Origin of the sequence: Roseococcus sp. YIM B11640 (assembly GCF_049727625.1) — a bacterium.
Lineage (GTDB): Bacteria > Pseudomonadota > Alphaproteobacteria > Acetobacterales > Acetobacteraceae > Roseococcus.
Genome location: NZ_JBBJOZ010000002.1, coordinates 779085 through 889362, shown reverse-complemented (window position 1 = coordinate 889362; position 110278 = coordinate 779085). Strand labels below are relative to the sequence as shown.

General features: G+C 69.8%; 107 protein-coding genes, 3 tRNA genes, 1 other RNA gene and 1 pseudogene (2 of these 112 only partly in view). 56 read left to right on the top strand and 56 right to left on the bottom strand.

Features of this window, described 5'->3' with window-relative positions:
- The 11 genes from WJM96_RS11690 to WJM96_RS11640 all read right to left on the bottom strand — a co-directional run.
- A protein-coding gene (locus WJM96_RS11690) for a PRC-barrel domain-containing protein (RefSeq protein WP_424812663.1) crosses the window boundary here: on the bottom strand, nucleotides 1-386 show its 5' portion. It extends 286 nt beyond the left edge of the window; only the first 386 of its 672 coding nucleotides appear in the window; it begins with the start codon at nucleotides 384-386; the stop codon falls past the left edge of the window.
- 185 nt (nucleotides 387-571) lie between these two features.
- Complete coding sequence (locus WJM96_RS11685; protein WP_424812662.1) at nucleotides 572-934, bottom strand: hypothetical protein; 363 nt, start codon at nucleotides 932-934, stop codon at nucleotides 572-574.
- Nucleotides 935-949: 15 nt separating this feature from the next.
- A complete protein-coding gene (locus WJM96_RS11680) occupies nucleotides 950-1429 on the bottom strand; it encodes a Dps family protein (protein ID WP_424812661.1) in 480 nt (159 codons plus the stop codon).
- 4 nt (nucleotides 1430-1433) lie between these two features.
- Nucleotides 1434-1676, bottom strand: coding sequence for a YMGG-like glycine zipper-containing protein (locus tag WJM96_RS11675; protein ID WP_424812660.1), 243 nt, complete (start codon nucleotides 1674-1676; stop codon nucleotides 1434-1436).
- A gap of 71 nt (nucleotides 1677-1747) precedes the next feature.
- Entirely contained in the window at nucleotides 1748-2485 is a 738-nt protein-coding gene (locus WJM96_RS11670; RefSeq protein ID WP_424812659.1) for a TlyA family RNA methyltransferase, read from the bottom strand.
- A gap of 1 nt (nucleotide 2486) precedes the next feature.
- Nucleotides 2487-4412 carry a 1-deoxy-D-xylulose-5-phosphate synthase gene (gene dxs, locus WJM96_RS11665; RefSeq protein WP_424812658.1) on the bottom strand — a complete coding sequence of 642 codons (1926 nt, stop codon included), beginning with the start codon at nucleotides 4410-4412 and terminating at the stop codon, nucleotides 2487-2489.
- Entirely contained in the window at nucleotides 4412-5332 is a 921-nt protein-coding gene (locus WJM96_RS11660; RefSeq protein ID WP_424812657.1) for a polyprenyl synthetase family protein, read from the bottom strand. Before WJM96_RS11660 ends, dxs begins: the two co-directional genes overlap by 1 nt.
- A gap of 14 nt (nucleotides 5333-5346) precedes the next feature.
- Nucleotides 5347-5589, bottom strand: coding sequence for an exodeoxyribonuclease VII small subunit (locus WJM96_RS11655; RefSeq protein ID WP_424812656.1), 243 nt, complete (start codon nucleotides 5587-5589; stop codon nucleotides 5347-5349).
- Nucleotides 5590-5670: 81 nt separating this feature from the next.
- A complete protein-coding gene (locus WJM96_RS11650; protein WP_424812655.1) occupies nucleotides 5671-6600 on the bottom strand; it encodes a histone deacetylase family protein in 930 nt (309 codons plus the stop codon).
- Nucleotides 6597-6845: a sulfurtransferase TusA family protein gene (locus WJM96_RS11645; RefSeq protein ID WP_424812654.1), complete on the bottom strand. Its 249-nt coding sequence runs from the start codon at nucleotides 6843-6845 to the stop codon at nucleotides 6597-6599. The genes WJM96_RS11650 and WJM96_RS11645 overlap by 4 nt, the downstream gene beginning before the upstream one ends.
- Before the next feature lie 53 nt (nucleotides 6846-6898).
- The gene (locus WJM96_RS11640) at nucleotides 6899-9886 is read right to left on the bottom strand and encodes a hypothetical protein (protein ID WP_424812653.1); all 2988 of its coding nucleotides are present in this window, start codon (nucleotides 9884-9886) and stop codon (nucleotides 6899-6901) included.
- A 199-nt stretch (nucleotides 9887-10085) separates the two neighbouring features.
- Between WJM96_RS11640 and WJM96_RS11635 the strand changes: the two genes are divergently transcribed.
- The 5 genes from WJM96_RS11635 (at nucleotide 10086) to WJM96_RS11615 (ending at nucleotide 17598) form a co-directional block, all read left to right on the top strand.
- Entirely contained in the window at nucleotides 10086-10961 is an 876-nt protein-coding gene (locus tag WJM96_RS11635) for an ROK family protein (protein WP_424812652.1), read from the top strand.
- 88 nt (nucleotides 10962-11049) lie between these two features.
- On the top strand, nucleotides 11050-12960 hold the full coding sequence (locus WJM96_RS11630; protein ID WP_424812651.1) for a PhoX family protein: 1911 nt from the start codon (nucleotides 11050-11052) through the stop codon (nucleotides 12958-12960).
- A 40-nt stretch (nucleotides 12961-13000) separates the two neighbouring features.
- Complete coding sequence (locus WJM96_RS11625) at nucleotides 13001-14275, top strand: DNA polymerase IV (RefSeq protein WP_424812650.1); 1275 nt, start codon at nucleotides 13001-13003, stop codon at nucleotides 14273-14275.
- Nucleotides 14276-14451: 176 nt separating this feature from the next.
- Nucleotides 14452-16764, top strand: coding sequence for a heavy metal translocating P-type ATPase (locus tag WJM96_RS11620; RefSeq protein ID WP_424812649.1), 2313 nt, complete (start codon nucleotides 14452-14454; stop codon nucleotides 16762-16764).
- 138 nt (nucleotides 16765-16902) lie between these two features.
- Nucleotides 16903-17598, top strand: a complete 696-nt coding sequence (locus WJM96_RS11615) for a class I SAM-dependent methyltransferase (protein WP_424812648.1) — start codon at nucleotides 16903-16905, stop codon at nucleotides 17596-17598.
- Nucleotides 17599-17660: 62 nt separating this feature from the next.
- Here the strand turns inward: WJM96_RS11615 and WJM96_RS11610 are convergent, their stop codons facing one another.
- Genes WJM96_RS11610 through WJM96_RS11595 form a run of 4 tightly spaced genes read right to left on the bottom strand, consistent with a single transcriptional unit; the run spans nucleotide 17661 to nucleotide 21493 of the window.
- A complete protein-coding gene (locus WJM96_RS11610; protein ID WP_424812647.1) occupies nucleotides 17661-18590 on the bottom strand; it encodes a dihydrodipicolinate synthase family protein in 930 nt (309 codons plus the stop codon).
- Nucleotides 18591-18612: 22 nt separating this feature from the next.
- Nucleotides 18613-19599, bottom strand: a complete 987-nt coding sequence (locus WJM96_RS11605) for a TRAP transporter substrate-binding protein (RefSeq protein WP_424812646.1) — start codon at nucleotides 19597-19599, stop codon at nucleotides 18613-18615.
- A 17-nt stretch (nucleotides 19600-19616) separates the two neighbouring features.
- Nucleotides 19617-20882 (bottom strand): TRAP transporter large permease, encoded by a 1266-nt coding sequence (locus WJM96_RS11600; protein WP_424812645.1) that lies wholly within the window; start codon nucleotides 20880-20882, stop codon nucleotides 19617-19619.
- Nucleotides 20879-21493 (bottom strand): TRAP transporter small permease, encoded by a 615-nt coding sequence (locus WJM96_RS11595; protein ID WP_424812644.1) that lies wholly within the window; start codon nucleotides 21491-21493, stop codon nucleotides 20879-20881. The genes WJM96_RS11600 and WJM96_RS11595 overlap by 4 nt, the downstream gene beginning before the upstream one ends.
- Nucleotides 21494-21588: 95 nt before the next feature.
- Here WJM96_RS11595 and WJM96_RS11590 point away from each other — a divergent pair, with 95 nt between their 5' ends.
- The 8 genes from WJM96_RS11590 to WJM96_RS11555 all read left to right on the top strand — a co-directional run bounded on the left by WJM96_RS11590 (nucleotide 21589) and on the right by WJM96_RS11555 (nucleotide 28413).
- Entirely contained in the window at nucleotides 21589-22248 is a 660-nt protein-coding gene (locus WJM96_RS11590; protein ID WP_424812643.1) for a GntR family transcriptional regulator, read from the top strand.
- 85 nt (nucleotides 22249-22333) lie between these two features.
- A complete protein-coding gene (locus tag WJM96_RS11585) occupies nucleotides 22334-23647 on the top strand; it encodes an ABC transporter substrate-binding protein (protein WP_424812642.1) in 1314 nt (437 codons plus the stop codon).
- 1 nt (nucleotide 23648) lies between these two features.
- Entirely contained in the window at nucleotides 23649-24584 is a 936-nt protein-coding gene (locus WJM96_RS11580; RefSeq protein ID WP_424812641.1) for a branched-chain amino acid ABC transporter permease, read from the top strand.
- Complete coding sequence (locus WJM96_RS11575; protein WP_424812640.1) at nucleotides 24581-25519, top strand: branched-chain amino acid ABC transporter permease; 939 nt, start codon at nucleotides 24581-24583, stop codon at nucleotides 25517-25519. Before WJM96_RS11580 ends, WJM96_RS11575 begins: the two co-directional genes overlap by 4 nt.
- Nucleotides 25516-26277 (top strand): ABC transporter ATP-binding protein, encoded by a 762-nt coding sequence (locus WJM96_RS11570; RefSeq protein WP_424812639.1) that lies wholly within the window; start codon nucleotides 25516-25518, stop codon nucleotides 26275-26277. Before WJM96_RS11575 ends, WJM96_RS11570 begins: the two co-directional genes overlap by 4 nt.
- Nucleotides 26264-26920: an ABC transporter ATP-binding protein gene (locus WJM96_RS11565; protein WP_424812638.1), complete on the top strand. Its 657-nt coding sequence runs from the start codon at nucleotides 26264-26266 to the stop codon at nucleotides 26918-26920. Before WJM96_RS11570 ends, WJM96_RS11565 begins: the two co-directional genes overlap by 14 nt.
- A gap of 57 nt (nucleotides 26921-26977) precedes the next feature.
- Nucleotides 26978-28024, top strand: coding sequence for a selenide, water dikinase SelD (gene selD / locus WJM96_RS11560; protein WP_424812637.1), 1047 nt, complete (start codon nucleotides 26978-26980; stop codon nucleotides 28022-28024).
- 50 nt (nucleotides 28025-28074) lie between these two features.
- Nucleotides 28075-28413, top strand: coding sequence for a hypothetical protein (locus tag WJM96_RS11555; protein ID WP_424812636.1), 339 nt, complete (start codon nucleotides 28075-28077; stop codon nucleotides 28411-28413).
- Here WJM96_RS11555 and WJM96_RS11550 read toward each other — a convergent pair.
- The 13 genes and pseudogenes from WJM96_RS11550 to WJM96_RS11490 all read right to left on the bottom strand — a co-directional run bounded on the left by WJM96_RS11550 (nucleotide 28410) and on the right by WJM96_RS11490 (nucleotide 42408).
- Nucleotides 28410-28790, bottom strand: a complete 381-nt coding sequence (locus WJM96_RS11550) for a hypothetical protein (RefSeq protein WP_424812635.1) — start codon at nucleotides 28788-28790, stop codon at nucleotides 28410-28412. The genes WJM96_RS11555 and WJM96_RS11550 overlap by 4 nt on opposite strands.
- Nucleotides 28791-28804: 14 nt before the next feature.
- Nucleotides 28805-28900: transfer RNA gene (locus WJM96_RS11545), tRNA-Sec, on the bottom strand.
- Nucleotides 28901-28987: 87 nt separating this feature from the next.
- Nucleotides 28988-30808, bottom strand: a pseudogene (gene selB / locus WJM96_RS11540) (selenocysteine-specific translation elongation factor); the annotation flags it as partial.
- Complete coding sequence (locus tag WJM96_RS11535; protein WP_424812634.1) at nucleotides 30805-31575, bottom strand: tetratricopeptide repeat protein; 771 nt, start codon at nucleotides 31573-31575, stop codon at nucleotides 30805-30807. The gene WJM96_RS11535 and the pseudogene selB, both read right to left, overlap by 4 nt.
- Nucleotides 31562-32932 carry an L-seryl-tRNA(Sec) selenium transferase gene (gene selA / locus WJM96_RS11530; protein WP_424812633.1) on the bottom strand — a complete coding sequence of 457 codons (1371 nt, stop codon included), beginning with the start codon at nucleotides 32930-32932 and terminating at the stop codon, nucleotides 31562-31564. Before selA ends, WJM96_RS11535 begins: the two co-directional genes overlap by 14 nt.
- A 5-nt stretch (nucleotides 32933-32937) precedes the next feature.
- Nucleotides 32938-33858, bottom strand: a complete 921-nt coding sequence (fdhE, locus tag WJM96_RS11525) for a formate dehydrogenase accessory protein FdhE (RefSeq protein ID WP_424812632.1) — start codon at nucleotides 33856-33858, stop codon at nucleotides 32938-32940.
- 51 nt (nucleotides 33859-33909) lie between these two features.
- Complete coding sequence (locus WJM96_RS11520) at nucleotides 33910-34602, bottom strand: formate dehydrogenase subunit gamma (protein ID WP_424812631.1); 693 nt, start codon at nucleotides 34600-34602, stop codon at nucleotides 33910-33912.
- Nucleotides 34599-35609: a formate dehydrogenase subunit beta gene (gene fdxH / locus WJM96_RS11515; RefSeq protein WP_424812630.1), complete on the bottom strand. Its 1011-nt coding sequence runs from the start codon at nucleotides 35607-35609 to the stop codon at nucleotides 34599-34601. The genes WJM96_RS11520 and fdxH overlap by 4 nt, the downstream gene beginning before the upstream one ends.
- The gene (gene fdnG, locus WJM96_RS11510) at nucleotides 35606-38695 is read right to left on the bottom strand and encodes a formate dehydrogenase-N subunit alpha (RefSeq protein ID WP_424812629.1); all 3090 of its coding nucleotides are present in this window, start codon (nucleotides 38693-38695) and stop codon (nucleotides 35606-35608) included. The genes fdxH and fdnG overlap by 4 nt, the downstream gene beginning before the upstream one ends.
- 82 nt (nucleotides 38696-38777) lie before the next feature.
- Complete coding sequence (locus WJM96_RS11505; protein WP_424812628.1) at nucleotides 38778-39989, bottom strand: molybdopterin molybdotransferase MoeA; 1212 nt, start codon at nucleotides 39987-39989, stop codon at nucleotides 38778-38780.
- 2 nt (nucleotides 39990-39991) lie between these two features.
- The gene (gene fdhD, locus WJM96_RS11500; protein ID WP_424812627.1) at nucleotides 39992-40807 is read right to left on the bottom strand and encodes a formate dehydrogenase accessory sulfurtransferase FdhD; all 816 of its coding nucleotides are present in this window, start codon (nucleotides 40805-40807) and stop codon (nucleotides 39992-39994) included.
- Nucleotides 40808-40809: 2 nt separating this feature from the next.
- Nucleotides 40810-41982: a M20 aminoacylase family protein gene (locus WJM96_RS11495; protein WP_424812626.1), complete on the bottom strand. Its 1173-nt coding sequence runs from the start codon at nucleotides 41980-41982 to the stop codon at nucleotides 40810-40812.
- 57 nt (nucleotides 41983-42039) lie between these two features.
- Entirely contained in the window at nucleotides 42040-42408 is a 369-nt protein-coding gene (locus WJM96_RS11490; RefSeq protein ID WP_424812625.1) for a hypothetical protein, read from the bottom strand.
- A gap of 201 nt (nucleotides 42409-42609) precedes the next feature.
- Here WJM96_RS11490 and glpK point away from each other — a divergent pair, with 201 nt between their 5' ends.
- Genes glpK through WJM96_RS11475 form a run of 3 tightly spaced genes read left to right on the top strand, consistent with a single transcriptional unit; the run spans nucleotide 42610 to nucleotide 45842 of the window.
- Nucleotides 42610-44097, top strand: coding sequence for a glycerol kinase GlpK (glpK, locus tag WJM96_RS11485; RefSeq protein WP_424812624.1), 1488 nt, complete (start codon nucleotides 42610-42612; stop codon nucleotides 44095-44097).
- 42 nt (nucleotides 44098-44139) lie between these two features.
- A complete protein-coding gene (locus WJM96_RS11480) occupies nucleotides 44140-45525 on the top strand; it encodes an acyclic terpene utilization AtuA family protein (RefSeq protein ID WP_424812623.1) in 1386 nt (461 codons plus the stop codon).
- On the top strand, nucleotides 45522-45842 hold the full coding sequence (locus WJM96_RS11475; protein ID WP_424812622.1) for an AtuA-related protein: 321 nt from the start codon (nucleotides 45522-45524) through the stop codon (nucleotides 45840-45842). Before WJM96_RS11480 ends, WJM96_RS11475 begins: the two co-directional genes overlap by 4 nt.
- Before the next feature lie 43 nt (nucleotides 45843-45885).
- Here WJM96_RS11475 and WJM96_RS11470 read toward each other — a convergent pair whose 3' ends face one another.
- Entirely contained in the window at nucleotides 45886-46611 is a 726-nt protein-coding gene (locus WJM96_RS11470; RefSeq protein ID WP_424812621.1) for an aspartate/glutamate racemase family protein, read from the bottom strand.
- Nucleotides 46612-46673: 62 nt separating this feature from the next.
- Between WJM96_RS11470 and WJM96_RS11465 the strand changes: the two genes are divergently transcribed.
- Both WJM96_RS11465 and WJM96_RS11460 read left to right on the top strand, forming a co-directional pair.
- Nucleotides 46674-48308 carry a methyl-accepting chemotaxis protein gene (locus WJM96_RS11465; RefSeq protein WP_424812620.1) on the top strand — a complete coding sequence of 545 codons (1635 nt, stop codon included), beginning with the start codon at nucleotides 46674-46676 and terminating at the stop codon, nucleotides 48306-48308.
- Nucleotides 48305-49477: a PP2C family protein-serine/threonine phosphatase gene (locus tag WJM96_RS11460; protein WP_424812619.1), complete on the top strand. Its 1173-nt coding sequence runs from the start codon at nucleotides 48305-48307 to the stop codon at nucleotides 49475-49477. Before WJM96_RS11465 ends, WJM96_RS11460 begins: the two co-directional genes overlap by 4 nt.
- Here WJM96_RS11460 and WJM96_RS11455 read toward each other — a convergent pair.
- The 7 genes from WJM96_RS11455 to WJM96_RS11425 all read right to left on the bottom strand — a co-directional run bounded on the left by WJM96_RS11455 (nucleotide 49474) and on the right by WJM96_RS11425 (nucleotide 56135).
- Nucleotides 49474-51888: an Hpt domain-containing protein gene (locus WJM96_RS11455; protein WP_424812618.1), complete on the bottom strand. Its 2415-nt coding sequence runs from the start codon at nucleotides 51886-51888 to the stop codon at nucleotides 49474-49476. The two genes, WJM96_RS11460 and WJM96_RS11455, sit on opposite strands and share 4 nt — an antisense overlap.
- Nucleotides 51889-51891: 3 nt before the next feature.
- Complete coding sequence (locus tag WJM96_RS11450; RefSeq protein ID WP_424812617.1) at nucleotides 51892-52545, bottom strand: response regulator; 654 nt, start codon at nucleotides 52543-52545, stop codon at nucleotides 51892-51894.
- Nucleotides 52545-53567, bottom strand: coding sequence for a chemotaxis protein CheB (locus tag WJM96_RS11445; protein ID WP_424812616.1), 1023 nt, complete (start codon nucleotides 53565-53567; stop codon nucleotides 52545-52547). The genes WJM96_RS11450 and WJM96_RS11445 overlap by 1 nt, the downstream gene beginning before the upstream one ends.
- Nucleotides 53567-54502: a chemotaxis protein CheW gene (locus WJM96_RS11440; protein ID WP_424812615.1), complete on the bottom strand. Its 936-nt coding sequence runs from the start codon at nucleotides 54500-54502 to the stop codon at nucleotides 53567-53569. The genes WJM96_RS11445 and WJM96_RS11440 overlap by 1 nt, the downstream gene beginning before the upstream one ends.
- The gene (locus tag WJM96_RS11435; protein WP_424812614.1) at nucleotides 54495-55292 is read right to left on the bottom strand and encodes a CheR family methyltransferase; all 798 of its coding nucleotides are present in this window, start codon (nucleotides 55290-55292) and stop codon (nucleotides 54495-54497) included. The genes WJM96_RS11440 and WJM96_RS11435 overlap by 8 nt, the downstream gene beginning before the upstream one ends.
- Before the next feature lie 2 nt (nucleotides 55293-55294).
- On the bottom strand, nucleotides 55295-55618 hold the full coding sequence (locus WJM96_RS11430) for an STAS domain-containing protein (RefSeq protein ID WP_424812613.1): 324 nt from the start codon (nucleotides 55616-55618) through the stop codon (nucleotides 55295-55297).
- Between the two features lie 103 nt (nucleotides 55619-55721).
- The gene (locus WJM96_RS11425) at nucleotides 55722-56135 is read right to left on the bottom strand and encodes an ATP-binding protein (RefSeq protein ID WP_424812612.1); all 414 of its coding nucleotides are present in this window, start codon (nucleotides 56133-56135) and stop codon (nucleotides 55722-55724) included.
- A gap of 137 nt (nucleotides 56136-56272) precedes the next feature.
- Here WJM96_RS11425 and WJM96_RS11420 point away from each other — a divergent pair, with 137 nt between their 5' ends.
- From WJM96_RS11420 to WJM96_RS11405, 4 genes are read left to right on the top strand one after another with little or no spacing between them, the layout of a single operon-like run.
- Entirely contained in the window at nucleotides 56273-56926 is a 654-nt protein-coding gene (locus tag WJM96_RS11420; RefSeq protein ID WP_424812611.1) for a hypothetical protein, read from the top strand.
- Entirely contained in the window at nucleotides 56926-58479 is a 1554-nt protein-coding gene (locus tag WJM96_RS11415; protein ID WP_424812610.1) for a Na/Pi symporter, read from the top strand. The genes WJM96_RS11420 and WJM96_RS11415 overlap by 1 nt, the downstream gene beginning before the upstream one ends.
- Before the next feature lie 10 nt (nucleotides 58480-58489).
- Nucleotides 58490-58666, top strand: coding sequence for a hypothetical protein (locus WJM96_RS11410; RefSeq protein ID WP_424812609.1), 177 nt, complete (start codon nucleotides 58490-58492; stop codon nucleotides 58664-58666).
- Between the two features lies 1 nt (nucleotide 58667).
- Nucleotides 58668-59630 carry an NAD(P)H-dependent flavin oxidoreductase gene (locus WJM96_RS11405; protein WP_424812608.1) on the top strand — a complete coding sequence of 321 codons (963 nt, stop codon included), beginning with the start codon at nucleotides 58668-58670 and terminating at the stop codon, nucleotides 59628-59630.
- A gap of 138 nt (nucleotides 59631-59768) precedes the next feature.
- On the opposite strand, the gene WJM96_RS11400 is transcribed toward WJM96_RS11405, so the two are convergent.
- On the bottom strand, nucleotides 59769-61331 hold the full coding sequence (locus WJM96_RS11400; RefSeq protein ID WP_424812607.1) for an ABC transporter substrate-binding protein: 1563 nt from the start codon (nucleotides 61329-61331) through the stop codon (nucleotides 59769-59771).
- 85 nt (nucleotides 61332-61416) lie between these two features.
- Here WJM96_RS11400 and WJM96_RS11395 point away from each other — a divergent pair, with 85 nt between their 5' ends.
- The 7 genes from WJM96_RS11395 (at nucleotide 61417) to scpB (ending at nucleotide 68351) form a co-directional block, all read left to right on the top strand.
- Nucleotides 61417-62742, top strand: coding sequence for a C69 family dipeptidase (locus tag WJM96_RS11395; RefSeq protein WP_424812606.1), 1326 nt, complete (start codon nucleotides 61417-61419; stop codon nucleotides 62740-62742).
- A 71-nt stretch (nucleotides 62743-62813) separates the two neighbouring features.
- On the top strand, nucleotides 62814-64598 hold the full coding sequence (argS, locus tag WJM96_RS11390; protein ID WP_424812605.1) for an arginine--tRNA ligase: 1785 nt from the start codon (nucleotides 62814-62816) through the stop codon (nucleotides 64596-64598).
- Entirely contained in the window at nucleotides 64595-65323 is a 729-nt protein-coding gene (locus WJM96_RS11385; protein WP_424812604.1) for an SPOR domain-containing protein, read from the top strand. Before argS ends, WJM96_RS11385 begins: the two co-directional genes overlap by 4 nt.
- 5 nt (nucleotides 65324-65328) lie before the next feature.
- The gene (nagZ, locus tag WJM96_RS11380; protein WP_424812603.1) at nucleotides 65329-66255 is read left to right on the top strand and encodes a beta-N-acetylhexosaminidase; all 927 of its coding nucleotides are present in this window, start codon (nucleotides 65329-65331) and stop codon (nucleotides 66253-66255) included.
- Nucleotides 66256-66263: 8 nt separating this feature from the next.
- A complete protein-coding gene (locus WJM96_RS11375) occupies nucleotides 66264-66965 on the top strand; it encodes a site-2 protease family protein (RefSeq protein ID WP_424812602.1) in 702 nt (233 codons plus the stop codon).
- Nucleotides 66962-67726 carry a segregation and condensation protein A gene (locus WJM96_RS11370; protein ID WP_424812601.1) on the top strand — a complete coding sequence of 255 codons (765 nt, stop codon included), beginning with the start codon at nucleotides 66962-66964 and terminating at the stop codon, nucleotides 67724-67726. Before WJM96_RS11375 ends, WJM96_RS11370 begins: the two co-directional genes overlap by 4 nt.
- Nucleotides 67716-68351: an SMC-Scp complex subunit ScpB gene (gene scpB, locus WJM96_RS11365; protein WP_424812600.1), complete on the top strand. Its 636-nt coding sequence runs from the start codon at nucleotides 67716-67718 to the stop codon at nucleotides 68349-68351. The genes WJM96_RS11370 and scpB overlap by 11 nt, the downstream gene beginning before the upstream one ends.
- Here the strand turns inward: scpB and WJM96_RS11360 are convergent.
- Entirely contained in the window at nucleotides 68348-69016 is a 669-nt protein-coding gene (locus WJM96_RS11360) for a glutathione S-transferase (protein ID WP_424812599.1), read from the bottom strand. The two genes, scpB and WJM96_RS11360, sit on opposite strands and share 4 nt — an antisense overlap.
- Before the next feature lie 103 nt (nucleotides 69017-69119).
- Here WJM96_RS11360 and WJM96_RS11355 point away from each other — a divergent pair, with 103 nt between their 5' ends.
- The 5 genes from WJM96_RS11355 to serS all read left to right on the top strand — a co-directional run bounded on the left by WJM96_RS11355 (nucleotide 69120) and on the right by serS (nucleotide 73676).
- Nucleotides 69120-69683 (top strand): TetR/AcrR family transcriptional regulator, encoded by a 564-nt coding sequence (locus WJM96_RS11355; RefSeq protein WP_424812598.1) that lies wholly within the window; start codon nucleotides 69120-69122, stop codon nucleotides 69681-69683.
- A 48-nt stretch (nucleotides 69684-69731) separates the two neighbouring features.
- On the top strand, nucleotides 69732-70793 hold the full coding sequence (locus WJM96_RS11350; RefSeq protein ID WP_424812597.1) for an ABC transporter ATP-binding protein: 1062 nt from the start codon (nucleotides 69732-69734) through the stop codon (nucleotides 70791-70793).
- 81 nt (nucleotides 70794-70874) lie between these two features.
- Entirely contained in the window at nucleotides 70875-71501 is a 627-nt protein-coding gene (gene tatB, locus WJM96_RS11345) for a Sec-independent protein translocase protein TatB (RefSeq protein WP_424812596.1), read from the top strand.
- Between the two features lie 50 nt (nucleotides 71502-71551).
- Complete coding sequence (gene tatC, locus WJM96_RS11340) at nucleotides 71552-72307, top strand: twin-arginine translocase subunit TatC (protein WP_424813097.1); 756 nt, start codon at nucleotides 71552-71554, stop codon at nucleotides 72305-72307.
- Between the two features lie 103 nt (nucleotides 72308-72410).
- On the top strand, nucleotides 72411-73676 hold the full coding sequence (gene serS / locus WJM96_RS11335) for a serine--tRNA ligase (protein ID WP_424812595.1): 1266 nt from the start codon (nucleotides 72411-72413) through the stop codon (nucleotides 73674-73676).
- Between the two features lie 22 nt (nucleotides 73677-73698).
- On the opposite strand, the gene WJM96_RS11330 is transcribed toward serS, so the two are convergent.
- The gene (locus WJM96_RS11330; protein WP_424812594.1) at nucleotides 73699-74637 is read right to left on the bottom strand and encodes a SphA family protein; all 939 of its coding nucleotides are present in this window, start codon (nucleotides 74635-74637) and stop codon (nucleotides 73699-73701) included.
- Nucleotides 74638-74793: 156 nt separating this feature from the next.
- On the opposite strand from WJM96_RS11330, the gene WJM96_RS11325 reads away from it, so the two are divergent.
- Nucleotides 74794-75534, top strand: a complete 741-nt coding sequence (locus tag WJM96_RS11325) for a lipid-binding SYLF domain-containing protein (protein ID WP_424812593.1) — start codon at nucleotides 74794-74796, stop codon at nucleotides 75532-75534.
- Nucleotides 75535-75553: 19 nt separating this feature from the next.
- On the opposite strand, the gene WJM96_RS11320 is transcribed toward WJM96_RS11325, so the two are convergent.
- From WJM96_RS11320 to WJM96_RS11290, 7 genes are all read right to left on the bottom strand, one after another.
- Entirely contained in the window at nucleotides 75554-76546 is a 993-nt protein-coding gene (locus WJM96_RS11320) for an HAD family hydrolase (protein ID WP_424812592.1), read from the bottom strand.
- 11 nt (nucleotides 76547-76557) lie between these two features.
- Nucleotides 76558-76902 carry a hypothetical protein gene (locus tag WJM96_RS11315; protein WP_424812591.1) on the bottom strand — a complete coding sequence of 115 codons (345 nt, stop codon included), beginning with the start codon at nucleotides 76900-76902 and terminating at the stop codon, nucleotides 76558-76560.
- A gap of 2 nt (nucleotides 76903-76904) precedes the next feature.
- Nucleotides 76905-78521, bottom strand: coding sequence for an arylsulfatase (locus WJM96_RS11310; RefSeq protein WP_424812590.1), 1617 nt, complete (start codon nucleotides 78519-78521; stop codon nucleotides 76905-76907).
- A gap of 37 nt (nucleotides 78522-78558) precedes the next feature.
- Complete coding sequence (locus WJM96_RS11305) at nucleotides 78559-79425, bottom strand: hypothetical protein (RefSeq protein ID WP_424812589.1); 867 nt, start codon at nucleotides 79423-79425, stop codon at nucleotides 78559-78561.
- On the bottom strand, nucleotides 79395-80486 hold the full coding sequence (locus WJM96_RS11300) for a hypothetical protein (protein WP_424812588.1): 1092 nt from the start codon (nucleotides 80484-80486) through the stop codon (nucleotides 79395-79397). The genes WJM96_RS11305 and WJM96_RS11300 overlap by 31 nt, the downstream gene beginning before the upstream one ends.
- On the bottom strand, nucleotides 80483-81247 hold the full coding sequence (locus WJM96_RS11295) for a DUF2092 domain-containing protein (protein ID WP_424812587.1): 765 nt from the start codon (nucleotides 81245-81247) through the stop codon (nucleotides 80483-80485). Before WJM96_RS11295 ends, WJM96_RS11300 begins: the two co-directional genes overlap by 4 nt.
- A 388-nt stretch (nucleotides 81248-81635) precedes the next feature.
- Nucleotides 81636-81710, bottom strand: a tRNA-Thr gene (locus tag WJM96_RS11290).
- 293 nt (nucleotides 81711-82003) lie between these two features.
- On the opposite strand from WJM96_RS11290, the gene efp reads away from it, so the two are divergent.
- The 10 genes from efp (at nucleotide 82004) to WJM96_RS11240 (ending at nucleotide 90607) form a co-directional block, all read left to right on the top strand.
- A complete protein-coding gene (gene efp / locus WJM96_RS11285) occupies nucleotides 82004-82573 on the top strand; it encodes an elongation factor P (RefSeq protein ID WP_424812586.1) in 570 nt (189 codons plus the stop codon).
- A gap of 16 nt (nucleotides 82574-82589) precedes the next feature.
- Nucleotides 82590-83441, top strand: coding sequence for an inositol monophosphatase family protein (locus tag WJM96_RS11280; RefSeq protein ID WP_424812585.1), 852 nt, complete (start codon nucleotides 82590-82592; stop codon nucleotides 83439-83441).
- Nucleotides 83438-83887 (top strand): hypothetical protein, encoded by a 450-nt coding sequence (locus WJM96_RS11275; protein ID WP_424812584.1) that lies wholly within the window; start codon nucleotides 83438-83440, stop codon nucleotides 83885-83887. Before WJM96_RS11280 ends, WJM96_RS11275 begins: the two co-directional genes overlap by 4 nt.
- Before the next feature lie 48 nt (nucleotides 83888-83935).
- The gene (locus tag WJM96_RS11270; protein ID WP_424812583.1) at nucleotides 83936-85099 is read left to right on the top strand and encodes a flagellar motor protein MotA; all 1164 of its coding nucleotides are present in this window, start codon (nucleotides 83936-83938) and stop codon (nucleotides 85097-85099) included.
- The gene (locus WJM96_RS11265; RefSeq protein WP_424812582.1) at nucleotides 85092-86807 is read left to right on the top strand and encodes a peptidoglycan -binding protein; all 1716 of its coding nucleotides are present in this window, start codon (nucleotides 85092-85094) and stop codon (nucleotides 86805-86807) included. The genes WJM96_RS11270 and WJM96_RS11265 overlap by 8 nt, the downstream gene beginning before the upstream one ends.
- On the top strand, nucleotides 86804-87436 hold the full coding sequence (gene upp / locus WJM96_RS11260; protein ID WP_424812581.1) for a uracil phosphoribosyltransferase: 633 nt from the start codon (nucleotides 86804-86806) through the stop codon (nucleotides 87434-87436). The genes WJM96_RS11265 and upp overlap by 4 nt, the downstream gene beginning before the upstream one ends.
- Nucleotides 87436-87945, top strand: a complete 510-nt coding sequence (locus tag WJM96_RS11255) for a GNAT family N-acetyltransferase (protein WP_424812580.1) — start codon at nucleotides 87436-87438, stop codon at nucleotides 87943-87945. Before upp ends, WJM96_RS11255 begins: the two co-directional genes overlap by 1 nt.
- 79 nt (nucleotides 87946-88024) lie before the next feature.
- Nucleotides 88025-88696: a hypothetical protein gene (locus WJM96_RS11250; protein WP_424812579.1), complete on the top strand. Its 672-nt coding sequence runs from the start codon at nucleotides 88025-88027 to the stop codon at nucleotides 88694-88696.
- 52 nt (nucleotides 88697-88748) lie between these two features.
- Nucleotides 88749-89774, top strand: coding sequence for an LLM class flavin-dependent oxidoreductase (locus tag WJM96_RS11245; RefSeq protein ID WP_424812578.1), 1026 nt, complete (start codon nucleotides 88749-88751; stop codon nucleotides 89772-89774).
- Nucleotides 89765-90607, top strand: a complete 843-nt coding sequence (locus WJM96_RS11240) for a hypothetical protein (protein ID WP_424812577.1) — start codon at nucleotides 89765-89767, stop codon at nucleotides 90605-90607. Before WJM96_RS11245 ends, WJM96_RS11240 begins: the two co-directional genes overlap by 10 nt.
- Here WJM96_RS11240 and WJM96_RS11235 read toward each other — a convergent pair.
- Both WJM96_RS11235 and WJM96_RS11230 read right to left on the bottom strand, forming a co-directional pair.
- On the bottom strand, nucleotides 90591-92504 hold the full coding sequence (locus WJM96_RS11235) for a TRAP transporter permease (protein ID WP_424812576.1): 1914 nt from the start codon (nucleotides 92502-92504) through the stop codon (nucleotides 90591-90593). The genes WJM96_RS11240 and WJM96_RS11235 overlap by 17 nt on opposite strands.
- Entirely contained in the window at nucleotides 92501-93484 is a 984-nt protein-coding gene (locus tag WJM96_RS11230) for a TAXI family TRAP transporter solute-binding subunit (protein ID WP_424812575.1), read from the bottom strand. The genes WJM96_RS11235 and WJM96_RS11230 overlap by 4 nt, the downstream gene beginning before the upstream one ends.
- A gap of 130 nt (nucleotides 93485-93614) precedes the next feature.
- Between WJM96_RS11230 and WJM96_RS11225 the strand changes: the two genes are divergently transcribed.
- Entirely contained in the window at nucleotides 93615-94640 is a 1026-nt protein-coding gene (locus tag WJM96_RS11225; RefSeq protein ID WP_424812574.1) for a YeiH family protein, read from the top strand.
- 14 nt (nucleotides 94641-94654) lie between these two features.
- Here WJM96_RS11225 and WJM96_RS11220 read toward each other — a convergent pair whose 3' ends face one another.
- The 3 genes from WJM96_RS11220 to WJM96_RS11210 all read right to left on the bottom strand — a co-directional run bounded on the left by WJM96_RS11220 (nucleotide 94655) and on the right by WJM96_RS11210 (nucleotide 96657).
- On the bottom strand, nucleotides 94655-95176 hold the full coding sequence (locus WJM96_RS11220) for a hypothetical protein (protein ID WP_424812573.1): 522 nt from the start codon (nucleotides 95174-95176) through the stop codon (nucleotides 94655-94657).
- 114 nt (nucleotides 95177-95290) lie between these two features.
- Nucleotides 95291-96100, bottom strand: a complete 810-nt coding sequence (locus tag WJM96_RS11215; RefSeq protein WP_424812572.1) for a TIGR00282 family metallophosphoesterase — start codon at nucleotides 96098-96100, stop codon at nucleotides 95291-95293.
- Nucleotides 96097-96657, bottom strand: coding sequence for a 5-formyltetrahydrofolate cyclo-ligase (locus WJM96_RS11210; protein ID WP_424812571.1), 561 nt, complete (start codon nucleotides 96655-96657; stop codon nucleotides 96097-96099). The genes WJM96_RS11215 and WJM96_RS11210 overlap by 4 nt, the downstream gene beginning before the upstream one ends.
- Nucleotides 96658-96856: 199 nt before the next feature.
- Between WJM96_RS11210 and WJM96_RS11205 the strand changes: the two genes are divergently transcribed.
- Nucleotides 96857-97663 (top strand): FkbM family methyltransferase, encoded by an 807-nt coding sequence (locus WJM96_RS11205; protein ID WP_424812570.1) that lies wholly within the window; start codon nucleotides 96857-96859, stop codon nucleotides 97661-97663.
- Nucleotides 97664-97671: 8 nt separating this feature from the next.
- Here the strand turns inward: WJM96_RS11205 and ssrS are convergent.
- From ssrS to WJM96_RS11190, 3 genes are all read right to left on the bottom strand, one after another.
- Nucleotides 97672-97826: non-coding RNA, 6S RNA (gene ssrS, locus WJM96_RS11200), on the bottom strand.
- A 128-nt stretch (nucleotides 97827-97954) separates the two neighbouring features.
- Entirely contained in the window at nucleotides 97955-98317 is a 363-nt protein-coding gene (locus tag WJM96_RS11195) for a cell division protein ZapA (protein WP_424812569.1), read from the bottom strand.
- Nucleotides 98318-98327: 10 nt separating this feature from the next.
- The gene (locus WJM96_RS11190) at nucleotides 98328-98615 is read right to left on the bottom strand and encodes a hypothetical protein (RefSeq protein WP_424812568.1); all 288 of its coding nucleotides are present in this window, start codon (nucleotides 98613-98615) and stop codon (nucleotides 98328-98330) included.
- Between WJM96_RS11190 and WJM96_RS11185 the strand changes: the two genes are divergently transcribed.
- From WJM96_RS11185 to WJM96_RS11160, 6 genes are all read left to right on the top strand, one after another.
- Complete coding sequence (locus WJM96_RS11185; protein WP_424812567.1) at nucleotides 98614-99033, top strand: hypothetical protein; 420 nt, start codon at nucleotides 98614-98616, stop codon at nucleotides 99031-99033. The genes WJM96_RS11190 and WJM96_RS11185 overlap by 2 nt on opposite strands.
- A 48-nt stretch (nucleotides 99034-99081) precedes the next feature.
- Entirely contained in the window at nucleotides 99082-100002 is a 921-nt protein-coding gene (locus WJM96_RS11180; RefSeq protein ID WP_424812566.1) for a class I fructose-bisphosphate aldolase, read from the top strand.
- 247 nt (nucleotides 100003-100249) lie between these two features.
- On the top strand, nucleotides 100250-100885 hold the full coding sequence (thiE, locus tag WJM96_RS11175) for a thiamine phosphate synthase (RefSeq protein ID WP_424812565.1): 636 nt from the start codon (nucleotides 100250-100252) through the stop codon (nucleotides 100883-100885).
- Nucleotides 100875-101759, top strand: a complete 885-nt coding sequence (locus tag WJM96_RS11170; protein ID WP_424812564.1) for a PhzF family phenazine biosynthesis protein — start codon at nucleotides 100875-100877, stop codon at nucleotides 101757-101759. The genes thiE and WJM96_RS11170 overlap by 11 nt, the downstream gene beginning before the upstream one ends.
- Nucleotides 101759-102517, top strand: a complete 759-nt coding sequence (locus WJM96_RS11165; protein WP_424812563.1) for an FkbM family methyltransferase — start codon at nucleotides 101759-101761, stop codon at nucleotides 102515-102517. Before WJM96_RS11170 ends, WJM96_RS11165 begins: the two co-directional genes overlap by 1 nt.
- Before the next feature lie 67 nt (nucleotides 102518-102584).
- A tRNA-Pro gene (locus WJM96_RS11160) sits at nucleotides 102585-102661 on the top strand.
- Nucleotides 102662-102743: 82 nt separating this feature from the next.
- Here the strand turns inward: WJM96_RS11160 and WJM96_RS11155 are convergent.
- Nucleotides 102744-103142 carry a GtrA family protein gene (locus tag WJM96_RS11155; protein ID WP_424812562.1) on the bottom strand — a complete coding sequence of 133 codons (399 nt, stop codon included), beginning with the start codon at nucleotides 103140-103142 and terminating at the stop codon, nucleotides 102744-102746.
- A gap of 116 nt (nucleotides 103143-103258) precedes the next feature.
- Here WJM96_RS11155 and WJM96_RS11150 point away from each other — a divergent pair, with 116 nt between their 5' ends.
- From WJM96_RS11150 to WJM96_RS11140, 3 genes are read left to right on the top strand one after another with little or no spacing between them, the layout of a single operon-like run.
- A complete protein-coding gene (locus WJM96_RS11150) occupies nucleotides 103259-104839 on the top strand; it encodes an ABC transporter substrate-binding protein (protein ID WP_424813096.1) in 1581 nt (526 codons plus the stop codon).
- Between the two features lie 30 nt (nucleotides 104840-104869).
- A complete protein-coding gene (locus WJM96_RS11145; protein WP_424812561.1) occupies nucleotides 104870-106177 on the top strand; it encodes an ATP-binding protein in 1308 nt (435 codons plus the stop codon).
- A gap of 48 nt (nucleotides 106178-106225) precedes the next feature.
- The gene (locus WJM96_RS11140) at nucleotides 106226-110245 is read left to right on the top strand and encodes a PAS domain S-box protein (protein WP_424812560.1); all 4020 of its coding nucleotides are present in this window, start codon (nucleotides 106226-106228) and stop codon (nucleotides 110243-110245) included.
- On the opposite strand, the gene WJM96_RS11135 is transcribed toward WJM96_RS11140, so the two are convergent.
- A protein-coding gene (locus WJM96_RS11135; RefSeq protein ID WP_424812559.1) for a glycosyl hydrolase family 8 crosses the window boundary here: on the bottom strand, nucleotides 110246-110278 show its final stretch. 1038 nt of this gene lie beyond the right edge of the window; only the last 33 of its 1071 coding nucleotides appear in the window; its start codon lies beyond the right edge, outside the window — the gene reads right to left on this strand; its stop codon occupies nucleotides 110246-110248.

The following is a 110278-nucleotide window of genomic DNA, read 5'->3' as shown; positions in this document are numbered from 1 at the left end:
ACGACGGCCGAGCCGCTCGGCATGTTGGTCGCCTGGCGCGTCGTGGCCGTGCTGGTCGAACCATGCGGGGCGGTGCCCTGGGCCGCGTTCACGCCGCGCTCGGCCGCGCGATCCGCCGCCGTGCCGGCCGGGTTGTTGCCGGTGCCGTCGCGGCTGGTCACCTGGCCCGTCGCGCGGTCAACGGCGCGGCCCACCGCCGTGCCGGGCGGGTTGCCCGGGGCGCCGTCGGGAATGCTGGGCTGGCCGGTGGCGCGGTCGATCGCGCGGCTGGTCGCCGTGCCCGGCGGGTTGCCGGGGGCGCCGTCAGCCTGGGCGAAGGCCATCATCGGCGCCACGATCAGGCCCGCGGCCAGGGCGGCGGGAAGCAGAGTGCGGTTGCGTTCCATCGTTCGGTTCCTTCTGCAGCTGTCGAAAGGGCGTCCTTCTGGCGGGAGGCCCTGCTGCCTAAACGGCGCAAATCCACATCGGTTGCTTGGGCGGAAGGTTTTCTTTCGACATAAGGTCTTCATTTAGAACGAAAAAAGGCGGCGAGGTTTCCCTCGCCGCCCCTGCTACACGTCGATAGGTCGGCTCAGCGCTTCACCATCGCCGCGAGAACGAAGCCCGCCAGCGCGGCCAGGCCGATGGCCATGAGCGGCCGCTCCTGCACCCGGTCGGAGACCTTCTCGGCCCGGTGCTTCACCTCGTCCGTAGCGGAGCGGGTGAGGTACTCGGCCTGGTCCACAACCTTGGTCACCGCGGGGGTGACGCGCTCGCTCATGAGCTGCTCGACCCGCTCGCGCAGGCGAAGGATCTCGGCCTTGGCATCGCCCGCGATGCTCTCCGCATGCTCGCGCGCATCGGATGCCACTCGCTGGGCGGTGTTCTTGGCATCGGAGGCGACGCTCTTCGCATCCGAGGCGAAACGGCCGGCGGTGTCGGTCACTTGGTTCATGGTGGACTCCTTCCGTTACTGCGCGCCGAGATGGCTGCGAAGCAGCCACGCGGCTTTGTCGTGAGCCTGAACGCGTTCCAGCAGCATGTCCTGCGTGGCGCCGTCGCCGGCCTCCTCGGCTTCGTCGGCGATGCGCTTGGCGTCGCTCGACAGGAACGCATTGTCCTTGGCGAGAAGCTCGGCTGCCTCGGCGGTGGTCACGTTGCCGACGGAGTCATCCAGCGTGGACTTCTCCAATATGGCGTTCAGGCCGCCCGGTGCCATGGTGTCGAGCGCGCGGACACGCTCGGCCAGGACGTCGATGGCCTCGAACAGCTCGCCGTATTGCGCCTCGGTCAGCTTGTGGAGGCCGAAGAAATTCGGCCCCGTCGCGTTCCAATGGCATGCCTGCGTCTTGGCCAGCAGCACATAGGTGTTGGCCAGGAAGCCGTTGAGCGAGGCGGCGACGCCCGCCGCCGCCTTGTTCTCTCGGCCCCGGGTCTTGGTGTCGGCCATGGCCTTAGCGCCAGGCCGGACGGCCGAGGTTCACCGAGTTGGGCGAGGTCAGGCCGCCCACGGCCGCACCGGCCAGGGCACCTGCCGCGGCGCCAGCGCCCGGGTTGCCGGCCAGCGCGCCGACCGCCGCGCCGCCGCCCGCGCCCAGCAGGCCGCCCGAGACCACGCGGTCACCGGTCGAATAGCCGCAGGCCGAGAGGCTGCCGAGAAGAATGGCGCCGAGCGCCGCCTGACGAAGAACTCGCATGATGCGCCTCCTTGAAGAGCATTTCGATGCGGGAGGAACGCGGATCATACGCCCCGCGTTGCATACGCTCTTCAGTCGGCTTCTCGAATCGCGGCGATCAGGAACTCTCGATTGCCCTCGGGCCCCAGGATCGGGCTGGCTTCCACGCCCAGGACGCGCCAGCCAGGCAGCGCCGACCACCATTCGGAGATCTCGGTGCAGACGCGCTCATGCACCGCGGCGTCGCGCACCACGCCGCCCTTCGCGATGGCGGGGCCGACCTCGAATTGCGGCTTGATGAGCGCGATGGCCCAGGCGCCCGGCGCGCAGAGCGAGAGGGACGCCGGCAGAACCGTGCGCAGCCCGATGAAGCTGGCGTCGCAGACCAGCACCTGCAGCGGCGGCAGCTGGTCGGCGGTCAGGTGCCGCGCGTTGACGCGCTCCATCACCGTCACGCGCTCGTCGTTGCGCAGCTTCCAGGCGAGCTGCCCGTGGCCGACATCCACCGCGTAGACGTGCTTGGCGCCGTGATGCAGCAGCACATCCGTGAAGCCGCCGGTGGAAGCGCCCAGGTCCATGCACACCCGGCCTTCCGGCGAGAGGCCGAAATGCGCGATGCCGTGGGCGAGCTTCACGCCACCGCGCGAAACCCAGGGGTGGTCCTGGCCGCGCAGCTCGATCGGCTTGTCGGGCGCCAGAAGCTCGCCCGGCTTGTTGATACGCTGCTCGCCGGAATAGACGAGGCCCGCCATGATCAGGGCCTGGGCGCGGGTCCGCGATTCGGCGAGCCCGCGTTCGACCAGCGCGACATCCGCGCGCTGCTTCGCCACCTCAGGCGCGCGCGGGCTGCGCCAGCGCTTCCTTGCCGAGCGCCGCCAGCGCCGTCTGCACGATCTGCGGCGCGTTCAGCCCCGCCAGGTCGTACTGCTTCTTCGGCGACTCATGGTCGATCCAGATATCGGGCAGCGTCATGGGGCGCAGCTTCAGCCCGTGGTCCAGCAGCCCGTGCATCGCGAGGTGATGCATCACCAGGCCGCCGAAGCCGTTCACGCTGCCTTCCTCGATGGTGATCAGCACCTCATGGTGGCGGGCCAGCTGCTCGACCAGCGCGGTGTCCAGTGGCTTGGCGAAGCGCGCATCGGCGACGGTGGTGGAGAGGCCGAAGGTCGCGAGCTCGTCCGCGGCCTTGAGGCATTCCTGCAGCCGCGCGCCGTAGGAGAGGATCGCGATCTTGCTGCCCTCGCGCAGCACGCGGCCCTTGCCGATGGGCAGCACCGTGCCGCGCGCGGGCAGCGGCTCCAGCCCGAAGCCCTCGCCGCGCGGATAGCGCACGCCGGAGGGGCCGTCGTCGATCGTGGCCATGGTCGCGACCATGTGCGCGAGTTCCACCTCGTCGGCGGCGGCCATCAGCGTGAAGCCGGGCAGGCAGCCGAGATAGGCGATGTCGAAGCTGCCCGCATGCGTGGCGCCGTCGGCGCCGACCAGGCCCGCGCGGTCCATGCCGAAGCGCACCGGCAGGTGCTGCAGCGCCACATCGTGAACCACCTGGTCGTAGCCGCGCTGCAGGAAGGTCGAATAGATCGCGCAGAAGGGCTTCATCCCCTCCGTCGCCATGCCAGCGGCGAAGGTGACGGCGTGCTGCTCGGCGATGCCCACGTCGAAGCAGCGCTTCGGGAACTTCTTCGCGAAGAGGTCGAGGCCGGTGCCCGAGGGCATGGCCGCGTTCACCGCCACGATGCGCTCATCCGCCTCGGCTTCCGCGATCAGCGACTGCGCGAAGACCTTGGTGTAGCTCGGCGGGCCGGGGGGGGCCTTCTGCTGCTCGCCGGTCACGACGTTGAACTTCACGACGCCGTGATACTTGTCGGCGCTCGCCTCGGCAGGCGCGTAGCCCTTGCCCTTCTGCGTCACAGCATGCAGCAGGAAGGGGCCCTGGTGGCCGGAATCGCGCAGGTTCCGCAGCACGGGCAGCAGGTGGTCGAGGTTATGCCCGTCCACCGGGCCCACATAGTAGAAGCCCATCTCCTCGAAGAGCGTGCCGCCCGTGAGCAGGCCGCGGGCGTATTCGTCCGCGCGCTTGGCCGCGCGCTCCAGCGGGCCGGGGAAGTTCTTCGCCATCTTGGCCATGAACTCGCGCACCGAGAGGAAGGGGCGCGAGGAGATGGTGCGGCTCAGATAGGCCGACATGGCGCCGACGGGCGGCGCGATGGACATGTCGTTGTCGTTCAGGATGACGATGAGGTTGGCCTTGCTGGCCCCCGCATTGTTCATCGCCTCATAGGCCATGCCGGCCGACATGGAGCCGTCGCCGATGACCGCGATCACATGGCGGTCGTCGCCCTGCAACCCGCTCGCGACCGCCATGCCGAGGCCGGCGGAGATGGAGGTCGAGGAATGCGCGGCGCCGAAGGGGTCGTACTCGCTCTCGCTGCGCTTGGTGAAGCCCGAGAGCCCGCCGCCCTGGCGCAGCGTGCGGATGCGGTCGCGCCGGCCGGTGAGGATCTTGTGCGGATAGGCCTGGTGGCCGACGTCCCAGATCAGGCGATCCTTCGGCGTGTCGAAGACGGCATGCACGGCCACCGTCAGCTCCACCACGCCCAGCGAGGCGCCGAGATGGCCGCCGGTCACGGAGACGGCGCTGATGGTCTCGGCGCGGACTTCGTCAGCGAGCTGGCGCAGTTGCTCGTTCGACATGTTGCGCATGTCGGAAGGGAAACGCACCCGGTCGAGGAGAGGGGTAGAGGGGCGGTCTTGCATCAGTTCCTCCGCTCGATCACGAAACCGGCGAGCGCACGCAGATAGTCGGCCTTGTCGTCAAAGGCCTCGAGATGTTCGCAGGCCTGGGCCACCAGGCGCTCAGCCTGGAGGCGGGCACGCTCGATGCCGAGCAGGCCGACCAGCGTGGCCTTGCCCGCCCCGGCATCCTTCGCCGTCGCCTTGCCCATCTCCTCGGTCGAGGAGGTGGCGTCCAGCAGGTCGTCCGCGATCTGGAAGGCGGCGCCGAGCTCGCGCCCGTAATGGGTCAGCGACTGGCGCTGGGGCGCGGAGGCCTTGCCCAGGACGGCGCCGGCCTCGGCCGAGAATTCGATCAGCTTGCCCGTCTTGAGCAGCTGCAGGCGGCCGATGGCGGGCTCGTCCAGCGGCGCCTTCGCCTGCTCGGCCATCATGTCGAGCATCTGGCCACCGCACATGCCGCGCGCGCCCGAGGCGCGCGCCAGCATGCGGACCAGCTCGATCCGCACGGCGGGGTCGGGATGGGTCGCTTCCTCGGCCAGCACCAGGAAGGCCTGGGTCTGCAGTGCGTCGCCCGCGAGGATCGCGGTCGCCTCGTCGAAGGCCTTGTGGTTGGTGGGCTTGCCGCGGCGCAGGTCGTCATTGTCCATGGCGGGCAGGTCGTCATGGATGAGGCTGTAGGCATGCACCATCTCGATGGCGCAGGCGACGCGCAGCGCCGAGGTGCGTGAGACGCCAAACTGTTTCGCCCCCTCGAGCACGAGGAAGCCGCGCAGCCGCTTGCCGCCGCCGATGGTCGAGTAGCGCATCGCTTCGAACAGCCGGGCCTCGTCGCCCTCTGCGACGGGCAGGAGCTGGTCGAGCGCCGCATCGATGTCCTGGGCGGCCTGCCCCATGGCGGCCGTGAGGGCGGCGGCCGAGATTCCGCCAGAAACCATGTCCATCCTGTCCCGCGATCCTATTCCACGTCGCGCAGGCTCAAGCCGCCTGCGCCTTCGACCACCGCCTGCACCTTGGCCTCCGCTTCGGCGAGCTTCGCTTCGCAGTGGCGGCGCAGCGCCGTGCCGCGTTCGTAATCCGCGATCGCCTGGGCGAGGGTGCCCCTGCCGCCCTCTAGCGCCTTCACGATTCCCTCGAGCTGGCTGAGCGCTTCCTCGAAGGGGAGGTTCGCGATGTCGCCGGAGGCGTCACTGGTCGGCACCGAAAGCTCCTCCGCACGGAATCCGAAAACCCCGCCGATTATAGCGCCGGCGGCGGCGAAACCCAAATTTCCCTTGCACTCTCAGCCCCCCAGAAGCGCGCGCACATGCGCGGCAGCGGAGCTTGCCAAGGCCTCAAGGTCATATCCGCCCTCCAGCAAGCTGACCAGACGACCTCCCGCATGGCGGTCGGCCAGGGCGCAAAGCTGCTCCGTGATCCAGGCGAAGTCGGGGTCGGTCAACCGAAGCTGCGCCAGGGGGTCGCGGGCATGGGCGTCGAAGCCCGCCGAGACGATGACCAGCCCTGGCGCAAAGGCGTCGATGGCGGGCAACAGCCGTTCTGCCCAGGCGGCGCGGAAGACGTCCCCCCGGGCGCCCGGGGGCAGGGGGGCGTTGAAGACATTGCCCACGCCAACCTCCGACTCCGCGCCCGTACCGGGATAGAGCGGCATCTGCTGCGAGGAGGCGAAGAGGATTGTGGGGTCAGTCCAGACGCAGTCCTGGGTCCCATTGCCGTGATGGACATCGAAATCGGCGATGGCGACGCGCTCGATGCCGTGGACGGCCTGGGCATGGCGGGCGGCGACTACGGCATTGGAAAAGAAGCAGAACCCCATCGGGCGCCGGCGCTCGGCATGGTGGCCCGGCGGGCGCATGGCGGAGAAGACTCGCTGAACCCGCCCGGCGCACACCTCGTCCACCGCGCGCACCGCCGCCCCGGCGGCCAGGAGCGCGGCGCGGGCGCTGCCGGCGGACATCAGCGTGTCGCCGTCCAGCGCCACCGTCTCGCCCACCGGAGGGCGGATGCCGAGGATGGCCTCCACATATTCCGCCGGGTGGACGCGGGTGATCTGCTCGACCGTCGCTTCCTCCGGCGTATCGCGTTGCAGATCCGCGAATTCCTCGGCCTCCAGCGCCGTCAGCACGGCGCGGAGTCGGTCAGGGCATTCGGGGTGGCCGGGGCCCATGTCATGGGCCAGGGCGTCCCGGTGGGTCAGGAGAAGGACGCTCACGGCTCGGCCCGGCGGCGCAGGGCGAAGCGGAAGCGCCGGCGGCCCGCCTCCTCTTCCTCGGCCCAGGCCAGGAGCTCGTGGCCCGTCTCCTGCGCATAGGCGTGGAAGTCTTTCACGGCAGCCGGATCGGTGGCCAGGACCACCAGCGTCTCGCCGGGCGCCATGGCGCGCAGGGCCTTGTTGGCCCGCAGCACGGGAAGCGGGCAGCTGAGGCCCTGGAGATCGAGGGGTGAGGGGTCGCCCATGCCCCTATCGAGCATCCGTCAGGGCTTGCCGGCAAGGGGAGGGTGGGCGAGCCCTATTCGCCGACGGACATCGCCGTCGGCTCCGCGGTAGCGGGCGGCGGCATCTGCGTCGCGGCCATTGCCCTGTTGCCGACGAGTTCGGGCAGGATCGCCAGATCATAGCGGGGTGCCACGATATTCTCGAAGTTCGCGGGCTGCTTCTGCTCGAAGATGCTGAGCTCCTGCGGGGAATTCACCGCGATTCCGTGGAGATCCCTGTTTTCCTCGATCAGCTTGCCGACCATGGCGATGTTGCGTCGCAACCCGTGGAGGTGCTCGTTGATCAACATGCAGAGCGCGACGCGGTCCCTTTGACCCACTGCGCGCTCCAGCGCGCGAAGATACACCGCGTGGTTGCCGTCGTTGATGAGATGGTGCTGTCGGCCAAGGCGGTAGAAGTTGGTGGCGCCTTGGGCGTTCCCGTTCTCGCTGGCCTGCCGGTAGAACTCGCTGGCCCGGAGATAATCGGCTTCGACCAGGTATCCGAATTCGTACAGGTTACCGAGGGTGTTCTGCGCGCAGGAATGGCTGCCGTCGGCCGCAAGGTTCAGGGCGGACAGCACCTCCCCCGCCGTGACCGGGTCCGTTCTGCCGCTATTCAGCAGAATTTCAGCGAGGACATATGCGCCGCAGATATTCTCTTGCTCCCGCGAGGCGCGTGCCATGGCCGTCGCCTCGTCGGTTAGCGAGAAGCTGAAGGTGGGGTAATAGAGAAGGCGGGCTAAATGATACTGCGCGCCCGAATGCCCTGCCTCGGCCGCCTGGCCGTAGAGCCGCCGGGCGGCCGTGTAATCCTTTTCCATGGCCAGCCCGTTCTCGGCCATCCAGCCCTCGCCGACCCGCCCTGAGGCCGAATCCTGGGCCACCGCACGCCGGAACCAGGTGAGCGCCTCGGGATGATTCTGTTCGGTGCCTTGCCCGTTGAGGTACATCCAGCCCAGCGCAACTTGCGATGGCGCGTGGCCCTGCTCGGCCGCCCGATGGTGCCAGGCGAGGGCCGCCGCCACATCCCGCGGGGTGCCGGCGCCCGCGGCGAGCATAATGGCTAGGGACTCCTGCCCGCGGGGCAAGCCCTGCTCGGCCGCCAGGCGATAGAGTTCGACGGCCCGGGCTTGGTCTTTTACGACGCCGCGTCCAACTTCGTAGCACCAGCCCAGATTGCGCAGGGCGTTCGCCTGGCCCTGCGCGGCCGCGCGCTGGAACCACAGGAAGGCTTCGTCGTCGTCCTGTTCGATGCCGTAGCCATTGAGCAACATAACGCCGAGATAGTCTTGCCCGATCGCATAGCCGCGCTCGGCGGCTGCGCGATATAGGGCAACGGCCCGCGACTGGTCGCGCGGTACGCCCCGGCCACGCTCGTACATCCACCCCAGCTCGACCAGCGCTGCCGTGCTTCCTTGCTCCACAGACAGCTGGAACAGGCGCGCGGCCTGCGCGTCGTCCTGGGCGATGCCGAGGCCGTCCCGCAGCATGCCCGCTAGATTTTCCTGTGCCAGAGCCAAGCCCTGCTCGGCGGCTTTCCGGTACCATTCGACGGCTTGCGCGTCGTTGCGCTCCAAGCCTCTGGCGGTTTGATAGCTCCAGCCTAGGCTGTTCTGCGCGTGCGAGTATCCCTGCTCGGCGGCCAGCCGGAACCAGCGGTTGGCCTCCACGGGATCGCGCGCCGTTCCCCGCCCTTCGGCGATCATGCCGCCGAGGTTATACTGTCCGCGGGGAAGGCCGCGGACCGCAGCCTGCATGTACCAGAACACGGCCGTGGTGTCATTGCGCTCCACCCCGCGGCCCATCTCGTACATCCAGCCGATATTGGCCTGCGCGTTGGCATGGCCCTGCGCGGCGGCGCTTGCGTACCAACGCGCGGCCTCGGCATCGCTAGCCTCGACGCCCTGTCCCAGCTCGGTGGACAGACCGAGATTGTTCTGGGCCACCGCCAGACCCTGCTCGGCCGCCTGTCGATACAAACCCGCGGCGCGGGCCTCGTCCTGCGGAACGCCGCGCCCTCTCTGATACATCCAGGCGAGATCGTTCTGCGCTTCGGCCAATCCCTTCGCCGCGGCTTGGGCGTACCAGCGAACCGCCTCCGTATCGTCGGGCTGCACCCCCATCCCGTCGCGCAACGCGTTCGCCAGGCGATACTGGGCAAGCGCGTAGCCTCGCGACGCGGCGCCTCGATAGTGTCCGGCCGCCTCGGCCAGCCGCTCCGCGTTCAAGATCCCAAAGAAGCCGCCGGCCAGGAGATCGCCGAGCAGCACGGCAGATGCATTATGCTCCGCCTCGGCGGCGATGATGAGGTGTTGCCGAACCTCTCCGCGGTGGCTGTCGTTCCGGATGAGCCCGCGCTGGAGAAGGCGGCCATAGGCCTCGGCCGCGAGCGGAAAGTTCCGTATCGCAGGTAGGCGCGTCCATTCGATGGTCTGCGGGATATCGTCGCGCGCGTCGTAGATGGCCGCAAGGTCGAGGGCAGCGAAATGTTCTCCCTGCCTGGCCGCCTGCCGCATCAGCTCGATGGCCTTCTCCTCATCCTGCGGGACGTGCAGGCCCTCCTCGTGAAAGCGGCCCAGGAGATGGAGGGCCCGGGGATGCCGCGCCTCGGACAGCTCGGCCAAACGGAACCGCATGGCATCGCGCGCGTATTGCCGTGCGCGGTCGGGGTCGGGGTCGACCCCGATGCCGGTGCTGTAGCTAAGGGCCAGATGGGCCGCGGCGTAGGGATGCGGCGCACGGCGCTTGCCATCCACGATGGAGCGGAACACGGCCACTGCCTCGGCATCCTCGCCCGCGACGATGAGGTCCAGTCCGCGCGAGAACTGCGCCTCCTGGTGCGCCAGCGTCGATTGGATGCATTCCTGCTGGTAGCCGGTGCAGAAATAGGCGGTCACGTGTGGGTAGAGAAATGCCCCGGCCGTGTAGATTGGCGCCACGATCGCGAAGAGAACGGCCATGGCGCGAGCGAACTTGTGCTTCTTGGACCACTCGTCGAGCCAGACGAGGCGATCGATCATCCTGCCCCAGAAGCCTGGGCTGGGCGGTGGGGTCTCGATACCTGGTGGGGACATCGGCGCCTCGCGAGGATATCGCGCATAGTTCGAAATTCTCGCCGCCGCGACAAGTGCAATTCTTGGGCAATTATTAACAAATGCGCCGTGTCGAAGGTATCGTGCGGGGCTTGTCCGGGCGGGCCGCGAAACGCTACCTCGCCCCATGCGGATCGGCGTGGATTTGGGCGGCACCAAGATCGAGATCGCGGCGCTGGCCGACGATGGCGGCCCGGTGCTGCGCCGCCGCCGCCCGACGCCGCCCGCCTATGGCGCCGTGATCGAAGCCATCACGGGCCTGGTGGGCGAGGCGGAGGCGGAGATGGGCGAGCGCGGCACCGTCGGCGTGGGTATCCCCGGCAGCCTTTCGCCGGAGACGGGCCTGGTGCGCGGCGCCAATTCGACCTGGCTGAACGGCGGGCGACTGGACGCGGACCTCGCGGCCGCGCTGGGGCGGGAGGTCCGCCTTTCCAACGACGCGAATTGCCTCGCCCTCTCCGAGGCCGCGGACGGCGCGGGCGCCGGGGCGGCCAGCGTCTTTGCCGTGATTCTCGGCACGGGGGTCGGGGCCGGTGTCGTGGTGGGTGGCCGGATCGTGGAGGGCGCCAATCGCATCGCCGGCGAATGGGGCCACAACCAGCTTCCCTGGATGAATGAGGCCGAGTTCCCAGGCCCCGCCTGCTGGTGCGGCCAGCGCGGATGCATCGAGACCTTCCTTTGCGGCCCGGCGCTCGCGGCCGACGCCGATGGCCCGGGCGCCCGCGACGCCTCCGGCCTGCCCTTCCGCAGCGACGAGGCCGCGAAAGGCGCCATCGCCCGCCACACGGACCGCCTGGCGCGGGCCCTGGCCGCCGTGGTGAACATCCTGGACCCCGAGGTCGTGGTGCTGGGCGGCGGGCTCTCCAACATGGCGCATCTCTATTCCGAGCTCCCGCGCCTCGTGCCCCGCCACGTCTTTTCCGACGTGATGCGGACGCGCTTCCTGCCCGCGCGGCATGGTGACAGCTCGGGCGTCCTCGGGGCGGCCAGGCTCTGGGACTAAGCTTCCCATCGAGTCACGAAACGATCACCCTCATCTTCTCCGATCGGGCGCAAAGAACCCGCCCCACCCCTCCCGGGATTCGCGACACATGACCATCGAGATCGAGGATATCGGCAGCAACCCGGCGCCGCGCGCGACCATCGGCGAGATCATCGCCGCGCGCTTTTCCCGCCGCGGCGCACTGCTCGGCACCGCCGCCGCCTGGCTGAGCGGCACCGCGGCCGGTGCCGTGCCCATGGAGGGCGGCCCGTCCACCCTCACCTTCAAGGAGCTGAGCCACCAGCTCGCGCAGACGGACGCGGTCGCCGAGGGGCATGAGAAGCATGTGCTCATCCGCTGGGGCGACGCGGTGCTGGCAGACGCGCCGCCCTTCGACCCGCGCCACGTGACGGCCGCCGCCCAGGCCCTGCAGTTCGGATACAACAACGACTTCATCGCGGTGCTGCCGCCGGAGCGCGGCGGGCGCATCGGCAGCCGCGCGCTACTCTGGGCGAATCACGAATACACCAACACCAACCTGATGTTCCCGGGCATGGGCACCAACAGCCAGGCCCGCGCCCGCGTGACCGCCGAACAGGCGGAGGCGGAGCTCATGGCCCATGGCGGCAGCATCGTGGAGCTGGAGCGCGTGGACGGGCGCTGGCGCGCGATACCCGGCGCGCGGCTGAACCGGCGCGTCACGGGCGCGACGCCGATGCGGATCTCGGGGCCGGCCGCCGGGCATCCGCGCCTGCGCACCGGCGCGGACCCGGGAGGCACGCGGGTGCTCGGCATGCTCAACAATTGCGCCGGCGGCACCACGCCCTGGGGCACGGTCCTGACCTGCGAGGAGAACTTCAACAACTACTTCGGCGGCGAGCTGGCCGAGGGGCCGGAAGCCGCCTCCAACCGCCGCTACGGCATGCGGGCCAATCCCGCCTATGGCTGGCACCGCCACATGGCGCGCTTCGACCGCACCCGCGAACCGAACGAGGCCAACCGCTTCGGCTGGGTCGTCGAGATCGACCCCTATGACCCGCAGAGCATGCCCATCAAGCGCACCGCGCTCGGCCGCATCAAGCATGAGGGCGCGACCCACGCGATCGCCCCCGATGGCCGCGTCGTGATCTACATGGGAGACGACGAGCGCAACGACTACGTCTATCGCTTCGTCACCGCCCGCCCGCACGACCCGGCCAATCCCGCCGCCAATCGCGACCTGCTGGACGAGGGCACGCTCTCGGTCGCGCGCTTCGAGGCGGACGGCAACATGCGCTGGTTGCCGCTGGTCCATGGCCAGGGCCCGCTCACCGAGGCCAACGGCTTCGCCAGCCAGGCCGACGTGCTGATCGAGACCCGCCGCGCGGCCGACCTTCTAGAGGCCACGCCGATGGACCGGCCGGAGGATGTGGAGACCAACCCGGTGACGGGCGTGGTCTACGTCATGCTCACCAACAACGCGACACGGCCCGCGAGCCGGGTGAACCCCGCCAATCCGCGCCCCGCCAACGCGCATGGGCATGTCGTCGAGATCACGCCGCCGGGCCCGGCCGGGCAGCGGGACCACGCGGCCGAGACGATGAGCTGGGGCCTCTTCCTCCTGGGCGGCAAGCCAGGCCAGGACGAGGGCGCGCGCTACCATCGCGCGACCAGCTCCGAGGGTTGGCTCTCCTGTCCCGACAATTGCGCCTTCGACAGCAAGGGCCGGATCTGGATCGCCACCGACGGCGCGGGCTCGGCGGCGGGGGTGGCGGATGGAGTCTACGCGGCGGACACGACGGGCCGGGGCAGGGCGCTGACGCGACTCTTCTACCAGGCGCCCACGGGCGCCGAGGTCTGCGGCCCCTTCATGCTGCCGGACGACAGCGCCCTCTTCCTCGCGATACAGCACCCGGGAGAGGATGCGGGCAGCACCTTCGAGCAGCCCTCCACCCGCTGGCCGGATTTCGCCGAGGGCATGCCGCCCCGGCCATCCGTGGTGGTGATCACCAGGACCGGCGGAGGGTCCGTCGGCAGCTGAGCCTCTTCCGTCCGGTGCGGCGGCACCCCATGCTGAAGGCATGGACGCGCTGTGCCGCGACTGCTTCGCCACCGATCCGGGACCCGGCGCCGCCTGCCGCCACTGCGGCAGGCGCCGGCTGCTGCGCCATGCGGAGCTGTTCTCGCTCACGATCGCGCATGTGGATTGCGACGCCTTCTACGCGAGCGTGGAGAAGCGCGACCGGCCGGAGCTCGCGAGCCGTCCGGTCGTGGTCGGCGGAGAGAAGCGCGGCGTGGTCTCGGCCGCCTGCTACATCGCGCGCGGCTACGGCATCCACAGCGCCATGCCCATGTTCAAGGCTCTCGCGGCCTGTCCGGACGCGGTGGTCATCAAGCCCGACATGGCGAAATACGTGACCGAGGGCCGCCGCATCCGCGCGATGATGGAGGCGCTGACGCCGCTGGTCGCCCCGCTTTCCATCGACGAGGCGGTGCTCGACCTCTCGGGAACCGAGGCGCTGCACAAGGCGCCGCCGGCGGCCGTGCTGGCCCGCTTCGCGCGCGACGTGGAGCGGGAGGTGGGGGTCACGGTCTCCGTCGGCCTCGCCGGCAACCGTCTCATGGCCAAGCTCGCGGCCGAGCGGGACAAGCCGCGCGGCTTCGCGGTGATCGGGCGCGGCGAGGCCGCCGGATGGCTGGCGCCGCAACGCGTCGGGCTGCTTCCTGGAATCGGGCCGGCGGCGGCACGCCGGCTGGAGGCCTCGGGCATCACGCGTCTGGGGCAGCTCGCCGCGCTGGATGACCGCACCGCGGTCTCGCGGCTTGGGCCGGATGGTCCGCACCTGGCCGCCCGCGCGCGCGGCGAGGACAACCGCCCCGTCAGCCCCGATCGCGAGACGAAGAGCGTCAGCGCGGAGACGACCTTCGAGAACGATCTTTCCACCCTGGAGCAGCTGGAGGGCGTACTCTGGTGGATCTGCGAGAAGCTGGCCCGCCGGCTCGCCGCCAAGGAGCTTTCGGCTGGCGGCGTGGTGCTCAAGCTCAAGACCGCGGGATTCGAGACGCTGACCCGCAGCGCACGCCTGCCGGGGGCGACCCTGCTGCCCGAGACGCTCTTCGCCGCCGCGCAACCGCTCTTGGCCCGCGCGGCGGACGGCACGCGGTATCGCCTGCTGGGTCTCGGTGCCTCGCCTCTCTGCGCCGCTGCGGACGCTGACCATGGCGACCTCGCAGACCCCAATGCGCCCAGGCGCGCCGCGAAGTGGCGAGCGGTCGAGACCTTGCGGAGCCGGTTCGGGGCGGAGAGCGTGGTGGCTGGGCGCGCCCTGCGCGATCCCCGGCGAAGGACGCCTTGACCTTCCCATAAGGGCAAACACTAGGTTGGGCGAATGACGCTTCTGAGCAACCGGACCCATCTGCTTCCAGGAGCGTTCGGCGCGACCGCGCCCAGACCATTCACCGAGCCGGGTGCCATTGCGTGGCGTGAAGCTGAGGCCGCGCACGCGGCCCCCCGGCATCTGAGGGCACCGAAATGACCAGCCACTGCCAGCATTGCCACGGGCCGAAGCATGACGAGCACGCGGGCAAGGTGAAGGACCTCGTCTGCGGCATGTGGGTCGATCCGGCGAAGACACCGCATCACGCGACCCATGAAGGTCAGGAGTACCATTTCTGCTCGGGCGGCTGCCGCACGAAATTCCTGGCCGATCCGATGAAGTATCTCGGCGAGAGGAGGCCCGAGCCGCCCGCGCCCGCCGGCACCATTTTTACCTGCCCGATGCATCCGGAGATCCAGCAGGTCGGCCCCGGAAGCTGCCCCATCTGCGGCATGGCGCTTGAGCCGATGGTCCCGACCGGCGAGGAGGACGACACGGAGCTGCGCGACATGACGCGCCGCTTCTGGATCTCGCTGGCGCTGACGGCGCCCATCTTCCTGGTCGAGATGGCGAGCCACGTTTTCGGGATGCATGGGCTGGTATCTCCGCGGCCCTGGGCCTGGGCGCAGCTCGCGCTCGCGACGCCCGTGGTGCTGGGCTGCGGCTGGCCCTTTTTCCAGCGCGGATGGGCCTCGCTGGTCAGCCGCAACCTGAACATGTTCACGCTCATCGCCATCGGCGCCGGCGCGGCCTGGCTCTACAGCCTGGTCGCGACCTTGGCGCCAGGCGTGTTCCCCGCGGGATTCCGCGGCCCGCATGGCGAGGTCGCGGTCTATTTCGAGGCGGCGGCGGTCATCACCACCCTTGTCCTTCTCGGCCAGGTGCTGGAGGGGCGGGCGCGATCGCAGACGGGCGGTGCCATCCGCGCGCTACTACGCCTCTCGCCCAAGACCGCTCGGCGAATGGGCGCGCATGGCGAGGAGGATGTGCCCCTTGAGGAGGTCGCGCTCGGCGACCGGCTGCGCGTGCGGCCCGGCGAAAGCGTGCCGGTCGACGGCGTCGTGCTTGAGGGTCGGGGAAGCGTCGACGAATCCATGATCACCGGTGAGTCCCTGCCGGTGGAAAAGGCGCCGGGCTCGAGGCTCATCGGCGGTACCATGAACGGTAATGGCTCGCTGGTGATGCGGGCCGAGAAGGTCGGCTCCGAGACCATGCTGGCCCGCATCGTGGCCATGGTGGCCGAAGCGCAGCGCTCGCGCGCCCCCATCCAGCGGCTGGCCGACAGCGTCAGCGCCTGGTTCGTCCCGGCGGTGATGGCGGTGGCGGTGCTGGCCTTCGCCATCTGGGCCGCCTGGGGGCCGCAGCCTTCCTTCGCCTATGGGCTGATCGCGGCGGTCTCCGTGCTGATTGTGGCCTGCCCCTGCGCGCTCGGCCTGGCCACGCCGATGTCCATCATGGTGGGTGTGGGCAAGGGCGCGGGTATGGGCGTGCTGATCCGCTCGGCCGAGGCGCTGGAGCGGATGGAGAAGGTGGACACGCTGGTCGTGGACAAGACCGGCACGCTGACGCTTGGCCGCCCGAAGGTCGTCACGCTGGAGGCGACGGACGAGACGCTGCGCCTCGCCGCCGCGCTGGAGAAGGGCAGCGAGCACCCGCTGGCTGCCGCCGTGCTCGCGGCGGCGGAGGAGCGCGGGATCACGCTTCCCGAGGCGAGCGACTTCGCCTCCGTCACCGGCATGGGCGTGACAGGTACGGTCGAAGGCCGGCGTGTCGCGCTGGGCAATGCCAGGCTAATGCGCGCGGAAGGCGTGGAACCGCCGGAGGCGCGGGCGGACGAACTGCGCGCCGATGGCGCGACGGCGCTTTTCATCGCCGTCGATGGAAAGGCGGGGGGCATCATCGCCATCGCCGATCCGGTGAAGGACACGGCGCCAGCCGCGCTCGAGGGGCTGCGCGCCGAGGGCATCCGCATCGTCATGCTGACCGGCGACAACCGCGTCACAGCCGAGGCCGTGGCGCGGCGCCTCGGCATCACCGAGGTCGAGGCCGATGTGCTGCCGCAGGACAAGCACCGCATCGTCCGCAAGCTGCGCGAGGAGGGGAAGATCGTCGCCATGGCGGGCGACGGCGTGAACGACGCGCCCGCGCTGGCCGAGGCGGATATCGGCATCGCCATGGGCACGGGCACCGAGGCGGCGATGCAAAGCGCGGGGGTGACGCTGGTGAAGGGCGACCTCTCAGGCATCCTGCGCGCGCGGCGGCTGTCGGAGGCGGTGATGCGCAACATCCGCCAGAACCTCTGGCTCGCCTTCGTCTACAACGCGCTGGGCGTGCCCATCGCCGCCGGCGTGCTCTACCCGAGCCACGGGCTGCTGCTGAGCCCGATGGTGGCGGCGCTGGCGATGTCCTTGAGCTCGGTCTCGGTGATCGGTAACGCACTGCGGCTGAGGCAGGCCACGTTTGAGTGAATCGCAGGCAAACTGCGGAATGGGAGCACGTTTCGTGATCAGCATGATGGGCAGGTCAATGGACAGCGATCAAATCACCTTTACTGGGATAGACGTCATCTCTTAGGTTGCCAAAAGACCTGTTAAGGAACGGTTTCGATGGACAAGATGGAGACTTTGGACGAAATCGGACTCCGGTGTGGGACGGACAAAGCGTCCAACCGTCATGGTTACTTGAATTTTTATGACATGATGCTTCGTGACCTGCGCGAGAAGCCAGTGAAGCTGCTCGAGATCGGCATCTACAAGGGTGCATCGCTCCAGATGTGGAGCGACTATTTTGCCAATGGCACGATTACCGGTGCGGATGTTCGGGCCGGAATCGAGACGCTTGAAACGGACAGGATCAAGCCGGTCCACGCGGACCAGAACAACATTATCCAGCTGACCGAACTCTGCATGACCAGAGGCCCGTTCGATGTCATCGTGGATGACGGTTCGCACCGATGGGACCACCAGATGACGTCCCTCGTGACGTTGTTGCCCTTCGTGAAGCCGGGTGGCTACTACATCTTGGAAGACCTTCACACGAGCGATGCTGCGTCAGCTGAAGGTTACAGGGGCCTCGCGACGATCTCGCCGGTCGAGTACCTGGCGGACCTGTCAAAGCGCCTCTGCCTCACTCGTAGCGTGGGCAAGGCGAACACCGAGGCCGATCGCTTCCTGCGCGCCTTCATGATGGATCTGGAATTCATCTGCTGGCACACCTCGACCGTGGTCATGCGCCGCAAGGAAATTCGCGCCAAGGCGACCGCGCCGACCTCGGCGGAGGAGCCGCCCGTGGCAGCCGAGTAGCCACCGGCCGCCGAGCGTTTCAGGGCTGGCGCGCGAAGCGGCGCCAGCCCTTTCTGTTTGGGCTACGCCGCGGCGCGAAGGCCCACTTCCGGCAGCTTCGGCCGCTTGGCCAGCGCGTCCGCCATGATCTTCTCCACATGCGCCTTGTCCCCGCCCTCGAGCTCGAGGCGCGGCGGGCGCGTCAGCCATGTGCCGCGGCCCATGATGTGCTCGCAGAGCTTGATGCACTGGACCAGGTCCGGACGAGCGTCGAGGTGCAGCAGCGGCATGAACCACTCGTAAAGCGGCATGGCCTCCGCGAGGCGCCCCTGGCGGGCCAGGCGGAATAGCGTCTCGCCCTCGCGCGGGAAGGCGTTGGACATGCCGGAAACCCAGCCCACCGCGCCCATCGCGACGCTCTCGACCACCACGTCGTCGAGCCCGGCGAAGAGCACGAAGCGATCGCCGACCTGGTTGCGCAGGTCGATGAAGCGGCGCGTGTCGCCCGAGGATTCCTTGAAGCACACCACGGTGTCGACATCGGCGAGCGAGGCCAGGATGTCGGGCGTTACGTCGTTCTTGTAGATGGGCGGATTGTTGTAGACCATCACCGGGACGTCGGTGGCGCGGGCGACGGCGCGGAAATGCGCGGCCGTCTCGTGCGGCTTCGACGAATAGACCAGGCATGGCATCACCATGATGCCGTCGAGGCCGATGCGCTTCGCCTCCTTCGCCATGTCGATGGCGAAGGCGCTGGTGAACTCCGCGATGCCGGCGATGACGGGAACGCGGCCCGCCGCCGTCGCCTTCGCCATCTCCATCAGCGCGAGCTTCTCGGCCTTGGAGAGCGAGCAGTTCTCGCCCACCGTGCCGCAGATGATGAGGCCCGAGACGCCGTCGCGGATGAGCGCGTCGATGACGCGGGCGGTCGCCTCGATGTCGAGCGAGAAGTCGGGGCGGAACTGGGTGGTGACGGCGGGGAAGACGCCTTCCCAGTTGATGCGTGCAGGCATGTCCGTGTGTCCTTCTTGATTCTCAGGCAAGCGTGGCGCCGACGCGGCGCATCTCGCGCAGCACGGGCGCGCGCTCGAGCCAGATCTGGTCGAAGGCGCGCACGGCGGCGTCGGTGTCGGCCGCGGCGATGGGGCGGATGGGAATGGGGGCGGCGCGGAAACTCTCGATGATCCTGGGCTCGTCGGCCACGAGCTCCGCGATCTGCTGGTCGAGGTTCGACTTGATCAGGCGCGTGATGATCTCCTTGTCCGCCGCGGGCAATCCCGCCCAGACGCGGCCGGAGACGAGGGCCGCGACGGGCATGAACTGCGCGTTCATGCCGAGGATCACTTTGGAGACGCGGTCGAAGCGCTGGTTCCAGGAGAAGGCGAGGTCGGCCTCCAGCCCATCCACCTGGCCGTTGGTCATCGCGTCGAACACGGCCGGCGTCGGGATCGGCGTCGGCGCCGCGCCGAGGGCGGTGTAGAAGTCGCGGAAGGTGGGCGAGGGAATGGTGCGGATCTTGAGGCCGCGCACCTCGCCCAGGGACGAGATGTCCTTGGTCGAGAACATCACGCGCATGCCCGTGATGCCCCAGCCAAGGCCGATGGTGCCCGTCTCGCGTGGCAGCAGGTCGAAGAGGCCGGTGGCGACGGGCGTCTTCACGAACTCGCCGACCTGCGCGGTGGTGCGCACGACCCAGGGGGCCGTGATGGCGGCGATGGCCGGCACGCGCGAGCCGAGCTCGGCCGCCATGATCCAGCCCATGTCCAGCGCGCCGGACTGCATCTGCTGCAGCATCGCAGCCTCGCTCCCGAGCTGGCCGGCGTGGAAGACGGTGAGCGAGAGGCGGTTGTTCGTCGCGGCCTTCAGCTGCTCGCCGAAGCGCAGCGCCGTCAGGTTCCAGGGATGACCCGGCGGCGTGAGGATGCCGAGGCGCATCTCCCGCGGCTGGGCGAGGGCAAGGCCCGGTGCCGCGAGGGGGAGTGCCGCGCCGAGGGCGAGCGCGTGGCGGCGGGTCAACGTCATCGGCGAAGTCTCCTTGGCTATTTGATGAGGGCCGTGGACAGCCACGGGAAGATCGAGAGCACGATGAGGATCGCGCAGGAGGCGAAGAAGAACGGCAGGGTGACGAGGAACATCTTCCCCGGCTTGGCGCCTGTGACGGCCGCCGCGACGAAGAGGCAGAGCCCGACGGGCGGCGAGAGCAGGCCGAGCACCAGGTTCACCACCACCACCACGCCGAAATGGCGCGGGTCGATGTGGAAGACGTCGGTCGCGATGGGCAGCAGGATCGGCACCGTCATGATCAGCCCGGGCACGCCGTCGATCACCGTGCCGATGACCAGCAGGATGACATTCACCAGCAGCATGAAGCTGATGGGACCGGTGGCGACGCTCTGAACCCAGGCGGCGGCCGCCTGCGGCACGCGGCCATAGACCAGCACCCAGGAGAAGACGGCCGCGGCGGCGACGAGGAAGAGCACGATGGCGGAGTAGATTCCCGCGCGCAGCAGCATGTGCGGCAGCTGCGACCAGCTCATCTCCCGAGTCCAGTAGCGGCCGACGAGCGCCGCCGCGAGCGCGCCCACCGCCGCCGATTCCGTGGGATTGGCGAGGCCGCCCAGGATGGAGCCGATGATGACGATGGGGATGAGCAGCGTAGGCAGCGCGTCGAGGATGACGCGCAGGCGTTCGCGCCCCGTCATGCTCTCGCCCTTGGGGTAGTTGTAGACATGGCCCATCAGCGCGATCACGCCGCAGAAGGCCGCCGTCAGCAGGACGCCCGGGATGATGCCCGCCACCAGCATGTCGGACACGCCGACCTGCGCGAGAACGCTGTACACGACGAACATGATCGAGGGCGGGATGATGGGCCCCAGCATGCCGGCATAGGCCGTGAGGCCGGCGGCGAAGGTCTTGTCGTAGCCCTTGCGCTCCATCTCCGGGACCATGAGCTGCGCCATGATCGCGACCTGTGCCGTCGCCGATCCCAGGATCGAGGAGACGATCATGTTCGCGATCACATTGACGTAGGCGAGACCGCCCTTCAGCCGCCCCATGAAGGCCATGGCGAGCTGGATGATGCGCTGGGTGATGCCGCCGCCGTTCATGATCTCGCCAATCAGGATGAACAGCGGGATGGCGATGAGGCCGTAGCTGTCCACGCCGCCGAAGAGCTGCATGGGGAAGCTGGCGAAGAGCAGGTGGTTGCCGGTCGCGACGATGTAGATCATGGCCGCGATGCAGAGGCACATGCCAATCGGCACGCCCAGCAGCAGGATGGCCACGGAAGCGCCAGTGGTGATCATGCCACCGTCTCCGCGTTCTCGGAGAGGCCGGAGCGGGCGGGCGGCGGCGGCGCCAGGCCCAGATCCTCCAGCAGGTTCGCGACGCAATGGATGGAAAGCGTCGCGGCGAAGATGGGCAGGACCAGGTAGAGTACCCAATTCGGCCAGTTCAGCGTCTGGGTGTGCTCGGTGTAGATGAAGTTGAAGGTCTCGGCCGCGTAGTCGCGCGCATCGAAGCCGGCCCGCGCGATGCCGATGGGATCGAGCCAGGTCCAGCATATCGCGAGGAAGCCGAGCGCGAACACCAGCACGCAGAGGGTCGAGAGCGCGCGGGCCGCCTTGGCACCGCCGGGGCTCAGATGCTCGGTCAGCAAGGTCACCGCGAAGTCGAGGCGCAGCCGCGTCATGGCGGAGGCACCGATGAAGGTGAGCCAGACGGTCGTGTAAACGGCCATCTCGTCGATCCAGTAGATCGGAAAGCCGCCGTAGCGGGTGACGACGTTCACCAGGATCAGCGCGGTCAGCAGCCCCATGAATCCCGCGACGGCCACGCGCTCCGCCTTGAGCAGGCGCTCGGACGCGGCGACCGCCAGCATGGCGGGCCGGCTGGGCGGGGCGAGGGCGATGGACATGCCGGGGCGGGGGCTCCTGGGGAGGATGGCTGCCATGCATTCGTAGATTTTATACAATATGCATGTCAACGGGGAATCTGCTAGGGTCGCTTCCGATGTCCGAAGCACCCCTCAAGCACCGAACCCTGGCCTCCGCCGTCCTCGACCGCGTACGGGAGGAGATCCTGCTCGGCCGCCACCCCGCTGGCACGCAGTTGCGGCAGGATGCGCTGGCCCAGGCCTATGGCGTCAGCCGCATTCCGGTGCGCGAGGCACTGCTGCAGCTGGAGGCCGAGGGCTTCGTGCGGATCGTCCCGCATAAGGGGGCGATCGTCTCGCCCATCTCGCGGGACGATCTGAACGACGTCTTCGACCTGCGCACGATGCTGGAGCCACGTCTCTTCGCCAGCGCCATCCCGCTGCTGACGCCCGGCGACTTCGCTGAGATCGACGCGCTGCACGAGAGCTTCGCCGCCGCCATCGCGGCGCGCGACGTGGTGCAATGGGGCCTCATCAACGCGGATTTCCACGCGCGGCTCTACGCGCCGGCGCCCCTGCCGCGCACTCAGGCCATCGTCGCGGCACTGCTGCAGACCAGCGATCGCTACACCCGCCTGCAGCTCTCCACGCCCGTCGCCATGGAGCGGGCCCAGCGCGAGCATGCCGAGCTCATCGCCCTGGCGCGGAAGGGCCATATCGAGCGCGCGTCTAAGCGCCTCGCGACCCATATCGAGACCGTGCGCGCGGATCTGCTGAAGGTGCTCGCGCGCGGCTGAGGGCGCTTGCGCGTCCTGGCGCGCTCGGGCACCGTCTCTCCCAGGCCAGGCAGACATGATCCGGCCAGTGAGGGAGAAGACCGTCATGACGAGCATTTCGTCCATGTCCCGCCGGGCCGTGCTCGCGGGCGCCGCCACCTCCGGAAGCCTGCTCATGGCCGGCAGCGGGGCAGAGGCCCAGCCCGCCAAGCCTGCCGAGCTCAAGGTCGGCATCACCACCTTCCTCTCCGGGCCCGCCAGCGTCTTCGGCGTGCCTGCCCGCCAGACGGCCGAGATGCTGGTCGAGCAGATCAATGCCGAGGGCGGCATCGGCGGCGTGCCCGTCCGCGTCTCCTTCGTCGACGAGAACCCCGGCACCGAGCACCTGGTCGGCGAGTTCCGCCGCCTCGTGCAGGCCGAGGGCGCGCACGTGATCTTCGCCTCGATTTCCTCGGGCTCCTGCCTCGCCTGCACGCCGCTCTCCGACGAGATGCGCAAGACGACGCTGCTCTGGGACTGCGGCACGCAGCGCATCTTCGAGGAGGGGCGCCACCCCTATGCCTTCCGCACCCAGGGCTATGGCACCTCCGAGGTGCTGGCCCCGCTGCTCTACCTGCTCAAGCACAAGCCGGACTTCCGCAGCATCGCGGTGATTAACCAGGACTACGCCTGGGGCCGCGATTCCTGGGAGCTGTGGAAAGCCGGCATGGACGCCATGAAGCCCGGCGTCCGCGTGGTGGCCGAGCTTTTCCCCCGCTTCAACAGCACCGATTTCTCCACCGAGATCACGCGCCTGCTGGCGCTGCGCCCCGACGTCATCCTCTCCACCTCCTGGGGCGGCGAGCTGGTGACGCTGGTGCGCCAGGCGACGGAGCGCCGCTTGCTCGAACGCTCGCTGATGGTTCTGCCGGTAGCCGAGGCCTCGCTGCCGCCGCTCGGCCGCACGATGCCGGCCGGCCACATCATCGGCACGCGCGGCGACCACTGGATCAACCACCCGCGCCCGCGCGACAAGGCGGCGCTCGACCGGTTCGTGAACGCCTATCAGACGCGCTTCAACCAGCCCGTCATCTACCCGTGCCACCATATGTACCAGGCCTTCTCGGCGCTGCAGGCCGCCTATGCCAAGGCGATCGCGGCCAAGGGCGGTGGCTGGCCGAACGACCAGGAATTGGCGGCGGCGTTCCAGGGCCTGACCTTCGACACGCCGACGTCGCGCATCACCATCCGCGAGGACGGGCAGGGCATGGAGGACCAGATCGTCGGTCTCTCCTCCTTCGGCACGCTGCCCTATGCGGTGCCGGAGAAGATGATGCTCTACCCCGCCGCCAACGTCAGCGCGCCGGTCGGGCAGAAGAGCGTGGACTGGCTGAAGACGTTGCGCCCCGGGCTGGAGAACACGGCCGGACAGGCGCTCTGACGTGTTCGGCTGGTTCGAGGAGAACGGTCTGCTCCTCGGCCTCGCGCTGCTGGACGGTCTCGCCTATGCGGCGCTCGTCTTCATGGTGGCGGTGGGGCTGAACCTCGTCTTCGGGGTGCTGCGGGTGCTGAACGTGGCGCATGGCTCGCTCTACGCCATCGGGGCCTATGCGGCGGCGAGCCTGGGCCTCTTCCTCGGCACGCGCGGCATGCCGGCCTGGCTCAGCCTGCCCGCTCTGGTGGTGGCGGCCGCGCTGGTCGGCTGCACGCTGGGGCCGCTCATCGAAAGGCTGCTCCTGCGACGGATCTATTCGCAGGAGCCGGTGCTGCAGCTGCTCGTCACCTTCGCGCTCTTCATGATCCTGGAGGATGCGCAGAAGCTCATCTGGGGCGTGCAGCCGGTGCAGAACGACGCGGCGCTGCGATACCTCGGCACCTTCGACGTGCCCTTCGCGGGCGACTTCATCCCCTTCACCGCCTATCAGCTCTTCGTCCTGCCCGGGGTGGCGCTCGCGACGCTGATCGGGCTGGCCTGGTTCCTGCGCCGGACCCTGACGGGCCGCGTGATCGTGGCCGTGACGACGGATCGCGAGGCCGCGACGGCCATGGGCATCGATGCCTCGCGCATCTACCTGCTGACCTTCACCTTCGGCGCGGTGCTGGCCGCGCTGGGCGGAGCGCTGTCCTCGCCCACGGCCTCGCTGGTGCCGGGCATCGGCGCCTCGACGATCGTGCTCTCCTTCGCCGTGGTGGCGACCGCGGGGCTCGGGCAGATCGAGGGCGCGGCGCTGACGGCGCTGATGATCGGCCTCGCTCGCTCCATCGCCGTCTATTTCCTGCCGGAGGCGGAGGTGCTGACGCCCTATCTCATCATGGTGGCGGTGCTGCTGGTGCGCCCGCAGGGCCTCTTCGGCGTGGTGGAGACGCGGCGCGTATGAACCTCCGCCGGACAGAAACCCTACTGGCGCTGGCCGGCGCCGTCCTGCTGGTGCTGGCGGCCTTCTCCGCGCCCTGGCTGCGTTTCGTGCTGACCGTGGCGCTGGCCAAGGGCATCGCGGTGCTGGGCATCCTGCTGCTGCTGCGCGCGGGGCAGGTGAGCTTCGGCCATGCGCTCTACCTGGCTTTTGGCGCCTATAGCGTCGCCTTCCTCGCCCCCCAGGTGCCCGAGGCGCTGATCCTGATGCCGGTAGCGATGCTGGCCTCCGGCGCGCTGGGGCTGCTGGTCGGGCTCTTCGTCTCGCGCTACCGCGAGATCTTCTTCGGCATGCTGAACCTGGCGCTCAGCATGGTGTTCTATTCGCTGCTGGAGAAGCTCTACCACTACACCAAGGGTACCGACGGCATTCGTGTCGCAGTGCCGCGGTTCCTGGGCATGACGCTGGAGCGCGACCAGTTCGAATGGGCGCTGTTCGGGACCACGCTCGTGCTCGCGTTGGTCATCGGCTTTTTCGTGAGGCTCTACCTCGCCTCGCCCATGGGGCAGGCACTCTCCGCCATCAAGACGCGTGAGACGCGGCTCGAGTTCATGGGCCTCCCGGCGCGCGGCGTGCTGCTTTCGGCCTACGTGCTTTCGGCGCTGATGGGCGGGCTCGCGGGCAGCATCATCGCGCTGACGACGCGGCACGTGACGCCGTTGCTGGGTTACTGGACGGTTTCGGGCGAGCTGGTCTTCATCGCGATCCTCGGCGGGGCCGGTGCGGTCCTCGGTCCCTTTCTCGGGGCCATCACCTTCGAGCTGGTGCGCGTCTATGCGGCCGCGAGCTTCGCAGATGCCTGGCAGGCCATCCTGGGCCTCGTTCTGCTGGGCGTGATCCTGTTCTTCTCGCGCGGGCTTTGGGGCATCGTCGAAGGGCTGAGGGGGAAGCGCGCATGAGCGATGTTCTCCTCTCCGCCCAGGGGCTGCGCCTGGCCTTCGGCGGCGTGAAGGCGGCCGACGGCATCGACCTCGACGTGATGCGCGGCGAGTTCCTGGCCATCATCGGCCCGAACGGCGCGGGCAAGACGACCTTCATCAACATGACCACCGGCTATCTGCGTCCCCAGGCCGGCACCATCACCTATGAGGGGCAGGCCATCACCGGGATGGCGCCGCGGCGGATCGTCGCGCGCGGCATCGCACGCTCCTTCCAGCTTCCGCAGCTTTTCACCGAGCACACGGTGCTGGAGAACGCGGCGCTGGCCATCGCCGCGCGCGAAGGGCCATGGTCGCCGCTTGCCCCCCTTCTGCGTCCGCGTTGGCGCGAGGAGGCGCGTGAACTGCTGGAACGCTTCGGCCTGGGTCCCATTGCGGATCAGCGCGCCGACGCGCTGAACGAGGGCGCGCGCAAGCTGACGGATATCGCCATGGCGGTGGCGCTGCGCCCCCGCCTGCTGCTGATGGACGAGCCGACATCCGGCGTCGCCGCCAACGAGAAGATGGAGGTGGTGGAGACGCTGGCCCGCGTCCTGCGCGAGGCGAAGGTCACCGCCGTTTTCGTGGAGCACGACATGGACGTCGTCGAGCGTTTCGGCGACCGCGTGGCCGTCTGGTCGCAAGGGAAGATCGCGGCCCTGGGACCGCCGGCGCAAGTGCTCGCGGACCCGCAGGTGCAGCGCGACGTGATCGGAATCGAGCGCCATGCTGCGGCTTGAGGGGGCGTCGGTCGAGATCGCGGGCGCGCCCGTGCTGCGCGGCGTCTCGCTGCATGTGCCGCCCGGAGGGCGCGTCGCGCTGATCGGCCGCAACGGCGCGGGCAAGACCACGACGCTGCGCGCGCTGATGGGGCTGCTGCCGCTGCGCGGCGGCAGGGTGGTGCTCTCGGGCGAGGATGCTTCCACCGTGCCCGCGCATCACCGCGCGCGGCTCGGCATCGGCTATGCGCCGGAGGACCGGCGGCTCTTCGGCAGCTTCACCGTGCAGGACAACATGCTGCTGCCGGCGCAGGTGCTGAAGCTCACCCCCGCCGAGACGGAACAGCGCATGGAGACCGTCTTTACCCTGCTGCCCGAGCTGCGCGCCCTGGCACCGCGCAAGGCAGCGGGGCTCTCGGGCGGACAGGGCAAGATGGTGGCGCTGGCCCGGGCGCTCATGATCGGCTCGCGCGCCATCCTGCTGGACGAGCCCTTCCAGGGCCTCGCACCCGCCCTGGCCCTGCGCTACGCGGAGGCGCTGCGGCGCCTGCGCGACGCCCTGCCCGATGTCGCGATCCTCATCACCGAGAGCAACCCCGAGCTGCTGCGGCCCCTGGTGGACCAGACCTATGTGATCGAGCGCGGCGAGATCGCGGCCGCCTGAGGCGTTTGGTCCGCCGGTTCCGTCCGGGTAGAATGGGCCAAAGCCCCGGAGGACCACATGGACGCCGTCTCGACGCGCCTGACCGAACTCGCCCATGGCGGCGGCTGCGGCTGCAAGCTCGCCCCCGCCGTGCTGCAGAGCCTGTTGGCCGGCCAGCCCGCCGCTGCCCCCTTCGCGCAACTCCTGGTCGGCTCGGAGACCGCCGATGATGCGGCGGTCTGGAAGGTGAATGACGAGCTCGCCGTCATGGCGACGACCGATTTCTTCATGCCGATGGTGGACGATCCGCGCGACTTCGGGCGTATCGCGGCCACCAACGCGATCTCGGACATCTACGCGATGGGCGGCAAGCCCATCATGGCGCTGGCTATCCTCGGCATGCCGGTGAACAAGCTGGCGCCCGAGATCGTGCGCGAGATCCTGCAGGGAGGCGCCTCGATCTGCGCGGAGGCAGGCATTCCCGTCGCGGGCGGTCATTCCATCGATTGTCCGGAGCCGGTCTACGGCCTTGCGGTGATCGGCCTCGGCCACCCCGATCGCGTGCTGCGCAACACCGGGGCCAAGCCGGGCGATGCGCTCATCCTGACCAAGGGGCTCGGGGTCGGCATCTACTCCGCCGCGATCAAGAAGGGCTCGCTGCCCGACGGCGCCTATGCCGAGATGATCGGCTCCACCACGCTGCTGAACCGAATCGGCGCGGAACTGGCCGAGGACCCGGCGGTGCATGCCGTCACTGACGTCACGGGCTTCGGCGTGCTGGGCCACGGGCTGGAGATGGCGCGGGGCTCGGGCCTCGTGCTCGAGATCGACGCGAATGCGCTGCCCCTTCTGCGCCACGCCGCGGCACTGGCGGAGCGCGGCTTCGTCACCGGCGCCTCCCACCGGAACTGGGACAGCTATGCCGAGGGTGTGGACGTGCCCGAGAGTTTCCCACTTTGGCGGCGCCACCTGCTGACCGACCCCCAGACGTCAGGTGGCCTGCTGGTCGCTTGCGCGCCGGATGCGGCTGCCGGGCTGGTCGCCCAAATGCGCGCGTCCGGCTACCCGCTGGCCGAGCGGATCGGCTCGGCGCGGGCGGGCCAGCCATGCGTGATCGTGACATAGGGGCAACCTGGAGGCTGCCTGGGTGGTTTCTCCCGGAAAGGAGATGCCGCATGCGACTTCCTCTCACGCTGATCGCGGCGATGGCGCTGGCCACGCCGTCCTTCGCCCAGCAGACGGGCAGTGGGACTGAGCCCACCGGCTCGAGCCAGACCAGAGCCCAGGGCTGCAACCCTTCGGGCCGTGCCGAGGCCGCCACGCCGCCTCAGGCGGGGCGCGCCGATGGAACGGCGCCGGGGCAGGCCACTACCGGGTGGACGGGCGGGATGGGCGGTTCCCACACCGGGACGAACACGCAGGGCGCCGTGCAGACGTCGCCTACGTGGCACGCGCCGACGGCGCGTGGGCTGGATCCCATCGCCAATCCCGCCCCGCCGGAGGCCGCCTGCTAATGGGTCTGCTCGTCATCCAGCCGCAGGCGTAGGCCTTCCGCGTTGAAGAACTCGCCCTCGCGGATCAGGGTGCGGTCCTCGTGGAGCTTTCTCGTGAGGGCGTTGAGCCGCGCGCGCGCCTCGGCATCCGGCACGAGGCCTTCGCGGCCGGCGCGGTAGAAGACCACCGCCGACCAGTCCACCCCCGCGCCCGCGAAGAGGCGCGCCATTTCCGGCCAGCGCGTCTCGTCGCCCACCACGTGCAGCCATGCGGCGCGCAGAGGCTCGACCGTCGTCTCCGTGATGCCCAGCAGCACGAAGAGCATGGTGAAATCGCCGGCCTCGCCATGCGTGGCGGCGAGCCATTCGTCGAAGTCGGTCTCGATGGGGGGCGTCATGCGCCTTCACCTTCTGGCGGAAGAGAATGGGAGTCGAACCCACCCGGGACAGTCTCGCTGCCCCACCCGGATTTGAAGTCCGGACGCCCCACCGGGGACGACTCTCCTCCAAACAGATCGACGCGATGCGGATTGATGCGCCGCAAGTCGCCCTTGCGCAATGTCAGCCCGTGACGGTCGAAAAAGTCCAGGATCTGGATGGCGACCTTGCGGCCATTATCCATGCGGTCGCGGAACAAGGCGGCGGTGAACCAGCCATCCTCGCTGGCGGACGCGACGTCGCGGGCGATCGCGGCCATCTCGGCCGTCGTTTCGCGTGGGAAGAAGTGGTCATGCGCGATCTGGTCCAGGCGGCCGAGCCGCGCGCAGGCCTTGAGCATACGGCGCATCCGGGCCTCCTCGACGCCCAGTTCATTCGCGAGGTCGCGGGTGCGGGGAGGGCGGAAGCGCAGTTCGCCGCCGAGCTTGGGTAGGACCTGCGCGTAGAGGGCCTCGTCCTCGGGATCGAGGCGCACCTCGTGGCCAGGCAGGCGCAGGAAAGCGCCTTCGAGCACGATGTTGCCGGCGCGCGCCTCGCGCTCCAGCGCTGCCTTGAAGAAGGGGGCGGGCAGGCGCGGCTGGGCCAGCAGTCGCAGGCGCTCGCGGCCGATGCCCTGCTGGTCGGGATTCTCCTCGTGATGCTGGGCGAGGTTGGCGCGCAGGCTCTCCCGGAAGGCATCCCAGCCGGCGGGCGAGAGCGCGAGGCGGCGGCCTTCGGCCTCCAGCAGCACGGCGTGCACCGCCAGCGCGTCGGCCTCGGCGGCACCGAGGGCGTGGTCGCGGGCGAAGGCATCCAGCTCGACCTGCCGCGGGGGCATGTCCAGCAGATCCGCGAAGGCGCGCGCGGGGTCGCGATTCGACAGCGCGCCCAGCTGCGCCAGCCGTTCGGTCGTCCGGCGCTTGCGGGCGGGCGCGCGCAGGTCGAGGAAGCGGCCGCCGCCGATGGTCCGCTGCGCCGAGACGTCGCGCAGGATGAAGCGGCCGCCCGCCGCGGCGGCGATGGCCTTGTCGAGCACGAGCTGCGCGAAGCCCAACTCGCCCGGCTTGATAGGCTCGCCGAGCGGGACGATCCGCGCGCCCACTTCCGTGCTCGCATGGTGCAGCCGGGCGGGGAACCACGTTCCGAGCGGCGCGGCCTCGCTGTGCAGCACCCGGAGCTCGGCATCGATGCGCTCGGCCGGCGCGTGCAGGGCCGGGGCGAGCACCAGGTCCCCGCGCCCCACGCTGTCCTTGCCGATCTCGCGACCCACGAGGTTGAGCGCGCAGCGCTGGCCCGCGAGCGCCCGTTCCGACGGGCGGTTCTGGGCATGGATGGAGCGGATGCGTGCCGGCAGGCCAGAGGGGCTGACCATCACCTGATCGCCCACCGAAGCCGCGCCGGACAGCACGGTGCCCGTCACCACCGTGCCCGCGCCCTGCAATGTGAAGCAGCGGTCCACGGCGAGGCGGAAGGCGCCGCCGTCGCCGGCTTCGCGCGTGGCGGCCTCGGCCTCGGCCAGCGCGGATTTCAGCGCCTCGATGCCGGCGCCGGTCTGCGCCGAGACGGGCAGGATGGGCGCGCCTTCCAGCGAGGTGCCTGCCAGCAATTCACGGATATCGCTGGCGAGCGCCTCCAGCCGGGCCTCGCCGGCGAGGTCGGATTTGGTGATGGCCACGAGCCCGCGCGCGATACCGAGCAGATCCAGGATCGCCAGATGCTCGCGCGTCTGGGGCATCACCCCGTCATCCGCCGCGACCACGAGCAGCGCGAAGTCGATGCCGCTCGCGCCCGCCAGCATGGTGTGGACGAAGCGCTCGTGTCCCGGCACGTCCACGAAGCCGGTCACCCGCTCGCCGGACAGCGGCAGGTAGGCGAAGCCGAGCTCGATGGTGATACCGCGCGCCTTCTCCTCCTTGAGGCGGTCGGTGTCGATGCCGGTCAGCGCGCGCACCAGCGCGGTCTTGCCGTGGTCGATATGACCGGCGGTGCCGACGATCATGGCAGCGGTCCCGCCGCGCGCCGCTCGGCCTCGGCGATGCCCGCGGCGTCCAGCGCGCCGCGCGTGGCGCCCAGGAAGGGGCGCGCGAGCTTGCTGCCGCCGCGCTGCGCGCGCAGGAGCCAGACGAGGGCTTCCACAGGCTCGGCGGCGACGCCCTGGCCCATGTGCAGCGCCGCGCCCAGCATGGCCTGGCCATCCGCATCGCCCGCCTCGGCGCCCTGCCGCCACCAGCGGGCCGCCTCGGCTGGATCGCGCGGCACGCCCATCGCGTGATGGTGCAGCATGCCGAGACGCGTCATGGAGGAAGCGATGCCCGCCTCCGCCGCCGCCAGCGCCCAGCGCCGGGCCTCGGCGGGGTCGGCGGCGATGACGTCGCCTTCCAGCAGCATCCAGCTGAACATGTCCTGCGCCAGCGCGTCGCCTTGCTCCGCGGCGGCACGGTAGAGCTCCGCGGCGCGGGAGGGATCGGGCTCAAGCCCCTTGCCGCCGCGCAGATACAGGCTCGCGAGATTGCGCTGGCCGGGCGCATAGCCCGCTCCGGCTGCCAGGGAGAGCCAGCGCAGTGCCAGCGCGCCGTCGGCGGTGACGCCCAGGCCCTCGGCGAAGCAGCTGCCGATATTGGACTGCGCGCGGGCATCGCCGGCACGGGCCAGGGGCTCCCACAAGGCCAGGGCCGTCGCGTGGTCCCCGGCCTTGAAGGCTGCCATGGCGTCTTCCATCGGGTCCGGCGCGGGTGCCGCGCGGCGGAAGCGGTCAAGCCAGCCCATCAGGCCCGGCCAGATTGGCGAGGAAGCCGGTTTCGTCGGTGAGGCAGCGCAGGTCGAGCATCAGGGCGCCGTCCTGAACCCGGCCGATGACGGGGCGGGGCAGGGCCCGCAACCGTGACACCAGCGCTTCGAGATCCCGCCCGCGCGGTGTCGCGAGGCGCAGCGCGAAGCTCGGCAGGGTGTCGAGCGGCAGGGCGCCGGAACCGATCTGGCTGAGGCAAGGGACGACCTCAGCGGTGACGCCCTCCGGCAGCAGCGGCGCGATGGCGGGCACCAGACGGTGCGCCATGGCCTCTATCTCCGCCGCCGGGCGCGCCAGGAGGCCGATGGTGGGCAAGCGCGCGGCCAGGCGGTCCGGATCGCGGTACAGCCGCAGCGTGGCCTCCAGCGCCGCGAGGCGCAGCTTGTCCACGCGCAGCGCCCGCTTCATCGGGTTGCGGTTGATGGCGGCGATGAGGTCCCGCCGCCCGACGATGAAGCCTGCCTGCGGTCCGCCCAGGAGCTTGTCGCCCGAGAAGGTGACGAGGTCCGCACCCTCGGCCACTGCCTCGCGTACCGTGGGCTCCCGTGCCAGGCCATAGGCGGCGAGGTCCACCAGCGTGCCGGAACCGAGGTCGTTGAGCAGCGGCACGCCCGCCGCATGCGCGATGCCCGCGAGTTCCGCGCCGCCGACCTCCTTGGTGAAGCCCTGGATTCGGTAGTTCGAGGTGTGGACCTTCAGCACCAGCCCTGTCTCCGAGCCCAGAGCGGCCTTGTAGTCCTTCGGGTGCGTCCGGTTGGTGGTGCCGACCTCGACCAGCGTGACGCCAGCGCGGGCCATGATGTCGGGCATGCGGAAGGCGCCGCCGATCTCGATCAGCTCCCCGCGCGAAACCACCGCCTCCCGCCCCGCGCCTAGCGTGTTGAGCGCGATGAGCACAGCGGCCGCGTTGTTGTTGACGAGGGTCGCATCCTCCGCGCCGGTGAGCTCGCGGAGAAGGGCGCGCAGATGATCGTCGCGCTCGCCGCGCTTGCCGGTCTCGAGATCGAATTCCAGCGCCACGGCCTCGCGCATCGCAGCGGTGGCGGCCTCGATCGCGGCTTCGGCGAGGACAGCGCGGCCCAGATTGGTGTGCAGCACCGTGCCGGTGAGGTTGAACAGCGGTCTCAAGTTGGAGAGAGCCGAGGTCTCCAGCCGTGCGGCGGCGCGGGCCGCCACATCCTCGGCCGTTGGCAGCGTCGCCGGCGCGGCCGCGCGAACTTCCGCGAGCTCGGCGCGGATGGCGTCGGTCGTGGCAACGCGGCCGTGCCGCTCCACCAGCGCGGCCGCATGCGCCAGCACCCGGTCCACGGCTGGGAGGCCACGCAGATCGGCCATGACGCTCAGTACCCGATCAGGAAGGGATCGAAGCCGGCGCGCCGGTAGTCCGTCTCCTGCATCATCAGGTCGAGCCCGAGGCTCGCGACGTCGTCCGCGACGGGTTCAAGCGCCGGGTTGCGGTCCTGGTAGAGGATCTTGATCCAGCTGCGGCAGGTGTCGCAGGTCTCGGCCTTCACCGTCGCGTTGTCGTCCTCGCCGGCGTGCTTGTAGCCGACGCCCTTGGTGGTCCCGCAGGCCAGGCAGGTGATGCGGACCTCGTTCCACAGCGTGCCGCAGAAGGCGCAGGCGGCATAGCGCGAGCCCTCGGCCCCCTGGCGCCCCGTCACCAGGGAGGAGACGGGCGGGCCGCCGCAGACGGGGCAGACGCCCGTCTGCAGGCGCACCAGCGCGCCGGCTTCGAGCTGCGAGGCCAGCCGCGCCGCGTGAACCTGCGTGGCGGCGGATAGAAGGAGGTGCGGCGGCAGCGCGTCGAAGGGAATGGCGTCGGAGACGACATTGCCGAGCATGCTCTCGAGGTCGCCGCGCGGCGCGAGACGGAGAAGGTCCATGGCCCCGGCGGCCGGGCCGGGCAGCGGCACGGGCTCGAGGGCCGAGAGGAAGGCGGTCACCGTCTCGTGCAGCGCGCCGGATTTGGGCAGCGCGGCGCGGTCCAGTGGCGGCATCTCGCCCGCCCGGGCCCGCTCGACCTGCTCGGGCGGGATTGGGGGCGTGGGCGGCAGGCTTCGCGCCAGCGCGGCCTGCGTCCGGCTGATCTCGGCGAGGAAGCGCAGATAGGGCGCCATGTCGCTGGCCGCGGCCAGCACCTCGAACCGGTCCGCCCTCTGCCGGAACATCTCCGGCGGGTCGGGCAGATAGACGAGGGGGGCGCGGATCAACCGCCCGATCATGGACGGGTCGGGTTGGATATCGGGTCGGTCGGACATATTGCCTCGCCGGGCCGGACCGGCCACGAGCCTGAGTGTGGAAGACCCGGCCTACTCGGCCGGGCCCATCTTACGACGGTCGGCGAGCTGGCGCAGCCATTTGCGATGATGGCGCCACGCCCAGCCGCCCGTCACGGTACCGCGCGTCATGGCCCGCAGCGTCCCGCGCGTCCAGATCGCCGCGTAGACGTGCAGGATGAAGATGCAGATGATCAGGACCGCCGCGATCGAATGCACCAGCACCGCGATGCGGCGGACCGGGATTGTCGTCAGGGTGGAGAAATACTGCTCCCAGATGATGATGCCGCTGGCGATCAGCACCAGGATCAGGCCCGTCATGCCCCAGAAGATGAACTTCTGGCCGGCATTGTACTTGCCGAGTTCGGGAAGCCGTTCCTCGTGGCCGCCGACCACGTCCTTGATCTTCTTGACCCAGATCCAGTCCGTCCGCTCCGGCAGGTTGGCCTTCCAGAGCTGGAAGAAGAAGATGAAGAAGCTGAAGAACAGCACCACGCCGATCCAGGGATGGATCGAGCGCGTCGCCTGGCCGCCGCCAAAGAGGCCGGTCAGGAAGAACAGTTCCGGCGTGAACAGCGCGAGGCCCGAGAGCAGCAGCAGGATCAGGCTCGTCGCCGTGATCCAGTGGTTGAGCCGCTGCCAGGGGCCGTAGCGGTTGACCGTGACCGGATGGCCCGGATGGACCGCATCGCCCGGCTGGGCATTGCCCTGGATCTGCTCGCTCATGCCCGCTCCTCGGGAGAGGGCGGCGGGGCGGCGGCTGGATTTTCGACCAGCTTCTCCGCGTTCTCCTCATCCTCGCGGCTCACGCGGTTCGCGCGGCCGAACAGGCCATGCATCACGCTGCCCACGGCGGCCATGCCCATGACAGCCAGGCCCACATACTTCGTCATGCCCTTCCACGTCTCGACGAGGGGCGAGATGCGGGGATTGTCGGGCAGGTTGGAGTAGAGGCTTGGCCGGTCCGCATGATGCAGCACGTACATCACATGCGTGCCGCCCACGCCCGGCGGGTCGTAGAGGCCCGCATTGGCGAAGCCGCGGGACTTGAGGTCCGTGATGCGCTCCGCCGCGTGGCGCTTCATGTCCTCCTTCGTGCCGAAGACGATGGCCTGGGTCGGGCAGGCCTTGGCGCAGGCCGGGCCCTGGCCCACCGCCACGCGGTCCGAGCAGAGGGTGCACTTGTAGGCGCGGTGATCGGCGCGGGAGATGCGCGGGATGTTAAACGGGCAACCCTTCACGCAATAGCCGCAGCCGATGCAGTTCTCGTGGATGAAGTCCACGATGCCGTTCGTGTACTGCACGATCGCGCCCGGCGCCGGGCAGGCCTTCAGGCAGCCCGGGTCGAAGCAATGCATGCAGCCATCCTTGCGGATGAGCCATTCGAGGTTGTCGGTCTCCGGATTCACCCATTCCGTGAACCGCATGAGGGTGAACATGTCCTCGGTAAGGTCATGGGGGTTCTCGTAGGAGCCCACATTCTCGCCGACGGGCGGGTTCGTGTCGTTCCACTCGATGCAGGCCGATTGGCAGGCCTTGCAGCCGATGCACTTCGACACGTCGATGAGCTTCGCCACCGGCTCCAGCTGCCGCGCGGGCGCGGGCAGGCTGGAGGTGGCGGAACGCCGCATCAGATCCTGCTCGCCGAAATTCGCGGCGAGCGCCTGGGTCGGCGGGTTGCTCACGGCCGTGCGCGGAGGCGCGGCCATGTTGCTGGTGAGGCCACCACTCATGACACAACTCCCGGCGGCGTCGTGGGCTCGATATTCACCAGGAATGCCTTGAAGCCCGGCGTCTCGATATTGGCGTCGCCGACGAAGGGCGAGAGCGTGTTCGCGCTATGGCCCTTCTTCGCCGCACCCATGAAGCCCCAGTGGATGGGAATGCCCACCACATGGACCACGCGCCCGCCATCGCAGTTGAGGGGACGGATGCGGCGGGTAACGACGGCCTTCGCCTTCACCGAGCCGCGTTTCGACCAGACGCGAACCCATCCACCATTGGTGATGTTCCGCATGGCCGCGAGCTCATGCGAGATCTCCACGAAGAACTCGGGCTGCAGCGCGGCATTCACCCGGTTGTGCTTCGTCCAGTAGTGGAAGTGCTCCGTCAGGCGGTAGGTCGTGGCCGCGTAGGGGAACTCGTCCGAATTGCCGAAGCGTGCGACGTCGCTCTGGAAGATGCGCGCGACGGGATTGCCGCGCATCCTCGGGTTGAGGACGTTGGGCACCGGCGTCTCGAACGGCTCCATATGCGCGGGGAAGGGACCGTCGCGCATCATGCCGCGGGCGAAGAGCCGGGCCGAGCCTTCCTGGTTCATGATGAAGGGCATGACCTGATCAGGACGCGCGGTAGGCGCGATGTCGGGCACGTCGTAGCCCGTCCATTGCGTCCCATTCCACTCCAGCAGCTTGCGCGCGGGATCCCAAGGCTTGCCCTGCAAGTCCGCCGAGGCACGGTTGTAGAGCGTGCGCCGGTTGAGCGGCCAGGCGAAGGTCCAGTTGGGATAGGCGCCGGTCCCGTCGCGATCCTCGGTGCTGCGGCGGGCCATGTTGTTGCCCGCCTCGTTGAAGCAGCCCGAATAGATCCAGACGCCGCACATGGTGGAGCCGTCGTCCCGCAACTGCGAGAAGTTCACCACCTGCTTGCCCGCCTGCAGGATCACCTTCGATGGGTCGGCCGGGTCGGTGAGGTCCACGAGCGCGCGCCCGTTGATCTCCCTAGCCAGCTCCTCCGCCTCGGGCTCGTTCGGGTCGTGGTAGTCCCAGGAGAGGTTCAGGATCGGGTCAGGGAAGGCACCGCCGTCGCGCCGGTACATCTCCCGCATGCGCAGGAAGATCTGCGCCATGATCCAGGTGTCCTTCTTGGCCTCGCCGGGCGGGGTCGCCGCCGGCCAGAACCATTGCAGCCACCTCCCCGAATTGGTGAGCGAGCCCTCATCCTCCGCGAAGCAGACGGTGGGAAGCTGGATCACCTCGGTCTGGATATTGGCGGGGTTCACGTCGTTGAACTCGCCATGGTTCTCCCAGAACCGCGCGGTCTCCGTCTCCAGCGGGTCCATCGTGATCAGGAACTTCAGCTTGGACAGCGCCGCCGTGCACTTGCCCCGGTCAGGGAAGGCCATGAGCGGATTGAAGCCCTGGCAGATGTAGCCGTTGATCCGGCCCTGGTTCATCAGCTCGAACATGCGCAGGATGTCGTAGGACGGCACGTCGAGCTTCGGGATGTAGTCGTAGCACCAGTTGTTCTCGCGCGTGGCGGCATCGCCCCACATCGCCTTCGCGAAGCTCACGAAGAACTTCGAGTAGTTCTGCCAGTAGCTCGTCTGGCCCGGCCGCATCGGCTTGAACTGGCGCGACTGCATATACGTCGCGTAGTCCCGCTCCTGCTCGGTCGGCATGTTCAGATAGCCGGTGAGCAGGTGCGACATCAGGCCGATATCGGTGAGGCCCTGGATGTTGGAGTGCCCGCGAAGCGCGTTCATCCCGCCGCCGCGCACGCCGATATTGCCCAGGATGAGCTGGAGCATCGCCATGGTGCGGATGTTCTGCGAACCGTGCGAATGCTGCGTCCAGCCGAGCGCGTACATCGACGTCATGGTCTTCGTCGGCGACGAGCACTCGGAGATCATCTGGGCGACGCGCAGGAACTTGTCCTTCGGCGTGCCGCAGATGCGCTCAACCATCTCGGGCGTGTAGATCGAGACGTGCTGCTTCAGCAGGTTCCAGACGCAGCGCGGGTGCTGCAGCGTCTCGTCCACGCGCGCGAAGCCATCCTCCCCGAACTCGTAGTCCCAGGTCGAGCGGTCGTAGTCGCGCTTCTCCTCGTCATAGCCGGTGAACAGGCCGTCGGCGTAGCCGAAGCCTTCCTTCACGATGAAGGAGGCATTGGTGAAGGCCTTCGTGTATTCCCACTGAATCCGGTCGTTCTGGATGCAGTAGTTGATCACGCCCAGCAGGAAGGCGATGTCCGAGCCCTGCCGGATCGGCGCGTAGAAATCCGCGACCGAGGCCGTGCGCGTGAAGCGCGGGTCCACCACGATGAGCTTCGCGCCGCGGTGCGCCTTTGCCTCCGTGACCCACTTGAAGCCACAGGGATGCGCTTCCGCCGCGTTGCCGCCCATGACGACGACGAGGTCGGTATTCTTGATATCGGTCCAGGAGTTGGTCATCGCTCCACGGCCAAATGTCGGGCCCAAACTGGACACCGTGGGGCCGTGTCAGACGCGCGCCTGGTTATCGAATCCGACTATGCCGAGCGTCTTGGCGACCTTGAAGGTCGTCCAGGCCGTCTCGTTGGTGGTGGCCGATGCCGCGAGCATGCCGGTGGTGGTCCACCGGTTGACGGGCGTGCCGGCCTGGTTGCGGGCGATGAAGTTCGCGTCGCGATCTTCCTTCATCAGTCGCGCGATCCGGTCCAGCGCCTCATCCCAGCTCACCCGCTCGAAGCGGTTGGAGCCGGGGCGGCGGATCATCGGATAGCGAAGGCGGGTCTCCGCCTTCACGAAATCCTTGAGCGCCGCACCCTTGGGGCAGAGCGTGCCGAGGTTCGTGGGGTGGTCCGCATCGCCCTCGACATGCAACAGCTCCGCGCGCTCGCCCTTACGGACGTCTCCGCGCGAATACATGATGATGCCGCAAGCGACGGAACAGTAGGTGCAGGTGTTGCGCGTCTCGGTGGTGTTGGTGAGCTTGAACCCACGGACATGCGCGGCAACGGCCGCCTCCGCTTCGCTGAAGCCCATCGCCGCCATCGATGTGGTGGCAACCCCCGCGCCGGCGACCTTCAGCAGGCCGCGCCGCGAGACTTGTACGTTCACTTTCGTCCTCCCATCCCTAGGAGAGCAGGTGTCAAGGACACACCCGCGGATTAAACGAAGTCAAGAAAGAAAACCGTCGGGTTCATTCCTCTACCGGCAAGATTCCAACGAGTTTTCCGCGTTGCAGTTGCGAAGTTCCGGGGCCGAAGATACCGATCGCATCCGCTTGCGAGAGGGGCAGCAGACGCGCGGAGCTTCCTCGGCCGAGGCGCTCCACGATGGGCAGTCCCATCTCATCCGTCGCGACAATGCGCAAGGGCACGAACTCCACTCTTTCGCCCGGCTTCACGGCCTCCTCGAAACCCAGCCGGGCAGGGCTCGCGCGAAGGGCGCGCGGCGGCGTGCCGGCGAGCACGTCCAGCATGCGGCAGCCGACCAGCCATTGAATGATGAAGGCCGCCAGGGGGTTGCCCGGCAACGCCAGCACGGCCGAGCGGCCGATCCGCCCGAACTTGACGGGCTTCCCGGGTTTGATGGGCAGGCGCACCACCTCGACCTCGCCGCCCGCATCGGCGATGGCGCGCAGCATGTGGTCCTCCTCGCCCGCCGAGACGCCGCCCGAGCTGACCACCAGATCGGCCGTTTCCGCCGCCAGGGCCAGGGAGCGCGACAGGGCCGCGGGTTCGTCGGCCAGGATGCCGAGGTCGAGCAGCTCGACGTCCGGTGCCTCCAGCATGGCTCGCAGCATGGGGCGGTTGGAGTCGTGGATCTGTGCGGGGCCGAGGCTGCTCCCCGCGCCGCGCAGCTCTGCGCCGGTCGAGGCGAGCGCGACGCGCAGCTTTCGCCGAACAGGCAGCTCCAGATGACCGGCGGCTGCGGCGAGGCCGATATGGCGCGGCCGCAGGCGCTGACCGCCCGGGAGCAGGGCGCCGCCGGCCGCCACATCCTCGCCCGCGCGCCGGATGTTGAGGCCGGCGGGCAAGCCGGGGGGGGCCTCGAGCCATCCGGCGCCGGCGGTGGCGCGCTCCTGCTGGATGACGGCTCGGGCTCCGGCGGGAACGGGGGCGCCGGTGAAGATGCGCGCCGCTTCGCCGGACCCCAGCGGTTGCGGCGCGGCGTCCCCCGCCGCGAGCCTTCCCGCCAGTCGGTAGTGCGTGTCGTCGCCGGCGCCGAGGGCATAGCCGTCCATCGCCGCCTGGTCGAAGGGCGGCACCGCGTGCATCGCCGCGATGGGCTGCACCAGCACCCGCCCGGCGGCTTTTTCGAGCGGCCATGTTTCCGTGCCCTCGACCGCGGCGAGGTTGGCCAGGATGCGCGCGATCGGCTCGCGCAGGAGCGACAGCGGGTCTTCCATGCTCAGCGGGCGAGGGCCGGCTGCGGCGGCTCGACGAAGACCATGTGCCCATCCGGCCGCGCGATGGCGACCAGAGTCATGCCGTGCCGCTGTGCGCGTTCGATGGCGAGCGAGGTGGGCGCGGAGATCGCCACGAGTGTGTCGGCGCCGAAGACGGCGGCTTTCTCCACCATCTCGAAGGAGAGGCGGCTGGTGATGAGGATGAAGCCCGATGCAGGGTCGACGCCTTGGCGCAGCAGCGCGCCGATGAGCTTGTCCAGCGCATTGTGCCGGCCGACATCCTCGCGAACCCACAGGATCTCGCCGTCACGCGACGCCCAGGCGGCGGCGTGGGTGGCGCGCGTCGCGGCATTGAGCGGCTGGGCGGCGGCAAGCCCGCCCAGCGCGCGGTTGATGGCCTCCGCCGTCAGGGGGGCGGCGGGCTGCAGGCGGCGCTCGGCGAGGGGGATCTCGCCCAGTTCCTCTATGCCGCAGACGCCGCAGCCGGTGCGGCCAGCGGTGTTGCGGAGGCGCCGCGCGGCGAGCAGCGCCCGCAGCCGTCCCGGCTCCAGCTCCACCACCACGCGCAAGCCACCCTCTGCCTCCTCGGTGGCGATGGCACGGATTTCGTCACGCGACTGGATGACGCCTTCAGTCAAGCTGAACCCGAGGGCGAAATCCTCGAGATCGTCCGGTGTCATCATCATCACGGCATAGGGCTGGAAGCCGTAGACGATGTTCACCGGCACCTCGGCGGCGACGAGGCGCGCGATTGCCTCGGCAGCACCGTCCGCCGAGATGCGGCGGGCCGGAACCTGGTTCGCGGCCTCACGCGCCACGGTCAGCCGCGCGCGAGTTCCTGCTCGACCAGCGTCGCGAAGAAGCTCGCGCCGATGGGCAGCAGGTCGTCGTTGAAGTCGTATTTGGTGTTGTGCACCGGCACTCCGCCCTTGTCGGCGCCGGCCTGTCCGAGCTTGAGGAAGCAGCCCGGCCGCTCGATCAGCATGTAGGAGAAATCCTCCGCGCCCATGGCGGGCAGGCGCTTGCGGATGACGCGGTCGGTGCCCATGACCTTGGCGGCGGCGAGCGCCGCGCGTTCCGTCTCGGCCTCGTGGTTCACGGTCGGCGGGTAGCCGCGCTTGTACTCCACCACCACCTCGGCGTCGTTGGCGAGGCCGATATTGGTGGCGATCTGCGTGATCAGCCGTTCCATCTCGTCGCGCGTCTCGGCGCGCAGGGTGCGGATGGTTCCATTGATCGTCGCGGTGTCGGGGATGACATTGCTGGCCGTGCCCGAATGGAACTGGCAGAGGCTGATCACCGCCGAATCCAGCGGGTCGACGCGTCGCGCCACGATGCCCTGCATCGCCACCACGATCTGCGCGCCGGTCACGATCGGGTCCAGTGACATGTGCGGCCGCGCGGCGTGCCCGCCACGGCCCTTCACGGTGATGGTGACGCGGTCCGAGGCCGCGAGGATCGGGCCCGCCACGACGGAGGTCTCGCCGAGCTTCAGGCCGGGATCGTTATGTACGCCATAGACACTGTCGCAGGGGAAGCGCTGGAACAGGCCTTCCTCGATCATCACCCGCGCGCCGCCGCCGCCTTCCTCCGCCGGCTGGAACAGGAAATGCACCGTGCCGTCGAAGTTCTTCGTCTCGGCGAGGTATTTCGCCGCCCCGAGCAGCATGGTGGTGTGCCCGTCATGACCGCAGGCGTGCATCTTGCCCGGGAATTTCGAGGCGTGCGGCAGGCCGGTCTCCTCCGGCATGGGCAGCGCGTCCATATCGGCGCGCAGGCCAATGGTTCGCGTGGAGCTGCCGTTGCGCAGCACGCCCACCACGCCGGTTCCCGCGATGCCGCGATGAACCTCTATACCCCAGTCCTCCAGCTTCTTCGCCACCAGCTCGGCGGTGCGATGCTCTTCGAAGAGCAGCTCGGGATGGGCGTGGATGTCCCGCCGCCACTCGGTCATCTCTTCGGCGAAGGCGGCGATGCTGTTGTTCACGGGCATGGCAAAGTCCTGAGGGGCGGGGTCTGCCCGGATTCTAGCCCCGCCCATCCGCCGCGGCTAGCGCCGGGGCGGGATCTCCGAGATCAGCAGCTTGGCCGGGGCGCCCGCGCCACCGCCGAAAACGCCGATCCAGATGTCGTACTGGCCGGAGGCCGGCCGGTTCAGCACGATGCCGGGGTTCAGGTCGTTCATGTCGTCATTGCAGACCCACGAGCCGTCCGGGAGGTTCACGACCAGCGTCGTGTCGCTTCCCGACTGAACCGAGATGTAGAGAGGGTACTGGCCGGCCGTGTACTGCAGCCGCACATCCGGCGCATTGGCTATGGAGCCGGTGCAGCCATTGCCCAGCCGTTCGGAATTGATGTTGCCGCCGGCGGTGACGTCGATGGAACGGGGATCGGGCTGGAAGTTGGTCGTCAGCTCCATGGTCCCGAATGTCGGACGGAGATTGAAGTCCTGAGCCAGAACCGGGGTTGAGGCGAGACCTGCCACCAGTAAAGCGGCGGCGAACTTGTTGACCATGGGGGAGTTTCCGTTTCTGCTCATGGAAAGCACTGAAATTAGGTGCTAATTGTATGCCAAGTCAACGGTTCTGGGGGTGGTCGCAGCCGCGGCCATAGGTGTTGCGTGCCACTCATTCTGGCTCTGGATCAGGGTACCACTTCGACGCGCGCCATCGCCTATGACGCATCGCTCGCGCAGCGTGGAATCGCGCAGATCGACCTGCCGCAGCATTTTCCGGCGCCCGGCTGGGTGGAGCATGAGCCCGAGGACATCGCGGCACATGCGATCGTGGTGCTCAACCGCGCGCTGGCGCAGGCAGGCGGTTCGCCTTCGGATGTGGCGGGCATCGGCATCACGAACCAGCGCGAGACGAGCGTCCTGTGGCACCGCGCGAGCGGCCGTTCTCTTGGCCGCGCCCTGGCGTGGCAGGACCGCCGCACCGCAGCGCAATGCGATGCGCTGCGCGAGGCGGGGCACGAGAAGCTGATCACCGAGCGTACCGGTCTGCTTCTTGACCCCTACTTCTCCGCGACGAAGCTCGCCTGGATGCTGGACAATACGCCCGGTGCCCGCGACGCGGCGAGGCGCGGCGAGCTGTGCTTCGGCACGGTGGAGAGCTACCTGCTCTACCACCTCACCGAAGGCCGCGTGCATGCGACCGACGCCACCAACGCGGCGCGCACGCTGCTCTTCGACATCCATCGCGGCTGCTGGGATGACGAGCTGCTGGAGCTCTTCGACATTCCGCGCGCCGTGCTGCCGGAGGTTCGCGATTGTGCCGGCCATATGGGCGAAACGCGCATGCTGGGCGGTTGCATTCCCATCCTCGGCATGGCGGGCGATCAGCAGGCAGCGACCATCGGCCAGGGCTGCTTCGCGCCGGGCATGATCAAGTCCACCTATGGCACCGGCTGCTTCGCGCTGCTGGTGACGGGGCAGGAGGCGGTCGTCTCGCACAACCGCCTGCTCACTACCATCGCCTGGCAGATCGCTGGGCAGCGCACCTACGCGCTCGAAGGCTCGATCTTCATGGCGGGTGCGACGGTGCAGTGGCTGCGCGATGGGCTGGGCATCATCAGCAATCCAGCCGAAGCCGGGGAACTCGCGGCCCGGGCCAATCCGGAGGAACGCATCCACCTCGTGCCCGCCTTCACGGGCCTGGGCGCACCCTGGTGGGATGCCGACGCACGCGGCGCCATCCTGGGGCTGACACGCGCCACCGGTCGCGCCGAACTCTGCCGCGCGGCGCTGGAGAGCGTGGCGCTTCAGACCTCAGACCTGCTCGATGCGATGCGGCGCGACTGGCCCGGCATGCGCGATACGGTGCTGCGCGTCGATGGCGGCATGGCGGCGAGCGATTGGACGATGCAGTTCCTCGCCGACATCCTTGGCGCGCCGATCGATCGCTCCGTGACCCATGAGACGACGGCCATGGGCGCGGCCTATCTCGCGGGTTACCAGGCCGGCCTCCTTCCTCCGCCGGGCGGCGAGGCGCTGCATTGGCGCCTCGACCGGCGCTTCGAACCGCTGATGGCGCAGGAGGAAGCCGAGCGCCGCAAGGCCGAATGGCGAAGGGCCGTGGTGCGCGTGCTGGCGCCCCACAGCGATTGACCGCGCTCCGGTCGCGACCGACACTCGAGGCCGGAGGAATTCATGTCAGATTGCGCCTTTCTCGTCGGTAACGGCGCCGGCTTCTCGGGCGACCGCGTGGACGCGCCGCTCCCCGTCCTGAAGACGCTCATCGCCAGCGGCAGGCCCTCGGCCATGTTCTTCGAGACGCTGGGCGAGCGCACGGTCGCACTGGCCCATCTCGAGAAGCGACGGGATCCGAATGCGGGCTACGAGCCGATGCTCGAGCGCCTGCTGGACCCGATCCTGGAACCCGCCAAGCAGCACGGCATTCCGCTTCTCGGCAATTGGGGCGCGGCCAATCCGCCGGCCGCGGCCCGCGCCGTGGCCAAGCTGGCGCTGCAGAAGGGCCTGCCCGATCTCCGCATCGCGCTGGTGGAAGGCGACGACGTCACGGGCCTCGTGGCGGGCGGCCAGCTGCCGGTGCACGAGGCCGATGCGGGGCTCGACATGGGCGCGTGGAGGCTGATCGCGGCCAATGCCTATATCGGCGCCGAGCCGCTGATCGAGGCGCTGAACCAGGATGCGGACGTGGTGGTGGCAGGGCGCACTTCCGATCCCGCGCTCGCCATCGCGCCGCTCGCGCATCACTTCGGCTGGCGGATGGACGACTGGGACCGGCTCGCCCTGGGGGCGGCCACAGGGCACCTGCTGGAATGCGGCAGCCAGGTTACCGGCGGCGTCTTCTGGGACCCTGGCTTCAAGGACATTCCCGACCCCGCGAATATCGGCTTCCCCATCGCGGAGGTGACGGCGGATGGCGGCCTCACCATCACCAAGGCCGCGAATACCGGCGGCATCGTGGATCTGCGCACGATCAAGGAGCAATTGCTCTACGAGCTGCATGATCCCTCGCACTACATCACGCCGGACGTCGTACTCGACATCGGCGAATGCGCGGTGGAGCAGACGGGCCGGGATCGCGTTGCCATCTCCGGGCTTCGCGGGCACGCGCGCCCCGACACGCTGAAGGTGACGGCGAGCTTCGAGGGAAGCTGGCTGGGCGAGGGCGAAGTCTCGGTCGCCGGGCCTAATGCGCTGGCCCGCGCCCGAGCCACGGCCGATGTTCTGCTGCAGCGCATGAAGATCCGCGGCCTCGACGTGCGGGCCCGCGTGGACCTCATCGGCGTGGCCAGCGTGCACGACAGCGACCAGGGCGCGCTCTGGCGCGGCTATGACGGGCCGGAGCCGCCGGATATCCGCATCCGCCTCGCCGTCGAATCGCCCCATCGCGACGATGCCGACCAGGCCTCGCGCGAGGTGCTGGCGATGCTCTGCTGCGGCACGGCGGGAACGGGCGGCGCGCGGTGGCGCGTGACCCCGCGCATCCTGACGCGCAGCCATCTCGTCCTGCGGGAGCGCGTGCCGACGCGCGCTACTGTCCGCACCGCCCGGGAGATCGCGGCATGAAGACCGTCCTGCTGCACGAGATCGCGCACAGCCGCGCGGGCGACAAGGGCAACCGCCTCAACATGTCGCTCATGCCCTACAAGCCCGAGCACTACGACCTGCTCGCGGAACAGGTGACGGAGGCGCGGGTGCTGGAATTGTTCCGTCATCGCGGCGCCACCACCTGCCGCCGCTACGACCTGCCGAAGCTGCATGCTTTCAATTTCGTGGTGGATGAGGTGCTGGAGGGCGGCGTGAACGGCAGCCTCAACCTCGACGGGCACGGCAAGACCAACTCGTTCCGGTTGTTGTCCCTAACCGTCGAGGTTCCCGACTAGCGTCCGATATGCTGAGGCGCGGCCGAAGCAGTGAGTCGGCCGCTCAACCGTACAGGCTTGTCAGCGACGCTTCATAGCCTGCGAGCGGGCGCGACCGTCGGGGGCGCTGCGTGGGCGCCAGGCCGGCCAGGGCGGCCGCGAGGCGGACGCCGGCGGCGGTTCCGTCCAGCAGCGGCACCGGCACGTCGGGCGCCAGCAGCGGCGCCAGCCCCGCGAGCGGGCCGCCCGCGAGGATGACCACCTCCGCACCATCCTGCTCGATGCTCTCCCGGCAAAGGGTGAGGATCATCTCCCTCCGCTCCTCCGCGACGCGGCCCGGATCCCCCGAGAAGGCGGGCCCCATGCGGAAGCCCGCGCAGCGGGAGGCGAGGCCCGCGCGCTCCAGGCAGTCCTCGAACATCGGGCGGAGCGCGGCGGTGAAGCTCACGATGCCGAAGCGCCGGCCCAGCAGGCAGGCCGCATGGAAGGCGGCCTCGCTGATGCCGATGACGGGGACGTCGAACATCTCCTTGGCGGCCTCGACGCCCGGGTCGCCGAAACAGGCGACGACGGCGGCATCGAACATGCCGCGCCGCGCGGCCAGCGCGGCCACGGTGGCGGGGCCGGCCACCATCCAATCCGCGCGCGTCACGATGAGGGGCAGGCCGAAGGGCGCCGAGACGGTCTCGATCGCGAAGCCCTCGGGCCGGACTGCCTCCGCCGCGAGGGCGATGCGGGCGGTCACGGAATCGGTGGTGTTGCTGTTCACGACCAGAATGCGGCGCAGCATAGGAAACTCCTGTTAGGAGGACATTGGCCCCGGGGCGGGAAATAGGATTATCCTAGCCCCCGATGGCGCCCGACACACAGGTCCCGGCCTCGACAGGCCCCGGTTACACCGGCTCGCTGCGCGGCGGTGCGGCGACGCCGGCGCATGGGCGTTTCCTGGGACGGATCGGCACCCGCGCCGCCCTGATCCTGCTGCTCATGCTGCTGGTGCTCGCAGCGCTCGCGGGAAGTTCTCTCTACGTCCAGCAGCGCCAAGGGGTGATCATCGAGGAAATGGGCGTCCGCGACCGCGCCGCCATCGAGGCGGTGGACGACTTCTCGAACGACGTCGCGGATTTCGCGCAGGGATTCGCCGCGGTGCTGGCCGGCGTGCTGCCGCCGACCGTGACCGCGCCGCGCATGGAGCGCAATGCGGAGGGTATCACCGAGAGCTTCGACCTTCTGATGTCCATTGTGGGTTCGCGCATCGACCCGGTGGCCGCCGCCGGCGCCCGCGACATGCGCGCCCGCCTGCCGGACCTCGGCAACCGGGTCCGCGATGCCTTCGCCCGCCGGCAGCGCGACCAGTATGCGCCGCTGCAGGAGGAATGGCTCGACATGGTCGTCGCCTTCAACCGGCTGTCGAGCGATGCGCGGGGCATCGCGAAGGCGGATGCGGACAGCAACCTCAACCGCGCCCACCAGCTGCAGCGCGAGGGGCGGATCCTGACCTTCGTCGCCGGGGCGATGGGCCTGGTCGGTCTCGGGCTCGTCTGGTTCGTGCTGGTGGCGCTGACGGCGCGGCCGCTCGCGCGCCTCGCGGGTTCCATGCAGAAGCTCGCGCGCGGCGACGCCGAGGTTGAGGTCCCCGGTGCGGGCCGCGCCGACCAGGTCGGCGAGATGGCGCGCGCCGTGGAGGTCTTCAAGACGAACCTCGCCAACTCGAACCGCCTCATGGAGCAGGCGCTGGAAGGAGCGCGGCGGACAGCCGTTGTCACGACACAGGCCAGCCAGGCGATCGGCCAGGTGAGCGAGGGCGCGATGACCCAGCTGGCGGAGCTGCGCCAGGTTTCCGACGCGCTGGGGCATACGACCGAGGCCGTGGCCGACGTCGGGCGATCCACCCAGCAGGCGCGTGACACGGCGGCACGGGCACAGGCCCTGCTGAGCCAGAGCCTCGAGAAGGTGCGCCAGCTCATCGAGACGGTGGATGCCGTGGGCGACGATACCGAGCGCGTGACCCGCATTGCCGGCACCATCGCCAAGATCGCGACGCAGACGAACATCCTCGCCATCAATGCCGCGATCGAGGCGGCGCGCGCGGGCGAGCATGGGCGCGGCCTTGCCGTCGTGGCGGAGGAGGTACGCGCGCTGGCCGCAAATACCGAGGCGCTGGCGCAGGAGATCGCCGACGTGGTCTTCGCCGCCGGACGGCGCACGCGCGAGGGCGCGGGCACCGCCGCCGCGGTGGGCGAGGCGATGGACGATTTCGAGCGGCTGAGCGGGGAGAGCGCGCGTCTGGCCGCCGCCATCGCCGTGGCCATGGAAGAACAGCAGACCACTATCGCTACGCTCGACGAGCGCGTGGCGGTCCTGACGCGCATCGGCCAGTCGAACGCGACGGCCGCGGAGGAAATCACCGTGACGATGATCGACCTGTCCCGCCTGGCGAGTGAATCGCGCAGCGCGGTGGAGAGCATGGCGGCCCGTCCGGAATGAGCGAAGCGCCTGCGGGGACTGCCGGCGCGCAGATCCTGGTTGTCGACGACAGCAGCTTCAACCGCCTGCTGCTGAAGCGCCGCCTGGCGGAGCTCGGCTATGGCGAGCCGGATATGGCGGTGAATGGCGTCGAGGCGCTGGCCGCCATCGCCGCCAAGCGCTTCGACGTCGTCCTACTGGATCTCGAGATGCCTGAGCTCGACGGCATCGGCGTGCTGGAGCGGCTCCACGGTCAGAACGGGGCGCCGCCGGTCATCGTCATCTCGGCGCAGACGGAGATGTCCGGCGTCATCCGCTGCATCGAGCTGGGCGCAGAGGACTACCTGCCCAAATCCTTCGACCCGCCGCTGCTCAAGGCGCGCCTCCAGGCCGTGCTGGAGAAGAAGCGCCTGCGCGATCTGGCGGACGAGCGGCTGCGTGCGCTGGAGGCGGAGCTGGAAAGCGCGCGCCGCGCACAGCTCTCGCTGGTGCCACGGGACTTCACCGGGCTTTCCCGCGGCCGGCTGACGGTCGCGGCGCATATGGAGCCGGCGCGCGAAGTGGGTGGCGACCTCTACGACATGCGCTGGGTGGGCGCGGGGCACTTGGTCTTCGTCGTGGCGGATGTAGCGGGAAAGGGTGCCTCGGCGGGCCTGACCATGGCGCGCAGCATGGGCCTCATCCGCGCGGGGCTGCGCCTCGCCGAAATTAGGGGCGAGGTGCCCGATCCGGGCCGCCTGCTGGCCCTGGCCAATGACGATCTCGCCGCCGACAATCCGGACATGACCTTCGTCACCGCCGCGCTGGGCGTGCTCGATGCGGAGACCGGCGAGGGGCGCATCTGCGTCGCGGGGCATGAGGCGCCGCTGCTGCTCTCGGATGCGGGGGTGCGCATGATGGGCGGCTATTCCATCCAGCCGGCGCTCGGCGTGATGGAGGAGTTCCCGTATTCCAGCACGGGCTTCACGCTGACGCCCGGCGAGACGCTGCTGTTGCTGACCGACGGTGTGACCGAGGCACAGGACGCACCGGGCGATCTCTTCGGCAAGGACCGCGTCGTGGAGGCGCTGTCGGGCCAGATAGAGCCGGGGCCGGCCATCGAGGCGCTGCTGAGGGGCATGGCGGACTTCGTGAAGGGAGCCCCGCCGGCGGACGACGTGACGGTCCTCGCGGTGCGCTACCTTCCCTAGAGGCCGTCCGGTTCCAGCAGCAGAACAGGATCGCCGTTGCCGAGAACACCAACGCCCCCCACGCCCGGTGTGCCGGCCAGCGCCGGGTGGAGCGGCTTCAGCAGCAGGTCCGTCCGCCGCCCAAGGCGATGGACCGCGAGCGCCAGCGCCCCGGCGGGACGCCGAAGCAGGACCACGGCGCTGCTTTCGACCGGCGGCAGGTGCAGGATGGATTCCAGCGTGGTGATGGCCTGTCCCTTCGCCAGCTGCTCCGGCCGCACCACCGCCTCGACGCGGCCGGCGGGCAGGGCGTAGGGATGGCCCGCCGCTTCCACCAGCAGCACCGGCTGAATCGCCGCGGTTAACGGCAGGTCCAGCACGAAGCGTGTGCCCGCGCCCAGCCGGCTTTCCACGCGCACGGCGCCGCCCGCACGGCGGGCCGCGTCCTGCACGACGTCCAGCCCGACGCCACGACCTGAAGTCTCGCTCACCGCCTCGCGCGTCGAGAAGCCGGGCAGGAAGAGCAAAGCGTGGATTTCATCGGCGCCCAGGCGTGCGGCGGCATCCGGTGTGACGAGACCGCGATCGATAGCGCGCGCCAGGACAGCGCTGTCGTCAATGCCGCGCCCGTCGTCGCCGATGCTGACGAGGAGACGGCCGGGCAGGCGCTCGGCCGTCAGCAGGAGGCGCGCGGTGGCGGGCTTGCCCGCGCCGATGCGCTCGGCAGGCGGCTCGATGCCATGGTCCACCGCGTTCCGGACCAGATGCAGCAGCGGGTCGGCCAGCAGGTCCGCGAGGCTGCGGTCGATCTGCACATCCTCTCCCCGCACCTCGAGCGAGACCTGCTTGCCCTGTGATTCGGCGGTCGCGCGCAGCACGCGCGGCAGCCGCATGGCGAGGTTGGCGAAGGGCACGACGCGTAGCTCGATCACCGCCTCGTCCAGCTGGCCGAGCGCGATGGACAGCCGCTGGCTCGCGCGCGCGGCGACTCCATTGGCCGCCCGCAGCTTCTCGAGCGCCGAGCCGACGCGTAGCGCGGAGCCGGTCGGGAGCCGGGCCTGCAGCGCCGCGAGGTCGTCGAGCGCGGCCTGGGCCTGCGGCGCGGCCAGCGCATCGCCAAGGGCCAGCGCGGCCGCGCGCAATTCCGCCTCCAGCGCGATGACCGCGTCGATCCGGTCCTGCCGGACGCGCATGGTCGGCGCCGGCGGTGGCGCATCCGCCGGGGCGAGGTCGGCGAGGGCTGTGCCGTCGGGGTCCGCCTCGGCGCGCAGGGCGGCCAGCTCCTCGGCGGGAATGTCGCTCGCCACGAAGATGTCGAGGGCATCGGGCGGGCCCGCGCTGGCGAGCACCTCTCCCACACGGGCGAGGAAGGGTTCGGCGATCGTCTCGGCCGTCGGCAGCGGGCCCAGGCGCAGGCGCCAGATGCGGTGGCCGGAGGCCAGCGCGGCGGCCGCGCGCGGGTGGGCGGATGAGGGCAGCGCCGCCGCCAGGCCCGGCGTCAGCGGCGGCGGCGGAGGCCGGGCACGCTCGGAAAGAGGCGAGAGCTTCGGGGCCAGCAGCGCCGAACGGAAAGCTTCGGCGAGCTCCTTCAGCCGGGCCTCGGCCTCCGCGGAACCCCGCCCGGCAAGATCCTGGATCTGCCGTGCCAGCGCCTCGGCTTGGTCGTCGCCCACGGCGTCGGCGCAAGCGGCAAGCCGTTCGGCCAGGTCGCGCAGAGAGGCATCGCCGGCGTCCAGTGCCGCCGCCAGCGTCGTGGCGGCGGGTTGCAGGTCGCCGGCCAGGTGAGGCACGGGATCGCCGCCGGTCGCGGCCTGCAGCAGGCCGAGGGCGCGCCGTAGCCGGCCGAGCGCGGCGAGGGGATCGGCCGCACCGGGGACCGCGTCGTAGAGCGCGGCGAGGCGCGGAAGTCGGGCCTCCCGGGCCGCGTGCGCCAGCGCGCGTGCCGCCTCGGGCTCGCCCTGGAGGCGCGGGAATTCGGCGGCGAAGCGCGAGGCGATGGTGGCGCGCAGCGGATCCACGGATTGGGCCGCGGGCTCCGGACCTGGCGGCGCCGCCTCCGTGTCGGCGGGCCGGCCCTCCGCCAGCGCAGCGAGATTCGCGAGCAATACGGCCGGGGGCTGGCGGTCCTGGCGTTGGTCCAGCAGCGCCGAGCGCAGTCCGCGCAGCTCGTCCACCGCCTGCAGCAGCACATCCCGCGCGTGTGAATCGAGCGCCAGCTTGCCGCCGCGGGCGAGGCCCAGCACGTCCTCCGCCTTGTGCGCGAGCGCGGCGAGGCCCGAAGCCCCGATGGCCGAGGACATCCCCTTGAGGCTGTGCATCGCGCGGAACAGCACGTCGATGGCGGTGTCGCCCGCGAGGCCGTGTTCCAGCGCATCCAGGTGCTCGGCCGTCTCGGCGGCGAATTCCTCCCAGAGCGGGTCGTCGGCCTCCATGGCTCAGCCTCCCACGGCTCGCCGCGCGGTTGCGAGGATTTCTGCCCCGCTGCGTTCCGCGATGTCGGGGGAGAGCGCGCCGGAGGGCTTGGCCACCGCGGCGAAAGCGCCACGCCGCAGCACCTCGAGCGCCGCGGGGCTGCCTGGATGCGCGGCGGAGGAGACGACCACCACCGCCCCGTGGCCCGCCAGCGCCCATTCGGCGAGGAACCCCATGCCGTCGAGCACGGGCATCTCGAGATCGAGCAAAGTCAGCGCGGGCTTGAGCTCCGCCTGGGCGGCGAGGCCCGCCGCGCCGTCCGCGGCCTCGCCTATTACGGCGAAGCGCGGATCGGCGGCGAGGATGCCGCGCAGCATGCGGCGCATCATGGCGCTGTCGTCGATGATGAGGGTGCGGATGGGCTGCGCCTCCGCTTCGGTCTCACCGCCCGAGGCCATGGCCGCGAGGCCTTCGGCGGCGCCGCGCAGCTCATCGAGCTCCGTCGCGGCTTCCAGCTCGCGGAGGCGGGCCTGCAGCCGCGCCATTTGCATCCCGTCCGCCATGGCGCGCAGCTGAGCGAGCTGGCGCTGCGCCCCTGCCATGTCGCGCGAATCCGCCAGCGCGGCGCAGAGGGACGCGAATTCCTCGCGGAAGGCGGCGAGAAGCTCCTCGTCCATCACGTCTGGTCCCAGAGGTGGCGCAGGCGCAGGCCGATGGCGTCGGGTACCAGCGCCTCGGCACCCGGAACGGCGGAGCGCGTCGCCTCCGGCATCCCCGCCACCACGGCCGAAGCCGCCTCCTGCACCAGGACGCGTCCGCCCTGGCGCGCGAGGGCCGCGGCGCCTTCCGCGCCGTCTTCACCCATCCCCGTCAGCACGACGGCGCAGGCCGGCAGGCCCAACAGCGCGGCGGAGCGGAAGAGCAGGTTGGCGGAGGGATGCACCGGGGAAGAACTGGGCGAGAGCCGCAGGGCGAGACCGCCATGCAGGCGCAGTAGCACGCCGTCCGTGGGCAGCAGCACGGCCTCACCCGGCGCCAGCGCGCGCCCATTCTCCGCGACGCGCACGGGCCAGCCGGCGCGGCGCGCGAGAAGCTGCGCCAGCTCGGGCGCCAGGCCGCGCGGCATGTGCTGGGCAATGGCGACGGGTACGGGGAGCGGGCCGCAGGCCGAGAGCAGCGCCGACAGCGCCTCCGGCCCACCCGTGGACGCGCCAATCACCACCAGCGGTGGGGCATCGCCCCCCGCGTCGCGCGGCGGCGGCTCGTTGGCCGGGAGGAGCAGCGGGCGGTGGCCCTGCGCATGCGCCCAGAAGCGCAGCCGGTCGCGCAGCGCGCGGTCGAGATGGCCGAGATCGAGCCCGCCGAGCCCCGTCTCCTTGCTCACGTAATCCGCGGCCCCCGCGGCTAGCGCGGCCAGCGCCGCCGGGCTGTCATCCTGCGTGTGCTGGCTGACCATCACCACGGCGGGCGGATTGGGCAGCGCCATGATGCGGCGCGTGGCCTCGATGCCGCCGAGCACGGGCATTTCCACATCCATCGCTACGACCTGCGGGTGGAGGCGCCGCACCGCATCCACCGCCGCCTCGCCGTCGGCGGCCTCGGCCACCACGCGCAGGTCGCCCTCGGCCTCGATGATGCGGCGCAGGGCGATCCGCATGAAGGCGCTGTCATCGGCCAGGACGACGGGGATCACGGCCATCAATGCGCTCCCAGCCGTCCGGCGGAGAGCACGGGCAGGGGCATGTCGCCCACGCGCGCCACGGCCGCGACCAATCCTTCGCGCTGGGCCAGAGGCGTGACGTCCGCGGCCGGGATGCGCCGCACGCCGGTCACCTGCTCCACCGCGACCAGCACCTCGGGTTGGAGGGCCAGGCGGATCATCGGGGCGGGGCCCCGCCGCAGCGCCGCCGCGCCGCCCAGGACAAGGCCCGCGTCGAGCACGGGCAGGACCGCTCCGCGATGCGCGGCCAGTCCAGCGAGGCCTGGGCGCGAGGTCGGCAGCGGCGAGGTCGGCGGCAGGACGGCGACGACGGTCTCGGCGGGAAGCGAGGCTTCGAGGCCCGCGGCCCGGAAGAGCATCAGGTGCCTCTCCGCCACCGCCGGCGGGACCGAATCCTCGCGTGCCGGCGGCGCGCAGGTGAGGGCTTGCCGGGCTTCGGGGGATTCGAGCCAGGCCGTGAAGCCGGCCATGGCCGGAATGGCGGGCCCGGCCTCGACGCGTGCGGCGGGGAGGCCGAAGCGGCGTCCCTCCCGGTGGAGCACCAGCAGCAGCACGGGCGCCTCGCCGCCATCCTCCGGCATGCCGGATGCGAAGGCGGTGTCGAGAACGAGTACCGGCGCGCCATCCGCTTGCGCCAGGCCAAGAACGCCATGGGGCGCGCCCGGGAAAGGGCGCATCGGCGTCATGGGCAGGATCCGCTCCGCCATCGCGGCAGGGATGGCGAGGGCGATGCCGCCCAACGAGAGGTGGAGCGAACCGATGCCAGTCGAATGCCGCCGGATCGCGGAGGTGATGGACTCGGCGAAGCTCGCCGCGGCTTCGGTGGGGGCGCGGGGCGGAAGCTGCGCCGGGTGGACCTGACCCTCGGCGAGGGTGAACCAGCCGCCGCCCGGGAGCGGGCGTGCTTCACTCATGGGCGGTCCAGAGCGCCTCGCCCGCCGGGAAGAGCTCGGGCGATCCGCGATCGGTGGGCCCGAGCGCCAGGATGCCGCCGGGCGCGAGCGAGGCCACGAGGCGCCGCAGCACTTCGGCGCGCGCATCTGCGGTCAGGTAGATGAGGACGTTGCGGCAGAAGACCACGTCGAAGCCTGTCTCGGACCAGCCGAGCAGGTTCGCCCGGGAGAACTGCAGCACCCGGCGCAACGAGGGATGCAGCCGCAGATTCTGACTCGCATCCTGGAACCACGGCCGGTCGGCGGCGGGAACCAGGGCCAGCGGGTCGCCCATGCCGAGATGGATCACGCCCGCCTCGGCGCTGGCCAGGGCGGGCCGGCACAGGTCCAGTCCCAGAACCTCGATGCCGGCACCAGGCACCGCACGGGTGGCCGAGAGCGCCATCGCCGCGAGGGTGAAGGCTTCCTCGCCGGTCGCGCAGCCGGCCGAGAGAATGCGCAGTTTGCGCCCTTCGGCCCGCGCGGCGGCGAGGCGCCCGGGCAGCAGGGCTGCAACGCCGGCGCATTGCGCGGGATGGCGGTAGAGGCGCGTCTCCTGTACCGTCACGGCATCGAGGAGCGCCGCCCAATGGGGCTCCTCCACATCCGGATGATCCAGATCGCAGGCCTCCACGAGGGAGGCCGCGCGGCGCAGCCGGGCCAGCAGGACAGGCGATGCGGCGAAGCCGGCAAGCGCCTCGAGCGCGGCCATCGCCGCCGCTTCGCGCTCCGTCGTCTCTGCGGCGGGTGCTGCGGCGGCGAGGCCGGACATGGTCAGGCGGCGGCGGCCTCGGCCCGCGTCGCGAAGGCCGGGATGATCTTGTCGAAGCCGCTGATCTCGAACACCTCGCGCACCGGGGCCTGAAGGCCCACCACCGAGAAGGACGCGCCGGCCGTCTTGGCCTGCTTGGCGGCCTTCAGCAGCACGCGCAGCCCGGCCGAGGATACGTAGCGGACATTCGCGAGGTCGGCGATCACGCCGCCCTTCTCCAGCAGGCCGAGGAGCTTCGCCTCGGTCACCGCGGCGGTGGCGGTGTCCAGGCGGCCGTCCAGAACGGCGACGGTCTTACCGCCCTCGGTGGTTTCCGTGATCTCCATACCCTTGCCTCTCCGTTCGGCTGACGTGCCCGTTTGCGGGATCCCGTGCAGCCTAGCCCACAAAATGGCTATCTGTAATCGGCCTCTACGATGACGTTGATCGTCAGTCCGCAACCATGAGCGAGCATGAAAGCCGGTTCAGGCCCGCCTGCCTCTCGTAGCGCACGCCCTGGGTCAGCTTGCGGACGAGGTGCACGCCAAGGCCGCCGATCTCCCGCTCCTCGACATCGGAATCGGTGTCGGCGTCATCGCGGGCGAGGGGATCATACTCCGGGCCGTCGTCCTGGATGCTGATATCCAAAGCACCATCCCGCGGCATGACGCTGAGCTCGAAATAGGTCGCGCCCTCGGCATGCATGGCGACATTCGCCGCGATTTCCTCGGCGACGAGATTGAGGCGCGCGGCGGCGGCCGGGTCGAGATCGGCCTCCTCGGCGTAGGCTTCGAGCGCATCGAGCAGCTCGGCGACGCTGTCCAGCGTGGCGGGTAGGCGCTGGTGAAAGCCTGTTCGGGTCAAACTTTTCGCTTTCCTGGACTGTATGTGAACAGGCTAGCGCATGCGGGCCCCGCATAGAACCTCCGCTTGACGCTGCGTCCGCATCCGTCCATCCCATCGAGATCGGAGACAAGGTCTTGTCCGGAAATGACATTTCCATGACAGATCGCGTCAGGACCCTGGGGCGCAGCCGCATGCTGGGCGGCCTCGTCGCACTTGTCGTCGTGCTGCAGGCCATGATCGGACTCTTTGCGCTCTGGTACAGCCATGCCGGCGAGCATGAGAGCCGCCAGCGCCTCGGCGCCTATACGCGCTCGCTCGACGCCTTGCGTGGCGCGCAGGCGAGCTTCGGCCTGCAAGTGCAGGAGTGGAAGAACATCCTGCTGCGCGACCGCGACGCGGCGCTCTCCGAACGGCACCGGGCGGGCCTCAGGGCGGCCGCCGATTCGGTGAGCTCCCACCTCTCGGAGGCACTCCGGGGCGCGGGCGTGACCGAGCGCGACATCGCCGAGTTGCGTGCCGCCCAGGTGATGCTGGTCCGCCGCTACGAGGCCGCGCTGCGCGACGCCGACCTCACCACTCTGGAAGGCCAGGCGCGCGCCGATGCGATGGTGCGCGGCGCTGACCGCGCCCTGCAGCAGGCGCTGGACCAGCAGGCCGAACGCCTGGGCGCTGCACACCGCACCGAGGCCGCCAGTGCGGCAGCGGCGGCGGAGCATCGCTACGCCCATCTTCGCCTGACCCTATTCATCTGCGCCGGGATCGGGCTGGTGCTCACCGTCCTGCTCATGTTGGCGCGCGGGAAGGCTTGATGGAGGCATTGGCGAGCCTCTTCGGCGGGCTTGGCCTGTTCTTCATCGGCGTGAAGGGTCTTTCGGGGCAGCTTTCCGCCCTGGCCGGCAGCCGGATGCGCGCCGCGATGGCGCATGGGACGGCGGGCCCCTGGCGGGCCGGGCTTCTCGGCCTGGTGCTGGGCCTCGTCACGCAAAGCAGCAGCGCCGTCACCTTCATCGCCGCATCCATGCGGGCGGCGGGGCTGATCGCGCCGCGCCGCGTGCTGCCGATCCTGGCCTGGGCGAATGCCGGGACGGCGGGCCTTGTGCTCCTGGCCACGCTGGACCTGCGCGTCATGGCGCTATGGCTGCTTGGGCTGGTGGGGTGCGTCAGCTACTTCGCGCCGGAGGGCGGCGGCCGCTGGCGACCTGCGCTGGGCGCGGCCTCGGGGCTCGCTCTGATGCTGCTCGGCCTCGGGCTCATCAAGCTCGGCGCGGCGCCGCTGCGCGAGTGGGAGGTGATCCGCGCCGTCATCGCCTTCGGAGGCGATGCCTGGCTGCCGCCCTTCATCCTCGGCGCGCTGGTGACGCTGGTGGCGCAATCCTCCTCCACCGTCTCCATCCTTGCGATCACCCTGAGATCGGCGGGGTTGGTGAGTTTCGACCAGGCAGTGGCGGCGATCTATGGCGCCTCGCTGGGCTCGGGCCTGGCGGTCTGGATATTGGCCGGCGGGTTGCAGGGCACGGCGCGGCAGCCAGTCATCTTCCAGGCGCTGCTGCGCTTCGCCGGCGCGGCGCTCTTCCTGCTGGCCATGGAGGTGGAGCGCGTCTTCGACATCCCGCTCGTGATCGCCGCCGTGGAAGCGGTGACGCATGCGGCCGACCTGCAGCTCGCGCTGATCTTCCTCCTGCTCCAGGTGGTAACGGCGCTGCTGGCCGCGCCGCTGCACCAGCCGCTCGAGCGCCTGCTCGGGCGGCTCGCGCCCGAGAGCGCGGTGGAGGCGGATTCCCGGCCGCGCTTCCTCTATCCGCAGGCGATCGAGGACGCTCCCTCGGCGCTTGCTCTGGTCGCGGCCGAGCAGGGCCGCCTGCATGACCGGATTCCGCGCATGCTCGACCCCGTCCGCGCTGAGCCGGATGGCGGGGATGCGGTGATCGTCGCGGCCAGCGCGGCGCTGGAGCAGGAGATCGCGCGGTTCATCGCCGCGCTGCTGGCGCGCGAGATGCCCGCAGAGGCCTTGGCGGACGCCGTGCGCCTCCAGGCACGCCTCGGCCTGCTCGCGACGCTGCGCGAGACGGTGTCGGATTTCGTCGCCGAGGGTAGCGCACTTCCCGACCCGCAGGTCCTCCGCCCCTTCGCGGCCATGGCGGAGGCGCTGCACATGCTGGTGAGCGAGTTGCGGGACCTCGACGGGCCCGAGAGCGCATCCTGGCTCGCCGAGCTCGCCTCGGACCGTGGCGAGATGATGCAGCGCTTGCGCCGCCAGGCGCTCGGCCTCGCGCAGGAGCGGCTTTTCGCGCTCACCGGCCTGTTCGAGCGCGGGGTCTGGCTGGTCCGCCGCCTTGCGCTGCTGGAGACGGAGCAGGTTTGACCTCGGCCGCTTGGCGGTCGCCCCTGGTCCCGCCGGGACATCCGCGCCCATCCTGGAGCGCGTGGCGGGCATCGTCGCCGCCGCGCCGCCTCGGGCATGCCACCCGGCGGAGTTCCGTGCTTTCCTCGCCCTCGAAGTGGCGGGCCTCGGCGACGCGGTTCGCATCAGTGGAGCGGTGGTGGAGTAGCATGGACGGTATCAGGACGCGCGTAACGGAGCAGCTCGGCATCCGTTATCCGATCGTGCAGGGCGGGCTCGCCCGCGTGGCGAAGGCGGAGCTGTGCGCAGCCGTGTCGGCGGCGGGCGGGCTGGGCCAGATCGCCACGGCCGGACTTGCGGGCGCGGAGGAACTGCGCGCCGAGATCCGAAAGGTGCGCGCCGCCACCGACAAGCCGTTTGGCGTGAACTTCCCGCTCGGCCGCATGGACATCACCGCCATGCTGGAGGTGACCCTGGAAGAGAAGGTGCCGGTCATCGCGCTTACCGCCGGCAATCCCGCCCCCTGGATCAAGCGTATCAATGGCGCCGCGAAGACGCTCGTGCTCATCGCAGGGCCGGAGCTCGCAAAGAAGGCTGAGGCGGCGGGCGCCGACATGGTGGCGACGGTCGGCTTCGAGGGGGGCGGTCATATCGGCCGCAGCGACGAGACCTCCCTCGTCATGATCCCCCGCGTGGTGCGGGCGGTGTCGATTCCGGTTCTGGCCTCCGGAGGATTCGCGAACGGAGAAGGGTTGCTGGCGGCTCTTTCCCTGGGTGCGGAAGGGGTGGAGATGGGCACGCGGTTCGTGGCCACCGCCGAGGCGCACGCCCATCCCAATTACAAGCAGGCGCTGGTCGAGGCTGGGCCGGGCCGCACCATGATCATCAAGCGCACGCTCGGCATGCCGGGCCGTGTGCTGGACAGCGCCTATGCGAAGAATGTGCTGGCGCGCGAGACGGCGGGCGCCCCTTCGGAGGAGATCGTGCCTCTGATCGCGGGGACGGTGAACGCCATCGGCACGGATGAGGGACGGATGGAAGAGAGCTTCGTGTGGGCCGGCCAATGCGTCGGCCTGATCGATGAGGTGCTGCCGGCGGGCGAGGTCGTCGCCCGCATGGCGGCGGAGGCGAAGGCGGGGATGAAGCGCCTTTCCAACGCCTTCGCGGATTGATGGCCTTCGGCCCAGGGCCTGCGTCGGGCCGGGAGCGCCAAGCGCGACCGCGCCTAGACCGCTAGCGCGGCTGGACGCAACCGTGCTTGGCGCGAAGCCAAGCACGCGCCAGCGGCCGCCTGGCGTCTGAGGGCAGGTTCACGGCTTCTCGACGCTCCAGAATAGCGGGATGCTCGACGGGATCAGATTGCGGATGCTGTTGCGCCAGGCTGCTGGCGTGACGAACTGGCCCCACATCACGCCCGGCACGTTCTCGAAGGCGATGGCCGAGATCTGGCGTGCAATATGCCGGCGCTCCTCCTCCGTCTGCGCTCGCGCGAAGGCCGAGAAGAGCGGCGTCATCCGCTCGTCGCAGCTCCAGCCCGCATAGTCGATGCAATTGCCCGAGAGGTAGAAATGCGTGGGCGGCGAGGAGAGGTCGAAGCCCGACGCCGTCACGCCGAAGAGGGACCAGCCCTCGCGCCGGCCGCGCCGGTTGAGCAGGGTGCCCCAGTCCATCGCCTGCAGGTCCACATTGAAGCCGGCCTGCTTCAGCAGATCGGCCGCGACGGCAGAGGAGACGCGCAGCGTCTCGATGTCGGTCGCCTGCATCACCACCACCGGCTCGTTGTTGTAGCGCGTGCGGCGCAACGCCTCGCGCGCGGCGGCGACCGAGGGGTTGGCGGCCACCCCCGCGCCCTCGGTGTTCTCGAGCGGCGTGCCGCACATGAACCAGGAGACGCAGCCCGGCTGCGTCAGCCGCTCAGGCAGGCCGAGGGCGGTCAGCACCGTGGACTGGTCGAAGAGCTTCCACAGCACTTGCCGGATTTCCGGATCGTTGAAGGGCGGTGCCGCGTGGTTGAGGCGGAAGTAGCCCTGGTAGGCATTCATGCCCGCCGGGCCGCCGACGCTGATGTTGCGGTTGCGCGCCAGGATGGGCAGCAGGTCGAAGCTCGGGCTCTGGATATAGTCGATGGCGCCCGACTGCAGCGCGGAGGCGGCGGTGGAGCCGTCGGGAATGACGCGGATCTCCAGCGCCTCGATGTTCACGCGCTTGCCGCCGGACAGGAAGTCCGCCGGCTCGCTGCGCGGCACGTAGCGCGGGTTGCGATCCAGTATGATGCGGTCGCCGGGGCGGTAAAGGTCCTGACGGAAGACGAAGGGGCCGGAGCCGATGATCTCGGTCACGCGGCCATCGCCGGCGGCGCGGACCACGCGCTCGGGCATCATGAAGGGGACGGGGGTGTTGGGGCGGCCGAGCGCTTCCAGCACCAGGCCGAAGGGCTGCTTGAGCTTCAGCACGAAGGTGCGGGGGCCGGTCGCCTCCAGCGATTCCGTGGCGCCGGCCAGCAGGCGGCCCATGCCGGCGCGGGGCATCCAGCGGCGCAGCGAGGCCACGCAATCGGCTGCCGTGACGGGCGTGCCGTCATGCCAGAGCAGGCCTTCGCGCAGCGTGAAGGTATAGGTCATGCGATCGTCCGAGATCGCGGTGTCCTGCACCATCTGGGGCCGGATCTCGCCATTGGCCGTGAGACCGAAGAGCGTGTCGTACACCGTATAGCCGAAGGCGCGAGTGATGTAGGCCGTGGTGTAGTGGGGGTCGAGCGTCGCGACCTCCGCTTCCAGCACCGCGACCAGCGGCGCGGCCTGCGCCTGCGGGGTCAGCGTGGCCAAAGCGATGGCGGCGGAAGCGAGCCAGGGCCTAAGGCGCTTTCGGATCATCGGTCTCTCCTGTTGCGGTGCCGAGCGTGGCATGGCCTCGCGCGGGTGGCTATTCGTTCCGGCGCGAAATCGCCATGATCGGCCCATGTGCGACACCATGGTGGCCCTGCCGCCCGCGACCGCCTCCGGGCATGTGCTCTTCGCCAAGAATAGCGACAGGGAGCGCAACGAGGCGCAGTTCCTGGAGTACCGGTCGGCCGCGCGTTATGCGCAAGGCAGCACGGTTCGCTGCAGCTACATCGAGATCCCGCAGGCGGCGGAAACCCAGGCCGTCCTGCTCAGCCGCCCCTTCTGGTGCTGGGGCGCCGAGATCGGCGCCAACGCCACGGGAGTGGTGATCGGCAACGAGGCCGTCTTCGGCCGCATCCCGCCGACCCGTGAACCCGCACTGATCGGCATGGACCTCGTGCGTCTCGCCTTGGAGCGGGCACCGACGGCGGAAGCCGCGGTCGGCGTGATCATCGATCTGCTGGAGCGTCACGGGCAGGGCGGCGATTGCGGCCATCTGAACGAACATTTCTACGACAACTCCTTCATCGTCGCGGACCATCGCGAGGCCTTCGTGCTGGAGACGCTGGGCCGCTTCTGGGTGGCCGAGCGCGCGCCTCGCACCCGCGCCATCTCCAACGCGCTCTCCATCGGTCGAGGCGCGATCTGGCGGGCGAGCCCGGCGCTGGTGGCCGACGCCAAGGCGCGGGGCTGGGCGACGGGGGAGGGGGATCTGGACTTCGCCGCCTCCTATCTAGACCCCGAGCGCGATGCGATGACCTGCGGCCGCATGCGGTGTGCCCGTGCGACGGAGCTCATGGCGCGCCATGACGGGTCGCTCACGCCCGCGCACCTCATGGCGATCCTGCGCGACCATGGCGCGGCGGCCGAGGGCGATGCCTCCTGGCATCCGGCGCGCACCTTGGGACGGACCATCTGCATGCACGCGGGCGGACCGGACCGCCGCTCGCAGAGCGTGGCCTCGATGGTGTCGGAGCTGCGGCCTGAGGGAGCGCTGCATTGGGTGACGGGAACCTCCGGCCCGTGCCTCTCGATCTTCAAGCCCGTGGTGGATGGCATCCTGCCGCCGCAGGGGCCGGTGCCGTCGGATCGCAGCAATCCCGCCACCATCTGGTGGCGGCACGAGGCGCTGCATCGCGGCGCTGTGCTCGGCGACTTCGCCGCGGTCCTGGCGGGGCTGGCGCCGGAGCGCGATGCCCTGGAAGCGCGCTTCGCGGCCCGCATGGCCGATGCGATGGGCGAGGGCGCGAAGCACCGTGCCGAGGCCGCCGCCGCGTGCTGGCGCGAGGCCGAGGAATGGGAGGCCGGCTGGCGCCGCCGTACCCTGCCGCGCGCCCTGGTGGCCGACGAAGTCTTCGCGGGAGCGTGGCAGGAACTGTCCCGGCGCGCGGCGGGCGACTGACAAGCCCTTGAATTGCCTGGGTCGCGACGCGGCCCCTTGGCGAAACCGCGCCGCCGCCGCACAAGCGCGCCATGAGTCACGATATTTTCGCCCATCTGCGCGCCCGCGCCATCGCGGCCCTCCAGGCGCTCCTGCCCGAGCTGCCGGCCGACGCCTTTGCCCGCGTCACCATGGAGCCCCCGCGCGACGCGAGCCATGGCGACATGTCCACCAATGCCGCGATGGTGGTGGGCAAGGCCGCGAAGCTGCCGCCGCCCAAGCTGGCCGCGCAGCTCGCCGAGGCCTTGGTCGCGCTGCCGGAAGTGGCTGAGGCCGCGCCCGCCGGCCCGGGCTTCGTGAACATCCGCCTGCAGGAGGATTTCCTCCGCGCGCAGCTTCCGCTGATGCTGCGGGAGCGCGAGGCCTATGGCCAGGGCGAAGCCAAGCCGGGCCGGGTGAACGTGGAGTACGTCTCCGCGAACCCGACGGGGCCGATGCATGTGGGGCATTGCCGCGGCGCGGTGGTCGGCGATGCGCTCGCGCTGCTGCTTGCCAAGGCGGGCCATGACGTCACGCGCGAATACTACATCAACGATGCCGGCGCTCAGGTGCAGGCGCTCGGCTGGGCGGCCTATTGGCGCTACCTCGAGGCGCTGCCTGTTGCCGCGCATGGCCTCTGGGCCGATGGCGCCTCGCCGGAGGAGCGCAAGGCGGCGGTCGAGGCCGCCTACGGCACCACGCTGCAATATGGCGGCGAGTACCTGGTCCCGGTCGGGCAGGAGCTCGCCAAGCGCCATGGCGCCGAGCTGGTACCGCCGGATGCCGGCAAGCTCGCCTTGGTGCGCGGTTTCACCGTGAAGGCGATGATGGCCGAGATCCGCGAGGATCTGGCGGCACTCGGCGTCGAGCACGACGTCTTCGTCAGCGAGGCCGCCCTCATCGCCGAGGGCAAGCTGGAGGAAGCCGAGGCCCTGCTGAACCGCGAGGGCCTGATCTATCGCGGCGTGCTGGAGCCCCCCAAGGGCAAGCTGCCGGATGATTGGGAGCCGCGCGAGCAGACGCTCTTCCGCTCCAGCGATTTCGGCGACGACACGGATCGTGCGCTGCGCAAGTCCGACGGCACCGGGACCTACTTCGCCAACGACATCGCGAACCACCTGCACAAGATCGAGCGCGGCTTCGATCACCTCGTGCATGTCTGGGGCGCGGATCACGGCGGCTATGTGAAGCGCATGCAGGCGGCGGTTGCCGCGCTGTCGGGGCGCAAGGTCTCGCTGGACGTGGTGCTCGCGCAGATCGTCCATGTAATGAAGGACGGCCAGCCGGTTCGCATGAGCAAGCGTGCGGGCAGCTACATTACGCTGCGCGACCTGATCGACGAGGTCGGGCGCGACGCGGTGCGCTTCACCATGCTGACGCGCAAGGCCGATGCTCAGATGGAGTTCGATCTCGACCTCGTCCTGCAGCAGTCGCGCGACAATCCCGTCTTCTACGTGCAGTACGCGCATGCGCGCTGCCGTTCGGTCCTGCGCAGCGCGGGCGATCCCTCGCTGGACAGCCTGGCAGAAGCGCCGCTGGACACGCTGACCGATGCCGCCGAGCTTGGCCTGATCCGCCGTCTTGCGGCTTGGCCCCGCGTGGTGGAAGCCGCCGCGGCGGCGCGCGAGCCGCATCGCGTGGCATTCTTTTTGAATGACTTGGCCGGCGATTTTCATCTATTGTGGAACAAGGGCAAGGACGACACGACCTTGCGCTTCATCCAGGCCGATGCACCTGCGGCGACGCAGGCACGATTGGCCTTGGTGGCCGCCACGGCGGCAGTTGTCAGGTCCGGACTCGGGGTGATGGGGGTCACGCCGGTCGAGGAGATGAGATGAGCGATTCGATGCTTCCCTCCTGGCGGGTTCGCCCGCCGGAGAGGACGTCGTCGGGATGGGGGATCCCGCCGAAACTCTGGATGATCGGGGGCGGCCTGGCCGGTTCCGTGGTGCTTGCGGGTGCCATCATCTGGGGCGTTTCCATGATGGGCCCGCGAGGGGTTCCGCTGATCGAGACGGATGGGAGGCCCTATCGGGTCCGCCCCGATTCGCCCGGCGGGGCCGTCGTGCCCAATCAGCAGGAGCTGATCTTCGAGCGAGGCGCCGGCCGCAATGAGCGCGTCGGCGAGGCGCGCCTCGCGCCCGGGCCGGAAGCGCCGCGCCCGGATGCGCTGCGCGCGCAGGCCCAGCCGCCCGCCGCGGCGCCGCAGCCTGCGGCGCCGGCCGCCGCGCCGGCCGCAGTGGCTCCGCCTGCACCGGCACGCGCCTCGGCTCCGGCGCCGGCCCAGCAGGCCGCCCGCCCGGCCCCGGCCGCCGGCGGCCGCGCGCAGGTCCAGCTTTCCGCTGCGGCCTCGGAGGAAGGGGCGAAGGCGGAATGGGCCCGGCTCCAGCGCCGCGCGCCGGAACTCGCCGGCCGTTCCCCCGTGGTCACGAAGTTCGAGCGGGACGGGCAGGCGACCATGTGGCGGCTGCGTACCGGCGGCTTTGCGGACCAGGCAGCGGCCCGCGCCTTCTGCGGCCAGCTTCGGGAGCGCGGCGTGAACTGCATCCCGGTGAACTTCTGAAGCCCATGCGCGCGGCCATCATCGGGATTTCCGGCCTCCGCCTGACGGCCGACGAGGCCGCGCTGCTTCGAAGAGAGCGCCCTATGGGCGCCATCCTGTTCGCCCGAAACGTGGAAAGCCCCGCGCAGCTTCGTGCGCTGACGGCCGAGCTCCGCGAAGTGCTGGGCGCGGAGGCCCCCATTCTGGTGGATCAGGAGGGCGGGCGCGTCGCCCGGCTCAAGCCGCCGCATTGGCCGGCGCATCCGCCCGCCGCCACTTTCGAGAACGGCCCCGTTGAGGTGGCCACCGCCGAGGCGGCGTCCATTGCCCGCGAATGCCGGGATGTCGGGCTCGACGTCGTCTGCGCCCCTTTGCTCGACCTGCGCCTGCCCGGCATGCACCAGGTGATCGGCGACCGGGCCTTCTCGGCCGACCCGGCGGAAGTCGTGCGCCTCGGTGCCGCCTGGATCGAGGGGCTGCGGCAGGGTGGCGCACTGCCTGTCATCAAGCATATTCCCGGCCATGGGCGCGCCACGATGGACAGCCATCTGGAACTGCCGGTCGTCCCGGCCTCGCGCGCCGAGCTGGAGCTGGATTTCGCGCCCTTCCGGGATCTCTCGGCCGACGATCTCTGGGCCATGACGGCGCATATCCTTTACCCGGCGCTGGACGCCGTCCGCTGCGCGACCCTCTCGCCGCTGGTGATCGAGCGCGTGATCCGGGGCGAGATTGGCTTCGGCGGCTTCCTGATCTCGGACGACCTCGGCATGAAGGCCCTGAAGGGCGGCCTGCGCGAGCTCGCGGAAGGCGTGCTCGCGGCGGGCTGCGACGCGGCGCTCCATTGCTCCGGCGTGCTGGAGGAGACGGCCGCCGTCCTCGCCGGCAGCAAGGAGCTGACGCCCGCCGCCGAGGCCCGGCTCGCCGCATCCCGCGCCGTGGTCGCGCTGGCCTGATCCAGGCAATGGAATTCCTGCCCGAGCTGGTCGCCGCCGTCCTGGCCAGCGTCATCGCGATCACGCTGCATGAGGCCGCGCATGGCTATGCCGCGCTCTGGCTGGGCGACCCGACCGCCAAGCTCATGGGCCGGCTCTCGCTGAACCCGCTGCGGCATGTGGACCCGATTGGCACGCTGCTGGTGCCGGGCTTTCTCCTGGTTTCGCAGCTTCTGACCACGGGGCGGGTGGATGTCATGTTCGGCTGGGCGAAGCCTGTGCCGGTGGACATCCGCAACCTGGCCAATCCCAGGACGGGAATGATGTGGGTCGCCCTCGCGGGGCCGGTGATGAACTTCGCCCTCGCCCTCATCGCGGCGCTTCTGGTACACCCGATGAGCCTGCTGGAAGCCTTTCTTTCGGCCGAATCGATGGTCGTGGTCTATCGCTTCCTCGGTCTCTCCATCCTCGCGAACCTGGTGTTGGGCCTGTTCAACCTCATTCCCATCCCGCCCCTGGACGGGGGCCGCATCCTTGTCGGCCTGCTGCCCCTGCCCGCGGCCATGGCGGTGGCTCGGCTCGAGCGGAGCGGGATGTTCCTGGTCATCTTCGTGCTGTTCCTGCTGCCCCTGGCGGTTCCGGCCTTCCAGCCCATGCAGATCTTCATCGACGCGCTGGTCCGCCCCGCCTTTGGCCTCGTCTTGCGCGCGGCGGGGCACCCGACGCCGTGAGCGAGGCGCAGGAAAGCCTGGTCCTGGACCTCGACGGCTTCCAGGGGCCCCTGGATGTGCTGCTGGACCTCGCGCGGGCACAGAAGGTGGATATCCGCCAGATCTCCATCCTGGCCCTGGTCGATCAGTTCCTGGCCATTGTAGAGGGCGCGCGCCGCGTCCGGATCGAGCTCGCGGCCGACTGGCTGGTCATGGCCGCCTGGCTGGCCTGGCTGAAGTCGCGCCTGCTGCTGCCGGAGGAAGAGCGCGGCCCAGACGAGGAAGACCCGCTGGAGGCGGCCTCCCGGCTGACCGAGCGCCTGGCTGAGCTCGACCGCATGCGGGCCGCCGCGCAATGGCTGGGTGGCCGGGCGCAGCTGGGGCGCGAAACCTTCGCGCGCGGCGCCCCCGAATCCTTGCGGGTCGAGGACCGTTCGGGCCTCGTCGCCGACCTTTCCACCCTGCTGCGCGCCTATGCCACGGCGCGGCGGCGGGCCATGGCGAACCGACCCTTCACCCCCAAGCCCCGCAAGCTCTGGTCCGTGGCCGAAGCGCTGGGCCGCCTGCAATCGCTGATCGGCGAGACGCCGGGCTGGAGTATGCTCTCCAGCTTCCTGCCCGAAGGTCTGATCTCGCCGCTCGACCGCAAGGCCGCGCTGGCGAGCACGCTGGTTGCCGCGCTGGAAGCGGCGCGCGGGGGTGGGATCGAGCTGCGCCAGGAAGCCGTCTTCGCCCCCATCCATCTGCGACGCGCCGCGGAGGAGAGTTCCCATGCCGTCTGACACCCCGTTCGCCGAAGACCCGCCCATGCCGCAGCCGCGCGAGCAGGGCGATTTCGACCGTGCGCTCCGCATCGCCGAAGCGCTGATCTTCGCCTCCGACCGTCCTGTCGCCGCCGCGCGCGTGCAGCTGGCCCTGCCGCAGGGGGTCGAGGCGCAGGCGGTGCTGACAGCGCTCGCCGCGCAGACCGCCGGCCGTGCCGTGGAGCTGGTAGAGGTCGCGGGCGGCTTTGCCTTCCGTACGGCCCTGGACCTGGCGCCCGCCATCACCCGGGTGGTGGAGGTGCCGCGCCGCCTGCCGCGCGCGGCCATGGAGGCGCTGTCCATCGTCGCCTACCATCAGCCGGTGACGCGCGCGGAGATCGAGGAGATCCGCGGCGCGGCGCTCGCCCAGACCACGCTGGACGCCCTGCTGGACGCGGGGCTCGTGACCTCGCGCGGGCGGAAGGAGACGCCGGGGCGACCCACGCTCTGGGGCACTACCCCGCGCTTCCTGGACCAGTTCGGTCTGAAGTCCCTCAGCGACCTGCCGCGCAAGGAGGAGCTGGTTTCCAGCGACCTCGCGACCGTGGAGCTGACGCCGGAGCCCAGCGGGGCCCCGCCCCTCATCGAGCAGGACGCGGCCTAGGCCATGGCTGCCGCCGGGTCCGACATCGTGACCCGGTTCCGCACGCTCGGCCGTTCCTGCACGCGCGCGTACCAGGCCAGAAGCGCGCCGTACTCCTCGGGAACCGGCACCTTCAGCAGCTCGGCGAAGATCAGGCCGCCGATGACGGCGATGTCCGCCATTGAGAAGAAGTCGCCGGCCACGAAGGGCTGCTGCCGCAGGACGCCGTCGAAGTAACGCATGCCCCGCAGGGCCTTGTCGCGCTGGCGCAGGCCCCATTCGGCGTTCTGATAGAGCTCGACATCCGGGCCGAGCCCAGGCGTGGCGTGGTGGAAATACACGCTGATGGGGTCGAGCAGCTCGATCTCCGCGCGCTTGTTCATCATGTGGATCAGTCCCCTCTCGCGCGGCGTCCGGCCGGTGAGGGTGGGGGCTCCGTCGAGCGCGTCGAGGTATTCGGTGATGGCCGTGCACTCGGCGATGAAGGTGCCGTCCTCGAGCTCCAGCACCGGCAGGGTGCCCGAGTAGTTCTTAGCCAGGAATTCGGGCCGTTTGTGCTCGCCCTTCCGGAGATGGACCGTCTCGAAGCGGATGCGCGGCTGCAGGCTCTTCTCGGCGATCGCGATCCGGACGCGCGCGGGGTAGGGGCCGATCGGCCAGTCATGGATGGTCATGATCGCGTTCATGCTTGAAATCTACCTGCCAGTTGGTAGGTATATCTCTGATCTTGTGTCAGCTCGATGTCAATGCCTATCTGCCAATTGGTAGATGACATCATCGAGGCGCGAATTGGGTTCGAATGCAAGAGAGGCGATCCTGGACTCGGCCAGAAGGACCGCGCAGAGCCATGGCTATAACGGCCTGAATTTTCGGGAGATCGCGGCCGATGTCGGCATCAAGGCGGCGAGCATCCACTACCACTTCGCCGGCAAGGCTGAGCTTGGCGCGGCGCTGGCGCGGCGCTACCGCGAGGACGCGGCGGCGCGGCTGGAAGCCATGCGGCTGGAAGCCGGCAACCCTGCCGAGTGCCTGCATCGCTATCCCGAGCTGTTCCGCAAGGCGCTGGAGACGGGGAATCGGATGTGCCTGTGCAGCATCATGGCCGCCGAGTACGAGGATCTGCCCGAGGCCGTGCGGCAGGAGGTGCAGGCCTTCGCGGACGTCAACGTCTCCTGGCTGGCGAGCCGCCTGGCCGATGCGGGCCTAGTCCATGGCGGGGAAGGCGAGATGCGGGCGCGCGCCATCTTCGCGGCCATCGCCGGCGCGCAGCTCATGGCCCGGAGCCGTGCGGATATCGGTCTCTACGATGCCCTGATCGGCAGCTACCGCGCGGCAGGCCTTTTGCCGGCGTGAGACGCAGCGGAGTATGGACAGCGCGTCATCGCGCCCGCACAAGGCCGCATGAGCCTTCGCCTCACGGATATCCGTCACGCCTTCGGTCCGCGTGAGATTCTGCGTGGCGTTAGCCTGACGGTCGCGCGCGGCGAGATCCTGTGCCTCCTGGGCCCCTCGGGCGACGGCAAGACCACACTGCTGCGGCTCATCGCGGGGCTCGAGGCCCTGCAGCACGGCCGGATCGAGCTGGACGGCATCGCCCTGGCCGAGCCGGGCCTCGAGGTGCCGCCGGAAGAGCGGCACCTGGGCTTCGTCTTCCAGGATTACGCCCTGTTCCCGCACCTCACGGTCGGGCGGAACGTCGGTTTTGGCTTGCGCGGCCTCGGGCGGATGGAGCGCGAGGCGCGTATCGCGGAGGCGCTCGGCCATGTCGGGTTGCGCGACCGGGCCGACGCCTGGCCGCATCAGCTCTCCGGCGGGCAGCAGCAGCGGGTGGCGCTGGCGCGGGCCCTGGCCCCCCGGCCGAAGGCGCTCCTGCTCGACGAGGCCTTTGCCAGCCTCGACGCCCGGCTGCGCGACCAGGTGCGCGACGACACGCTTCGCGTGCTGCGTCAGGCCGCGATTCCAGCCGTGATCGTGACGCATGACGCGGAGGAGGCGCTGCTCATGGCCGACCGAATCGCCCTCCTGCGCGACGGGCGGGTTGAGCAGCTCGGCACGCCCGAGGAGCTCTATCTCCGGCCGGTTTCGAGCTTCGTCGCGAGCTTCCTGGGCGAGGTGAACCGGCTGCCGGCTGAAATTCGGGGCGGGCGCGCCGTCAGCGTTCTGGGCGAGCTCCCGGCGCCGGGCTTGGCGGAAGGCGCGGCGGCCGAATTTCTGCTGCGCCCGGAAGGGCTTCGCCTGGACGCAGCGGGGCAGGGGGCGGCCGCCCGCATGCGCTCCATCCGGCTTCTCGGCGCCACGACGCTCGTGCATCTCGTGCTGGAGGAGGGAGGGCATGAGCTGCAGGCCCGCCTGCCGGCCGGCACCGCCCTGCCGCCCGGGGAAGTCCTGGGTGTCGGCTTCGATCCGGAGCGAGCCTTCGCTTTTCCCGCCGGGCAGGGTGCAAGCCGGCCGCCGAGCGCCTAAGTAAGTCCGCGCCGCATTGGCGGCAGCCGGAAGCCCTGTTATCCAAGGGCTGCTTTCGCCTTGTTCCGCATTGGGGATGGAATGCTCGACCTCGCTTGGTCCGAGATCATGTTGGTGGCCGTGGTGGCGCTGGTGGTGATCGGTCCCAAGGACCTGCCCGGCGCGATTCGTGGCGTGGCTGACCTCGTGAAGAAGGGCAAGAAGCAGCTTGCGCAATTCCAGCAGCAGGCTGACGAACTGGTCCGCGAGGCGAACCTCGAGGAGGTGCGCAACCAGATCGCCGACGTGAAGGGCGCCATCAACGAGATCCGCAGCTTCGACCTCAAGGGCCATATCGAGAAGACGGTCGATGCGGACGGCACGCTGAGCAAGAGCTTCGACAATCCCATCAACCCCGCCCCTGCCTGGACGCCGCCGCCGACCGCCGCCGACCGCGCGGACGCGCCTGCGATGATCCCGCCGCAGACCATGGCGCCCTACGTGCCGCCGCCGCCCCCGCCGATGCCCGAGGCGCCTTCCTTCGTCCCGCCTGCGACGCCGGCGCCCGCGAACCTGACGATGCCGCCCGCGCCGGAGCCGGCGCCCGCTGAACCGCTGCCGGTAGAGCACGCGGCCGCCGAAGTCGCCCCGGCAGAGCCCGCGGCACCGGTGGTCGAGCACAAGCCCGCTGAAACCCCCGCGCCCGCCGGCGCGGCGAAGATGGTCTGAGGCCCCACTTGTCCAATACCGCCGAAGACGATCCCATCAACGACAAGCCGATGCCGCTCATCGACCATCTGATGGAGCTGCGGCAGCGGCTTCTCTGGTCGGTCGGCGCGTTCATCATCGCCTTTGCCGTCTGCTACTATTTCTCCGCGCAGATCTACGGCTTCCTGGCGCAGCCCCTCGCCAACATCCTGCAGCAGCAGGGCGGCGGCGACCGGCGCATGATCTTCACCGCGCTCTACGAGGCCTTCTTCACCTATCTGAAGGTGGCCTTCTTCGGCGCCGTGTTCTTCTCCTTCCCGATCTGGGCGACGCAGCTATGGCTGTTCATCTCGCCGGGCCTGTACCGGTCCGAGAAGCGGGCGGTGACGCCCTTCCTCGTTGCCTCGCCCATTCTGTTCCTGATGGGCGCGGCGCTGGCCTACTACTTCATCTTTCCGCTGGCCTGGCACTTCTTCATCAGCTTCGAGACCCCGCCGGGTTCGGGCGGCGTGCCCATCCAGCTCGAGGCGAAGGTCAGCGAGTATCTTTCGCTGGTCATGCACATGATCCTGGCCTTCGGCATCGCCTTCCAGATGCCGGTGGCGCTGGTGCTGCTGTGCCGGGTGGGAATCCTGAGCGTGGCGTCGCTTCGCAAGGGCCGTCGCTACGCGATCGTGGGCATGTTCGCGCTTGCCGCGATCATCACCCCGCCGGACGTGATCAGCCAGGTGGGCCTCGCGGTGCCGCTGATCCTCCTCTACGAGCTCTCGATCCTCTTCGCGTCCTGGATCGTGCCCAAGCCGCCCGAGGAAGACGGCCGATCGTGACCCTCCGCTCATGGACTTGAGCGGCCCGCGCCTGCGGGCCAGGGTTTCCTGACGGGCTGGAGAGGCGGCCAGAGGCCGCGGCCCGCAACAGCGGTGAAGTGACATGCACGATATTCGCGCGGTGCGCGCCAATCCCGACGCCTTCGATGCCGCCATGGCGCGGCGCGGCCTGGGCCCGCAGGCGCCCGCCATCCTGGAGCTCGACGAGGCGCGGCGCGCCGCCATCGCGCTGACCGAGGGCGCGCAGGCCAAGCGTAACGCCCTCTCGAAGGAGATCGGCGCCGCCATGAAACGCGGAGACCAGGCCGAGGCGGAGCGCCTGAAGGCCGAGGTCGCGGCCGCCGCCGCGGCCGCCGCGGGCGCCGACGTGGAGGCGCTTGAGGCGGCTGTTACCGACGCGCTCTGTGTCCTGCCCAATATCCTCGACGCCGAGGTGCCCGACGGCGCCGACGAGAGCGACAACGTCGTCCTGCACCAGCATGGCGAGCCCCGGCAGCCCAATTTCGAGGCGAAGCAGCATTTCGAGCTGGGCGAGGCTTTGGGCCTCATGGACTTCGCCGCCGCGACCAAGCTTTCCGGCAGCCGCTTCGTGGTGCTGAAGGGCGCTCTGGCGCGATTGGAGCGGGCGTTGGCGCAATGGATGCTGACGCTGCACACCGACCAGCACGGCTACAGCGAGACCTCCGTCCCGAACCTGGTGAACGCCGCCACGATGTTCGGCACCGGCCAGCTGCCGAAGTTCGAGGAAGACCTCTTCAAGACGACGGACGGCCGCTACCTGATCCCGACTGCCGAGGTGCCGCTGACCAACCTCGCGCGCGACGAGATCCTGGCAGAGGCCACTCTGCCGCTGCGCTACACGGCGCTCTCGCCGAGCTTTCGCAGCGAGGCCGGCAGCGCCGGGCGCGACACGCGCGGCATGCTGCGCCAGCACCAGTTCAGCAAGGTCGAGCTCGTCTCCATCACCACGCCAAAGGAAAGCGACGCCGAGCACGAGCGCATGACGAAATGCGCCGAGGCGGTGCTGACCATGCTCGGCCTCACCTGGCGCAGGGTCCTGCTCTGCTCGGGGGATACAGGATTCTCGGCCGCGCGGACTTATGACCTCGAGGTCTGGCTGCCGGGGCAGCAGGCGTGGCGCGAGATCTCCTCCTGCTCCAACTGCCGGGAGTTCCAGGCGCGGCGCATGAAGGCGCGCTTCCGGCGGGGGAAGGAGAACCTGCTCGTCCATACGCTCAACGGCTCGGGCGTCGCGGTCGGGCGCGCGTTGATCGCGGTGATGGAGACCTACCAGCAGGAGGATGGCAGCATCCTCGTCCCTGAGGTGCTGTGGCCCTGGATGGGGATGGAGCGTATCGCGGCAGGCTGAGGAACGCGGCCGCCGCCCTTCTTCAGAACCGGCCCGATATCCGGAACTGGAAGGCATTGCCGCTGGGCCGGTTCTCCACGCCGAATTCCGGTGCCCAGGAGAGCATGGTGCTCAGGCTGGCATTGCCGATCTTGAAGTTGTAGCGCGCGATCGGTCCCACCGCGAAGGAACGGCCGCGGAAGCCATTGAGGCGCGCGGCGATGCCTCCCCGGTCGTCCTCGATCTGGTACATCATCGCCGCGATGATCCCGAGGCCGAAGCCCGGCGCGACATCGTGGATGAACGAGGTGTCGACGTGCAGCATGGCGCCGCTGGTGTAGTCGGTGGCCGTGTTGCGGGTGTTGATGTCGACGCCCAGGTTCACCGAGATGTCGTAGTTGGCGCCAAGCCGCGTGTAGGCGAGCGTGGGCACGAAGGTCCAGTAATTCATGCCCACGTTGGCGATCGAGCTGGTGCTGTAGTTGCCTGTGGGGGCGAATACGTCGAGCCGCGCCTGGAAGAAGTCCTGCCCGCTGCGATAGCCGAGCTGGACCGGCGTGATCACCATGTCGCCGAAGCTCCAGTTGTTCTCGCTGATGCCGCGCTGGCCGAGGAAGACACGGCTGTCGAGGTTCTGCACCGGCAGCGTCACACCCATCGCCAGCGTGAAGTTCCCCCAGTCGAGCCGCGGAACGTAAAGAGCGGCGAAGGAGGTGCTGAAGAAGCCCGCCTCCAGGCCCGACTTGAGCTGACCGGCGATGGGCACCTGCGCCGTGCGGCCCATCGTGCCGTTGTAGTAGAGGGTCGAGCTGCCCCAGTAGAGGCCGGGCTCGGGCGGGACGACGCCCGCGGCTGGCGCCGAATAGGTGCCGATGATGTAGTGCCCCGCCGCGGCCTCGGTCGCGGAGGCCCGATGGGGCGCGGCGAACGGCGCGACGGCAGCCATCGCCAAGGCAAGTCGGGCCAGATTTCGAGATGCCATGGCTTTGCTCCCCGAACAGGTGCGCGATGGCGCGCTGATTTGGGAATAGCTTATCGCGGCGTGCCCTGCGCCGGGCAAGACGAGCGTCGTTTCGGGTGGTGCGCTCCGCCGTCGACTGACAACATGCAAACCTTCACCTTCAGGGAGGGAAGTTGGATGCCGTCACGTCACTGGACCGTAGCTGTGCTGGGCCTATCGCTGCTCTCGGGCTGTGCTCAGAATGGGCTGCTGCCGGACTCGGCCACCATGCCGGCAACAGCGGTCGCCGAGGGCACGGCGTCCGTCACGCCGCTGATCTCTGCGGCCGCGACTTCCATTGAGCCCTTCCTGAACCGCCCCGAGTGGGAGGGCTTTCGCAACATTTCCGGTGGCGCCCAGGCCATCCTTATCATTCCCAGCGCCACGCGCGTCGGCCTCATCGTGGGCGTGCAGGAGGGCGAGGGTATCCTCATGCAGCGCCATGGCAGCAACTGGAGCGACCCGGTCTTCGTGAAGCTCGGCAACTACAATGTCGGCTTCCTCGGCGGCGCCTCGAGTTCGACCGTGGCGATGTTCCTGCTCACTCGCTCCGCCATCGCGCAGTTCATCGACGGATCGGAGCGGATCAGCGCCGCCGGCGGTTTGGCGCTGGGCGACTGGGGGGCGGGGTCCATCGGCGCAGGCGGCATCGCGGGCGGGGCGCAGGCCATCACGGCGGAAACGTCGCGCGGGCTCTTTGCTGGCGGTGGCCTCGGTGCCGCGCGCCTGACGCTCGACATGCCGAAGAACCGGACTGCCTATGGGCCGGGCTTCCAGGCCACCCGCGTGCTGTCCGCGCCGGGCGGCGCCATCGCATCGGCGCGCGGGCTGCGCCAGTCGCTCACACGCGCGGTGCAGCACGCGCAAGGCGGCGGCTGAGCCAAGTTGGCGCGCGTCGTCACCCTCCGGGGAAGACGCGCGTCCAATCCTGCTTCATCGAGATGAGATGCCAGCCGCGCTGGGCGGCGTCGTCCAGGCCACGCACAAGCCGGCCGATATGCGAGTCGCGATCATAGGCGTATTCGCGCTCGGCATCGTCGTGATGCACGATCATCCCGAGCCGGCGGCCGGGTGCGCCGGTGACGTATTGCAGCATCTCGTAGTCGCCGTCGGAATTGCCGAAGGCGGCCTGCGGCATCCGGCCGAGAAAGCGCGAAATTCCGACCGGCTTTCCCGGGCCATCATCGACCAGGTCGATCTGGGGCAGACGGAGCAGCCGGCCGTTCTCGAATCGCATCTGGAAAGTGGTGCCCACCACGGCCTCCGGCGGAACGCCATAGATGCGCTCGGTCCAAGGCCGCATGAACTCGACCGTGCCGCCCGAGACGATGGCGGTGCGGAAGCCCCGCGCACGGAACAGGGCCAGCACCTCGAGCATCGGCTGGTACACCAGTTCCGTATAAGGTCGACGAAAGCGCGGATGCTGCGCGTGGCCGAGCCAGTCGGTGACGATGGCACGGAACTCGTCCGGCGACATTCCCGCATGCGTCGCAGCTACGATCTCAGCGAGGCCCCGCTCGCCTGAGCGCGCGAGGGCCGCATGGTCATTGTCCAGGACGCTGCGGAAAGGCTCGCGGGAAACCCATTCGGGATGCTGCGGCGCCAGAGCCCGTACGCGCTCCAGCGCAAAGACGAACTGCGTATAGAGCGGCTGCTCGACCCAGAGGGTCCCGTCATTGTCGAAGGTCGCGAGCCGCTCGGAGGGCGGGACGAAATCCGCACTGCCCTCCGTCGTGGTCGCGCGGAGGAAGTCGAGGATGGCCTGCCGCCTTGGCCCCTCGCGCCAGGAGGGCAGGGGATCTGCACCGGGCTGCGCCGATGCGAGGGTGGCGGTGCTGGCCGCGAGCAGGAGCGCTCCCAGGCTGCGCCGCGCCAACATGACGGTTTCCATCTTGCTTCCTCTCAAGGCGCTGCGGCCACGCAGTCGTTACCCCGGCTCGTGAAGCCTTCCACGCGGCCCCCCGTTACCTCGAACGTCACGTTGCAATCCCAGGTCGTTACGTCGACGCCGCCCCGCCAGCCCCAGCCACCCAGCGAGCTCGCCTGCACGCGCCGACGCTCATATTGCAAGAAGCGGCGGCCCTCAGGCGTCTGGAACGTGCGGGCCGGGATGCCGAGCGAGGCGACGAGGTCGCCTTCGCTGCGGCCGACGAAGGCCGACATGCGCTGGTCGAACCCGGCCTGGGTGGCGCAGCCTGCAAGCAGCACCCCCAGAGCCAAGGCCAACCCGGCGCCACGAAGCCTCATCCTCACCGGCTTGCTGCGTGCGCAGCTTGGGTGAGCTGCTGCAGGATCTGATCCACGTTGAAGGAGGCGGGCGTCTGCCGGGGCGGGAACTCCCGGAAGCTGCTTACCCACTGCGCCGTGGTCTGCTGCGCGACCAGGATCAGGAACGAGTTCTGGATCAGCCAGTGATAGTAGTTGTTGGAGTCCGTGGGTGCCCGTTCGAAAGGATCCATCTTCAGGTCGATGATCAGGGGCACGCGCAGGTTCACGAAGGGATCCATCCACACCCGGAATCCTTGGGATCGCTGCTCCCCGAAGACGTATTTGAAGCGACCCTTCCGGACCGCAACCAGCCCGCCATCGTCGTTGAAGTAGAAGAACTCGTCGCGTGGGCTCGGCGCGTCGCCCGTCAGCGTCGGCAGCTGGTTGTAGCCGTCGAGATGGACCTTGAAGGTCTTCCCTCCTGCCGCATGGCCGGCAAGAAGCTTTTCCTTGATATCCGGCACGCCGGCGGCGGCCAGCAGCGTGGGCATCCAGTCATTCGCCTGCACGATGCCGGTGATGCGCTTGCCGGGCTGGATCTTGCCGGGCCAGCGGACGGCGCAGGGCACGCGGAAGCCGCCCTCCCAGTTCGTATCCTTCTCGCTGCGGAAGGGCGTGATCGCGCCGTCCGGCCACTCGTTGAAGTGCGGGCCGTTGTCGGTCGAGTAGACGACGATAGTGTTGTCGGCGATGCCGAGGTCGTCGAGCTTCTTCAGGATGAGGCCGACATGGTCGTCATGCTGAACCATGCCGTCGGCATAGAAGCCCAGGCCGGTCCGCCCCTCGTAGTTGGGCGGGATGTGCGTGTAGATGTGCATGCGCGTGGCGTTGTGCCAGACGAAGAATGGCTTGTTGGCCTGGTGCTGGCGGTCGATGAAGTCCAGGCAGGCGGCCGTCGTCTCGTCGTCGATCGTCTCCATCCGCTTGCGGTTGAGCGGGCCCGTATCCTCGATGCGGCCATCGGCGAAGCTGCGGATGACGCCGCGTGGACCGAAGCGGCGGCGGAACTCCGGGTCGCGCGGGTAGTTGGGGCGCTCGGGCTCCTCCTCGGCATTGAGGTGGTAGAGGTTGCCGAAGAACTCGTCGAAGCCGTGGTTGGTCGGCAGATACTCGTCCTTGTCGCCGAGATGGTTCTTACCGAACTGGGCGGTCGCGTAGCCCAGCGGCTTCAGCATCTCGGCAATGGTTGGGTCTTCCTTCTGCAGCCCGATGGCCGCGCCCGGAACGCCGACCTTGGTGAGGCCCGTGCGGACCGGCGACTGGCCCGTGATGAAGGCGGCGCGGCCGGCGGTGCAGGACTGCTCGCCATAATAGTCGCTGAAGGTCGCGCCCTCGCGGTGGATGCGGTCGATGTTCGGCGTCGAGAAACCCGTCGTGCCGCCATTGTTGTAGCTGATGTTCCACAGGCCGATGTCGTCGCCGAAGATCACGAGGATGTTCGGCGGGCGGTTGCTGGAGCCGGCCGCCGGTGTCGCGGCAGGCGCCGCCCCCGGACGCTGCTGCGCCTGTGCGAGCTGCACCCCGCCGGCCGTCACGCTGGCGGCACCGCCGAACAGAACGGAGCGCCGTGCCATCGAGGAAGGATTTGGATCACTCATCGTTGCACTCCCTTTGATACTGGGATTTTCAGGAATTCTACGTCGGGAAGAGGAACTGTGCCCCGAAGCGAAGGCCCCAATCCGGCCCTCCGCTCGGCCTCTGCAGATAGACACGGGGGCCGGCGAAGATGCTGACCGGGAGTGGCCCCAGACGCACGATCTGCGAGACACGCAGGTTCAGCGGAACGGCCATCGCCCGCGTGTCCCATTCGTAGGTCGCCTCGAGGTTGGCGCCGATCGAAAGACCATTGCCGAGCTGTCGCACGACGAAGGGCTGGAAGCTGGTCAGGCTGTATCCTGCGCGCGCCGCGGAATCGCCGAAGGACCAGACGTGGGAGGCGAGCACGCCCACCGTCCAGTTCTGGGTCTGCTTCACCATGATCGCGGTCGGGCCGGCCGCCCAACGCCGGTTGCCGAGCAGGTTGTCGGTCGCGGTCGGCAAGCGGATCATGGGGCCCGCGCCGAGCATCAGGGCGCCTGGCGCGGCGGAGCCGGCCCGGGTGAAGAAAGCGCTGAAGCTCGTGTCGCCCAGGCCGAACTCGTTGCGGTCTCCAGCGAAGGTGCTCTGGTGGTAAATGACGGGAAGAATGGTTCGCGTGACGACGCTCCATTCGTTGGTCAGCCTGATCGGCACGACCGGCTCGACGTTGAGCGTGTTCTGGACGGCGTTCTTCCGCCCGATCCCGAAATCCAGGTCGTTCTGGAAGGGAACGCTGATCAGATGCGCGATGGGATTCGCGACGGCTTGGGACAGATCGTGCGCCCGCTGGCTGATGTCGGAAGGGGAGCGCTGTTGTTGCGCCATGGCGGGAGCTGCCAAGGCCATCGCTGCCGCGAAGCCCAGGCCGAATAAACGCGACGCGGTCACGCCGGCTAGCCCCTCGGTGCCGGGACGGCTACCCAAAGCACGTTGCCCCCGATCATGACCGGCTGCAGCCAATCCGTTCCGCAATGATCGAAGTTGATCGGCCCCACCTGCTCAGTCCGGCAGTCGCCGGGTGGCGTGGCGATCTGGGTCCCTAGCGCGAAGCGCGCGCCCGGCGGGACGGGGCCGATTGCCGGCGCCCGCCCGGCCGCCTCTGGTGCAGCCGCCGGCGCCGGAGGCGTGGCAGGCTGTGAGGCTGCGTGCTGCGCCTGTTGCGCCTGTTGCGCCGCGCTTTCGGAGCGGCTCGCGGAATGGCTGGCGGAGCTCGCCGACCGGCTGGCCGCGTTGGCCGAGGCCTGAGCCCGTGCGGCTGCGTCCTCCGCCGAGGCGGAGGAGGGCGGCGGCGGAGGAGGTGCTTCGTAGATCACCGTGGGCGGCGGGGGCTGCGCGCTGCTTGCGATGGCGCCGCTGACGATCCCCGCTGTGGCGCCAATCGCCAGGCCGCCGGCGATCGCCGCGCCGACATCCCAGTCCGAGGGCCCGATATAGGCCGGGTACGGCACTGGAACGGGCGGCCCCCAGGCTGGGGGCGGCGGCGGGGGACGGCCACCCCCGCCGGGCGGCCCGGGAGGCGGACCCCCACCACCGCCGGGCGGTCCGGGTGGGCGCTGACCGCCGCCGGCGTGGATGTTGCCGCTGCCGCGGATGGTCCTGTTGTTGACGTTGTTGATGTTGATCTGGTTGCCGCCACGGATCTCGTTGCGGCCGGACATATGGGCCTGGGGATGGAACTGCGTCGGCCGCTGCTGCCCAGCACCGCCGCCGCCGGGGCGCTGGAACCCGCCCTGCGGCGGATGGAAATTGCCGGGCTGGAAGTGGCTGCCGCCGCCCTGGAAGCCGCCGGCCGGCGGGTGGAACCCGCCACCACCCCGGAAGCTGCCGCCGCCGAATCCACCGCCTCCGAAGCCACCGCCGCCAAATCCCCCGCGGAACCCGCCGCCATGGAACCCGCCGCCGCCGCCCAGCCGCGCCTCGGCCAGCATCGGCAACCCCAGCAGGCAGGCCGAGGCCAGCAATCCCGCCTTGAACAAACGGTTCATGGGCCGTCTCCCTCTGGGCGCGTCGCCATCGGAATCTGCCGGGCCGTAGGCGGGGGCACGAAGGTGAAGAGCTGATCCGGGATCTGCGGGCCGAGCCGCCAGGCGTCAAAGCGCACCAGGGTCCGGTAGGCGCCGCGCCGGATGCTTGCGAGCAGGGGCAGCGCGAGTTCCGAATCCTCCAGCCAGAGCTCCCACGCGACCGGGCCGCTCTGCATGATCAGGTGCACTGCCGGCCGCCCCGCCACGGTAAAGGAGGGGACGACCTCGCCCACCGTGTCCGGTGCCAGACGCGAATAGGGATTGGAGAAGAGAAGATTGCCCACCTCGAGCGGCACGCCCAGACGGTTCGCGAGCATGATCAGCGTCGCGTCCAGGGTGTTGGGGGCTTCGGCGCGGGCATAGGCGTTGTTCAGCGGAGCCTCGATGGCCACCTGCCGGCCGTCGTAGAAGACATTGGCCACGACCGCGTCGCCCCGGATATCGGCCCGCAGCCGGTCCGGGCGGCGGATCGCGATTCCGGCCTCCGCGAGCAGGGTGGCCACCCGCCCGTCCTCAAGCCGGACTTCGCGCGCGGTGTTGATGTCCACCGTCAGGCTCGGCGCCCGGGCCAGGGTGTCCGATAGACGGCGGAGCAGCGCGTCGGCGTCGGAACTCAGCCGTTCGGGGACGGCTGCCCTGGCGGCTTGCCCTGCCCAGAGGGCTGCCGCGGCGAAGCCGAGACCCCGGCGCCCCATGCTGCCGGGAACTGCCGTAATCCCCATGCGAACTGCGCCTCCCTGCGCCGAATGCGCATGAAGACAAGCACTTAGGGATGGAATCTGAAAGATGAATTTGCAGCTTTTGTCCGGCTGGGGTGGGCAGCTATGTCCAATACCTACATGCCGAATTGATGCGCTGCTGTGAGCTCCTGCTGGTCAAGCCCGATCGCAAATCGCAGCTGAGATCGCCCGTTGGACTTCGATCTGCGGAACCTCCGGCCCGGTGTCCGGGCGGGAGCGGGGCCCGGTTTGGCGAAGCCAGGGGGGTCACATGGCGGAGTCGGGGTCGGTGCCGGCCGGACGTGACAAGGTCTGCATGAGGCAGTGCACCCGGCCAGGGCAGGTCAGTGTTCTGGCCTGGGGATCGTCCTACGGGCTCAAGAGCTTGGGGTGGTGCTGTTGGAGAGGATTGAACTCTCGACCTCTCCCTTACCAAGGGAGTGCTCTACCACTGAGCTACAACAGCAAACCGGGCCGCTTCCTAGCTTTCCCCCCGCCGGGCCGCAACCCCCATCCGGGAAATTAAGGTCGCCGGAGCTGAAGGTGCCCCATACACCCTGCGCATCATGCGGTTGGTGCGCGTCAGTCCGCCATTTGAGGTCATTTGTGGTGGCAAGCCGTACTGCGGTTCGCCTTCTCGGCGCGGCGCTTCCGTTTCCTGCGCAGGGGACCCTCCCGAAAAGCCCCGGTTGCCGTTCCGCCCCCGCGCGTGTAAGCCCAGCCGCCTTACATAACCCATAGATTGCAGGGGCCACGCCAATGGCGAAGATGCAGGCCAATCAGATGCGCGCCGGCATGGTCATCGAGTTCGAAGGCCAGCGCTACACGATCCTCCGCCAGAACATCATGATTCCGGGCAAGGGCAACGCGATCATCCAGGTCGACATGCGCAACATCAAGACCGGCGCGAAGAAGGACCAGCGCTGGCGGACGGCCGACACCGTCGAGCGCCTGACCACCGAGGACAAGGAGTTCACCTACTCCTACGCCGAGGGCGAGATGCTCGTTCTCATGGATCCCGAGACCTACGAGCAGACCCAGGTTCCCAACGCCATCCTCGGCGACCGGCTGCCCTTCCTGCAGGAGAACATGACGGTGAACGTCCGCCTCATCGAGGGCGAGCCCGTCTCCATGGACCTGCCCGAGCTCGTGACGCTCGAGATCGCCGAGGCCGACCCGGTCGTGAAGGGGCAGACCGCCTCATCCTCCTACAAGCCGGCCATGCTGGTGAACGGCGTGAAGACCATGGTGCCCCCCTTCATCACGACGGGTGAGCGCATCGTGGTCCGCACCGAGGACGCGTCCTACGTCGAGCGCGCCAAGGACTGAAGGCACAACACGACCCATGTCCGGCTCCTCGCCCCGCCTGTCGCCCGCGCTCAACGTCGTGGTCGGCGCCGTCCGCAAGACCGGACGGCGCCTGCTGCGAGACTTCACCGAGGTCGAGAGTCTCCAGGTCTCCATGAAGGGGCCGGGGGATTTCGTGAGCCAGGCGGACCTGCGCGCCGAGCAGTCGCTGCGCGAGGACCTCGCGAAGGCCCGCCCGAACTTCGCCTTCCTCATGGAGGAGAGTGGCGAGGCCGGAAGCGCGGACTGGGAGTGGCGCTGGGTCATCGACCCGCTCGACGGCACCACGAACTTCCTGCATGGCATCCCACACTGGGCGATCAGCGTGGGCATCGAGAAGCGCGTGGCCGAGGACAAGGGCGAAATCGTCGCGGGCGTGATCTACAACCCCGTCGCCGATGAGCTCTTCTGGGCCGAGAAGGGCATGGGCGCCTTCCTCAACGACAAGCGCCTGCGTGTCTCCGGCCGGCGCGAGATGCGCGAGTCGCTTTTCGCCACCGGTATTCCGTTCGCCGCCACGCCCCGCAAGGCGGAGTTCGCACATGCGCTCGTGCGGCTGATGCCGCAGGTCTCGGGCATCCGCCGCTTCGGCTCGGCGGCGCTGGACCTCGCTTGGGTCGCGGCCGGCCGCTACGACGGCTACTGGGAACTCGGCCTCAAGAAGTGGGATATGGCGGCGGGCATCATCATGGTGCGCGAGGCCGGCGGCATCGTCACCTCGCCCGACGGCGGCGACCCCTATGCCGAGGGCCATGTGGTCGCGGGCAACCAGCATATGCACGGCAAGCTCCAGGACGTGGTGCAGGAGAGCATCACGGCGGCCGCCAAGGGCCGCGCCGCCACCGAGTGATGCGCCGCCGGCTGGCCTTCACGCTCCTGCTTCTGCCGCTCCCGGCGGTGGCGCAGCCGCTTCCGGCGACGCCCCTGCCAGCCCTGCCGCCGCTCCCGGCCGTGCCGCTCGTCCGCGGCGTAACCATGCCGGCGGATGGAACTTGGCGCGTGGAATTCCATGCCGGTGCCGAAACGCTGGAAGTCGCCCAGCGCACCATGCTGGGCCAGCTCGGCCGTGTCCTCGAGGCCGGCAGCATCGGCCGCGTCACGCTGATCGCGGAGGTCAGCGAAGGCGATGACCTTTCCACGACCCGTAGGCTTTCGCTGGTGCGGGCGCGGGCGGTGAAGGCGGCGCTGGTGGCCGGCGGACTGAGCGAGATCCGCGTGGATATCCGCGCCATGGGCCGCACCGAGGCAGGGCGCGATGCGGTGGACGTGCTGGCGCCCACGGCCGCGAAACCTTAGTCAGGTCATTACTGGCGCCGTTTCGGCAACCCACCTAGTCTCCCGGCCATGACGAAGCCGACCGCCTATCTCACGCGCATGCTGGTCTTCCTGGCCCTGGTGGGGGTGGCGGTAGGGCTGCTCTACCCGTCGCTGCACACGGCCTTCGCGGCCAACCCCGTTCTCAACAGCTTCATCCTCTTCGTGCTGGTGGTCGGCATTCTCTGGAACTTCCGCCAGGTGCTGGTGCTGCATGGCGAGGTGAACTGGCTGGAAGCCTTCCGCAACGCCCGCCAGGGCGACCCGGCGCAGCCCTCGCCGCGGCTGCTGGCGCCGATGGCGAGCATGCTGGCAGCCCGGCGCACAGATCGCTTTACGCTCTCCACTGCCTCCATGCGCTCGATCATGGATGGCATTTCCTCCCGCCTCGACGAGACGCGCGAACTCTCACGCTACATGACGGGGCTGCTGATCTTCCTCGGCCTGCTCGGCACCTTCTGGGGCCTGCTGCTGACGATCGGCGCGGTGGCGGACGTGATTGGCGGCATGTCGGTGGGCTCTGGCGATGTGAACGTGCTGTTCAACCAGCTCAAGTCGGGCCTCGCCCAGCCCTTGCGCGGCATGGGGGTGGCCTTCTCCTCCTCGATGCTGGGCCTCGCCGGCGCCCTGGTTCTCGGCTTTCTCGACTTGACCGCGGGGCAGGCCCAGAACCGCTTCTACACCGAGCTGGAGGATTGGCTGGCAGGCCTCACCCGCGTCTCCTCCGGCGCGCTCGGCGGGGAGGGGGAAGGCGGCTCCATGCCCGCCTATGTGCACGCCCTGCTCGAGCAGACGGCCGAGAACCTGGAGGCGCTGCAGGCCATCATGGCGCGCGGGGAGGAGGCACGCGGCACCACTGCCACGGCCATCGCCCAAGTGGCCGAGCAGCTCTCCCTGCTGGGCGAGCAGATGCGCGCGAGCCAGGCGATGAACGCCCGCATGGCCGAGCAGCAGGCCCAGCTCGTTCCCATCCTGAACCAGCTCGCGGCGGGGCAGGGGCAGAGCACGCTCGACGATGCGAGCCGCAGCCACCTCCGCAATACGGAGCTGCTGCTGGCGCGGCTGCTGGAGGAGACGGTGCAGGGCCGCTCGCAATCCACGCAGGAACTGCGCAGCGAGATCCGGGTGCTGACGCGCACGATCATGGCCATTTCCAACGGGTCGGCCGTGCCGGGCACGGCCAGCAATGGCTAGGCGCCGCACACGTGCCGCGGGCTTCGACGGCTGGCCAGGCTATGTGGACGCGCTGTCCACGCTGCTCATGGTCATCATCTTCGTGCTGCTGGTCTTCGTACTGGCGCAGGGCTTCCTTTCGGCCGCGCTCTCCAACCGCGACCGCGCCCTCGACCGGCTGAACCAGCAGGTCGCGGAACTTTCGGAACTGCTTTCGCTGGAGCGAGGCCAAGCGCAGGAACTCCGCACGCTGCTGACCCGCGCCGCCGACGACCTGCGCGGCGTGACCGGCGCGCGCAACCAGCTCGCAGAGCAGCTGCGGATTTTGCAGGTGGAACGCGACACCCTGACGGGCGACAACCAGGCCATGCGCGGCGAGCGCGACCGGCTCACCGCCCGCGTCGCCGACCTCGAGGCCGCGCGTACGGCTTCCGCGCAGCAACTCACGCGCACCGAAAGCCAGCTGGCCGAGGCGCTGGGCCGCGTGGAGGCCGCGACGGGCGACGTCGCGAGCACTGTCCAGCGCCTGAACCAGCAGACCCGCGCGCTGGCTGAGGAACAGACGGCGCGCGCCGCCACGGCACGTGACCTCGCCGCCGAACAGGCGGCGCGCACGGCGGCGGCACGCGACCTTGCGGCCGAACAGGCGGCCCGTGCCGAGGCCGCGCGCCATCTTGCCTCCGAGCGTAGCGCGCGGGGCGCGACCGAGCAGCGCCTCGCGACCGAGCAGGCCGCGCGCAGCACCGCCGAGCGGCAGGCCCGTGAGTCGCAGGGCGCGCTGGAGACGGCGCGGCAGGAGCTGGCCACCGTGCGCCGGCAGATCGCCGAAGCAACCGCCCGCATCGCCGAACTCGACCGCCGCATCGTAACGTTGCAGGCCGAGGCGCAGGCGCTGAACCGCAACATCACCGCCGATCGCGCGACGATCGAGGCGCGGCTCGCCGATATCGCGCGCCTTCAGCAGGACATCGCCCGCCTCAACGCCCTGCGCGAGCAGGCCGAGCGCGCGGCGCGGGAGGCGCAGACCGCGACAACGGCCGAGGCGCAGCGCCGCCAGGGCGCCGAGGGCCAGGCCGCCGAGCAGCAGCGCCTCTCCGAGGCCGCGCGCGCCCAGGTCGCACTGCTCACGCAGCAGCTCTCCGAGCTGCGTGGGCAGCTCAACCGCCTCGCCAACGCGCTCGACGCGTCCGAGGCGAAGGATCGCGAGAACGAGGCGCAGGTGGTGAACCTGCGCGCCCAGCTCAACGCTGCGCTGGCCAGCCGGGTCGAGGAGCTGCAGCGCTACCGCAGCGAGTTCTTCGGCCGCCTGCGCGAGGTGCTGGGCGACCGGCCGGAGGTGCGCGTTTCCGGCGACCGCTTCATCTTCCAGTCCGAGGTGCTGTTCCCGCCCGCCTCGGCCGACCTTTCCGCGGCCGGGCAGGAGCAGATCCGCCGTCTCGCGCGCGTGCTGCTCGACATCACCTCGCGCATTCCGGCCGACATTCCCTGGCTGCTGCGCGTGGACGGGCATGCCGACCGCAACCCGATCCGGAGCAACCGCTATGCGACCAACTGGGAGCTGTCGGCCGCGCGCGCCATCGCGGTGGCCAATTTGCTGATGGAAGCCGGGCTGCCGGCGAACCGCGTCGCGGCCGCCGCCTTCGGCGAACATCAGCCCATCGACCCGGGCGACACGCCCGAGGCTTTCGCCCGCAACCGCCGCATCGAGCTGAGGCTGACCGACCGATGAGCGCCCCCTTCCACGTCCCGGAGAACGCCCTGCTGCGCGCCAAGCTCAGCCGGCTACGCGACCGCCGCACCGACAACGCCACATTCCGCCGCACGCTGGCTGAGATCGGCGCGATCCTCACGACCGAGGCGCTTCGAGACCTTCCTGAGACCCTTTGCGGGATCGCGACCCCTGTCGCCGCGCTGGATGCACCCGTGCTGGCGGCGCCCGAGCCCTGCCTCGTCGCCGTACTGCGTGCGGGCCTGGGCCTGCTGGACGGCGCGCGGCTGATCATGCCGGACGCCCCCGTCGGCCATCTCGGCCTGGTGAGGGATGAGCACACGCTCACGGCCAGCGAATATGTGGTGCGCCTGCCGCGCGACCTCGGACTGCGCGGCGCGCTGGTGCTGGACCCGATGCTGGCGACTGGCGGCTCGGCCATCCAGGCGGTCGCGCGCGTGAAGCAGGCGGGCGCGACCTCCGTGCGCTTCGCCTGCGTGGTGGCCGCGCCCGAGGGAGTGGAGGCCTTCCGCGCCGCGCATCCCGACGTGCCCGTGACCTCGGCAGCGCTCGACCAGCGCCTCAATGAGCGCGGTTATATCGTGCCGGGCCTGGGCGACGCGGGGGATCGCTGCTTCGGGACGGAGTGATGCCCGTTCCCGTCCTGCGGACCGCGCGCCTGCGGTTGCGCGGCTTCACCGAGGCCGATCTCGATGCCTTCGCGGCGATGCAGGCGGACCCCGCCTTCATGCGATTTCTCGGCGTCGGGCCGGCCGCAGGCCAGCCCCGGACGCGGATCGAAACCTGGATCTCGATGGCCACGCAGATGGGCCAATGGGAACTGCGCGGCTGCGGCTTCTGGGCGATCGAGTATCAAGGGCGCTTCATCGGCCGCGCGGGCATCCTGCACCCCGAGGGCTGGCCCATGCCCGAACTCGCCTACGGCATCGCGCCCGTCGAATGGGGCAAGGGCTTCGCGTTCGAGGCGGCCTCTGCCGTGCTGGAATGGGCGCGCGGCGCGTTGCCGGCGCCTCCGGTCAGTTTCATCCATCCGGACAATGCGCCCTCGCGGCGTCTCGCCACCCGGCTCGGCGGCGCGCAGGACGGCATGATCGAACTGATGGGCGTCCGCGCGGAACTGTGGAGATACGGGAAATAAGGCCGGGCCGAGGGGTTCATGCAACTCGTGGTTGTGGATAGGTTCGACCGGCCTTCCCATATTCGGACTCCACGAGAATATGACGCCTGCCGATGTGATCGCGATGCTGTCCGAGCCGGACCGCCTGATGCGCAAGGTGAACCTGGTGATCGCGGGTGGTCCTCCGCAGACGGTCATGAGCACCGCCCAGGCGCAGGTCGCGAGGTTCCGGGTCGAGATGAAGATGGTGGCCGGCACCGAGACGGCGATGACCATCTCGGGGTTCACCGGAGGCATTGCGGGCGCCCTGGGCCGGATGAAGCAGCGGCCGATCGTGAAGATCGTGTTCCAGTCGAGTCCTCCGCCGACCTCGCCTCGTCAGCCGGACGAGTTCGACGCTTTCTATGTCCCGATGACCTCGCGCGATGTCTTTCTCACGGGGGCCAGCTACTGCAGCCTTCCGACGGGTATGGGGCCGGGCGTCATGATCACGTCTCAGCTTTCGGGCTGCACCTTCAGCGTCGGAACGCCCGCCGCGACCGGCCAGGTCGTCAGCCATCTTCAGCCCGGAAGCGAGGGGAACCGGGAAGTGCGGCTGGCGAACCTACGGGCCAGGGCCGCAACCTCCGTTCCCGACGCCATCGGGCGTATCGAGACGGGGCGCAGCTACGACGGATACGCCTCCGTCATCGGCATCCGAGTCGGCTCCAGATGGCGCTTCTACATGCAGGGCTACAACCACGCCGCCATCACGCATGTGAAGGTGATCTGAGAGGAATGCCTTCCGCGTTCCCGCAACGCGCAGGCTGTTCTAGGATTCCCGGATGGTTCCCGCGATCTCCATTCTCGACCAGTCCACCATCGTCTCCGGCCGCGACGCGGGCCAGGCGATCCGGGAGACGCTAGAGGTCGCGCGCCTGGCCGACCGCCTGGGCTACGCGCGCTACTGGCTGGCCGAGCACCACAACAGCCGCAGCCATGCCGGCTCGGCGCCCGAGATTGTGATCGCCGCCATCGCCGCCACGACGCAGCGCATCCGCATCGGCAGCGCGGGCGTGATGCTGCCGCACTACTCCGCCCTGAAGGTCGCCGAACAGTTCCGCGCGCTGGAGGCCATCGCGCCCGGGCGCATCGACCTCGGCCTCGGCCGCGCCCCGGGCAGCGACGGGCGCACCGCCTATGCGCTCAACCCCAACGCCGCGACCGCGGCCGACAACTTCCCCGCCGCGGTGCGCGACCTGCTGGGCTGGCTCGGCGACGGGCTGCCGGAGCAGCATCCCTATCGCGAGGTGCGTGCGAGCCCGGAGGTGCCGACCTTCCCCGAGGTCTGGATCCTGGGCAGCAGCGATTACGGCGCGCAGGTCGCGGCCTTCTTCGGCCTGCCCTACTGCTTCGCGCATTTCATCACCGACGGGCAGGGCTGCGCCGAGGCCATCGCCACCTATCGCCAGACCTTCCGCGAGATGCGTGGCCAGGGTCCGCATGCGGCCATTGGCATCTACGCCCTGGCTGCGCCCACGGAAGCCGAGGCCGAGGCGCTCTTCGCGCCGCGCGCGCTGTGGCGCCTGCATCGGGATCGCGGCGTCTATCCGCCCCTGCCCACGGCCGAGGAGGCCGCCGCCTATCCCTATTCCGACGCCGAGCGCGCCCGTGTCGCGCGCATGCGCGAGCGCGCGATCATCGGCACGCCGGGGCAGGTGCGAGAGCGCATCGAGGCGCTGGCCATCGAGGTCGGCGCGCAGGAAGTCGCGATCCTCGCGCCCTGCCACGACACGGAGGCGCGGCTTCGAAGCGTGACGCTGATCGCCGAGGCCTTCGAAATGACGGGGGAGCTCGCGCCATGCGCGTGATGCTGACCCTGGCGGCATCGCTCCTCGCCACGGCGGCGGCGGCGCAGGAGCCGCCCATGGTCCTCGCGCGCGACGCCACGACGCGCCCCCTCGAATCCCGGCCCACGCCGCGCGCGGTCGCGAGCTTCCGGGATGTCCTGCGTGTCGCCTGGCCCGATCTCGGCACGGACGGCCGCGCGGCGGAATTCGCGGGCGCGCTCGCCGCGCCCGATGCAGGCGAGGACAGCCCGCCGGGCGCGGCGGAGATCGACATCTCCCGCGGCAGCATGCCGACCTTCCTGACCGTCTCGGAGGGCGAGCGCGACCATGTCGCCATGCTGCTCGGCGACGTGCTGGTCGTGGCCCAGGTCGCGCCGGAGTTTCATCCCGCCGGCGCGCTGATGGTGCGGACGGATCCGGGCGGCGCGCCCTCGCTCACGCAGATGCTGATGCTGGGGGAGGGGCGGCCCGGCGTCCTCGTGCTGAACAGCCATCACAACAGCCAGGAGAGCTTCGAGCAGTACCTCCTGGCCGCGCCCTTGCAGGGCGCGCTGCGGCAGGTTTTCCAGACGCCCATCCTCTACTCGGTACAGACCTATGAGCGCGGCTGCGAACCCCGGCGGCTGGAGCAGCGGCTGCTGCCGCTCACCACGCGTCCGCCGGAGCGCGACGGCTACGCGGAGGTCGCGCTGACGGTGCGCGTCGGCCGCATCTGCGTGCAGCGGAACCGGCCGCGCACGGTCTCGACCCAGTTCCACTACGCCCGGCTGCGCTGGGATGCGCAGCAGGCCCGCTACCTGGGCGGCATGGTCGCGCTGGAGCGCCAGAACCGCCGCCTCATGGGGCTGGAATAGCGCGCCTCCCCGCCACCGCCTGCCACGCGAGGGGAATGGCGAGGCCGAGCAGCGCGACGCCGAACCGCGCCTCGTCGCTCAGGAAGTAGCCGAAAGCGCCGATCAGTCCCGTCGCCCCCAACAGCACGCGGAAGCCGATGCTGAGCGGTCCCGTCAGGTAGCCCGCGTAGGCCGCCGTCACCGAGGCCAGCGCCGCCACCTGGATCGCGGTGACCAGCAGGATCTCGGCCAGCGAGCCCCGGATCATGATGGCCGGGTCGTAGATGAAGGCGAAGCCCACGGTGAAGCCGGCGATGCCGAACCTCGTCGCGTGGACTGAGGTGATGGTGGGGCTGGACCCCGCGATGGCCGCCGCGGCGAAGGCCGCCGCCGCAACGGGAGGCGTCGCATCCGCGATCACCGCGAAATAGAAGAGGAAGAGATGCGCCGGCAGCAGCAGGTCGGCCGCCGAATAGCCCAGCACGCGCGTACCGACCTCGATGATCTGCGGCACGCCGATGGCGGCAGCGATGATGTAGGATGGCGTGGTCGGGATGCCCATGCCCAGGATCAACACGGTGATACAGAGCAGCACCAGCAGCCAGGGCAGCGATCCGCCCGCGAGTTCCTTGATGATGCCGCCGAAGGCCACGACCATGCCGGTCGAGGTCAGGGCCGCCACCACGATGCCCGAGCCCGCGATGGAGACGGCGAGCGGCGCCATGGTCTGGCCCGCGCTGGCCAGCGAATCCACGATCTCGCGCCAGCCCATGCGCGTGCGGCGGCGCAGGAAGGCGATGGCGATCATGGCGAGCGTCGCCACGAAGGCGGCGAAATTGCCGCTCCAGCGCTCGGACATCAGGTAGACGAGCACGAAGATCGGGATGGCCAGATGCGCGTCCCGCAGCACCTCGCGCCAGGCGGGGATGTCGGCCAGCGCCATGGGCTGCATGCCCGCGCGCTTCGCCTCGAAATGCACGGCCGCGAGGATGGCGAAGTAGTACAGCACCGCGCCGATGGCGGCCGCCTTGATGATCTCGGCGTAGGGGATGTTCGTCATCTCCGCCATGACGAAGGCGGCCGCGCCCATGACCGGCGGCATGAGCGCGCCGCCCACGCTCGCGGCACTCTCGATCCCGCCCGCGACGGAGGCGCGATAGCCCACGCGTTTCATCAGCGGGATGGTCATGGCGCCGGTGGTGATGACGTTGGAGACGGAGCTTCCGCTCATCGTGCCGAAGAGGCCCGAGGTGATGACCGCGACCTTGGCCGGCCCGCCCGAGTAGCGGCCCGCGACGGCCGCCCCGAGGTTGGAGAAGAGCCGCCCCGTGCCGCTGCCCTGCATGAAGGCGCCAAAGACGATGAAGATCGCGATGGTCGTGGCCACGATGCCGGTCAGCGGCCCGTAGACGCCGCCCGCGGTCGGCACGAGCCAGGCGGATTCCAGGATCTCCGCCGGCGTGAAGACGCGCGTGTTGAGCACGCCCGGCAGCAGGTGCCCGAACTGCATGTAGGCGAGCGAGATGAGCACCATCCAGGCGAGGCCCGGCTCCACCGCGCGGCGCGTGGCCTCCAGCAACGTGACGATGGCGATGACGGCGAGCGCCATGAGCGTGGGCCCGAAGGGATCGACATACTCCATCCGATCGGAGACGGCCGCGGCGTTCCACATCACCCACACATGCGGCAGCGCGGCCGCCGCGGCCCAGAGCCAGTCGGCCACGGAAGGCTTGCCGGACGGCGACGACTTCCCGGCCGGGTACATGAGGAAGAGCGGCGGCACGAAGACGGCGAGGTGGAAGCCGCGCATCCACACCGGCTCCGGAAAGCCGAAGCCGCCCCAATAGAGGTGGATCGCGGCCGCCGCGGCCATCCAGGCCGTGACCGCGATCCCAAGCCAGCCGGAAAGCGACCTCAAGCGGGGAGCACGCCCGCTTCGCGATAAGCGCGCGCCGCGCCCGGATGCAGCGGGCATCCGCTGTAGCGGGCCGAGCTTGCGGGATCGTAGGCCTCCATGGAGGCATGGATGGTCGCGAGCCGCTGGCCCTTGTTCTTGATGAAGGTCTTGGTCATCGCATAGACGGCTGCCTCCGGCACGTTCTCGGCCGCGAGCACGACGCTGTCCATCGCCGTCACCATGATCGGCGCCGTCAGGAGCGACGGATAGGCGGCCACCGGCACGCTCGCCTCGGCATAGGCGTAGGTGCCCTTCATGTGCGCGCGCACGTCGTCGGGGAAGGCGATCAGCTTGGCGGAGCGGCGCCCCTGCGCGATCTCGGTCAGGATGGCGGCCGGGCGGGCGAGGCAGATGTAGATGTAGTCCACCTGGCCGTCATTGAAGGCGGCCGCGATATCGTTGTAGCTGCCGTTGAGGTAGCGCCCGCCGCCGGAGCGGATCTGGTCTGGCGAGGTGCCGAGGAAGCGCAGGATGCGCTGCGCGCTCATCTCGTCGGTCGAGGAACGCTGCGGCGTGCCGAGCTTGAGGCCGCGCGTGGTCAGGATCTCGCGCATGCCGGTCGGCCCGTCCTTGGGGCCGAGCAGGTAGTGGTCGGTCGGCGAATAGCCGGTGCCTAGGCTGCGGAGGCGCGAATGGGCCGCGGTGTAGGGTTCCTCACCCTTGAAGGCGCTGGCCGTGAAGGCGTCGATGCCCCAGCCCATCTGGCTCTGGCCGTTCTGGATGCGGGTGGGGTTTGCCAGGCCGCCGCCCGGGACGACCCGAACCTGAAGGTCGGGATTCTCCTCGCGGATGAGGGAGGCGAGGCCGGCGGCCATCGTGTACCAGCCCCCGCCCAGCGAGCCGGCGACCCACTCCAGCGTGGTCTGCGCGGCGGCGGTCCGGATGGCCGGCACGGCCAGGGAAGCGGCCAGCAGCGACCGGCGCGGCAGCAAGATCGGCATGGGGGAGACTCCTTCGTTTCGCACCCGAGTGTGACGCCCGGAAGGCATGTCGCGCAACCGCCCGCGTGACTTGACGCTGCGGGCTCGTGGGTGGACGGTCGCCCGGACAACTCAGGCTTGTTTCGACTCCATGGCAGCACCCACCGGCGCGCCCAGCGCGGCCCAGTCCTTTCCCGATCGCGCGCGCAGCCTGGCCCCCGGCCTGGCGCTCTGCCTGGCCATCGCGGCCCTGGCGATCTACGTCCGTAACCTGACCGGCATCGCCGCGCTCAACCCCGTGGTGGTGGCGCTCGTGGTCGGCATCGGCCTGGGTGCCGTCATCGGGCGACCGGCTGCCATCAAGCCCGGCATCGCCTTCTCGGTGCGGCCCTTGCTGCGGGCGGCCATCGTCCTGCTGGGCCTGCAGGTCACGCTCGGCATGCTCGCCTCGCTCGGCATCGGGGCGCTCGTGCTGGCCGTGCTGGTGGTCGGGCTGACGCTGCCCTTCACCATCTGGCTCGGCCGCGCCATGGGGGTGGACGAGAAGCTCTCGGTCCTGATCGGCACAGGTACGGCCATCTGCGGCGCCTCCGCGATCGTGGCGGCCAACCAGGTCGTTCGGGGCAAGGACGAGGACGTGACCTACTCGCTCGCTGTCATCACGCTGTGCGGCACGGCCTCGCTGATCCTGTTCCCCTATCTCGGCGACCTCATGGGCATGACGGGGAACACCTATGGCCTCTGGGCCGGCGCCGCGATCCATGAGGTGGTGCAGGCCGTGGGCGCGGCGGCGGCCGGCGGGCCCGACGCCTCGCAGAGCGGCACGGTCATGAAGCTGGCTCGCGTCTTCCTGCTGGCGCCGGCGGTGGTCGCGCTCGGCTGGTGGGTCGCGCGGCAGCACCATGGCGAGGCCGGGCACGCCAAGGCGCCCGTGCCCTGGTTCGCCTTCGGCTTCCTTGCGCTGGTGGTGCTGGGCAGCACGGGCCTCGTGCCGCGCCAGGCCGTCGATGCCTCACGCTTCCTGGTGCCGGTGATGCTGGCCATGTCGGTCGCGGCGCTCGGCCTGCAGACGGATCTGCGGGCGCTCCATAAGCGCGGCGCCGCCCCGCTGGCGCTGGGCATCGCGAGCACGCTGTTCATCGCGCTGCTCGCGCTGCTGGGCGTTCACGTGATCTGACGGGCCGCCGCGGCTCACCCCGCCTCGGCGGGCGTCGCGGTGCTCGCCTTGTCGGGCGGGTTGGCCCAGGCGAGCACGACATTGTCGCCGTAGTTGAAGTGCTCGAGCTTGCGCTGGACGAAGCGGCCGGTGCGCTTCCCGTCGGTGCCGGGGAAGGGCCAGTACGGCTCCATGCACATGACGTCGTCGCCGCCGAGGCTCCAGATCACGTTCATGTGGGCGTAGCCCGTGATGTGCTTGAAGGCGATGCAGACGGGCTTGGTACCCAGCGGCAGGCTGTAGAGCTCGGGATCGGGTGTGGGGTGGACGCGCGTGCTCATGCGCAGGCGCTGGTCCTGGGACCAGAGGGTGGCGAGGTAGTCGCCGATCAGCGACCCGTCCTCACGGGTGCTGCGCCAGTAGATCTCCATGATCTGCTTCTGCGACCAAGAGGGCCGGCCGCCGGTATCCTGCTTGAGGAACCAGGCCAGGCTGGCCGCCCAGCAGGAATTTCCGTGCAACTGACCGATGCTGGGGGTCGAGGTGTAGTCCGGCATGAAAGCCTCCGTGCGATGGGGTTTGCACGGCGGATGTCAGGCAAAAGCGGTGCTTGCCTCAATCAAATCAGGGTCGCATCGGTCTGCATCGGGTCGCGTCTGTAACGTTCCGGCTTAGGGCAGGATCTGGCTGAGCCTGCCGCCCTGCCGCATCGGCGCGATGCGCAGGGCGAGGCCAGTGGCGTCGTCGGTCTCGACATAGATGCCGCAGAGCGTCGCCTCGCCCTCGGCCGGCGCCAGGCGCTCCCCGGGCATCTTGCGCCAGAAGCGCAGGGCGGCGCCGCCCTTCTGCATGCCGATCACGCTGTCGTAGTCGCCGCACATGCCGACATCGGTCTGATAGGCGGTGCCGCCGGGAAGAATCTGGTGATCCGCCGTGGGCACATGCGTGTGCGTCCCGACCACGAGGCTCACCAGCCCGTCGAAGGAATGGCCGAACGCCTGCTTCTCGCTCGTCGCCTCGGCATGCACGTCGAGGATCGCGGCATGGACGGTCTGGCCCAGGCGGTGCTTCTGAAGCTCCGCCTGCACGGCGCGGAAAGGGTCGTCCAGCGGGTCCATGAAGAGGCGACCCATGGCGTTGATCACCAGCGCGCGGCGGCCTCCGGCCACCTCGACCACCACCGCGCCCAGGCCGGGTGTCCCGGGCGGGAAGTTGATCGGACGGATGACGCGCGGCTCCTCCGAGAGGTAGGGGATGAGCTCCCGCCGGTCCCAAGCGTGGTTGCCGAGGGTGATGACATCCGCGCCCGCGGCCAGGAAGGCGCGCGCCATGTCCGGCGAGAGGCCGAAGCCATGGCTCGCATTCTCGCCATTCACCACGACGAGGTCGAGGCCGAGCTGCTGGCGCAGGCCGGGCACGCGCTCCACGAAGGCGTCGCGGCCCGAGCGGCCGACGATGTCGCCGAGAAAAAGAATCTTCACGTGCGGATCAGCTCCCGCTCGGTGGCGATGGCGGCGAGCCGCACGTCGTGGGTTTCGGTGGGCACCTCGGGCACCTCCTGCGCCGCATAGGCCACGCCGATGGCGATGGCGCCGGGAAGCAGGGCCAGGGTGCGATCATAATAGCCGCCGCCGTAGCCGAGCCGCGCGCCGCGCCGGTCGAAGGCCAGCAGCGGGACCAGCAGCCATTGCGGCGAGACGGGCTCGCCCTCGGCCGGGTGCGTGGTGCCGAAGGGGCCGGGCGCCATCTCCGTGCCGGGCGACCAGCGCCGGAAGAAGAGCGGCTGGCCGCGCGGCGTGGTGACGGGCAGGGCGATCCCGTGGCCCAGGGCCAGCAGAGCCTCGAGTGTGGGGCGGGTGTCGATCTCCTCGCCCATCGGCCAGAAGCCGCCGACCAGCGCGCCCGGCGGGGGAGGCATCTCGCGCAGCACCACGTCGCGGAGCGCCTGGCCGGCGCCCGGCACCGCCCGGCGCCCGGCGAGAGCGCGCGAGCGAGCCGCGGCCTTCAGCGACAGCGTCGAGGGCAGGGGAGCGGACATCCGCAGGTGATACGAAAATGCCGCCCTCCTGGCGACAGCGGCCTCAGGACGGGAGCCATGCGTCCCATACGGGAAACCCCGCATAGACCCGTCGGCGGGACCGTATCATTTCTGGAAGCCTCTCAGATCAATTCGCGCGTTGGTTTCATGCTTTGGATAAGTTGGGGCAGGGAGCGACGCCTCTAAGGGCAAATTGCCGATGGCGAGCCAAAAAGGCCTGGCCCGGCTCCGCAACTTCAGCGGAGCTGTCTTCGACTGGCTGGGTGGCGAGTACCGCGTGAACGGGCTGCGCTTCGGCGTCCCTGGCGCGTTGACGAACCGCCATTTCCGCGGCCGGTTCCTGCTTGGCCTCTATGAGCTGCCCGAAAGGCTGTTGCTCGCCCGCTACCTGCGGCGCGGCGCGACGGTGCTGGAGCTCGGCGGCTGCCTCGGCGTGGTGTCTTGCCTGGTGAACCGCCGGCTGCGCGATCCCAGCCGACATGTGGTGGTGGAGGCGCATCCGCAGCTCGTCCGCTGGCTGCGGGCCAACCGCGACCGCAACGGGGCGGGCTTCGCGGTCGAGCCGGGCATGGTGGCCCGCGAGGCCGGTGCGCGCGACTTCTGGACGGCGGAGGCCATCGTCTCCGGCAGCACGAGCGTGGCGCATCGCGGCTCCGATGCGCTGCGCATCCCGGCCCAGCCGGTGGAAGAGATCGAGGCGCGGCACGGGCTGAAGTTCGATGCCCTGATCATCGACATCGAGGGCGGCGAGATCGAATTCCTTCGCGACCACCCGAGCCTTCTCGCCCGATCGCGCCTCGTGGTCGTGGAATTCCATCCGATGTTCGTGGGCGAAGCCGCTTGCGAACAGGGGCGCCGGGCGCTGGAGCAGGCGGGGCTGGTGCGGCGCGCCCGCGTGGGCCTGACGGAAGCCTGGACCCGGCCCGCGAAGTCATCCTCCGCATCGCAATGGGTCGTTCCGGCGCTCGCGCAGTTCCTGGGGCTCAGGCGGTTCCGCAGGGGCTGAGAAGGAAGCGCGAAGCCGCCCTGGCCGTTGGCATATGCATCCTCCCAAGGCCTGCTAAGCAGGTGGGCACCAGATAACCGGACCAAGGCCCGGCCAGCGCCAGTTCCCGGGAGTTGCGTATTGGCCCCGGGGATGTCCTGCCTCACGCACCGGGCAGCCTCGCCTGCATGACTTAGGGGCGCCGGGGGCGCGCTGCAAGCGGTGGCGGCCAGACCATCATTGCCGCGACGGGGCCGCCCACGCCGGCAACCCGAGCCGCTGGAGGCGGCGCCCGGCGCCTCGGGCCGAAAACTACGGCTTCTCGATTGCCGTGGTGATCGATTCGATCCGCTCGGCGATGCGCGAGAGCCGCTCGGCCAGGCGCGGGTCCGGCTCGGGCGGCGCGGGCACGAGGCCGGGGGCGCTGCTGGCTTGCGCAGACGGGCCCTGCGTGCGCAGCCGCGCGAGGTCGATGCGCAGATCCGCAGCCTCGTCGGCGAAGAGCAGCGCGACGTGCAGCAGCATGCGCGCCTCGCTGAACTGCCCGCCCATGGAGCGGATGACGCGCACCTTCTCCTCGATCTGCGCGACGAGGTCCTGGACGTGCTCTTCCTCGCCATCCTTGCAGCCGATGGTGTGGTTGTAGCCGTTCACCCGGACATTGACCTGGCCCATGGCTATCTCCTCAATTTTCCAGACCGGCTTCTTCGCCCAGCATGGCGCGCAGCCGCGCCAGGGCGTCGTCCAGCCGCTGGGCCAGGCGCTCCACCTCTGCGCGCGGCACCATGTCCCCGCTCGCGGCGGGAACGTGTTCGGACTGCTCCGCGAGGCGCGCCTCCAGGACCTCGGCGAGGCGCTCCAGCGCGGCTTCGAGCCGCTCGGCGGCGAGTAGCGTGGTGTCGATCGGGTTCAAATCCCACTCCGGGCGGTGGCGCTGGACGGGGCGGCGCGCCGCGTGGGAAAGCGTTGGCATGCAGGGCAGCCAGGGTCAACCGCGAGCCGTGATCGTGCACGCGGCGCGGGAGGTGGCCGTGGTGCTGGAGTGCGCCGGAGCGCGGCCCGTGGCGCTGCTTTCGGCGCCAGGGGCCGCGGCTTATATCGGCGTGGTAGGGTTCCGCGCGCTGGTGGAGGCGCATGGCGCGCTGTCGCTCGCGATTCTCGACGCGGCCGATGCCCCGGGGCACGCCCTGGCCGCGATGCGGGCGGGATTCGGGGCGGTGGTGCTGTCGCCCGCGGTTCCGGCCTTCGCGGGCGTCGCGCGAATTGCGCTGGGCTCAGGGGTGCGCCTCTTGCCGAAAGCCCCGCCTGCGCTCGATCTCGCGCGCGTGGACCTCGCGAAACCCCAGGGGTTGAGGCATCTGGAAAGTTGGCTGGCCCTTCCAGACCCGTGAAATCTGCCTTAAAGCCCCGTCAGCTTAGCCATCGAAAGGAAGCGCCGGATGAAGCTGACGCGCAAGGTCAAGGAAATCCTCTCCTGGTATGAGAGCGACAATCCCGGGACCAAGGCCAACCTCGCCCGCATCCTGATGACGGGCAAGCTCGGCGGCTCCGGCCGCATGGTGATTCTGCCGGTGGACCAGGGCTTCGAGCACGGGCCCGCCCGCAGCTTCGCGCCCAACCCCGAAGCCTATGACCCGCACTACCACTTCGAACTCGCGATCGAGGCCGGGCTGAACGCCTATGCCGCGCCGCTGGGGGCCATCGAGGCGGGGGCCGCCAGCTATGCCGGCTGCATCCCGACCATCCTGAAGGTGAACTCCTCCAACAGCCTGTCCACGACCAAGGACCAGGCCGTCACCGGCACGGTCGCCGACGCGCTGCGCCTCGGCTGCTCGGCCATCGGCTTCACCATCTATCCGGGCAGCGAATACCAGTTCGAGATGATGGAGGAGCTGCGCCAGCTCTCCGAGGAAGCGAAGTCGGTCGGCCTCGCCGTCGTGGTGTGGTCGTATCCGCGCGGCCCGATGCTGGACAAGGTCGGCGAGACGGCGCTCGACATCGCTGCCTATGCCGCGCACATCGCGGCGCTGACCGGCGCGCATATCATCAAGGTGAAGCCGCCGACCGACGCGATCTTCCTGGATGCCGCGAAGAAGACCTACCAGTCGCATCCGGTCGAGGTGAAGGACGCGGCCGCGCGCATCGCCCATATCGTGAAGGCCTGCTTCAACGGCCGACGCCTGGTCGTCTTCTCGGGCGGCGAGGCGAAGGGCGCCGACGCGCTGCTCAACGAGGTGAAGGCCATCCACGCCGGCGGCGGCAATGGCTCGATCGTCGGCCGCAACGCCTTCCAGCGCCCGAAGGCCGAGGCGCTGAAGCTGCTCTCCGACATCATCGAGGTTTACAAGACCAAGGCCTGATCCTTCGGATCCGGCCGGAGTTGCACATGGCCCGGGGCGAGAGCCTCGGGCCATGTTCGATTCCGGGGGGCGATGCCGCGACGCCCGCCTTACTATCTTACCATCTTACTATCTTACCGCTGCCCAGCGGGCTTCGGGACGCGGATCGGGCGTTGGCGTATCAGAAAATAATCCTATCATCGCCTCGCCGCAACCCCATCCGGCCGCGATGCTTGCCCCTCCACCCCAGCCCGGGCGAAGAAGAGCCATGGACGATCGCTGCCGCCTCTACCTCGTCACCCCGCCGGTCCTGCCGCCGGACTTCGCCGACCAGCTGGAGGCCGCGCTGGATGCGGGCGACGTCGCCTGCGTGCAACTCCGGCTCAAGGATGCACCGGAGGACGCGATCCGCCGCGCGGTGGACGAGCTGCTGCCCATCGCGCAGGACCGCGAGGTCGCCTTCCTCTTGAACGACAATGCCGCGCTCGCCGCCTCCAGCGGTTGCGACGGCGCCCATCTAGGCCAGGCGGATGGCGACCATGCCGCCGCGCGCAAGCTGCTGGAGGGCAAGATCCTCGGCATCACCTGCCATGCCTCGCGCCACCTCGCGATGGAGGCGGGCGAGCTCGGCGCCGACTACGTGGCCTTCGGCGCCTTCTTCCCGACCTCGACCAAGGAGGTGCAGCACCACGCGGCCCCCGAGATCCTGGAATGGTGGACGGAGATGATGGAGGTGCCCACCGTGGCCATCGGGGGAATCACCGCGGTCAATTGCGGGAAGCTGGTGCGCGCGGGGGCGGATTTCCTCGCGGTGGTGGGCGCGGTCTGGAACCACCCGGAAGGCGCCGCCGCGGGCGTGAAGGCCATGAACCGGGCCATCGCGGAGGCGCTTGATGGAACTTGAGTTCGCGACGGCAGACGTCTTCACCACGCGCCGCTTCGCGGGCAATCCGCTGGGCCTCGTCTTCGGGGCCGAGGAGATCGCGCCCGAGGCGATGCAGGACATTGCGCGGGAGATGAGCCTGCCCGAGACCGTCTTCGTCCTGCCGGCCGAGGCGCCGGGCGCCGATATCCGCCTGCGCATCTTCACCCCGGCGCGGGAGCTTCCCTTCGCCGGCCATCCGAGCGTGGGTGCGGCCGTGATGCTGGCGCGCCGCTTCGGCCACGCGGGCGACACGCTGGTGATGCAGCAGGAGGCCGGCCTGGTCCCCGCGCAGCTGACGCGCGACGCGGCGGGCCTGCCCGTCGCGGCCGAGATCGAAGCGCCGCTGCCGCTCGGCATCGGGGCCGAGCTGGACCGCGCGGCCATCGCCGCCTGCGCCGCGCTGCCCGAGGACGCGATCCACGTGAACGGCCACCCGCCGCTGCTGGCCGGCTGCGGCGTGCCCTTCGCCATCGCCGAGGTGGAGGATGCCGAAGCCCTGGCCGCCGCCATGCCGGATGTGGCGGCCATGGCGCGCTACCTGCCCGGGCTGGAGGTGCCCCCGGTGGGGCTGCTGCTGCACACGCCCCTCGGTATCGGGCGGCGGCGGGCGCGCATGTTCGCCCCGCTCGGCGGCATCCTGGAGGATCCTGCGACGGGGGCCGCCAATGTCGCGCTGGCCGGGCTGCTCCTGCACCTCGCGGGTGGCACGGCGCTGACGCTGGATGTGGAGCAGGGCATCGAGATGGGCCGGCCGAGCGAGCTGGTCCTGGCGGCCCGGCAGACGGCGGGCGGCATTCGCGTGCGGGTGGGCGGGGGCGTGGTCGCCGTCTCGCGCGGGTTCATGACCCTCTGATGCGGGAGCTGGATTTCCACCGGGCGCTGCACCGGCCGGGGATCCTGCTCGATATCGGCGCGCATGACGGGCTGCTGACCATTCCTCTGGCGCATCTGCCGGGCTCGGTGGTGCATGGCTTCGAGCCGCTGCCCGAGGCGATGGCGCGGCTGCGCGAGGCCCTGGCGCGGGAGTTCGGCGAGGTGCCTCCACATGTGGTGCTGCACGGCGAGGCCCTGGGGAACGCCCCCGGCGAGGCGCTGCTTACCCTTCCCATCCTGGACGGCGTGCCGCAGGAGCAATGGGCGAGCCTGGCCAAGGATTACGGCGAGCATGCCAGCGTCACCACCCGCGCCCACCAGGTCCGCGTCGTGACGCTCGATTCGCTCGGCCTCGGCGATGTCACGGCCGTGAAGCTGGATGTGGAGGGCGCGGAGGAGGAGGCGATCGCGGGCGGGCGGGAGACCCTGACCCGCAGCCGCCCGATTCTCTCCGTCGAGGTGGAGGAGCGCCACCGGCCGGGCGCCACGCGGGACGTGCCGGCGCTGCTGGGGTCGCTCGGTTATCGCGGCTGGTTCTGGCATGCCGGGGCGCTGCGTCCCCTGGCGGAGTTCGACCCTGCCACCATGCAGGCCGCGAGCCCGGATCCGGCCGTGTTCACCGTTTCCGACCCCTACATCTTCACCTTCTTCTTCCTGCCGCAGGAGGGCGAGGCCGGCTTCCTGGCGCGGCTCGGGGCCGCCGGCTTTCCCCATGCGCGGGCCTCGGCACGGCCATGAGAAGCAATCTTCCGTGCCCCGGCTTGCCGAGGCCGCGCCACATGGCTAATAGGGCGCCCACGGCCGGCGGAGTGTAGCTCAGCCTGGTAGAGCACTGTGTTCGGGACGCAGGGGCCGGAGGTTCGAATCCTCTCACTCCGACCAGCCGTTTTCATCTCCCTGGGATTTTCTGCCCTCCGGCGCCGGGCGCGCCCCTCGGGGCCGCCTGGCCGCGCGCCTTCGATGGCTACGCGCTCTTGAAGACGTAGCGGCGCGACAATCCGAAATTGATGAACATGCCCGCCAGCGAGCCCGCGGCGACCCCGATGACGGGATAGGCCGCGACCAGCGTGGTTCCGGCCAGCAGCGCCGCGTAGGTCCCGTAATTGGCCACGAAACCGATCAGGTTCAGCGCGACGAAGCGCCCCCATTGGGAGGCGACGGGCGCATCGCGGGCGGCGGTGCTGAAGGTCCAGGCCCGGTTGAGCGCAAAGGTGGTGCTCGCGGCCGCGAGGTAGGAGACGACGCGCCCGGCATAGGGCCCGAGGCCAAGCGCGATCATGGCCATCAGCACCCCCGCATCCACAAGGAAGCCCACCACGCCCACCACGCCGAAGCGGAGGAACTGACCGATCATTGCCTGCATGGGGCGCCTTCTCGCCGCAAGCCGTGGCGCAATTGCGGCCGGGCGGAACGATGCCGCTTCCGCCAGGACGGCTGGCGCATTAGGCTCCGATTCCTGAGCTTGGAGAGGCTTCCATGATTCATCGACGTCACGTCCTGGCTGGCGCCGGGGCGCTTTCGGCCGCCTCGCTCGCGGGGCCGGCACTGGCCCAGCCAGCCAATGCGCGCGTCGTGCGGCACGTCCCGCACGCGAACCTGTCCACCATCGACCCCTTCTGGTCGTCGGCCTTCATCGTCCGCAACCACGGATACCTGATCTACGATCAGCTCTACGGCCTGGACAACGAGTTCAAGCCCCAGCCGCAGATGGTCGAGGGCCATACGGTCGAGAATGACGGGCTGCTGTGGAAGTTCACGCTGCGCGAGAACCTGAAGTTCCATGACAACGAGCCGGTACGCGGCCGCGACGTCATCGCCTCCATCCGCCGCTGGGCCCGGCGCGACGCCTTCGGCCAGCGGCTGCTGACGCAGCTCGTGGAGATGCGCTCGCCGACCGACCGCACCTTCGAGATCCAGCTCAACAAGCCCTTCCCGAAGATGATCGACGCCTTCGCGAAGATCACGACGCCCTGCCTCTTCATCATGCCCGAGCGGGTGGCGCAGACCGATCCCTTCCAGCAGATCACGGACACGACGGGCTGCGGCCCGTACCGCTTCGTCCGCAACGAGTGGAACCCGGGCAGCAAGGCCGTCTACGAGAAGTGGGCGGGCTACGTGCCGCGGCCCCAGGGCGCCACGCAGCAGACGGCCGGCCCCAAGGTCGCGCATTTCGAGCGCGTCGAGTGGCAGATCATCACCGACGCCGCGACCGCCGCCGCCGCCCTGCAGTCCGGCGAGACCGACTGGTGGGAGCAGCCCTCGGGCGACTTCCTGCCGCTGCTCGGCCGCAACCGGAACCTCAAGGTCGAGGTGGCGGACGTGCTGGGGCTCATCGGCATCATCCGGCCGAACCACCTGACGGAACCGTTCAACAACCCCGCCGTCCGGCGCGCGGTGATCACGGCGCTCAACCAGCTCGACATCATGACGCCGGTCATCGGCAGCCCCGAGCTGATCCGCGACAATGTGGGCTTCTTCGCACCGGCCTCGCCGCTCGCCTCCGATGTCGGCCTCGACCGCTACAAGAAGTCCGTGGACCAGGCGCGGCGGGAGCTCCAGGCGGCGGGGGCCATGGGCGCCAAGCTGGTGCTGATGAACGCGACGGACCTCTCCTCCATCAACGCCTCCACGCTCGTCGTCGCGGACACCTTCCGGCGGATGGGCTTCAACGTGGACTACGTGGCGACGGACTGGGGCACGGTGCTGCAGCGCCGCGCGACCAAGAACCCACTGGATCAGGGCGGCTGGTCGGCCTTCTGCACCTTCTGGTCCGCCTTCGACCATTGGACGCCGGCCGGGCACAACTCCATCCGCGGCAACGGCGCCGAGGCCTGGGTCGGCTGGCCCGAGATCCCGGAGCTGGAGGCGAAGCGCAACGAGTGGTTCGACGCGCCAGACCTCGCGGCCGAGCAGGCGGCCGCGCGCGACATGCAACGCATCGCCTTCGACACCGTTCCCTACATGCCCACGGGGCAGTACTTCCAGCCCACCGCCTATCGCTCGAACATCACGGGCGTGCTGCGTGGGCCACCGCAGTTCCACAATATCCGCCGGGGCTGAGGCAGCTTGCCTCCTGAGGGAGACGCCTTGTTGACGGACCATTTACCGCGCGAGGCGCCCCCCGGAACGACCGCCGATGGCATGGGGGCGGCGCGCATTCTGATCGTCGACGACGAGCCGGCGATCGTCGAAACGCTCGCCACCTATCTCCAGCGCATCGGCCTGTCCTCCGTGCGGGCGCATAATGCCGAGGATGCGCGGCTGAAGTTGCAGGATGACCCGCTGATCTGCGTGGTGGTTTCGGACGTCGCGATGCCCGGCAAGACCGGGCTCGCCATGGCGCAGGAACTGCTGATGGAGCGCGAGGAGGCCGCTGCGCTCGAGGTCATCCTGATCACCGGCTATGCGACGACCGACACCGCGATCGCGGCCATGCGCGCGCAGGCCTTCGACCTCATCCGCAAGCCCTTCCGCCTGGCCGAGATCGCCGGGACGATCCAGCGCGCCTGCGCCTCGGCCCTCGCGCGGCGGGAGCGCGCGGCGCGCGAGGCGGAGATACGCCAGCGCAGCCGCATCGCCGAGACCGAGCGGCAGGAGCTGGTCCGAAGGCTCGGCGAATCCGAGACTGGGTTGCAGCACACCCGCACCGCGCTGGAGCGCGCCGAGCGGGCGCGGTTCAACCTCCTGGCCATCGTCTCGCACGAACTACGCTCACCGTTGATTCCGATCATCGGCTTCGCGGACGTCATCGCTTCCGCGCCGGGACTGCCGGAGGCGGAAGCGCGCGAATACGCCCGGATGATCCATGATGCCGGCACGGGCCTGCTCAAGCTGATCGAGGTGGCGCTCGATGTCGTGGCCCTCCAGGACGGGCAGGGCCTGGCCCCGCCCATGGCGGAGCGCGTCAGCGCGGTGGCCGGGCGGGTGCGGGATGCGCTGGCGGCGCAGGCCGTGGCCAAGAAGGTCACGATCGTGCTCGATGGACCGGCCGAGCCCAGGCTCTTTGGCGACATCAGCCGCATCGAGCGCGCCCTCCAGCAGCTCGGCGACAATGCCGTCAAGGCCACGCCCGAGGGCGGGGGGGTCGTGATCCACTGGGAGGCCGCGGGCGAGGGCCACACGCGCGTGGACGTGCTGGATGGTGGCCCTGGCATGCCGGCAGATGTGCTGCGGCAGATCGGCACGCCCTTTCTTCAGAAGGACATGTCGCTCAGCCGGGAATGGCCGGGGGCGGGGCTCGGGCTCGCGCTGGCGCTTCGCGTCGTCGAGGCGCATGGGGGCGAGCTCCGGATCGGCGCCGGCCCGGAAGGAGGCTGCCTGGCGAGCGTGACGCTGCCCGCGGCGCCCCGGCCGGAGAAGAAGGCGCCAGAGATGGAGGACGGCCGGCCGATCGCGTGAGCGGGAGCAGCGGAGGAGGCCAGGCCGCGACTTGTTGGGACGGAAGCGATGAATGAAGTCGATTCACGCGATGCTGAGGAGCAGCGGCTGCGGTCGCTGCGGCGCTACGAGATCCTGGACACGCCGCCGGAAGCGGCCTTCGACCGGATCGCGCGCCTGGCCTCCAGGCTGCTTGGCATGCCCATCGCGTTGGTCACCTTCCTGGACCGGGACCGTTTCTGGCTCAAGGCGCGGATTGGCCTCGATGCCGAGGCGGGGCCCCGGGAGGTCGCGTTCTGCGATACCACGATCCAGCGGAAGGCAGCGCTGGTCGTGCCCGATCTCGGCGACGACGGGCGCTTCGCGGACAACCCGCTCGTCACGGGCGAGCCGCATCTGCGCTTCTACGCGGGCGCGCCGCTGCTGACGCCGGAGGGCGAGGCGCTGGGCTCGCTCTGCGTCCTCGACGACCGGCCGCACCCCGACTTCACCGCGGACCAGGCCGAGATCCTGAGCGATCTCGCCGCGCTGGTGATGGCCGAGCTGGAGTTGCGGCGGGAGCTTCGCAGCCGGGATCGGATGGCGCGCCGGACGGAGTTGCGGGCGCGCCTGCTGGAAAGCACCGCGGCCACCTCCAGCTCCCACGCCGCGGCCGAAGGGGCGATGTCCGCCCTGCGCGAGGCCGTGGGCGGGCGCGTCTGCCTTCTCTTCAGGGTGGCCGCCAACGGCGTGCGGCTGGAGCTTCTCGGCGGCCGCGGCTGGCTCGGCCCGCTCGACCCTTCCTATCTCGTGTCGCTGCGCGAGGCCGGGATGCGCCTCGACAATTCGCTGACCGGCGAGGCGATCCGGACCGGCCAGCAGATGGTCATCCAGGATGTCAGCCCGGAGCTGAAGGAGCGTTATCCCGGCCTGCGCCTCAATGCGGAGATCGGCGTGGTCACCCAGGTGATCACGCCGATCCTGGTGGGAGAGCAGCGCTACGCCATCGGCATGGGTCTCGGCCCCGGCGACCACGATCTGAACGAGATCCGCGAGACGATACTGGACGCGGCCAGCACGCTCCGCCCCCTGCTGCGCCGCCTGATCGATGCCGAGGAGACGGAGCTGTTCCGCCGCGCGGTGGAGGCGAGCGCGGATGGCGTCGTGATCGGCGAGGCGACGCCGGACCACGGCGATCCGAGAATTCGCTACGTCAACACCGCGTTCCTGGGGCAGACGGGCTACACAAGGAGCGAGATCATCGGCCGTTCCTCCGAGATTCTCGGCGGCCCCCACGGCGCGGCGCAAAACGAGGAGTTCAGCGCCCGCCTCCGGCAGAACCTGCCGGTCACGCAGGATGCGGTGACCTACCGCCGCGACGGGTCGAGCTTCCTGTCGGAGCTCAGCATCTCGCCCTTCGCCAGCGAGGCGGGATGGGTCAGCTATTGGATCGCCATCCAGCGCGACGTCACACGCCAGCGCATGGAGGCGAAGGCCCTCGCGGAAAGCGAGGCGCAGTTCCGCCACTTCTTCGAGCGCCATCCGGCCCCGATGTGGGTCTTCGACCGGGAGAGCCTGGCTTTCCTGGAGGTGAACGCCGCCGCGACCTCGGCCTATGGCCGCTCGCGCGAGGAGTTCCTCGCGATGACGGTCGCCGACGTGAGCGTCCCGGAGGAGCGTGAGACCGCGCGCTTCGCCGCGAGCCAAGCCCCTTCGGGCCTGAGCAACACCGGCCCCTGGCGGCACATCGCGGCCGGCCGCGAGATCCGCCAGGTGCAGATCCGCGCCGAGCCCATCGAGTTCCGCGGGCGCCCCGCCGTGCTCGCCGTGATCTGGGACCTGACCGAGCGCATGCGCGCCGAGGCCAAGGCGGGCCAGCTGGCCGAGCAGCTGCGGGGGACCTTCGAGAGCATCAGCGACGGCCTCTACACGCTCGACCGCAACTGGCGCTTCACCTACGTCAACGCACGCGCCGCCAGCTACCTGCGCCGGCCGGTCCCGGAGCTGCTCGGCCGCGTCATCTGGGAGATCTTCCCCGACCTGGTGGGACAGCCCTTCCAGCAGCGCATGGAGCGCGTCGTGAGCCGGCACGAGGCGGAGCGGTTCGAGGAATACTACGAGCCCTTCGACGAGAGCTTCTCGGGCACGATCTACCCGGGCAGCGAGGGCGTCACCGTCTATGTGCAGAACGTCACCCAGGTGCGGCAGCGCGACGAGCGGCTGCGCGTGCTGGAGGCGGCGGTGGCCAAGCTCAACGACATCATCATGATCACGGAGGCGGAGCCCGTGCGGCTGCCGGGCCCCCGCATCGTCTTCGTGAACGATGCCTTCCAGCGCCGGACCGGCTATTCTGCCGAGGAGGTGATCGGCCGGACGCCGCGCATCCTCCAGGGCCCGGGCACCAGCCGGGCCGAGCTGGACCGCATCGCGGCCGCGCTGGAGCGCTGGCGCCCCGTCCGGTCGGAGCTGCTGAACTACACGAAGGCCGGCGACGAGTTCTGGCTCGAGATGGATATCGTCCCGGTTGCGGACGATACGGGCTGGTTCACGCATTGGGTGGCGGTCGAGCGCGACATCACCGAGCGCAAGCGCAACCAGAAGCAGCTGGAGCAGCAGGCGGCCATGCTCGCGCAGGCCAGCGACGCGATCTGGGTCCGCGGGCTCGACAACCGCATCGAGTACTGGAACCCGAGTGCGGAGCGCCTCTTCGGCTGGTCCGCCACGGAGGCGATCGGCCAGGACGGCTCGGCCATGTTGTTCCCGGACCCCGCGGCCTTCGCGGCCGCGACGGAAGTGCTGCTGCGCGACGGCGACTGGCGCGGCCAGCAGGAGCTGCTGCGCCGCGGCGGCGGCACGGTGACGGTGCAATCGAACTGGACGCTGCTGCGGAACGAGGAGGGCGCGCCCCGCGCCGTCCTCTCCGTGGATTCCGACGTAACGGAGCGGCTGGCGCTGGAGGGGCAGCTTCGCCAGGCGCAACGGATGGAAGCGGTGGGCCAGCTTACCGGCGGCATCGCGCATGACTTCAACAACCTGCTCACCGTCATTCTCGGCAGCACGGAAATGCTGATGGACAGCCTCGCGGACGATGCCGAGCTCAACGCCATGGCGCGCCAGGCGGCGGAGGCCGCGCGCCGCGGGTCCGAGCTGACCAGCCGGCTTCTCGCCTTCTCGCGCCAGCAGGCGCTGGACGCGCGGCTGCACGACCTGAACCAGCTGCTTTCCGGGCTGATGGAGATTCTGCCCCGCGCTCTGGGCGCCGATGTGCGGACGGTCTTCGTCCCCGGTGCGTCGCTCTGGGCCGTTCGGGTGGATGCCGGGCAGGTCGAGAACGCGGTCCTCAATCTCTGCCTGAACGCGCGCGACGCCATGCCGCATGGCGGAGAAATCACCGTCGAGACGGCCAATGCCCGTCTCGACGAGGCCTATGCGGCGCGGGAGGACGGGGTCACGCCCGGAGACCACGTGATGGTCGCGGTGAGCGACAATGGCGCCGGCATGCCGCCCGAGGTGGCGGCGCGGGCCTTCGAGCCCTTCTTCACCACAAAGGACGTCGGCAAGGGCAGCGGCCTGGGCCTTTCGATGGTCTATGGGTTCGTCCGGCAGTCCGGCGGTCATGTGAAAATCGAGTCCGAGCCGGGCAAAGGCACGTCCGTCCGGCTCTATTTCCCGCGCGCCAGCGCGTGCGCGGTCGAACCGGGCAGGGCGGAGGTGGAGGATGGCGACCTGGCGCTGGGGCAGGAACGCATCCTGCTGGTGGAAGACGATGTGGCGGTGCGCGCCTTCGCGGCGCGCCAGCTGCGCATGCTCGGCTACGACGTGCTGGAAGCGATGGGGGCGAGCGACGCGCTGGCCCAGCTGCGCGCCAGCGCGCCCGTGGACCTCCTCTTCACCGACATGGTGCTGCCCGGGGGCATGACCGGCGGGCAGCTGGCGGAGGAAGCGCGCAAGCTGTTGCCGCGGCTGAGGGTGCTGTTCACCTCGGGCCACGCCGAGGACGTGCAGGCCCGACAGGGCAGCCTTCCGGCGGATGCCGAGATACTTTCCAAGCCCTATCGGCGAAACGAGCTGGCGCGGAAGGTCAGGCTCGCGCTCGACCGCCGGGGCTGATCACCGGGCCGCGACGACCTGGCGGCGCGCTTC

What these genes read in the sequence shown, in the direction of transcription:
- WJM96_RS11430 (WP_424812613.1), bottom strand. Translation starts at nt 55,618, where the DNA reads ATGGAGATCACGGAAACCACCGAGGGCGGTAAGACCGTCGCCGTTCTG.
- dxs (WP_424812658.1), bottom strand. Translation starts at nt 4,412, where the DNA reads ATGCAAGACCGCCCCTCTACCCCTCTCCTCGACCGGGTGCGTTTCCCT.
- selD (WP_424812637.1), top strand. Translation starts at nt 26,978, where the DNA reads ATGGACGCCGTCTCGACGCGCCTGACCGAACTCGCCCATGGCGGCGGC.
- thiE (WP_424812565.1), top strand. Translation starts at nt 100,250, where the DNA reads ATGGACGATCGCTGCCGCCTCTACCTCGTCACCCCGCCGGTCCTGCCG.
- WJM96_RS11475 (WP_424812622.1), top strand. Translation starts at nt 45,522, where the DNA reads ATGAAGACCGTCCTGCTGCACGAGATCGCGCACAGCCGCGCGGGCGAC.
- efp (WP_424812586.1), top strand. Translation starts at nt 82,004, where the DNA reads ATGGCGAAGATGCAGGCCAATCAGATGCGCGCCGGCATGGTCATCGAG.
- scpB (WP_424812600.1), top strand. Translation starts at nt 67,716, where the DNA reads ATGCCGTCTGACACCCCGTTCGCCGAAGACCCGCCCATGCCGCAGCCG.
- WJM96_RS11465 (WP_424812620.1), top strand. Translation starts at nt 46,674, where the DNA reads ATGGCGCCCGACACACAGGTCCCGGCCTCGACAGGCCCCGGTTACACC.
- WJM96_RS11400 (WP_424812607.1), bottom strand. Translation starts at nt 61,331, where the DNA reads ATGATCCGAAAGCGCCTTAGGCCCTGGCTCGCTTCCGCCGCCATCGCT.
- WJM96_RS11460 (WP_424812619.1), top strand. Translation starts at nt 48,305, where the DNA reads ATGAGCGAAGCGCCTGCGGGGACTGCCGGCGCGCAGATCCTGGTTGTC.
- WJM96_RS11495 (WP_424812626.1), bottom strand. Translation starts at nt 41,982, where the DNA reads ATGCCCGTGAACAACAGCATCGCCGCCTTCGCCGAAGAGATGACCGAG.
- WJM96_RS11155 (WP_424812562.1), bottom strand. Translation starts at nt 103,142, where the DNA reads ATGCAGGCAATGATCGGTCAGTTCCTCCGCTTCGGCGTGGTGGGCGTG.
- fdxH (WP_424812630.1), bottom strand. Translation starts at nt 35,609, where the DNA reads ATGAGTGGTGGCCTCACCAGCAACATGGCCGCGCCTCCGCGCACGGCC.
- WJM96_RS11185 (WP_424812567.1), top strand. Translation starts at nt 98,614, where the DNA reads ATGCAGGGCAGCCAGGGTCAACCGCGAGCCGTGATCGTGCACGCGGCG.
- WJM96_RS11245 (WP_424812578.1), top strand. Translation starts at nt 88,749, where the DNA reads ATGGTTCCCGCGATCTCCATTCTCGACCAGTCCACCATCGTCTCCGGC.
- WJM96_RS11600 (WP_424812645.1), bottom strand. Translation starts at nt 20,882, where the DNA reads ATGATCACCACTGGCGCTTCCGTGGCCATCCTGCTGCTGGGCGTGCCG.
- WJM96_RS11605 (WP_424812646.1), bottom strand. Translation starts at nt 19,599, where the DNA reads ATGACGTTGACCCGCCGCCACGCGCTCGCCCTCGGCGCGGCACTCCCC.
- WJM96_RS11140 (WP_424812560.1), top strand. Translation starts at nt 106,226, where the DNA reads ATGAATGAAGTCGATTCACGCGATGCTGAGGAGCAGCGGCTGCGGTCG.
- WJM96_RS11360 (WP_424812599.1), bottom strand. Translation starts at nt 69,016, where the DNA reads ATGAACGCGATCATGACCATCCATGACTGGCCGATCGGCCCCTACCCC.
- WJM96_RS11220 (WP_424812573.1), bottom strand. Translation starts at nt 95,176, where the DNA reads ATGCCGGACTACACCTCGACCCCCAGCATCGGTCAGTTGCACGGAAAT.
- WJM96_RS11550 (WP_424812635.1), bottom strand. Translation starts at nt 28,790, where the DNA reads ATGACGCCCCCCATCGAGACCGACTTCGACGAATGGCTCGCCGCCACG.
- WJM96_RS11300 (WP_424812588.1), bottom strand. Translation starts at nt 80,486, where the DNA reads ATGAACCGTTTGTTCAAGGCGGGATTGCTGGCCTCGGCCTGCCTGCTG.
- WJM96_RS11270 (WP_424812583.1), top strand. Translation starts at nt 83,936, where the DNA reads ATGACGAAGCCGACCGCCTATCTCACGCGCATGCTGGTCTTCCTGGCC.
- WJM96_RS11570 (WP_424812639.1), top strand. Translation starts at nt 25,516, where the DNA reads ATGAGCGATGTTCTCCTCTCCGCCCAGGGGCTGCGCCTGGCCTTCGGC.
- WJM96_RS11680 (WP_424812661.1), bottom strand. Translation starts at nt 1,429, where the DNA reads ATGGCCGACACCAAGACCCGGGGCCGAGAGAACAAGGCGGCGGCGGGC.
- WJM96_RS11435 (WP_424812614.1), bottom strand. Translation starts at nt 55,292, where the DNA reads ATGTCCGGCCTCGCCGCCGCAGCACCCGCCGCAGAGACGACGGAGCGC.
- WJM96_RS11450 (WP_424812617.1), bottom strand. Translation starts at nt 52,545, where the DNA reads ATGGACGAGGAGCTTCTCGCCGCCTTCCGCGAGGAATTCGCGTCCCTC.
- WJM96_RS11320 (WP_424812592.1), bottom strand. Translation starts at nt 76,546, where the DNA reads ATGGAAACCGTCATGTTGGCGCGGCGCAGCCTGGGAGCGCTCCTGCTC.
- WJM96_RS11330 (WP_424812594.1), bottom strand. Translation starts at nt 74,637, where the DNA reads ATGGCATCTCGAAATCTGGCCCGACTTGCCTTGGCGATGGCTGCCGTC.
- serS (WP_424812595.1), top strand. Translation starts at nt 72,411, where the DNA reads ATGCACGATATTCGCGCGGTGCGCGCCAATCCCGACGCCTTCGATGCC.
- WJM96_RS11230 (WP_424812575.1), bottom strand. Translation starts at nt 93,484, where the DNA reads ATGCCGATCTTGCTGCCGCGCCGGTCGCTGCTGGCCGCTTCCCTGGCC.
- WJM96_RS11170 (WP_424812564.1), top strand. Translation starts at nt 100,875, where the DNA reads ATGGAACTTGAGTTCGCGACGGCAGACGTCTTCACCACGCGCCGCTTC.
- WJM96_RS11470 (WP_424812621.1), bottom strand. Translation starts at nt 46,611, where the DNA reads ATGCTGCGCCGCATTCTGGTCGTGAACAGCAACACCACCGATTCCGTG.
- WJM96_RS11685 (WP_424812662.1), bottom strand. Translation starts at nt 934, where the DNA reads ATGAACCAAGTGACCGACACCGCCGGCCGTTTCGCCTCGGATGCGAAG.
- selA (WP_424812633.1), bottom strand. Translation starts at nt 32,932, where the DNA reads ATGGCCGATCTGCGTGGCCTCCCAGCCGTGGACCGGGTGCTGGCGCAT.
- WJM96_RS11405 (WP_424812608.1), top strand. Translation starts at nt 58,668, where the DNA reads ATGGACGGTATCAGGACGCGCGTAACGGAGCAGCTCGGCATCCGTTAT.
- WJM96_RS11310 (WP_424812590.1), bottom strand. Translation starts at nt 78,521, where the DNA reads ATGAGTGATCCAAATCCTTCCTCGATGGCACGGCGCTCCGTTCTGTTC.
- WJM96_RS11205 (WP_424812570.1), top strand. Translation starts at nt 96,857, where the DNA reads ATGGCGAGCCAAAAAGGCCTGGCCCGGCTCCGCAACTTCAGCGGAGCT.
- WJM96_RS11265 (WP_424812582.1), top strand. Translation starts at nt 85,092, where the DNA reads ATGGCTAGGCGCCGCACACGTGCCGCGGGCTTCGACGGCTGGCCAGGC.
- WJM96_RS11610 (WP_424812647.1), bottom strand. Translation starts at nt 18,590, where the DNA reads ATGCCTGCACGCATCAACTGGGAAGGCGTCTTCCCCGCCGTCACCACC.
- tatB (WP_424812596.1), top strand. Translation starts at nt 70,875, where the DNA reads ATGCTCGACCTCGCTTGGTCCGAGATCATGTTGGTGGCCGTGGTGGCG.
- tatC (WP_424813097.1), top strand. Translation starts at nt 71,552, where the DNA reads ATGCCGCTCATCGACCATCTGATGGAGCTGCGGCAGCGGCTTCTCTGG.
- WJM96_RS11255 (WP_424812580.1), top strand. Translation starts at nt 87,436, where the DNA reads ATGCCCGTTCCCGTCCTGCGGACCGCGCGCCTGCGGTTGCGCGGCTTC.
- WJM96_RS11575 (WP_424812640.1), top strand. Translation starts at nt 24,581, where the DNA reads ATGAACCTCCGCCGGACAGAAACCCTACTGGCGCTGGCCGGCGCCGTC.
- WJM96_RS11195 (WP_424812569.1), bottom strand. Translation starts at nt 98,317, where the DNA reads ATGGGCCAGGTCAATGTCCGGGTGAACGGCTACAACCACACCATCGGC.
- WJM96_RS11225 (WP_424812574.1), top strand. Translation starts at nt 93,615, where the DNA reads ATGGCAGCACCCACCGGCGCGCCCAGCGCGGCCCAGTCCTTTCCCGAT.
- WJM96_RS11555 (WP_424812636.1), top strand. Translation starts at nt 28,075, where the DNA reads ATGCGACTTCCTCTCACGCTGATCGCGGCGATGGCGCTGGCCACGCCG.
- WJM96_RS11315 (WP_424812591.1), bottom strand. Translation starts at nt 76,902, where the DNA reads ATGAGGCTTCGTGGCGCCGGGTTGGCCTTGGCTCTGGGGGTGCTGCTT.
- WJM96_RS11535 (WP_424812634.1), bottom strand. Translation starts at nt 31,575, where the DNA reads ATGGGCTGGCTTGACCGCTTCCGCCGCGCGGCACCCGCGCCGGACCCG.
- WJM96_RS11415 (WP_424812610.1), top strand. Translation starts at nt 56,926, where the DNA reads ATGGAGGCATTGGCGAGCCTCTTCGGCGGGCTTGGCCTGTTCTTCATC.
- WJM96_RS11455 (WP_424812618.1), bottom strand. Translation starts at nt 51,888, where the DNA reads ATGGAGGCCGACGACCCGCTCTGGGAGGAATTCGCCGCCGAGACGGCC.
- nagZ (WP_424812603.1), top strand. Translation starts at nt 65,329, where the DNA reads ATGCGCGCGGCCATCATCGGGATTTCCGGCCTCCGCCTGACGGCCGAC.
- WJM96_RS11445 (WP_424812616.1), bottom strand. Translation starts at nt 53,567, where the DNA reads ATGGCCGTGATCCCCGTCGTCCTGGCCGATGACAGCGCCTTCATGCGG.
- WJM96_RS11420 (WP_424812611.1), top strand. Translation starts at nt 56,273, where the DNA reads ATGACAGATCGCGTCAGGACCCTGGGGCGCAGCCGCATGCTGGGCGGC.
- WJM96_RS11440 (WP_424812615.1), bottom strand. Translation starts at nt 54,502, where the DNA reads ATGAGTGAAGCACGCCCGCTCCCGGGCGGCGGCTGGTTCACCCTCGCC.
- WJM96_RS11240 (WP_424812577.1), top strand. Translation starts at nt 89,765, where the DNA reads ATGCGCGTGATGCTGACCCTGGCGGCATCGCTCCTCGCCACGGCGGCG.
- WJM96_RS11640 (WP_424812653.1), bottom strand. Translation starts at nt 9,886, where the DNA reads ATGATCGATCGCCTCGTCTGGCTCGACGAGTGGTCCAAGAAGCACAAG.
- WJM96_RS11675 (WP_424812660.1), bottom strand. Translation starts at nt 1,676, where the DNA reads ATGCGAGTTCTTCGTCAGGCGGCGCTCGGCGCCATTCTTCTCGGCAGC.
- WJM96_RS11585 (WP_424812642.1), top strand. Translation starts at nt 22,334, where the DNA reads ATGACGAGCATTTCGTCCATGTCCCGCCGGGCCGTGCTCGCGGGCGCC.
- WJM96_RS11350 (WP_424812597.1), top strand. Translation starts at nt 69,732, where the DNA reads ATGAGCCTTCGCCTCACGGATATCCGTCACGCCTTCGGTCCGCGTGAG.
- upp (WP_424812581.1), top strand. Translation starts at nt 86,804, where the DNA reads ATGAGCGCCCCCTTCCACGTCCCGGAGAACGCCCTGCTGCGCGCCAAG.
- argS (WP_424812605.1), top strand. Translation starts at nt 62,814, where the DNA reads ATGAGTCACGATATTTTCGCCCATCTGCGCGCCCGCGCCATCGCGGCC.
- WJM96_RS11295 (WP_424812587.1), bottom strand. Translation starts at nt 81,247, where the DNA reads ATGGGGATTACGGCAGTTCCCGGCAGCATGGGGCGCCGGGGTCTCGGC.
- WJM96_RS11180 (WP_424812566.1), top strand. Translation starts at nt 99,082, where the DNA reads ATGAAGCTGACGCGCAAGGTCAAGGAAATCCTCTCCTGGTATGAGAGC.
- WJM96_RS11615 (WP_424812648.1), top strand. Translation starts at nt 16,903, where the DNA reads ATGGACAAGATGGAGACTTTGGACGAAATCGGACTCCGGTGTGGGACG.
- WJM96_RS11625 (WP_424812650.1), top strand. Translation starts at nt 13,001, where the DNA reads ATGGACGCGCTGTGCCGCGACTGCTTCGCCACCGATCCGGGACCCGGC.
- WJM96_RS11210 (WP_424812571.1), bottom strand. Translation starts at nt 96,657, where the DNA reads ATGTCCGCTCCCCTGCCCTCGACGCTGTCGCTGAAGGCCGCGGCTCGC.
- WJM96_RS11505 (WP_424812628.1), bottom strand. Translation starts at nt 39,989, where the DNA reads ATGGAAGACCCGCTGTCGCTCCTGCGCGAGCCGATCGCGCGCATCCTG.
- WJM96_RS11620 (WP_424812649.1), top strand. Translation starts at nt 14,452, where the DNA reads ATGACCAGCCACTGCCAGCATTGCCACGGGCCGAAGCATGACGAGCAC.
- WJM96_RS11385 (WP_424812604.1), top strand. Translation starts at nt 64,595, where the DNA reads ATGAGCGATTCGATGCTTCCCTCCTGGCGGGTTCGCCCGCCGGAGAGG.
- WJM96_RS11630 (WP_424812651.1), top strand. Translation starts at nt 11,050, where the DNA reads ATGACCATCGAGATCGAGGATATCGGCAGCAACCCGGCGCCGCGCGCG.
- WJM96_RS11595 (WP_424812644.1), bottom strand. Translation starts at nt 21,493, where the DNA reads ATGTCCATCGCCCTCGCCCCGCCCAGCCGGCCCGCCATGCTGGCGGTC.
- WJM96_RS11645 (WP_424812654.1), bottom strand. Translation starts at nt 6,845, where the DNA reads ATGGGCGACCCCTCACCCCTCGATCTCCAGGGCCTCAGCTGCCCGCTT.
- WJM96_RS11490 (WP_424812625.1), bottom strand. Translation starts at nt 42,408, where the DNA reads ATGGAGCTGACGACCAACTTCCAGCCCGATCCCCGTTCCATCGACGTC.
- fdhE (WP_424812632.1), bottom strand. Translation starts at nt 33,858, where the DNA reads ATGTCCGACCGACCCGATATCCAACCCGACCCGTCCATGATCGGGCGG.
- WJM96_RS11480 (WP_424812623.1), top strand. Translation starts at nt 44,140, where the DNA reads ATGTCAGATTGCGCCTTTCTCGTCGGTAACGGCGCCGGCTTCTCGGGC.
- WJM96_RS11165 (WP_424812563.1), top strand. Translation starts at nt 101,759, where the DNA reads ATGCGGGAGCTGGATTTCCACCGGGCGCTGCACCGGCCGGGGATCCTG.
- WJM96_RS11565 (WP_424812638.1), top strand. Translation starts at nt 26,264, where the DNA reads ATGCTGCGGCTTGAGGGGGCGTCGGTCGAGATCGCGGGCGCGCCCGTG.
- WJM96_RS11325 (WP_424812593.1), top strand. Translation starts at nt 74,794, where the DNA reads ATGCCGTCACGTCACTGGACCGTAGCTGTGCTGGGCCTATCGCTGCTC.
- WJM96_RS11660 (WP_424812657.1), bottom strand. Translation starts at nt 5,332, where the DNA reads ATGGACATGGTTTCTGGCGGAATCTCGGCCGCCGCCCTCACGGCCGCC.
- WJM96_RS11395 (WP_424812606.1), top strand. Translation starts at nt 61,417, where the DNA reads ATGTGCGACACCATGGTGGCCCTGCCGCCCGCGACCGCCTCCGGGCAT.
- WJM96_RS11520 (WP_424812631.1), bottom strand. Translation starts at nt 34,602, where the DNA reads ATGAGCGAGCAGATCCAGGGCAATGCCCAGCCGGGCGATGCGGTCCAT.
- WJM96_RS11190 (WP_424812568.1), bottom strand. Translation starts at nt 98,615, where the DNA reads ATGCCAACGCTTTCCCACGCGGCGCGCCGCCCCGTCCAGCGCCACCGC.
- WJM96_RS11590 (WP_424812643.1), top strand. Translation starts at nt 21,589, where the DNA reads ATGTCCGAAGCACCCCTCAAGCACCGAACCCTGGCCTCCGCCGTCCTC.
- WJM96_RS11250 (WP_424812579.1), top strand. Translation starts at nt 88,025, where the DNA reads ATGACGCCTGCCGATGTGATCGCGATGCTGTCCGAGCCGGACCGCCTG.
- WJM96_RS11375 (WP_424812602.1), top strand. Translation starts at nt 66,264, where the DNA reads ATGGAATTCCTGCCCGAGCTGGTCGCCGCCGTCCTGGCCAGCGTCATC.
- WJM96_RS11635 (WP_424812652.1), top strand. Translation starts at nt 10,086, where the DNA reads ATGCGGATCGGCGTGGATTTGGGCGGCACCAAGATCGAGATCGCGGCG.
- WJM96_RS11280 (WP_424812585.1), top strand. Translation starts at nt 82,590, where the DNA reads ATGTCCGGCTCCTCGCCCCGCCTGTCGCCCGCGCTCAACGTCGTGGTC.